Annotated in this window: 72 protein-coding genes (1 of these 72 only partly in view); 57 read left to right on the top strand and 15 right to left on the bottom strand. The window is 73.1% G+C overall.

What is annotated here, in order from left to right; translation table 11 throughout:
* Positions 1-58: 58 nt before the first annotated feature.
* On the bottom strand, positions 59-784 hold the full coding sequence (lexA, locus tag ACW62_RS05750; protein ID WP_240477242.1) for a transcriptional repressor LexA: 726 nt from the start codon (positions 782-784) through the stop codon (positions 59-61).
* Between the two features lie 199 nt (positions 785-983).
* Between lexA and ACW62_RS05745 the strand changes: the two genes are divergently transcribed.
* The 3 genes from ACW62_RS05745 (at position 984) to ACW62_RS05735 (ending at position 6257) form a co-directional block, all read left to right on the top strand.
* Complete coding sequence (locus ACW62_RS05745) at positions 984-1451, top strand: LysM peptidoglycan-binding domain-containing protein (RefSeq protein ID WP_053203092.1); 468 nt, start codon at positions 984-986, stop codon at positions 1449-1451.
* A 1310-nt stretch (positions 1452-2761) separates the two neighbouring features.
* Positions 2762-3304 carry a transcriptional regulator NrdR gene (gene nrdR, locus ACW62_RS05740; RefSeq protein WP_053203091.1) on the top strand — a complete coding sequence of 181 codons (543 nt, stop codon included), beginning with the start codon at positions 2762-2764 and terminating at the stop codon, positions 3302-3304.
* 73 nt (positions 3305-3377) lie between these two features.
* Entirely contained in the window at positions 3378-6257 is a 2880-nt protein-coding gene (locus ACW62_RS05735; RefSeq protein WP_053203090.1) for a vitamin B12-dependent ribonucleotide reductase, read from the top strand.
* Positions 6258-6320: 63 nt separating this feature from the next.
* Here the strand turns inward: ACW62_RS05735 and ACW62_RS05730 are convergent, their stop codons facing one another.
* Entirely contained in the window at positions 6321-7142 is an 822-nt protein-coding gene (locus tag ACW62_RS05730; protein WP_053203089.1) for a spermidine synthase, read from the bottom strand.
* Between the two features lie 18 nt (positions 7143-7160).
* Here ACW62_RS05730 and mgrA point away from each other — a divergent pair, with 18 nt between their 5' ends.
* The 3 genes from mgrA (at position 7161) to ACW62_RS05715 (ending at position 9552) form a co-directional block, all read left to right on the top strand.
* A complete protein-coding gene (mgrA, locus tag ACW62_RS05725) occupies positions 7161-8222 on the top strand; it encodes an L-glyceraldehyde 3-phosphate reductase (protein WP_053203088.1) in 1062 nt (353 codons plus the stop codon).
* A gap of 4 nt (positions 8223-8226) precedes the next feature.
* Entirely contained in the window at positions 8227-8988 is a 762-nt protein-coding gene (locus ACW62_RS05720) for a class I SAM-dependent methyltransferase (protein WP_053203087.1), read from the top strand.
* A 132-nt stretch (positions 8989-9120) separates the two neighbouring features.
* Positions 9121-9552 (top strand): DUF3040 domain-containing protein, encoded by a 432-nt coding sequence (locus ACW62_RS05715; protein WP_053203086.1) that lies wholly within the window; start codon positions 9121-9123, stop codon positions 9550-9552.
* A gap of 170 nt (positions 9553-9722) precedes the next feature.
* Here ACW62_RS05715 and ACW62_RS05710 read toward each other — a convergent pair whose 3' ends face one another.
* From ACW62_RS05710 to ACW62_RS05700, 3 genes are read right to left on the bottom strand one after another with little or no spacing between them, the layout of a single operon-like run.
* Positions 9723-12092, bottom strand: coding sequence for a transglutaminase TgpA family protein (locus tag ACW62_RS05710; protein WP_053203085.1), 2370 nt, complete (start codon positions 12090-12092; stop codon positions 9723-9725).
* Positions 12092-13408 carry a DUF58 domain-containing protein gene (locus ACW62_RS05705; RefSeq protein ID WP_053203084.1) on the bottom strand — a complete coding sequence of 439 codons (1317 nt, stop codon included), beginning with the start codon at positions 13406-13408 and terminating at the stop codon, positions 12092-12094. The genes ACW62_RS05710 and ACW62_RS05705 overlap by 1 nt, the downstream gene beginning before the upstream one ends.
* A gap of 6 nt (positions 13409-13414) precedes the next feature.
* Positions 13415-14374: an AAA family ATPase gene (locus ACW62_RS05700; RefSeq protein WP_053203083.1), complete on the bottom strand. Its 960-nt coding sequence runs from the start codon at positions 14372-14374 to the stop codon at positions 13415-13417.
* Positions 14375-15056: 682 nt separating this feature from the next.
* On the opposite strand from ACW62_RS05700, the gene mraZ reads away from it, so the two are divergent.
* The 12 genes from mraZ to ACW62_RS05640 all read left to right on the top strand — a co-directional run bounded on the left by mraZ (position 15057) and on the right by ACW62_RS05640 (position 29347).
* Entirely contained in the window at positions 15057-15488 is a 432-nt protein-coding gene (gene mraZ, locus ACW62_RS05695; RefSeq protein WP_053203082.1) for a division/cell wall cluster transcriptional repressor MraZ, read from the top strand.
* A 171-nt stretch (positions 15489-15659) separates the two neighbouring features.
* Positions 15660-16616: a 16S rRNA (cytosine(1402)-N(4))-methyltransferase RsmH gene (gene rsmH / locus ACW62_RS05690; RefSeq protein WP_083459259.1), complete on the top strand. Its 957-nt coding sequence runs from the start codon at positions 15660-15662 to the stop codon at positions 16614-16616.
* Complete coding sequence (gene ftsL, locus ACW62_RS05685; RefSeq protein WP_053203081.1) at positions 16613-16993, top strand: cell division protein FtsL; 381 nt, start codon at positions 16613-16615, stop codon at positions 16991-16993. Before rsmH ends, ftsL begins: the two co-directional genes overlap by 4 nt.
* Positions 16993-19044 (top strand): peptidoglycan D,D-transpeptidase FtsI family protein, encoded by a 2052-nt coding sequence (locus tag ACW62_RS05680; RefSeq protein WP_053203080.1) that lies wholly within the window; start codon positions 16993-16995, stop codon positions 19042-19044. Before ftsL ends, ACW62_RS05680 begins: the two co-directional genes overlap by 1 nt.
* A 19-nt stretch (positions 19045-19063) precedes the next feature.
* Positions 19064-20575: a UDP-N-acetylmuramoyl-L-alanyl-D-glutamate--2,6-diaminopimelate ligase gene (locus tag ACW62_RS05675; RefSeq protein WP_053203079.1), complete on the top strand. Its 1512-nt coding sequence runs from the start codon at positions 19064-19066 to the stop codon at positions 20573-20575.
* Entirely contained in the window at positions 20572-21960 is a 1389-nt protein-coding gene (locus tag ACW62_RS05670) for a UDP-N-acetylmuramoyl-tripeptide--D-alanyl-D-alanine ligase (protein ID WP_053203078.1), read from the top strand. The genes ACW62_RS05675 and ACW62_RS05670 overlap by 4 nt, the downstream gene beginning before the upstream one ends.
* Positions 21957-23018 carry a phospho-N-acetylmuramoyl-pentapeptide-transferase gene (gene mraY / locus ACW62_RS05665; protein WP_053203077.1) on the top strand — a complete coding sequence of 354 codons (1062 nt, stop codon included), beginning with the start codon at positions 21957-21959 and terminating at the stop codon, positions 23016-23018. The genes ACW62_RS05670 and mraY overlap by 4 nt, the downstream gene beginning before the upstream one ends.
* A gap of 35 nt (positions 23019-23053) precedes the next feature.
* The gene (gene murD, locus ACW62_RS05660) at positions 23054-24493 is read left to right on the top strand and encodes a UDP-N-acetylmuramoyl-L-alanine--D-glutamate ligase (protein ID WP_053203148.1); all 1440 of its coding nucleotides are present in this window, start codon (positions 23054-23056) and stop codon (positions 24491-24493) included.
* The gene (ftsW, locus tag ACW62_RS05655; RefSeq protein ID WP_053203076.1) at positions 24490-25734 is read left to right on the top strand and encodes a putative lipid II flippase FtsW; all 1245 of its coding nucleotides are present in this window, start codon (positions 24490-24492) and stop codon (positions 25732-25734) included. The genes murD and ftsW overlap by 4 nt, the downstream gene beginning before the upstream one ends.
* Positions 25735-25822: 88 nt before the next feature.
* The gene (locus ACW62_RS35095; protein ID WP_053203075.1) at positions 25823-27181 is read left to right on the top strand and encodes a UDP-N-acetylglucosamine--N-acetylmuramyl-(pentapeptide) pyrophosphoryl-undecaprenol N-acetylglucosamine transferase; all 1359 of its coding nucleotides are present in this window, start codon (positions 25823-25825) and stop codon (positions 27179-27181) included.
* A 4-nt stretch (positions 27182-27185) separates the two neighbouring features.
* Positions 27186-28598, top strand: coding sequence for a UDP-N-acetylmuramate--L-alanine ligase (gene murC, locus ACW62_RS05645; RefSeq protein ID WP_053203074.1), 1413 nt, complete (start codon positions 27186-27188; stop codon positions 28596-28598).
* Positions 28595-29347 (top strand): cell division protein FtsQ/DivIB, encoded by a 753-nt coding sequence (locus ACW62_RS05640; RefSeq protein WP_053203073.1) that lies wholly within the window; start codon positions 28595-28597, stop codon positions 29345-29347. The genes murC and ACW62_RS05640 overlap by 4 nt, the downstream gene beginning before the upstream one ends.
* A gap of 136 nt (positions 29348-29483) precedes the next feature.
* Here ACW62_RS05640 and ACW62_RS05635 read toward each other — a convergent pair whose 3' ends face one another.
* On the bottom strand, positions 29484-29849 hold the full coding sequence (locus ACW62_RS05635; RefSeq protein WP_157574419.1) for a hypothetical protein: 366 nt from the start codon (positions 29847-29849) through the stop codon (positions 29484-29486).
* A 53-nt stretch (positions 29850-29902) separates the two neighbouring features.
* On the opposite strand from ACW62_RS05635, the gene ACW62_RS05630 reads away from it, so the two are divergent.
* A complete protein-coding gene (locus tag ACW62_RS05630; RefSeq protein WP_169791997.1) occupies positions 29903-31873 on the top strand; it encodes an HNH endonuclease signature motif containing protein in 1971 nt (656 codons plus the stop codon).
* 208 nt (positions 31874-32081) lie between these two features.
* Here ACW62_RS05630 and ACW62_RS05625 read toward each other — a convergent pair whose 3' ends face one another.
* Positions 32082-32912, bottom strand: coding sequence for a YidC/Oxa1 family membrane protein insertase (locus ACW62_RS05625; protein ID WP_053203070.1), 831 nt, complete (start codon positions 32910-32912; stop codon positions 32082-32084).
* 663 nt (positions 32913-33575) lie between these two features.
* Between ACW62_RS05625 and ftsZ the strand changes: the two genes are divergently transcribed.
* The 5 genes from ftsZ (at position 33576) to ACW62_RS05600 (ending at position 37412) form a co-directional block, all read left to right on the top strand.
* The gene (gene ftsZ, locus ACW62_RS05620) at positions 33576-34775 is read left to right on the top strand and encodes a cell division protein FtsZ (RefSeq protein WP_053203069.1); all 1200 of its coding nucleotides are present in this window, start codon (positions 33576-33578) and stop codon (positions 34773-34775) included.
* Between the two features lie 18 nt (positions 34776-34793).
* The gene (pgeF, locus tag ACW62_RS05615) at positions 34794-35516 is read left to right on the top strand and encodes a peptidoglycan editing factor PgeF (protein ID WP_053203068.1); all 723 of its coding nucleotides are present in this window, start codon (positions 34794-34796) and stop codon (positions 35514-35516) included.
* A gap of 117 nt (positions 35517-35633) precedes the next feature.
* Positions 35634-36164, top strand: coding sequence for a cell division protein SepF (locus tag ACW62_RS05610; RefSeq protein WP_053203067.1), 531 nt, complete (start codon positions 35634-35636; stop codon positions 36162-36164).
* A 125-nt stretch (positions 36165-36289) separates the two neighbouring features.
* Positions 36290-36568 carry a YggT family protein gene (locus ACW62_RS05605; RefSeq protein WP_197682826.1) on the top strand — a complete coding sequence of 93 codons (279 nt, stop codon included), beginning with the start codon at positions 36290-36292 and terminating at the stop codon, positions 36566-36568.
* Between the two features lie 46 nt (positions 36569-36614).
* Positions 36615-37412 (top strand): DivIVA domain-containing protein, encoded by a 798-nt coding sequence (locus ACW62_RS05600; RefSeq protein ID WP_053203065.1) that lies wholly within the window; start codon positions 36615-36617, stop codon positions 37410-37412.
* A gap of 107 nt (positions 37413-37519) precedes the next feature.
* Here ACW62_RS05600 and ileS read toward each other — a convergent pair whose 3' ends face one another.
* Complete coding sequence (ileS, locus tag ACW62_RS05595; protein ID WP_053203064.1) at positions 37520-40696, bottom strand: isoleucine--tRNA ligase; 3177 nt, start codon at positions 40694-40696, stop codon at positions 37520-37522.
* Positions 40697-40929: 233 nt separating this feature from the next.
* Here ileS and ACW62_RS05590 point away from each other — a divergent pair, with 233 nt between their 5' ends.
* The 4 genes from ACW62_RS05590 (at position 40930) to ACW62_RS05575 (ending at position 43166) form a co-directional block, all read left to right on the top strand.
* Entirely contained in the window at positions 40930-41193 is a 264-nt protein-coding gene (locus tag ACW62_RS05590; protein WP_053203063.1) for a DUF167 domain-containing protein, read from the top strand.
* A gap of 121 nt (positions 41194-41314) precedes the next feature.
* Positions 41315-41740, top strand: coding sequence for a TraR/DksA family transcriptional regulator (locus ACW62_RS05585; protein ID WP_205629153.1), 426 nt, complete (start codon positions 41315-41317; stop codon positions 41738-41740).
* Entirely contained in the window at positions 41713-42243 is a 531-nt protein-coding gene (gene lspA, locus ACW62_RS05580) for a signal peptidase II (RefSeq protein WP_169791996.1), read from the top strand. The genes ACW62_RS05585 and lspA overlap by 28 nt, the downstream gene beginning before the upstream one ends.
* A complete protein-coding gene (locus ACW62_RS05575; RefSeq protein ID WP_053203060.1) occupies positions 42240-43166 on the top strand; it encodes an RluA family pseudouridine synthase in 927 nt (308 codons plus the stop codon). The genes lspA and ACW62_RS05575 overlap by 4 nt, the downstream gene beginning before the upstream one ends.
* Here the strand turns inward: ACW62_RS05575 and ACW62_RS05570 are convergent.
* Entirely contained in the window at positions 43159-44553 is a 1395-nt protein-coding gene (locus tag ACW62_RS05570; RefSeq protein WP_053203059.1) for an FAD-binding oxidoreductase, read from the bottom strand. The genes ACW62_RS05575 and ACW62_RS05570 overlap by 8 nt on opposite strands.
* 116 nt (positions 44554-44669) lie before the next feature.
* On the opposite strand from ACW62_RS05570, the gene ACW62_RS05565 reads away from it, so the two are divergent.
* The 4 genes from ACW62_RS05565 to ACW62_RS05550 all read left to right on the top strand — a co-directional run bounded on the left by ACW62_RS05565 (position 44670) and on the right by ACW62_RS05550 (position 52862).
* The gene (locus ACW62_RS05565) at positions 44670-47831 is read left to right on the top strand and encodes an ATP-binding protein (RefSeq protein ID WP_053203058.1); all 3162 of its coding nucleotides are present in this window, start codon (positions 44670-44672) and stop codon (positions 47829-47831) included.
* Positions 47832-48055: 224 nt separating this feature from the next.
* Complete coding sequence (locus ACW62_RS35090; RefSeq protein WP_205629152.1) at positions 48056-48715, top strand: chorismate mutase; 660 nt, start codon at positions 48056-48058, stop codon at positions 48713-48715.
* A 113-nt stretch (positions 48716-48828) separates the two neighbouring features.
* Entirely contained in the window at positions 48829-52341 is a 3513-nt protein-coding gene (gene dnaE, locus ACW62_RS05555; protein ID WP_205629151.1) for a DNA polymerase III subunit alpha, read from the top strand.
* A complete protein-coding gene (locus ACW62_RS05550; RefSeq protein ID WP_053203057.1) occupies positions 52338-52862 on the top strand; it encodes a hypothetical protein in 525 nt (174 codons plus the stop codon). Before dnaE ends, ACW62_RS05550 begins: the two co-directional genes overlap by 4 nt.
* A 4-nt stretch (positions 52863-52866) precedes the next feature.
* On the opposite strand, the gene ybaK is transcribed toward ACW62_RS05550, so the two are convergent.
* Positions 52867-53364 carry a Cys-tRNA(Pro) deacylase gene (gene ybaK, locus ACW62_RS05545; protein ID WP_053203056.1) on the bottom strand — a complete coding sequence of 166 codons (498 nt, stop codon included), beginning with the start codon at positions 53362-53364 and terminating at the stop codon, positions 52867-52869.
* 181 nt (positions 53365-53545) lie between these two features.
* Here ybaK and ACW62_RS05540 point away from each other — a divergent pair, with 181 nt between their 5' ends.
* The 8 genes from ACW62_RS05540 to hisB all read left to right on the top strand — a co-directional run bounded on the left by ACW62_RS05540 (position 53546) and on the right by hisB (position 61037).
* Entirely contained in the window at positions 53546-54520 is a 975-nt protein-coding gene (locus tag ACW62_RS05540; protein WP_053203055.1) for an acetylxylan esterase, read from the top strand.
* Positions 54521-54626: 106 nt separating this feature from the next.
* The gene (locus tag ACW62_RS05535; RefSeq protein ID WP_205629150.1) at positions 54627-55406 is read left to right on the top strand and encodes an IclR family transcriptional regulator; all 780 of its coding nucleotides are present in this window, start codon (positions 54627-54629) and stop codon (positions 55404-55406) included.
* Positions 55403-56053, top strand: a complete 651-nt coding sequence (locus ACW62_RS05530; RefSeq protein ID WP_053203053.1) for a bifunctional 4-hydroxy-2-oxoglutarate aldolase/2-dehydro-3-deoxy-phosphogluconate aldolase — start codon at positions 55403-55405, stop codon at positions 56051-56053. Before ACW62_RS05535 ends, ACW62_RS05530 begins: the two co-directional genes overlap by 4 nt.
* Positions 56050-57003 (top strand): sugar kinase, encoded by a 954-nt coding sequence (locus ACW62_RS05525; RefSeq protein ID WP_053203052.1) that lies wholly within the window; start codon positions 56050-56052, stop codon positions 57001-57003. Before ACW62_RS05530 ends, ACW62_RS05525 begins: the two co-directional genes overlap by 4 nt.
* 34 nt (positions 57004-57037) lie before the next feature.
* On the top strand, positions 57038-57631 hold the full coding sequence (locus tag ACW62_RS05520) for a SanA/YdcF family protein (RefSeq protein ID WP_053203051.1): 594 nt from the start codon (positions 57038-57040) through the stop codon (positions 57629-57631).
* 403 nt (positions 57632-58034) lie between these two features.
* Positions 58035-59348 carry a histidinol dehydrogenase gene (gene hisD / locus ACW62_RS05515; RefSeq protein ID WP_053203050.1) on the top strand — a complete coding sequence of 438 codons (1314 nt, stop codon included), beginning with the start codon at positions 58035-58037 and terminating at the stop codon, positions 59346-59348.
* On the top strand, positions 59341-60441 hold the full coding sequence (locus ACW62_RS05510) for a histidinol-phosphate transaminase (protein WP_053203049.1): 1101 nt from the start codon (positions 59341-59343) through the stop codon (positions 60439-60441). Before hisD ends, ACW62_RS05510 begins: the two co-directional genes overlap by 8 nt.
* Positions 60438-61037 (top strand): imidazoleglycerol-phosphate dehydratase HisB, encoded by a 600-nt coding sequence (gene hisB, locus ACW62_RS05505; protein ID WP_053203048.1) that lies wholly within the window; start codon positions 60438-60440, stop codon positions 61035-61037. Before ACW62_RS05510 ends, hisB begins: the two co-directional genes overlap by 4 nt.
* A gap of 2 nt (positions 61038-61039) precedes the next feature.
* On the opposite strand, the gene ACW62_RS05500 is transcribed toward hisB, so the two are convergent.
* Complete coding sequence (locus ACW62_RS05500) at positions 61040-62203, bottom strand: alpha/beta hydrolase (protein ID WP_053203047.1); 1164 nt, start codon at positions 62201-62203, stop codon at positions 61040-61042.
* 38 nt (positions 62204-62241) lie between these two features.
* On the opposite strand from ACW62_RS05500, the gene hisH reads away from it, so the two are divergent.
* The 7 genes from hisH (at position 62242) to ACW62_RS05465 (ending at position 70504) form a co-directional block, all read left to right on the top strand.
* Positions 62242-62880: an imidazole glycerol phosphate synthase subunit HisH gene (gene hisH / locus ACW62_RS05495; protein WP_240477238.1), complete on the top strand. Its 639-nt coding sequence runs from the start codon at positions 62242-62244 to the stop codon at positions 62878-62880.
* Positions 62881-62882: 2 nt separating this feature from the next.
* The gene (locus tag ACW62_RS05490; RefSeq protein ID WP_053203145.1) at positions 62883-63623 is read left to right on the top strand and encodes a class I SAM-dependent methyltransferase; all 741 of its coding nucleotides are present in this window, start codon (positions 62883-62885) and stop codon (positions 63621-63623) included.
* Positions 63623-64348, top strand: coding sequence for a bifunctional 1-(5-phosphoribosyl)-5-((5-phosphoribosylamino)methylideneamino)imidazole-4-carboxamide isomerase/phosphoribosylanthranilate isomerase PriA (priA, locus tag ACW62_RS05485; protein WP_053203045.1), 726 nt, complete (start codon positions 63623-63625; stop codon positions 64346-64348). Before ACW62_RS05490 ends, priA begins: the two co-directional genes overlap by 1 nt.
* Positions 64345-65106 carry an imidazole glycerol phosphate synthase subunit HisF gene (gene hisF / locus ACW62_RS05480; RefSeq protein ID WP_053203044.1) on the top strand — a complete coding sequence of 254 codons (762 nt, stop codon included), beginning with the start codon at positions 64345-64347 and terminating at the stop codon, positions 65104-65106. The genes priA and hisF overlap by 4 nt, the downstream gene beginning before the upstream one ends.
* A gap of 190 nt (positions 65107-65296) precedes the next feature.
* Positions 65297-66559, top strand: a complete 1263-nt coding sequence (locus tag ACW62_RS05475; protein WP_053203043.1) for a choice-of-anchor L domain-containing protein — start codon at positions 65297-65299, stop codon at positions 66557-66559.
* A 403-nt stretch (positions 66560-66962) separates the two neighbouring features.
* A complete protein-coding gene (locus ACW62_RS05470; protein WP_053203144.1) occupies positions 66963-68711 on the top strand; it encodes an ABC transporter ATP-binding protein in 1749 nt (582 codons plus the stop codon).
* Positions 68708-70504, top strand: a complete 1797-nt coding sequence (locus ACW62_RS05465; protein WP_083459249.1) for an ABC transporter ATP-binding protein — start codon at positions 68708-68710, stop codon at positions 70502-70504. Before ACW62_RS05470 ends, ACW62_RS05465 begins: the two co-directional genes overlap by 4 nt.
* Before the next feature lie 19 nt (positions 70505-70523).
* On the opposite strand, the gene ACW62_RS05460 is transcribed toward ACW62_RS05465, so the two are convergent.
* Positions 70524-71111, bottom strand: a complete 588-nt coding sequence (locus ACW62_RS05460) for a septum formation family protein (protein WP_169791995.1) — start codon at positions 71109-71111, stop codon at positions 70524-70526.
* Positions 71112-71217: 106 nt separating this feature from the next.
* Positions 71218-71706, bottom strand: a complete 489-nt coding sequence (locus ACW62_RS05455; protein WP_169791994.1) for a septum formation family protein — start codon at positions 71704-71706, stop codon at positions 71218-71220.
* 123 nt (positions 71707-71829) lie between these two features.
* Here ACW62_RS05455 and hisI point away from each other — a divergent pair, with 123 nt between their 5' ends.
* The 6 genes from hisI to trpC all read left to right on the top strand — a co-directional run bounded on the left by hisI (position 71830) and on the right by trpC (position 75931).
* Entirely contained in the window at positions 71830-72204 is a 375-nt protein-coding gene (hisI, locus tag ACW62_RS05450) for a phosphoribosyl-AMP cyclohydrolase (protein WP_053203040.1), read from the top strand.
* Positions 72201-73721: an anthranilate synthase component I gene (locus tag ACW62_RS05445; RefSeq protein ID WP_053203039.1), complete on the top strand. Its 1521-nt coding sequence runs from the start codon at positions 72201-72203 to the stop codon at positions 73719-73721. Before hisI ends, ACW62_RS05445 begins: the two co-directional genes overlap by 4 nt.
* Positions 73718-74308: a TIGR02234 family membrane protein gene (locus tag ACW62_RS05440; protein WP_053203038.1), complete on the top strand. Its 591-nt coding sequence runs from the start codon at positions 73718-73720 to the stop codon at positions 74306-74308. Before ACW62_RS05445 ends, ACW62_RS05440 begins: the two co-directional genes overlap by 4 nt.
* A gap of 76 nt (positions 74309-74384) precedes the next feature.
* On the top strand, positions 74385-74645 hold the full coding sequence (locus tag ACW62_RS05435) for an HGxxPAAW family protein (protein ID WP_205629148.1): 261 nt from the start codon (positions 74385-74387) through the stop codon (positions 74643-74645).
* A 2-nt stretch (positions 74646-74647) separates the two neighbouring features.
* Complete coding sequence (locus tag ACW62_RS05430) at positions 74648-74998, top strand: winged helix-turn-helix domain-containing protein (RefSeq protein WP_053203037.1); 351 nt, start codon at positions 74648-74650, stop codon at positions 74996-74998.
* Between the two features lie 117 nt (positions 74999-75115).
* On the top strand, positions 75116-75931 hold the full coding sequence (trpC, locus tag ACW62_RS05425) for an indole-3-glycerol phosphate synthase TrpC (RefSeq protein WP_053203036.1): 816 nt from the start codon (positions 75116-75118) through the stop codon (positions 75929-75931).
* Positions 75932-75936: 5 nt separating this feature from the next.
* Here the strand turns inward: trpC and ACW62_RS05420 are convergent, their stop codons facing one another.
* Both ACW62_RS05420 and ACW62_RS05415 read right to left on the bottom strand, forming a co-directional pair.
* Complete coding sequence (locus ACW62_RS05420; protein ID WP_053203035.1) at positions 75937-77706, bottom strand: GMC family oxidoreductase N-terminal domain-containing protein; 1770 nt, start codon at positions 77704-77706, stop codon at positions 75937-75939.
* Positions 77706-78593, bottom strand: coding sequence for a hypothetical protein (locus ACW62_RS05415; protein ID WP_053203034.1), 888 nt, complete (start codon positions 78591-78593; stop codon positions 77706-77708). The genes ACW62_RS05420 and ACW62_RS05415 overlap by 1 nt, the downstream gene beginning before the upstream one ends.
* Before the next feature lie 190 nt (positions 78594-78783).
* Here ACW62_RS05415 and trpB point away from each other — a divergent pair, with 190 nt between their 5' ends.
* The 4 genes from trpB to ACW62_RS05395 form a co-directional block, all read left to right on the top strand.
* On the top strand, positions 78784-80025 hold the full coding sequence (gene trpB, locus ACW62_RS35085) for a tryptophan synthase subunit beta (RefSeq protein WP_053203033.1): 1242 nt from the start codon (positions 78784-78786) through the stop codon (positions 80023-80025).
* Positions 80022-80816, top strand: a complete 795-nt coding sequence (gene trpA / locus ACW62_RS35080) for a tryptophan synthase subunit alpha (RefSeq protein ID WP_053203032.1) — start codon at positions 80022-80024, stop codon at positions 80814-80816. The genes trpB and trpA overlap by 4 nt, the downstream gene beginning before the upstream one ends.
* On the top strand, positions 80816-81580 hold the full coding sequence (locus tag ACW62_RS05400) for a DsbA family protein (protein ID WP_083459245.1): 765 nt from the start codon (positions 80816-80818) through the stop codon (positions 81578-81580). Before trpA ends, ACW62_RS05400 begins: the two co-directional genes overlap by 1 nt.
* 88 nt (positions 81581-81668) lie before the next feature.
* Positions 81669-82234, top strand: partial view of a DsbA family protein gene (locus tag ACW62_RS05395; protein WP_053203030.1) — the 5' portion only. It continues 250 nt past the right edge of the window; only the first 566 of its 816 coding nucleotides appear in the window; it begins with the start codon at positions 81669-81671; the stop codon falls past the right edge of the window.

Here is an 82234-nt window from a genome sequence, read left to right as displayed (position 1 = left end):
TCGCCACACTCATCACATCAGTCACGCAGGCACGCCGAACCACTTTCCCAACACGTACTTAGATGCGGCGCATGACCGCGACCACGCGGCCCAGCACCGTGGCGTCGTCGCCGTCGATGGGCTCGTAGTCGGAGTTGTGCGGGAGCAGCCAGATGTGGCCGTCGCGCTTCTTGAAGGTCTTGACCGTCGCCTCGCCGTCGATCATCGCCGCGACGATCTCGCCGTTCTCGGCCACCGGTTGCTGCCGCACGACTACCCAGTCGCCGTCGCAGATGGCCGCGTCGACCATGGAGTCGCCGACGACGCGCAGCATGAACAGCGTGCCCTCGCCGACCAGCTCGCGCGGCAGCGGGAACACGTCCTCGACCGCCTGCTCGGCCAGCACCGGCCCACCGGCGGCGATGCGCCCGACCATCGGCACGTACGACGGCGTCGGCAGGTTGCTCTCTTCGTCGTCCATCAGCTGACGGGTGAAGTCGCCGGGCGCGGTGCCGGGCGGCAGCACCTCGAGGGCGCGCGGGCGGTGCGGGTCGCGGCGGATGTAGCCCTTCGTCTCGAGCACGCCGAGCTGGTGGGCCACGCTCGACGGGCTGGACAGGCCGGCGGCCTGGCCGATCTCGCGCATGCTGGGCGGGTAGCCGCGACGGCCCACCGATTCCCGGATGACCTCGAGCACCTTGCGCTGCCGCACCGTGAGGTCGGCCGGGTGCTGGTGGGTCTCCGGGAAACTGTGCACCGAGGCGACGGCTGCCTCACCGCGCTCGTCGTCGTCGTTGTTGGCCACCACGCCACCTCCGGCTGTGCGGTCGATGCGTCCGTTCGAAAACGGGTCGCAGGGTCGATTGATGTGGTCACAGTAGCCGGAATGCAAGACACGATCAAACATCTGTTCGAACGTGTCTCGACTCTGTCAGTGGCAGCGTGTACAACTATTCGTACAGTCGTTCTATCGAACGGTTGTGCGACAACACCGGAGGCTGACCATGGCGACGACGACCTACATCCCGCCGTTCGAGACCCGCGCGCGCGTGGTCATCGAGCCGGAGCGCATCGACGCTCCGCCGCGCCGGCACGTGGCGCGCCGGCGTCCCGCGGGCCGTCCGGAGCCGGTCGCGTGCGTGGGCTCGGCCGAGCCGTCCCTGCACGGCTCGCGCCTCACCCGCCGCGGCCGCGTCGTCGTCGGGCTGGCCTGGCTGCTGCTCGTCGTCGCCGGCGCGCTGGCGTTCGTCCGCCCCTGGGACGGCGGCGCCGCCCCGGCCGGCTCGACCGGGGGCGCCGCCGTCACCACGGTCGAGGTCCGCGGCGGCGACACCCTGTGGCAGCTCGCCACCGACGTCGCACCCACGGCCGACCCGCGCGAGACGGTCGCCGCCATCATCGAGCTCAACGGCCTCTCCTCGGCGGCCGACATCCGCCCCGGCGATCTCATCGAGGTCCCGGCCGGCCGCTGACCCGCCCGACTGCCGCTGACGGCCCCCGGCTGGTCCCGGCTGCCGCTGACGGCCCCCGGCTGGTCTCCGGGCCGGCTGGTCCCGGCTGCCGCTGACGGCTTCCGGCTGGTCTCGGCTGCTTCTGGCCGGGCTGTGGCCGCGTTCCGGCCGACGCGCCGGGCGGGTGTGGTGGGCATCGCCTCCATGTCCCCACCTCCGCCGGTGTGTCGTGCCGGTTCGCCGGGTCCGGCCCGTTGGCTTCCTCGGCCCCTGCTGTTCGACGGCTCTCGTGGGTGCGGCGTCAGGAGGGCCGCGGAGAGAGTGGGCCGGGCTTCGGGTCCGCGGTCTGTCGCGGCTGCCCCTCTTCTGGCGACCGGCTCCGCCGTGGGCGACGGGTTCGCTGGCCTCCTCCGGTCGTTGGCCGCGGCGGCCACCTCCGCGCACCCTGGCGGGGTGGCGTTCGCTTGATCATCGGCGATCACTGGCGCTGGGACGCCAGTGATCGCCGATGATCCGCCGGTCCCGCGGCGGGTGAGGTGCTCCTAGATGTACCCGGCCAGGAGGTTGGACACAGGTCGCCGCTGGGTGAGTGTCGGCCACCGCCAACCATGAGTTCCACGATGATCATCAATGATTTGAGCTGCTATGACAGCCAAAAAGTTGGATGATCATGGCCCGCCGTTCGGGTGTCGCCCACGGGCGTCGAAGTCGGTAGCCGACGAGCGGGCCAGGCGGCGGCCAGCGGACCCAAGACCAGCAGCGGAGTCGGTCGCCACACCCCGAAGTGGGCCGTGAGCGGCCAGCGAACCGTGAGCCCGGCGAACCGCGAGCCCGGCCAACGGTCGACGCGGGTCACGGACGCTGTCCACCCCGGCACGGCCGAATGACCTCGTGCGCCGACCCCCGCAGTCCTCGCTCGTCCCAGCGGACTACCGCACCCCACATCTTGTGGTCGCTCCGTTGTCCACAACCCCGCGACCCCACCGTCGTCCACAACCCACCGGGCTCCCGGCGCACGCCGGCCTCCGAGCGGCCACTCGGCGGCTGAACTGCGGAAACGGTGCGCGATCGGGGTGGGGACGGTCGACGGTGTGAGGAGCGCCACCGATCCCCGCGACGCGCCGAGGGGAGTGATCGACTCATCCATGACCTGCGGCTTTGAAACACCCTCCGCCGAGTACGGCGATGTCGGTTGCAGACGCCCCTCCCGCCGACGTACCGTACCCCTATATCTAGTAGTTACACAGCTGTAAGCTGTCCACAGGTAGTGGTCGAGAGTGCACAGGTTGTCCCCATCTCGTCCACAGGTCCAGCGCCGAGGAGGTGCCCTCATGCACTGTCCGTTCTGCCGTCACGCCGACAGCCGGGTGGTCGACAGCCGCACCGCTGACGAGGGCACCGTCATCCGCCGCCGGCGGCAGTGCCTGGCCTGCGAGCGCCGCTTCACGACCGTCGAGCAGCTGACGCTCGCCGTGGTGAAGCGCTCGGGGGCGACCGAGCCGTTCAGCCGCGAGAAGGTCGTCGCCGGGGTGCGCCGGGCGTGCCAGGGCAGGGGTGTCAGCGAGGACTCCCTGGCCCGGCTGGCCCAGCGGGTCGAGGAGCAGTTCCGTGCGCAGGGGAGCGCGGAGATCCCGAGCCGCGAGGTGGGGTTGGCCATCCTGAGCCCGCTGCGCGAGCTCGACGAGGTCGCCTACCTGCGCTTCGCCAGCGTGTACCGCGACTTCGAGAGCCTCGTCGACTTCGAGAACGAGATCGCGACGCTGCGGGCCGACCGCGAGCGGGCCGAGCGTCCCCGCGACGCCGACGCCGACGGTGACGGCGACGCCGCCGACGGCGAGGAGCGGGACTCCACGCTGACCGTCGCGGAACCGTGAGTCAGCAGTTCAGCACACAACCGAATGACAGGCCCGGATACACGGGTGAAGCCGGGGGAAGTGAGGAAGGTCCATGACGGAGACGGTGAGCGGGCCGAGCCGCAACAGTGCGGGGAGCAAGCCGGGCGGACGGGCGAAGAAGGTGCGCGGGCTGAGTGTCCAGCGCATCTACACGACCCCGGGCGTCCACCCGTACGACGAGGTGACGTGGGAGCGCCGCGACGTCGTCCAGCAGAACTGGAGGACCGGCGAGACCGTCTTCGAGCAGAAGGGCGTGGAGTTTCCCGACTCCTGGTCGCTGAACGCCTCGACGATCGTCACCACGAAGTACTTCCGCGGCGCCATCGGCACCGACGTGCGCGAGTGGAGTCTGCGCCAGCTCATCGACCGGGTGGTGAACAAGTACCGCACGACCGGTGAGGCCGAGGGCTACTTCGCCACGCCCGACGACGCCGAGATCTTCGGGCACGAGCTCACCTGGATGCTGCTGCACCAGGTGTTCAGCTTCAACTCGCCGGTGTGGTTCAACGTGGGCACGAAGTCGCCGCAGCAGGTGTCGGCGTGCTTCATCCTCTCCGTCGACGACTCCATGGAGTCGATCCTCAACTGGTACCGCGAAGAGGGCATGATCTTCAAGGGCGGCTCCGGCGCCGGCCTGAACCTGTCGCGCATCCGCTCCAGCAAGGAGCTGCTGTCCTCCGGCGGGACGGCGTCCGGCCCGGTCAGCTTCATGCGCGGCGCCGACGCCTCGGCCGGGACGATCAAGTCCGGCGGCGCCACCCGGCGCGCGGCCAAGATGGTCGTGCTCGACGTCGACCACCCCGACGTCGAGGAGTTCATCCGGACGAAGGCGCGCGAGGAAGACAAGATCCGCGCGCTGCGCGACGCCGGTTTCGACATGGACCTCGGCGGCTCCGACATCGTGTCCGTCCAGTACCAGAACGCCAACAACTCGGTCCGGGTGAACGACGAGTTCATGCGCGCGGTCGAGTCCGGCGCCGAGTTCGGCCTGCGCGCCCGCATGACCGGCGAGGTCATCTCCACCGTCGACGCGAAGAAGCTGTTCCGCGACATGGCGAAGGCCGCGTGGGAGTGCGCCGACCCCGGCATCCAGTACGACGGCACCATCAACGACTGGCACACCAACCCCGAGACCGGCCGCATCACCGCGTCCAACCCGTGCTCGGAGTACATGAGCCTCGACAACTCCAGCTGCAACCTCGCCAGCCTGAACCTGATGAAGTTCCTGCAGCCCGACGGGAGCTTCGACGCCGCCACGTTCGCCAAGGCGGTCGAGCTGATCATCACCGCGATGGACATCTCCATCACGTTCGCCGACTTCCCGACCGAGTCGATCACCGAGACCACCCGCGCCTACCGGCAGCTCGGCGTTGGCTACGCGAACCTCGGCGCGCTGCTCATGGCGTCCGGCCTGGCCTACGACTCCGAGGGCGGCCGCGCGCTGGCCGCCGCCATCACGTCGCTGATGACCGGCGCCGCCTACAAGCGCTCCGCCGAGCTGGCCGGTGTGGTCGGCCCGTACGACGGCTTCGCCCGCAACGCCGAGGCGCACGCCCGGGTCATGCGCAAGCACGCCGCCGCCAACGACGCCCTCCGCTCCGTCGCCACGCTCGACGCCGACGTCCGCAGCCTCGCGACGAAGGTGTGGGCCGAGGGCAACAAGATCGGCGAGAAGAACGGCTGGCGCAACGCGCAGGCGTCGCTGCTGGCGCCCACCGGCACCATCGGCTTCATGATGGACTGCGACACCACCGGCATCGAGCCCGACTTCTCGCTGGTCAAGTTCAAGAAGCTGGTCGGCGGCGGCTCCATGCAGATCGTCAACCAGACGGTCCCGAAGGCGCTGAAGAAGCTCGGCTACGCCGACGAGACCATCGAGGCGATCGTCGAGTACATCGCCGAGCACGGCAACGTCGTCGACGCGCCCGGCCTCAAGCCCGAGCACTACGAGGTGTTCGACTGCGCCGCCGGCCAGCCGCGGGCCATCGAGCCGATGGGCCACGTGCGCATGATGGCCGCCGTCCAGGCGTTCCTGTCCGGCGCCATCTCCAAGACGGTCAACATGCCCGAGTCGGCGACCGTCGAGGAGATCGAGGACATCTACCTGCAGGGCTGGAAGCTCGGCCTCAAGGCGCTGGCCGTCTACCGCGACAACTGCAAGGTCGGCCAGCCGCTGTCCGACGCCAAGGCGAAGGGTGCGGACAAGGCGTTCGACAAGAACGCCGAGAAGGACGTCGTCGTCGAGTACCGGCCGACCCGCCAGCGGCTGCCGAAGACCCGCCCGAGCCGCACCACGTCGTTCACCGTCGGTGGCGCCGAGGGCTACATGACGGCCGGTTCCTACCCCGACGACGGCCTCGGCGAGGTCTTCCTGAAGCTGGGCAAGCAGGGCTCGACGCTGGCCGGCATCATGGACGCCTTCTCCATCGCCATCTCCATCGCGCTGCAGTACGGCGTGCCGCTGGAGACGTACGTCGAGAAGTTCACCAACATGCGCTTCGAGCCGTCGGGCATGACCGACGACCCCGACGTGCGCATGGCGCAGAGCGTCGTCGACTACATCTTCCGCCGGCTCGCGCTCGACCACCTGCCGTTCGAGTCGCGCGCGGCGCTGGGCATCTACACGGCGTCCGAGCGGGCCCGTCAGCTCGACACGGGGGAGTACACCGCCGACTCCGAGATCGAGGCCGACACGTTCCGGCAGTCCGCTCCGGTGAAGGCCGAGGTCGCGCCGGCCCAGCCGGCGCCGGTCGCCGAGGCCGTGGCGGCCCGTCCGGCCCCGGTCGAGGCGCACACGTCGGCCGAGCTGCTCGAGATCATCCAGGGCACCAGCACCGACGCGCCGCTCTGCTTCACCTGCGGCACGAAGATGCGCCCGGCCGGCAGCTGCTACGTCTGCGAGGGCTGCGGCTCGACCAGCGGCTGCAGCTGACGCCGTTTCGCAGCGGCGGCGGCCGCGGGGATCTTCCCCGCGGCCGCCGTCTTGCGTTCCGGCTCAGCGGCGCGGCTTGACGCCCGCGACGAGGGCCTTGACCCGGTCCGGCTCGACGTAGCGGGCGCGGACGGCGCCGCCGGCGAGCTTGCGGATCAGCGCGTCCTCCGGGAGGGGCTGCTGCGACGCGACGAGGATGACGTTGCCGTAGCGGCGTCCCCGCAGCTGGCCGGGCTCGGCGATCATCGCCACGTGCGGGAACTCCTCCAGGGCCGTCGCCGCCTCGACGCGGGCCTCGCGGACCTGCGCGGTGTCGGCGACGTTGCCGACGTAGACGCCGCCGGGCGTCAGCACCCGGGCGACCGACGCGTAGAAGGAGAGGTCGGCCAGGTGCGGCGGCACGTCGGCGCCGTCGAAGGCGTCGCGGATGACGACGGCCGAATAGTCGTCCGGCAGCGCGCGCAGCCCTTCCAGAGCGTCCATCGCCTTGATCCGCAGCCCGCGCACCGACCGCAGCCCGAACGCCTGCCGCATCAGGCTGGCCAGCGCGGCGTCGATCTCGAAGACCGTCTGCGGCGACCCCGGCCGCGTCGCCGCCACGTAGCGGGCCAGCGTGCAGCCGGCCCCGCCGAGGTGCAGCACGGACAGCGGCTCGCCGGGCGGCGCGACGGCGTCGAGGACGTGGCCGGTCCACTGGGTGTACTCGAAGTCCAGCAGGGTCGGGTCGTCGACGTGGACGTAGGAGCTGGCGAGCCCGTTGAGCCGGACCGACCAGCCGCCGGGATGGGCGCGGTCCGGGACCAGCTCCACCGTGCCGGAGTCGACGTGGTGGAGCCCGGCGAAGCGTTCGGGACGGGGGCGGTCGCTGGCACGGGACGGGGGCACGAGCGATAGGTTCGCAGCATGGCTGACCGTCCGACAAGGAACCCCCACGTAGGCGCGCCGTACCGGGCCGACGAAGCGCGCTACATCGACACCCCCTACCGCCGCAGCGGCCGCACCGGACTGAAGCTGCCGGCCATCTCGCTGGGCCTCTGGCAGAACTTCGGCGACGAATCGCCGCTGGCCACGCAGCGGGCCATCCTGCGCACGGCGTTCGACCACGGCGTCACGCACTTCGACCTCGCCAACAACTACGGCCCGCCGCCCGGCTCGGCGGAGAAGAACTTCGGCCGCATCTTCGCCGAGGACTTCCGCCCGTACCGCGACGAGCTGATCATCTCGACGAAGGCCGGCTACGACATGTGGCCCGGCCCGTACGGCGAATGGGGCTCGCGCAAGTACCTGCTGGCCAGCCTCGACGCGTCGCTGGACCGCATGGGCCTCGACTACGTCGACATCTTCTACTCGCACCGGTTCGACCCCGACACGCCGCTCGAGGAGACGATGGGCGCGCTGGACACCGCGGTCCGGTCCGGCCGGGCGCTGTACGCGGGCATCTCGTCGTACTCGCCGGAGCGCACCCGCGAGGCGGCCGGCATCATGCGCGAGTTGGGCACGCCGCTGGCCATCCACCAGCCGTCCTACTCGATGTTCAACCGCTGGATCGAGGCCGGGCTGACCGAGGCCTGCGCGGACGAGGGGCTCGGCATCATCGCCTTCTCGCCCCTGGCGCAGGGCCTGCTGACGAACAAGTACCTGGGCGGGGTGCCGGACGACTCCCGCGCGGCCCGCGGCGGGTCGTTCTCGCCGTCGCTGGTCACGCAGGACGTCGTCGACCGGCTGAAGGCGCTGGCCGGGGTCGCCGAGTCGCGCGGTCAGACGCTCGCGCAGCTGGCGCTGTCGTGGGCGCTGCGCGACGAGCGGGTGACGTCGGTGCTGATCGGCGCCCGGACGGTGGGCCAGCTGGACGACAGCCTGGGCGCGCTGGACCGCCTCGACTTCTCCGACGACGAGCTGGCCGAGATCGACAAGTCCGCCGTCGAGGCGGGCCTGAACATCTGGGCCCGGTCGAGCGACGAGTGACCCGATGAACGAGCGTCAGCGCCGCAACCCGCGCACCGAGGCCATCTGGACCCAGCTGTACGAGGCGCTGGCGGCGCTGAGCGGGTCGACCGGCCGCCGCGACCTCGACATCGTCGACCTCGGCGGCGGGAGCGGCGTGTTCGCGGTGCCGCTGGCCCGCATCGGGCACCGCGTCACCGTCGTCGACCCGAGCCCGAACGCGCTGGCCACGCTGGCCCGCCGGGCCGCCGAGGCGGGCGTCGGCGGCCAGGTCACCGGCGTCCAGGGCGACGCGGCCGGGCTGGCCGGCGTGGTCGGTCCGGACGGCGCCGACGTCGTGCTGTGCCACGGGGTGCTCGAGGTGGTCGACGACGTGTCCGGAGCGGTGACGGCCATCGCGGCGGCGCTGCGCCCCGGCGGCGTCGCCAGCGTCGTCGTCGCCCAGCGCTACGCCGCCGTGCTGGCGAAGGCGCTGGCCGGGCATTTCGCCGACGCCCGGCAGCTGCTCGACGACCCGGACGGGCGCTGGGGCGGCTCCGACCCGCTGCCGCGCCGGTTCGACGAGGACGGGGTCAGGGCGCTGCTCGCGGCCGCCGGGCTGCGCGTCGACGAGGTGCACGGTGTGAGAGTGCTCACCGACCTCGTCGGCGGCAGCCTCGTCGACGACCCCGCCGAGGTGGCCGCGCTGGCCGAACTGGAGGCCGCCGTCGTGGCGCATCCGGCGTTCCGGGCCGTCGCCGCGGCTCTGCACGTGCTCGCCGGGCGGCCCGTGGGGTCGCACGTGTGATCGGCCCGCGAGCGGGTACTGCGACACCGATCAGCTTCGGTGTCGCACCCGGCTTTCTTCGGTGGCGTCGGCCGCATATGCTGGTCCTTACAGCAGGTGCCCAAAGGTTTCCGTGTTCATTGGAGGGGAACGGTGCCACTCTCCGATCATGAGCAGCGGCTGCTCGAGCAGATGGAGCAGGCGCTGCTCGCTGAGGATCCGAAGTTCGCCACCGCCATGCGTGGCGCGGATCTTCGGCGGCGGTACCGGCGCCGCGCGGTCTTTGCCGGTCTGGTCTTCGTCGTCGGTGTCGTGTTGCTCATGACGGGCGCCGTCACTCAGGTCATCGCGCTCGGAGTCGCGGGCTTCGTCGTCATGCTCGGCTCGGCCTTCTACGCCGTCACCTCGTGGCGCCGCGTGCCGCCGTCCGACGGCACGGCCGCCGCCACCGGCGAGGTGCCCGACATCAGCCCCGGTTCGCCCCGCCGGCAGCGCCGCCCCAAGGGGCCGCGCAACAACGGCTCGTTCATGGACCGCATGGAGCAGCGCTGGCGCAACCGGCGCGAGCGCGGCTACGGCCAGTAACGGCAGCACAGCACCTCACCAGCACAGCACTTAGCCAGCACAACACTTAGCCAGCACAGCGGTTCACGCGTCCGGCGCCGCCTTCGGGCGGCGCTTTCGTGTTTCCGGGACACGGGCGCGGGTCATAACCGGGAACCCGGTCCGGTCTGGTGCTGACCGGACCGGGGCGGCTACTCGGCCGGGGGACGGGGCGCCGGCAGCCGGCGCCGCAGGCTGGACGCGGCGACGGAGTCGCGTAGCCGCTCGCCGGTGGCGTCGATCCAGTCGAACCCCTCGACCAGGCGGCGGTTCGCCTCGACGGCGCTGTCGCGGTACTGGGTCGGCAGCAGGAACGCCTTGATCCGCCGGCCGATCGACGCCGAGCGGGCGATGGAGCGGCGCACCAGCTCGGTGTCGTCGTGCAGCGCCTCGACCGGCTCGGCCTGACGGGCGTAGCGGGCCTGCTCGACGGCGCCGACGAGGTGGTCGAGCAGCTGCCGGTCGTCGTCGCCGAGGGACGCGGCCGTCGCCAGCCGGCGGCCGGTGGACCGCGGCGTGGCGGCCGGGTCCCAGGAGTGGCCGGCGTCGCGGGCGGCCTCGCGCAGGTCGGCCCAGGCCGCCTCGGCCAGCGCGCCGGGGTGGTCGCCGGCCTGCCGCCAGCGCAGCCGGCGGCCGATGCGCGCGGCCACCGACGGGGTGGCGAAGAACGCCGCCAGCGCCAGCGCGCCGAGCAGGATCAGCGGCCACTGCGACGGCGGCTGCTGGCCGCCGGAGGCCGCGCCGCCGCCGAGCTCGTCGTCGCGCGGGATGGACGGCGCCGTGCTGGTGGGCTGTGACGTGGGAGCGTTCGGGTCGGTGGGGTCGGGCACCGGCGCGTTCTGGGTCGGGACGACGGTCCAGTCGGGCGCGCGGCCGGTGATGGCGGCCGGGGTGGGCTCGAACCGGACCCAGCCGGACCCCTCGAAGTACAGCTCCGGCCAGGCGTGGGAGTCGTGTGCGCGGACGAGGTAGGTGCCGTTGCCCTGGTAGTCGCCGGCGGTGAAGCCGACCGCGACCCGCGCCGGGATGCCCAGGTAGCGGGCCATGATGGCCATCGTCGCGGCGAACTGCTCGCAGTAGCCGCGCCGGTCGTTCAGGAAGTCGACCAGCGCGTTGGCGGTGTGGCCGGAGGTCGACTCGATGTCGTACTCGAAGCCGCCCTGCGGGCCGCGGAACCACTGCTGCAGCGCGGCCGCCTTGCTGAAGTCGTCGGTGGCGTCGCCGGTGACGTCGTCGGCGAGGTCGGTGACCTCGGACGGGAGCTCTTCGGGCAGTTCGAGCATGGCGTCGACGTCGTCGCTGGGCGGGCCGGCGTTGCGCAGCGCCTCGACGGTCGGCTCGACCACCAGGCTCTGCACGTTGTACGAGCGGGCGCGGACGTCGTCGCCGTCGGCCACGACGTCGAGAGTGGGCGCGTGGTAGCGCCAGTCGCCCTCGACGTCGATGCGCTGCGCCGGGTAGGGGAGCGGCAGCCAGCTGGAGCTGAAGTCCGGGCTGACGTTGATGTCGTAGTCGATGACCGGCCAGTCGGCCTGGTCGAGGCCCTGCGGCCAGGGCAGCCCGCTGTCGACGGAGTCGGGCACCGGGCGGTCGGACGTCTTCCACTCCTCGCCGTCGAACACGTCGAGCGTGACGATGCGGATGTACGTGGCGGCCTCGGTGTCGGCGCTGGAGCTGTACCGCAGCACCTCGACGTTCTCGCGGCGCTGCAGGTTGCGCTGGAGGTCGATGATCGGGTTGTCGGTGCGGATGGTCTGCCCGCCACCCCCGCCGCCACCGCGGCCAGGCCCGAGCACGCCCTCCGTCAGCACCGGCGCGAGACCCGGGACGGCGACGGCCACCGCCAGCGCCACCGCGCCGACCCGGCGGCCGTTGCGGGCCAGCGAGTCGGTCTCGGGGATGCCGCTGCGCCGCGCCGACGGGCTGGCCGAGCGGCCCCACGCCGCCACCCGGGTGCGTCCCTCGGAGACCAGGAGTGCCAGGAACCCGGCCGCCGGCGGCAGGAACCACCACCAGTCCAGGCCGGTGGTCATGGCGGTGGCCGCGACGGTGTAGCAGGCGGCCAGCGGCACGCCGGCCAGCGGGACCCGGCGCAGCCAGACGACGAGGGTGTCGACCAGCAGCGCCACCACGCCGGCGCCGCCGATCACCAGCATGAGGACGCCGCGCGGCACCGGGATCGGGGCGACGAACGTCGAGGTGACGTCGAGGCCCTCCTGGAACACGTCGACCAGCCGGGTGGCCCAGTCGGTGGTCGGGATGAACCCGAGCAGCGCGACGTCGTTGGCCACCAGCACGCCCAGCCACAGCACGATGACGGCCAGCTGCGCGACCGGGACCAGCAGCGACGGCACGCCGAGCTTGCGCAGCACGTAACCGGTGCCGGAGACCAGCGCGACCGCGATGGCGGCCGGCACGATCCAGTCGTCGGTCTGCGTGATCGCGAACAGCGGCAGCACCGACAGCCAGGCCGCCAGCGCCGCGACGATGGTCAGCCGGCCGTGTGCGCTCAGCGACGACATCAGCTCGCCCCTCGTCCGGTCGACAGGCCGGCGCGGGCCTGCTCCTGCACGGCCGGGCGCTGCAGCCCGAGACGCTCCCACAGCGTGGCCAGGTGGTCGCCGCGCTTGGCGACGATGACGTTCCAGCCGGCGCCGCGTAGCACCTGCACACCGGCGGTGAGCCGCACGTGTTCGCGGCTGTTCTCGCCCAGCGACGTCCACGACATGACGTCGAGGACGACGGCCAGCGCGGCGGTGGAGCCCTGCCGCAGCTCCGCGACGACGCGCGCCTCGGGCTCGGTGAGCCGGCCGAACACGCCGACCAGCAGGCCGGTGGCGGCCTCGGCGCCGCTGAGGAGGTCGGGCCAGCGGCCGACGGACGCGTCGCGCTGCGGCTGGACGACGGCGAGCGCGTCGAGCAGCGACACCTTGGCGTCGCCGGGACCGCTGGCGGGGTCGTGCCAGTTGGTGGAGACGGCGCTGCCGTGGTCGGTGGCCAGCCGGACGGCGTAGCCGCGCTCGGCCAGGTGGACGCCGACGGACGCGGCCGCGGTGACGCTCCACTCCAGCGAGGAGTCGATGCCCTCGCCGGTGTGCCCGGACGTGCGGGTGTCGAGCAGGATCGTGGCCCGGCTCTGCCAGGGCTGCTCCTCGCGGCGGACCATCAGCTCGCCGTGGTGGGCGGTGGCCCGCCAGTGCACGCGGCGCATGTCGTCGCCGACGCGGTAGGCGCGGATGGTCGCGTCCTCCTCACCGGCGGCGGCGATGGCCCGCGGCCGGCTCTCGCCGCTGCCGCTCCACTCGCCGACCAGCCGGACCGGCGGCAGCTGGTGCACCGTCGGCGTGACGATGAGGGTGCCGACGTCGCTGAACGCGCGGCGCAGCTCGACCATGCCGAACGGGTCGGTGACCCGCACCGTCAGCGGGCCGACCTTGTACCGGCCACGCACCACCGGGTCGATGGAGTAGGTGACGTCGCGCCGGAACCGCGACCACACGTGGTCGAGGACGAACCGCGGCCGGGCCCCGAGCGTGAACGGGATGCTGTCCTCGACCAGCAGCACGCCGGTGGGGATGCGCGCGGAGTTGGCCAGCCGCAGGTGCACCGTCGCCCGTTCGCCGACGGACACCCGCGGCGGCTCGACGGACCGGGACGCGGCCAGCCGGACCCTGCTGCGCAGCGCCACCATGAGGCTGATGGCCGGGACGACGACCAGCAGCAGGCCGACCCTGAGCACGTCGCGCTGCCCGGCGAGGACGGCGGCCAGGATGGCGCCGCCGCCGACGGCCAGGAAGGTCCAGCCGCGTCGGGTGAGACCGGACAGCGCGTCGTTCATCGGCGGCTACCGGGCCGGTTCGGGCTGCGGGATGCGCTGGATGAGGTCGGCGACGATGCTCCCGGCGTCGCGGCGGCCGATCTGTGCCTCGGCCGTGGGCAGCAGCCGGTGGCCGAGGACGGGCGCGGCCAGCGCCTGGATGTCGTCGGGCAGCACGTACTCGCGGCCCTCCAGCCCGGCCCACGCCTTCGCCGCCCGGATGAGGTGCAGCGTGGCCCGCGGCGACGCGCCCAGCCGGAGGTCGGGCGACGTGCGGGTGGCGCTGGTGAGCGCGACCGCGTACTCCTTGATCGCGTCGGCGACATACACGCCGCGGACCAGCCGGACCAGCTTGTGCACGTGCGCGGCGTCGGTGACCGGCTCGAGCGGGTCCAGCGCGCTGGTCGAGCCGTGCGTGTCGATCATCTCGATCTCGGCCTGCTGCGACGGGTAGCCCATGGACAGCCGCATCATGAAGCGGTCGCGCTGCGCCTCGGGGAGGGGGTAGGTGCCCTCCATCTCGATGGGGTTCTGAGTGGCGACCACCATGAACGGCGCCTCGAGCTGGTAGGTCGTGCCGTCGACGGTGACCTGCCGCTCCTCCATGCACTCGAGCAGCGCGGACTGCGTCTTCGGCGAGGCGCGGTTGATCTCGTCGCCGACGACGATGTTCGCGAACACGCCGCCGGGCTTGAACTCGAACTCGCGGGTCGACTGGTTGAACACCGACACGCCCGTGACGTCGCTGGGCATGAGGTCGGGCGTGAACTGGATGCGGCGCACCGTGCAGTCGATGGCGCGGGCCACGGACTTCGCGAGCATCGTCTTGCCGACGCCGGGGACGTCCTCGATGAGGATGTGGCCCTCGGCCAGCAGCACGGTGAATGCCAGCTTGATGACCTCGGGCTTGCCCTCGATGACCGAGCCGATGGCGGCCTGTACGCGGGCGGCGGTGTCGGCGAGGTCGCCCAGCGCCAACTCGGGCACGACCTCGCCGGGTCCCTGCGGTTGATGATGGCCCGGGTTGAACGGTTCAGGCACGTTTCCTCCTTCGATCCCCGACCTCGTCGGCGTGACGTGCCTCGGCCGATCGCGGCATTCCGCTGTCCAGTCTCGCAGTGGTGCGACGTCTGGACCCACCCCGCGGGTTCCGATCGGCCCCGGCTTTCGCTTTACCCGCAGAGCCTATGTCCACTACGTGTGCACGCGCATCCATCCGAACCGGACATTCCCCGATCGCCCGGCCTGGTCGGACGGTGTGTCGGGCGCTCGCACGATGATCGGCCCACAGGGCGGCGCGGGCCGGGCACCGGCCCTCGCGTCCGGCGGTTCCCCACTTCCCTCCACCACCGCGCTCCACCCGCTGCGCGGGCCTCGCTGACCAGGGGTGACGTGTGGGCGTCCATTCCGGGCACGGGCCGGCGCCGCCGCGTGGCACCCGCGCGCCCCACTCCGCGCCCCACCTGGCCCGGCAAGGCGTTGACCAGTGCGGACGCCCTCCGATGCGGCCCCGGGACGAAACCCGCCGTGGGGCGTCGTGGGGTGGAACGGGGCCGAATGTGGTTGCAAGTGGGGGAGAGTGGAGTACAGTGGCGGGCAGTGGAGGAAGAGTGGTCCGATGTGGCGGTCAACGACCTGACCGGCGGCTCGGACAGCGGGGAGGTGGGCCGTGTTCCTCGGTACCCACACGCCCCGGCTGGACGACAAAGGACGGCTCATCCTCCCGGCGAAATTCCGGGACGAGCTGGCGGAGGGCGTCGTGATCACACGAGGGCAGGAGCGCTGTCTCTACGTGTGGCCGCAGGCCGAGTTCCTCCGGTTCACCGAGCAGTTGCGCGCCGCGCCCATCACGCACAAGGGCACGCGCGACTTCGCCCGGATGCTGGCCGCGGGGGCCAGCGACGAGGTTCCGGACAAGCAGGGCCGCATCACCATCCCGCCGGGGCTGCGCACGTACGCGGGCCTGGAGCGCGAGTGCACCGTCGTCGGTGCGATGACGCGGGTGGAGATCTGGTCCGAGCAGGCATGGGAGACGTACCAGGCGGAGAAGGAACCCTTGTTCGCCGACATCTCCGAGGAGGTGCTGCCCGGCATCTTCTGACCGCCGTCGCGTGGACACGCACGACGAGGTCTCCGGCCGCTCCACCTCTTGGCACCACTTCCCCGGTGCCAAGCGGCAGAGCCGGCAGCCAAGCCCGAGCGGGCGGGGACCTGGTCGTACGAGCCGCGACCGGCAACGAGCGAGGCAACGACGAGAGACGCGGGGGTGTCGATGACTGAGCAGGGGGCGCACGTCCCGGTGCTGCTCGACCGTGTCGTCGAGCTTCTCGCGCCGCCACTCCAGGAGGAGGGGGCGCGCGTCGTCGTCGACACCACGCTCGGACTCGGCGGGCACGCCGAGGCACTGCTGACCCGCAGCTCGACGGCCCACCTGGTGGGCCTCGACCGCGACCGCGAGGCGCTGGCCCGGGCGACCGAGCGGCTGGCGCCGTTCGGCGACCGGTTCACCGGCGTCCACGCGGTCTACGACCGGATCGCCGACGTCTTGGCGGGCCTCGGCATCCGGCGCGTGCATGGCGTCCTGTTCGATCTCGGCGTCTCGTCCATTCAGCTGGACGAGGCCGGGCGCGGGTTCGCGTACTCGCAGGACGCGCCGTTGGACATGCGGATGGACCAGTCCACCGGCATCACCGCGGCCGAGGTGCTCAACACCTACGCCGCGGCCGACCTCGCCCGCATCCTGCGCCGCTACGGCGAGGAGCGGTTCGCGTCGCGCATCGCGGCGGCGGTCGTGCGGGAGCGGACACGGGCGCCGTTCGACACCAGCGCCCGGCTGGTCGAGCTGATCCGCGACAACATCCCGCAGGCCGCCCGGCGCACCGGCGGCAACCCGGCGAAGCGGACGTTCCAGGCGCTGCGCATCGAGGTCAACGGCGAGCTGGACACGCTCGAGCGGGCGCTGCCGGCCGCCATCGACGCGCTGGCGGTGGGCGGGCGCATCGTTGTGCTCTCGTACCACTCGCTGGAGGACCGCATCGTCAAGCAGCTGTTCGCGGCGAGGACGACCAGTTCGGCGCCGCCCGGGCTGCCGGTCGAACTGCCGCAGCACCGGCCCGAGCTGCGGCTGTTGACCCGCTCCGAGCCGCCCACCAGCGACGAGATCGCCGCCAACCCGCGCGCGCAGTCGGCCCGGCTGCGTGCGGTCGAGCGGATCAGGGAGGCAGCATGAGCGCCGCCGAACGCGCCTACGCACCGGTCGCCGCGCCGCGCCGGCCGTCCCTGCGCAGCGTGCCGGGCCGCGCCTCCCGGGCGCCGCGCGCCCCGTTCGTCGTGCTGGTCCTGCTGGTGCTCGGCGTCGGCCTGATCGGGCTGCTGATCCTCAACACCGCCCTGCAGCAGGGCGCGTTCGAGCTGGGCGAGCTGCAGTCGACCACCGATGAGCTGCGCGACCGGCAGACCGACCTCGCCGACCGCGTCGCCGGCCGCAGCGCGCCCGACGCACTGGCCGACCAGGCCGCCCGCATGGGCATGGTCCCGGCCGAGGAGACACCCACGTTCCTGGAGCTGCCGCGCTCCTCGCCGGCCGACGCCGGTGGTGCCGGCTGATGCCGCCGAAGGGCCAGGACGGCCGGGGAGCGGCCGGACGAGGCACGGCGGGACGAGGCACGGAGGGACGAGGCACGGCCGCGGGCCGTGCCGCCCGGCCGAGGCCGAAGGCCGCCCCGAAGGCCGCCCCGAAGGCGGCACCGAAGGCCGCGCCGAAGGCGTCCGCGAAGGGCACGAGCAAGCCGGCCCGCAAGCCGGCCCGCAAGCCGGTCCGCAAGACGGCCGCCGCGAAACCCGTGCGCAAGAGCGCCGCCAAGGTGACCGGCGCGCCGCGCCCGCCGAAGCCGCCCAAGCGTCCCAAGCCGCCGAAGCCCCCCAAGCAGCCGCGCACCGTCCGGCTGGCCGACCCGCGCAAGCGCCTGCGGGCCTCGCTGGTCGGCGTCTGCGTGATCCTCTCGCTGTTCGGCGGCCGGCTGATCCAGCTGCAGGGCATCGACGCGTCCACGTACGCCGCCGTCGCGAACACCATCGGGCTGAAGACGGTGCCGGTGCGGGCCGACCGCGGCGTCATCCTCGACCGCGACGGCGAGCCGCTGGCCAGCACCGTCGAGGCCTACGACGTGGTGGTCGACCAGACGCAGGTGGCCAACCCGGCCGCGTACGCGCTGCAACTGGAGAGCATCCTCCGCACGCCCGCCGCCGACCTGCAGCGCGACCTCACCGGCTCCGACCGGTACGTCGTCCTCGCGCGCGGGGCGCCGGGGGCGACGTGGCGGCAGATCCGCGGGCTCGGCCTGGGCGGGTTCACCGCCGAGACCGCCGCCGCCCGCGAGTACCCGGCGGGCACCGTCGCCGGCAACGTCGTCGGGTTCCTCGGCGCCGACGGCCTGGGCCTCACCGGGCTGGAGCAGTCGATGGACAAGAGCCTGGCCGGCGTCGACGGCGAGGCGACGTACCAGTTCAGCCCGGGCGGCATCCGAATCCCGAACAGCTCCGCGAACCACGTCAGCCAGCCGGTCGCCGGCACCGGCCTGCGCCTGACCCTGGACGGCGACGTGCAGTGGCACACCGAGCAGGTGCTGGCCGAGGCGGTCGCGAACGCCGGGGCGGCCGACGGCGTCGCCGTCGTCATGGACGTCGACACGCAGGAGATCGTCGCGCTGGCCGCGACCCCCGCGTTCGACCCGAGCAAGCCGAGCAAGACCGAGGCCGCCGACCGCGGCAGCGCCGCCGTCGAGGACGCCTACGAGCCGGGCTCGGTGTTCAAGCCGATCACCATGTCCGCTGTGGTCGACCAGGGGCTGGCCGACCACAGCACCGTGTTCTCCGTCCCGGACAACCTCCGCCGCGGCGGCGAGACCATCAACGACTACTACAGCCACGGCGAGGACCAAATGACGCTGGCCGGCGTCGTCGCGAAGTCGAGCAACGTCGGCACCGTCCTCGCCGCCGAGACGCTGGACAAGGACGTCTACCACGACTACCTGCGGCGGTTCGGGTTCGGCACCGCGCCGGACCTCGGGATGCCGGGCGAGACCGGCGGCCGGCTGCCGTCCGGCGACGACTTCACCGACCTCACCCGCGACAACGTGGCGTTCGGCCAGGGCATCTCGGTCAGCGCCGTGCAGATGGCGTCGGCGTACGCGACCATCGCCAGCGGCGGCGTGCGGGTCGACCCGCGGCTGATCTCGGCGACGATCGGCGCCGACGGCCGCGAGACGCCGGTGGAGCCGTCCGCGCCGGAGCGGGTGATCAGCGAGCAGGCCGCCGCCGACGTCACCCTGATGATGGAGGCCGTCATGGGCGAGGGCGGCACCGGCAAGCCCGCGCTGGTCGACGGCTACCGCGTCGCCGGCAAGACCGGTACGGCCCAGCGGGTCGACCCGGACTGCGGCTGCTACGCCGACTACAACTCGTCGTTCATGGGTTTCGCGCCCGCCGACGACCCGCAGTACGTCGTCGTGGTGTCGCTGTTCGACCCGCAGAACGGCAACTCCGGAAGCGCGCTGGCCGGACCGGCCTTCGCGGACATCATGCGGTTCGCGCTCGAGCAGGGCGGTGTGGCGCCGACCGGCACGGAGGCGCCGCAGGTGCCACTGTTCGCCGACTGACCGAGTAGATTGCTCTGTCGTGCCCGACCGCCCAGGACTGCGACCCCGCCGCGTCACGCCGTTGCCGCTGACGGCGCTCGACGCCGCGGCGCCGGCGGACGTGCTGGTGACGGGCGTCACACACGACTCCCGGCAGGTCCGGCCCGGTGACCTCTACATGGCGCTGCCCGGCGCGGTGACGCACGGCGCCCGGTTCGCGGCCGCCGCGGTGGCGTCCGGAGCGGCGGCGATCATGACCGACGACGACGGTGTCGCGCTGGCCGGCGAGCCGGGCGTTCCGGTGCTGCGGCTGCCGGACCCGCGGGCGCGGCTGGGCGAGATCGCCGCGACGGTGTACGGCCACCCGGCGCGTGACCTGCTGATGCTCGGCGTCACCGGCACCAACGGCAAGACCACGACGACGTACCTGCTGGAGTCCGGGCTGCGCGCCGCCGGGCACGTCACGGGCCTGATCGGCACCGTCGAGACCCGGGTCGGCGACGAGCGGATCGCCAGCATCCGCACCACCCCCGAGGCCACCGACGTGCACGCGCTGCTCGCCGTCATGCGCGAGCGCGGCGTCACGGCCTGCGCCATGGAGGTGTCCAGCCACGCCATGGTGTTCGGGCGGGTCGACGGCGTCGTGTTCGACGTCGCCGGGTTCACCAACCTCAGCCAGGACCACCTCGACTTCCACGGCGGCCTCGACGACTACTTCGCCGCCAAGGCACGGCTGTTCACGCCCGAGCACGCGCGCCGCGCCGTCGTCGTGGTGGGCGACGAGTACGGCCGCCGGCTGGCCGCGTCGACGCCGCTGCCCGTGCTGACGGTCGCGCCGCCACACGTCGCCGCCGAGGCCGACTGGCAGGCCGAATGCTACGGCGACCGCGCCACGCTGGCGGGGGCCGACGGCGCCAAGCTCGAGCTGAGCGTCCCGATCCCGGGCGAGTTCAACGTCACCAACGCCGCGCTGGCCGTCACCATGCTGCGGGCCGCCGGCGTCGACGTCGCCGCGGCGGTCGAGGGCGTGGCGGCCTGCCCGGGGGTGCCGGGGCGGATGGAACGGGTCGCCGGCCCGGCCGGTGCGCCGGTCGCCGTCGTCGACTTCGCGCACACGCCGGACGCCATCGACAACGTGCTGCAGGCTTTGCACCCGCGTGGCCGGCTGATCGTCGTCGTCGGAGCCGGCGGAGACCGCGACCGCGACAAGCGGCCGCTGATGGGGGCGGCTGCCGCGCGCGGCGCCGACATCGTCGTCGTCACGGACGACAATCCCCGTTCCGAGGACGCGGCCGCCATCCGGGCCGCCGTCGTCGCCGGCGCCCACGCGGCGTCCGGCGCGGAGCGGGCGGGGGAGATCCTCGAGGTGGGGGGCCGCCGCGAGGCGGTCCGCGCGGCGCTGCGCAGCGCCCGCGGGCCCGACGACACCGTCGTCGTTCTCGGTAAAGGGCATGAACAAGGTCAGGAGATCGCAGGCGTCGTGCATCCATTCGACGATCGAGACGTGCTCCGTGCGGAGCTGGTGCGGTGGAGTGAGGAGTTGCAGGGTTGATCCCGCTCACCTTGGCCGAGGTCGCCTCGGCCACTGGCGGCAGGCTGGACGCCGTCGCCGACCCCGCCGTCCGGGTCACCGGCCCGGTGGTGACCGACACCCGTGAGCTCGGGCCCGGCGGACTGTTCGTGGCTCGGCAGGGCGAGGCGAGGGACGGGCACGACTTCGCCGCCGCCGCTGTCGAGGCCGGCGCCGTGGCGGTGCTGGCAGCGCGACCGGTCGGCGTCCCCGCCGTGGTCGTCGACGACACCGAGATCGCGTTCGGCCGGCTCGCCCGGGCCGTCCTCGACCGCCTCCCGCAGGTCACCGTCATCGGCGTCACCGGGTCGTCCGGCAAGACGACGACGAAGGACCTGCTGGCGCAGGTGCTCGAGCCGCTCGGGCCGCTGGTCGCGCCGCCCGGCTCGTACAACGGCGAGATCGGCGTGCCGCTCACCGTGCTCCGCGTCGACGAGTCGACCCGCACGCTGGTCGCCGAGCTGGGCGCGCGCGGTCCCGGGCACATCGCCTACCTGTGCGGCATCGCGCCGCCGTCCGTCGGCATCGTCCTGAACGTCGGCAGCGCCCACCTCGGCGAGTTCGGCGACCGCGAGACCATCGCCCGGACGAAGGCCGAGCTGGTCGAGGCGCTGCCCGCGTCCGGCACCGCCGTGCTCAACGCCGACGACCCCGTCGTGCGCCGCATGGCCGAGCAGACCGAGGCGCGGGTCGTCATGGCCGGTGAGTCCGTCCACGCCGACATCCGCGCCGAGGACGTGACGCTCGACGCCGCTGGCCGGGCGTCGTTCCGGGTGGTGACGGCCGACGGCGAGGCACGCGTGTCGCTGCGGCTGGTCGGCGAGCACCAGGTGTCGAACGCGCTGGCCGTCGCCGGTGCGGCACTGGCGCTGGGGCTGCCGCTGGACGACGTCGCGGCGCGGCTGTCGGCGGCGCTGCCGCGGTCGCGGTGGCGCATGGAGGTCACCGAGCGGCCCGACGGCGTCACCGTCGTCAACGACGCGTACAACGCCAACCCCGAGTCGATGCGGGCGGCGCTGAAGACGCTGGTGTCGCTCCGGCCGTCCGGCCCGGGGCGGACGTGGGCCGTCCTCGGCGAGATGCGCGAACTCGGGGAGGCGTCGATCGCCGAGCACGACGCGATCGGGCGGCTGGCGGTCCGGCTGAACGTGTCGCGGCTGGTGGCCGTCGGCGACGGCGCCCGCGCGATCCACCAGGGCGCCACCCTCGAAGGGTCCTGGGACGGCGAGTCGGTCTGGGCGCCCGACGTCGACGCCGCGTTCGACCTGCTCCGCGCCGAACTGCGGCCCGGCGACGTCGTCCTGGTCAAGTCGTCTCGCGATGCCGGCCTGCGCTTCCTCGGCGAACGGCTGGTGGAGGACAAGTGATCTCCATCCTCACGGCCGGCGTCGTCGGCCTCGTGGTGTCGATCCTGGGCACCCCGCTGGCGATCCGCTGGCTGACCGGCCGCGGCTACGGCCAGGCGATCCGCGACGAGCTGTCGGAGAACCACCAGACCAAACGCGGCACCCCCACCATGGGCGGCGCCGTCATCATCGTGGCGGCGGTGATCGCCTACTTCGTCGCCCACCTGGTCCGGCCGTCGCCGCCGACGGTGTCCGGCCTGCTGGTGCTGTTCCTGGTCGTCGGCCTGGGTGTGGTCGGGTTCCTGGACGACTGGATCAAGATCTCGAAGCAGCGCAGCCTCGGCCTGCGCAGCCGCGCCAAGATGGCCGGGCAGATCTCCGTCGCCGTCGTGTTCGCGATCCTGGCCATCAACTTCCCCGACGAGCAGAACCTCACGCCGGCGTCGCAGGCGCTGTCGGTGCTGCGCGACACGCCGTGGGTGCTGCCGGCCGCGGTGTTCGTCCTGTGGGCGCTGTTCCTCATTTCCGGGTTCTCCAACGCGGTGAACCTGACCGACGGGCTGGACGGCCTGGCCACGGGTGCGGCCGTCATGGTGTTCGGCGCGTACACACTGATCGGCGTGTGGCAGCTGAACCAGTCGTGCGGAGTGGCGCCGGGGCCGAGCTGCTACGAGGTCCGCGACCCGCTCGACCTCGCCGTCGTGGCGGCGGCCATGGTGGGTGCCTGTTTCGGGTTCCTGTGGTGGAACGCCTCGCCGGCGAAGATCTTCATGGGCGACACCGGGTCGCTGGCGCTGGGCGGCGGGCTGGCCGGCCTGGCCATCACCACCCGCACCGAGATCCTGCTCATCGTGCTGGGCGGGCTGTTCGTGGTGATCACGCTGTCGGTCATGCTGCAGGTCGGCTGGTTCAAGATCTCCGGCGGGAAACGGCTGTTCCGGATGGCGCCGCTGCAACACCACTTCGAGCTCAAGGGCTGGGGTGAGGTCACCATCGTCATCCGGTTCTGGATCATCGCCGGCATGTTCGTGGTGCTCGGCCTCGGCCTCTTCTACGCCGAATGGGTGGCGACGGCGTGAGCGGTGCGGTTGGCGGGGCTGGTTCGCCGTCCTGGCTGGCGTCCGCCGAGCGGGACAGCCCGTGGGCCGAGCTCCGGGTCACCGTCGCCGGGTTCGGGGTGTCCGGGTACGCGGCCGCCGACACGCTGATCCAGCTCGGCGCGCAGGTCACCGTCCTCGAGGACCGCGACGGCCCGGCCGAGCAGGAGCGCGCCACCATCCTGCGCATCCTCGGCGCGCAGATCTCGCTGGGGCCCGGCTCCACGTCCACCCTGCCGCCGGAGACGCAGCTGGTCGTGACGTCGCCGGGGTGGAAGCCGTCGTCGCCGCTGCTGGCCGCCGCGGCCGCCGCCGGCGTCCCGATCTGGGGCGAGGTCGAGCTGGCCTGGCGCATCCGCGACCCCGCGACCCCGTGGCTCGTGCTGACCGGCACCAACGGCAAGACGACGACCGTGCGGATGCTGACGTCGATGCTGCGGGCGTCCGGCCTGCGCGCGGCCGCCGCCGGGAACGTCGGCGACCCCATCGTGACGGCCGTCATGGACCCCGGCGGCCACGACGTCATCGCCGTCGAGCTGTCCAGCTACCAGTTGCACTGGACGTACTCGATGGCCGCGCGGTCCGCCGCCGTCCTCAACATCGCGCCCGACCACGTCGACTGGCACGGCTCGATGGACGCGTACACCGCCGACAAGGGGCGCATCTACGCCGGCGTCGAGACCGCCTGCGTCTACAACGTCGCCGACCCCGTGACCGAGCAGCTGGTCCGCGACGCCGACGTGCGCGAAGGTGCGCGGGCGATCGGGTTCACGCTGGGCATCCCGTCGGTCGGCATGGTCGGCGTCGTCGACGAGTACCTGGTCGACCGCGCGTTCATCGCCGAACGCCAGACGTCGGCCGCCGAGCTGGCCTCCGTCTCCGACGTCCGGCCGGCCGCGCCGCACAACGTCGCGAACGCGCTCGCCGCGGCCGCGCTGGCCCGCTCGATCGGCGTGCCGCCGGTCGCCGTCCGCGACGGCCTGCGCGGTTTCGCGCCGGACCCGCACCGGATCTCTCTTGTCGCCGGCATCGACGGCGTCGCCTACGTCGACGACTCCAAGGCGACCAACCCGCACGCCGCCGCCGCGTCGCTGGCCGCGTACGACTCCGTCGTCTGGATCGCGGGCGGGCTGGCCAAGGGTGCGTCGTTCGACTCGCTGCTGCGCGACGTGCGCGGGCGGCTGCGGGGGGTCGTCCTGCTGGGCGCCGACCGCGCCGTCATCGCCGAAGCGCTGGCACGACACGCACCGGATGTACCGGTTGTCGACGTTCCGGACACCGACAATGAGGCCATGGACCGCATCGTGGCCGCCGCCGCCGGGCTCGCCCGGCCGGGCGACACCGTGCTGCTGGCGCCGGCGTGCGCGTCCATGGACATGTTCGCCAACTACGCGGCCCGGGGCGACGCCTTCGCTGATGCGGTGCGACGGCTACCCGGCGGCCGCGCGACGCCGTGAGCACGGTCGATCGGGCCGCACCCGCGGAGCGGTCGCTCCGGACGGCCGCGGCCGAGTCGCTGCGCCGGCTGCTGCGGCGTCCGCTCGCCTCGTACTACCTGGTGCTCGGGTCGGCCGGCCTGCTGCTCGTGCTCGGCCTGATCATGGTCTTCTCGGCTTCGAGCGTCATGTCGCGGGTGCAGTTCGGCTACCCGTACTACTTCTTCGCCCGCCAGCTGGCGTGGGTCATCGTCGCGCTGCCGCTGGCCTGGATCGCGTCGCGGATGTCGGCCCGGCTGATCCGCCGGTTCGGGCTGCCGATGCTGGTCGTGGCGGCGATGCTGCTGACGCTGACGTTCGTGCCCGGCCTCGGCGTCACGCGTGGCGGCAACACCAACTGGCTCGACCTCGGCGGACCGTTCCTCATCCAGCCGTCCGAGCCGGCGAAACTGGCGCTGATCGTCTGGGGCGCCGGCATGTTCGCGTTGAAGGGCCGGCTGCTGACGCAGTGGAAGCACCTGATGATCCCGTTCGTGCCGGTGGCGGCCGCGATCGTCGCGCTGACGATCGGCCAGCACGACCTCGGCACGGCGCTCGTGCTGATGGCGATCGTGCTGACGCTGCTGTGGGTCGTGGGCGTGCCGACGTGGCTGTTCGGGCTGGCGCTCGGGGTGGTGGGTGTGGTGGGTGCGTACTTCGTCACCGCCTCCGAGAACCGCATGTCGCGCGTCGTCAGCTTCCTCGACCCGTTCTCGGACTTCTCCGGCACCGGCTACCAGGCCGCTAATTCCATTTATGCGTTCGCCACCGGCGGCTGGTGGGGGAGCGGGCTCGGCGCGAGCCGGCTGAAGTGGGGCCAGCTGCCCGAGGCGCACACTGACTTCATTTTCTCCATCCTCGGCGAGGAGCTCGGGCTGCCCGGCGCGCTGATGGTGCTCGGGCTGTTCTTCGCGCTCGGGTTCGCCGGCATCCGCATCGCCATGCGCACCACCGACACGTTCACCCGCCTGGCCGCGGCCGGCATCACCGGCTGGCTGATCGTCCAGGCGATCATCAATCTCGGCAGCGTCCTCGTCGTCTTCCCGGTCATCGGCGTGCCGCTGCCGCTGGTGTCGTACGGTGGCGCTTCCATGGTCGTCGTCATCGTCGCGGTCGGGATCCTGATGGCGCTGGCCAAGGAGGAGCCCGGTGCCCGTGAGGCGCTGGCGGCCCGCAAGCAGGCACGGCGGGAGCGCCGCCGGTTGAGGAGGATCCGCGCGTGAGGGCACAGGCGTGGTGTGAGGCCGGCGCGACGTCGCCGGCGCGTGAGCGAGTGTTTCGGCAGCGTCGCTGGTCGGGGAGGATCTGCGGGTGAAGGTCGTCCTGGCCGGCGGCGGTACCGCCGGGCACATCGAACCTGCCCTGGCGACGGCCGACGCGGTGCGGCGCGCCGATCCGGAGGCGCAGGTGACGTTGCTGGGGACCGAGCGCGGACTGGAGGTCCGCCTGGTTCCCGAGCGCGGGTACGAGCTCGCGCTGATCCCGCCCGTCCCGTTGCCCCGCCGCCCCACGCCCGAGCTCCTGCGGCTGCCCATGCGTGTCCGCGCCTCCGTCCGGCAGACCACCGAGGTGCTGCGGTCGCACCAGGCCGACGTCCTCGTCGGCTTCGGCGGCTACGTGGCGCTGCCCGCGTACGTGGCGGCGCGGCGGCTCGGCGTGCCGATCGTCGTGCACGAGGCGAACGCCAAGCCCGGCCTGGCCAACCGCATCGGCGCCCGGTTCACCTCCTTCGTCGGCGTCGCTTCGCCCGGCATCGAGCTGCCGCACGCCCAGCACGTCGGCATCCCGCTGCGCCGCTCGATCGCCCTCCTCGACCGCGACGCCACCCGAGCCGAGGCGCGTGACTTCTTCGGCCTCGACCCGTCGCTGCCCACCCTGCTGGTCTTCGGCGGCAGCCAGGGCGCCCGCCGGATCAACGAGGCGACCGCCGGCGCCCTCCGCTCCCTCCTCGACGCCGGCTTCCAGGTCCTGCACGCCGTCGGACGCGGCAACGTGGACGCCGCCGCCCAGGCCGCCGCAGCGCACGGCATCGCTGTCGCCGGAGGACCTACCGGGGGAGAGTCGCCCGCAACAGGGGCGTCCGCAACTGGGCCGGCCGGGGGAGAGCAGTCCGCAACGGGCCCGGCCGCAACGGGTCCGGCCGTGACCGGTACCGCCGGGCCAGCGCCGTCTGCAACACAGCCGCCCGCAACAGAGCCGCCCGCAACAGAGCCGCCCGCAACGGGGCCCGGCGCGGCGCATCCGTCCGAACCCGGGTCAGAGATCCGGTCCAGCGCGGCGTCGCAGCCTCGATACGTCCCCGTGGCCTACGTCGACCGGATGGACCTCGCCTACGCCGCCGCTGACCTCGCCGTCTGCCGGGCGGGCGCCATCACCTGCGCCGAGTTGGCCGCCGTCGGGCTGCCGGCGGTCTACGTCCCGCTTCCGCATGGCAACGGGGAGCAGCGGTTCAACGCCCTTCCGACCGTCGCCGCGGGCGGCGGAGTGCTGATCGCGGACGGTGAGCTGACCTCGTCGTGGTTGACCGCGGAGGTGACCGCACTGCTGGGCGATCGGGCTCGGTTGGACGCGATGGGTGCCGCAGCGGCTACTCTCGGTCGTCGCGACGCCGACGATCGCCTGGTCGAGATGGTCCGGCGCGCGGCTGCACAGAAGAGCGTCGGAGGTTGACCACGTGATCGTCTCGCCACCGGAGCGGACCGTGCCCGCGGAAAAGCTGGGCCGGGTCCACTTCGTCGGCATCGGCGGTGCCGGCATGAGCGGCATCGCCCGCATCCTCCTCGCCCGCGGAGTGCCGGTGTCGGGCAGCGACGCCAAGGATTCGGGCGTCCTGGCCGGCTTGCGCGCGCTCGGCGCCGAGGTGCACGTCGGCCACGCCGCGTCGAACGTCGGCCTCGCCGAGACCGTCGTCGTGTCGACGGCGATCCGCGAGAGCAATCCCGAGATCGTCGAGGCGCGCGAGCGTGGCCTGCCGATCCTGCCCCGGGCCGCCGCGCTGGCGTCGGTGATGGCCGGGCGGCGCGCGATCGCCGTGGCCGGCACGCACGGCAAGACCACGACGACGTCGATGATCACGGTCGCGTTGCAGCACTGTGGCGCGGACCCCTCGTTCGCGATCGGCGGCAACCTGAACGAATCGGGCGCCAACGCCCACGACGGCAGCGGCGACATCTTCGTCGCCGAGGCCGACGAGAGCGACGCGTCGTTCCTGGCCTACGAGCCCGAGGTGGCGATCGTCACCAACGTCGAGGCCGACCACCTCGACTTCTACGGCACGCCGGAGGCGTACGAGGCCGCCTTCGACGCGTTCGTCGACTGTGTCTCCGGCTTCCTCGTGGTCTGCGCCGACGACCCTGGTGCCCGCGCCTTGGGGGAGCGGGCCGCCCGGCGCGGTGTCGTCGTGCACACCTTCGGCGAGTCGCGCGACGCCGACGTGCGGGTGACCGCGCTGGACATCGCCGGGCCCGGCGTGTCGTTCGAGCTGGTGGCCCGCGGCCGGCGGCAGGAGCGGATCCAGTTGCAGCTGCCCGGCAGGCACAACGCGCTGAACGCGGCCGCCGCCTTCACCGCCGCGCTCGGCCTCGGCTTCCCGGCCGGTGACGTGCTCGACGGCCTGGCCGGTTACACCGGGACCCGGCGCCGGTTCGAGCTCAAGGGCGTGGCCGGCGGCGTGCGCGTCTACGACGAGTACTCCCACCACCCGACCGAGGTGGCCGCCGCGATGGCGGCCGCCCGCGGCGTGGCCGGGCCGGGCCGCGTCGTCGTGGTGTTCCAGCCGCACCTGTTCAGCCGGACGCGGATCTTCGCGGCGGAGTTCGGCACCGCCCTCGGCGCGGCCGACGAGGTCATCGTCATGGACGTCTACGCAGCCCGCGAGGACCCCGAGCCCGGCGTCACCGGTGCGCTGGTGGCCGCGGCCGTGCCGCTGCCGCCGTCGCACGTGGTGTTCGAGCAGTCGTGGTCGGCGGTGCCGGAGCTCGCGGCGTCGCGGGCCGAGCCCGGCGACATCCTGCTCACCGTCGGCGCCGGTGACGTCACGCTGATCGGTCCGGAAGTGCTCGACGTGCTGGCGGCACGGTCGCGATGAGCGTTGCGTCGCGGTCACCGAGCGCGCAGCTCTTCGCGGCGCGGGCCCGGCGACAGCGGCTGCGGCGGCTGCTCGGCCTGCTGCTGGCGTTGCTGGGCCTGGCCGTGGTGTCGGGACTGGTGTGGCTGGTCGGCTGGTCAAGTGTGCTCTCCGTGAAGTCGGTATCGGTCGAGGGTGTGCCGTCGTCGCTGTCGGAGGACGTGTTGTCGCGGGCCGACGCGCCCATGGGCACGCCGCTGGCCCGGGTCGACACCGGCGCCATCGCCGACCGCGTGGCCGAGTTGCCCGAGGCCGCGTCTGTCGACGTCCGCCGCTCGTGGCCGTCGACGCTGACGATCGACGTGACGCCGAGGGTCCCGGTGGCAGCGGTGTCGGCCGAGGGCTCGTGGTGGAACGTCGACGAGACCGGCGCCCTGTTCGGCGCCTCGGACTCGCGGCCGGACGACCTGCCCGTGCTGACCGCCCCCGGCGACGACTCGTCCTCCGACGTCGACGACGCCGTGCGTGCGGCCGGCGTGACCGTGCTGACAGGGCTGCCCGACTCGCTGTACGACCTCGTCGACACCGTGGAGGCGCGCTCGGAGGCCGACATCAGGCTCGGGCTCGCCGACGGCGCGGAGGTGCGCTGGGGCACTGCCGACGACATCGATCGCAAGGCCGACGTGCTGCTGGCGCTGATCGATGCCCAGGAGGAGCCGCCATCGTCGTACGACGTGTCCGCGCCGGAGCATCCCGCCGTCAACCCCTGACGCGCCACTCGCGAGGAAGCTGGCGGCAGACGGCGTCTGGGCAGGTCACAGGCCCGCCGAGTAGGCCGGCCGGGGCATGGGTCGCCTCGGTGGCCGTGCGCGGTGGCGGGTCAGCCGGACGGGCCGTGCGTCGCCATCAGGTCCTCCGTCCGCAGGCCGGGCAGAGGGCGAGCACGCTCGTCCCGCCGCCCGGATCTCGTCCGAGCAACGCGGGTGGTCGCGGCTGTGCGCAACGGCAGGTCTGCTGCGCCCTGGCCGCGAGCCTCTCGGCGTGCAGCGCCTTCTTGGCGTAGCGACGGCGTTGCTCGAGGGCGTCGTGGTACTGGCGGTGGCGTCGTCGGCGAGCCATGCGCTTGGCGACGTCGGCCTGCACGCGGTCGCGGATGAGCCGCGCGATCTCGTCGTCGAACCCCGTTCGGGTGCGTTGGCGAGGGATGCGGCGCCGGGCGGCCTCCTGGTCGTCGTTGGTGAGTGTGTCGGGGGCGATGTGGGTGTTCGTCATGTCCTCCATCCCGCCAGATCGGGAGCTGCTGCGCCACCGCGAAGTCCGGAATTGTGGACAACTCCGCGGATTCATCAGGGCTGTGGACACAGGTCGGCGATGGCGGTCTCGTGCAGTGGGAATCGGTGGAGTTGATCTTGCTCGGCTGGGCGGGTAGAGTGGGTCGCATGTTCGAAGAAGCGCTACTGGCTGCTGCGTCACCGGGTGTCGACCCGGTGGGGCAGCTGGTGGCGTGGCATCCGGACACGTTCGACTGGGTGAGGGTCGAGCCGTGCGACCTGGTCGGCGGTGGCGTGGAGCCGGGGTTCTGGGAACGGTCGGCACGGGTGCTGCCCGCCGACGCCGAACGGACGCCGACCGGGCCGGAGCTGGCGGCCGTGCTGGCCGCGTTCGACCTCGACGGCGCGGACGGCTACGACCTCGTCGAGGCCGCCGCCGCGTGGGCACGACTGTCCGCTTGGGCCGCCGCGAACGAGGCGCGGGTACTGGCGGCGCTGGCATCCCGGGCGGAGATGCGCCCGGACGTGTCCGGCTATCGGTCGGTGAACGCGGTCACGAACACCGCCGCCGAGATCGCCGGACGCTGCCAGGTCACTACTCGGCAGGCGGAGAACCAGGTCGGGCGCGCGTTGCAGTTGGTGGAGGACTTCCAGGACACGCAGGCGGCTCTCGCAGCGGGATTGATCGACCTGCGGCGGGCCCGGGTGATCACTGACGAACTGGGTGGGCAGGACCCCGAGGTGCGGGCCCGGGTGGAGGCCGCGGCGTTGTCGAAGGCGCCGGCGATTGATGCGGTGGCGCTGCGGCGGCTGGTCAAGCGGCTGCTGCACGAACTGGCCCCGGTCGAGACCGCCGAACGCCACCGGATCGCCCGCGACGGCCGGTACGTGGCCGTGACGCCGGCGTCGGACGGGATGGCGTTCCTGGAGGCACTGCTGCCCGCCGAGGACGCCACCGCCCTCAATACCGCTCTGAAGGTGGCTGCGGCTGATGCGAAACGTGCCGACACCGCGCTCGGCCTGTCGGCCCGGACCAGCGACCAACGTCGCGCCGACGCCCTGGCAGAACTGGGGTGGGCGGCGCTCAACGCCTGCGCCGACACTGCCACCAGCCACGCCACACCCCCTGCCACCACGACAGACGACGCCACGCACCAGGCCGCGGAGGACGCCACGCACGACGCCACGCAGGACGCCTCGGCCATGGGCCTCGCGCACGACGCCGCGGCCATGGGCCGTGCCGCGGCGACCGAGGCGACGGAGGCTGCCGCGGTTTCGCGCGGACCCGGTGGCGCCTCGGGGGGCAACGTCCGACCCACCTCGTCCGGCGCCGCGGCAATGGGCCTCGCGCACGAGGCCGCGCACGACGCCGCGGCAATGGGCCTCGCGCACGAGGCCGCGCACGACGCCGCGGCCATGGGCCGTGCTGCGGCGACCGAGGCGACCGAGGCGACGGAGGCTGCCGCGGTTTCGCGCGGACCCGGTGCCGGCTCGGCTGGCAACGTCCGACCTACCCCGTCCGGCGCCGGGACCAGCCCGCGGCGCCGGCAGATAAGCGTGCACGTCACCGTCCCGTTCAGCACCCTCGCCGGTCTCGACGACGAGCCGGGAGAGTTGGAGGGGTATGGGCCGATCCCCGCGCACGTCGCCCGCGAGCTGGCGGCCGAGGGGGTGTGGACCTGGTTGCGCACGGACCCCGACAGTGGGCAGCTGCTCGATCTCGGCCGCACGAAGTACCGGCCGAGCAAGGCGCTGGCCGACTTCATCGTCGCCCGCGACCGGACCTGCCGCATGCCCGGGTGCCGCCGAGCGGCCCGAGCGGCCGACATCGACCACATCGTCCCGTTCGCGGCCGGCGGCTCGACCGTGTGCGCGAACCTCCAGTCGCTGTGCGAGACGCACCACCTGATCAAACATCACGGCGGTTGGAGTGTTCAGCGACAACCCGGCGGCACGACCCGGTGGGCCAGCCCCACCGGCCACGACTACCGAAGACCGGCAGAACCGATCGGCCCGGTCCGGTAGAGCAGTTGGCAGGCCCGGTGGAGCGGTGGGCGGGCCCGGCGGAACGGTGAGCAGGCCCGGCGGAACGGTGAGCAGGCCCGGCGAAGCGGACGGTGGGCCTATGCGCGCTGCCGGGCCACCGGGAGCCTCCGAGGCAGGCGAGTACAGGCCGGCACGTACAGGAGGCCGCCCCGTGGGTGCGCAGAGGCTCAGCCATGCCCGGCTGGTTTCAGGCGGTCGCGGGCAGCGGACGGTCGCGACCGAGCAGCCAGCGTTCCGTCGCCGTCCAGGTGCCCGAGAACAGCAGGTAGAGGGCGGCCGCAAGCGGCACGAAGGCGGCCACCGCGACGGTGCCGTACGGCACCACTCGGGCCACCCTCGCCATCATGGCCCCGGCCCCGGCCCCGGCCCCGGCCCCGGATCCGGACCCGGCGCTGGCCCCAGACCCGGCTCCGGCCCCCGCCCGGGCTCCGGCCGCGGCTCCGGCTCCGGGCGACGGAGGTCCGCTCAGGGCGGCCTGCCGGTGTGCGAGCCGTGACGACCACCAGGCGACCAGGATCAGCAGCACGAAGACGGCGCCGAACACCAGGAGCTCCGCCGGCGCGACGCCGGAGCCGACGGCAGTCAGCCATCGGTCGCTCAACGGCACGCCGAGCAGCGTGTGCGTGAACAGTGCGTTCGCCCCGCCGTTGAGCGTCGGCGAGGAGAACAGCCGGTACAGCACCATGACGAACGGCGCCTGAGCCAGCGACGCGCCGAGGCCGGCGAACGGCGAGGTGCCGTGGGAGCGGTGCAGGGCGGTGAGCTCGCGGCGCAGGCGGACGGGATCGCGGCGGAACCGCTCACGCAGCCGCAACTCGGCCGGGCGAAGCGCCAGCCGGGCACGTCCGGCCCGGGCGGCGCGCAGGCTCAGCGGCAGCAGCGCCAACCTGACGAGCACGACGACGAGGAGGATGGCGAGGCCGGTGGCGGCATCACCGGCGAGCGGCTCCACAACGGAGGAGAGGCCGAGGACGAGCACGGAGACGCCCTGGGCAGGTGTGTCGAGAACGGACAACATGACGGGACCCTTCGGAACGAGAGCACGTGGACGGACAGCTGAGGGGAACCAGCAGTCCGGACGGCGCTCTCGGCCGCGGGCGGGCGGCGGCGTCGGGGTCGGTCTGGGCGATGACGACGGGCGGAGCGGCGGCCACGCGGCGCAGGCCGGGGCCGTACCGCGGGGCGGCGGGGACGCGGGCTCGCGACGTGGCCAGCATCGCGAGGACCATGACGAGGACGGCGAGCAGCGCGACCACACCGGGGGCCGAGCCGAGAGGCGTCGCGAAGAGTCCAGCGAGCACCGTCGCCACGACGACCGCGACGCCGGCCGTCCAGCGCGAGGCGAGCCGGGACGCGACGGCGGCTAGGCGCGAGGCCAGGCCCTGGGACGTGTGGGAGCGGCGGCGGGCGTCGGCGCCGGAGGGAGCGTCGGGCGCAGGACGGGAGTCGCGGTGGGGGCCGTCGCCCGCACCGGCGTCGCCGCCGAGCCGCCGAGTCATGGCGACCAGGGTAAGCGCACTCGGGCGCGCGGGGACCACGAGGCGGTCAATCCGTGCGGGCTACGGCGTGTCTACGGGAGCCGAGCATGAATGGCGCTTAGCGTTTCATCATCTTCAGGTTGACATAACTATAAACCTCAACTTGAGGGTGAGGGTTTGAACTCGACGAAAGGCGATGTCCAGTGACTGCTCCGCAGAACTACCTCGCGGTGATCAAAGTCGTCGGCATCGGCGGCGGCGGAGTCAACGCGGTCAACCGCATGATCGAAGTCGGCCTCAAGGGCGTCGAGTTCATCGCGATCAACACCGATGCGCAGGCGCTGCTCATGAGCGACGCCGACGTGAAGCTCGACGTGGGCCGCGAGGCCACCCGCGGCCTGGGCGCCGGCGCCAACCCGGACGTCGGCCGGAAGGCGGCCGACGACCACGCCGAGGAGATCGAAGAGGTGCTCAAGGGCGCCGACATGGTCTTCGTCACGGCGGGCGAGGGTGGCGGGACGGGCACCGGCGGCGCGCCCGTGGTGGCCCGCATCGCGAGGTCGCTCGGCGCGCTGACGATCGGCGTCGTGACCCGCCCGTTCATGTTCGAGGGACGACGGCGCGCGATGCAGGCCGAGGCGGGCATCGAGGCGCTGCGCGAAGAAGTCGACACGCTGATCGTCATCCCGAACGACCGGCTGCTGTCCATCAGCGACCGCCAGGTCAGCGTCCTCGACGCGTTCAAGAGCGCCGACCAGGTGCTGCTCTCCGGTGTCCAGGGCATCACCGACCTCATCACGACGCCCGGCCTGATCAACCTCGACTTCGCCGACGTGAAGTCGGTCATGAGCAACGCCGGCTCGGCGCTCATGGGCATCGGGTCCGCGCGCGGCGAGGACAGGGCGGTGGCGGCGGCCGAGATGGCCATCTCCAGCCCGCTGCTCGAAGCGTCGATCGACGGCGCGCACGGGGTGCTGCTGTCGGTGTCCGGCGGCTCCGACCTGGGGCTGTTCGAGATCAACGAGGCGGCCAACCTGGTCGCGCAGGCGGCGCACGACGACGCCAACATCATCTTCGGTGCGGTCATCGACGACGCGCTCGGCGACGAGGTGCGGGTCACCGTCATCGCGGCCGGATTCGACAGCGGCTCGCCCACGCGGCGCGAGCTGGGCACCGTGAGGAAGCCCGAGGCGGCCGGAGGCAATGGCGCGGCCGCCGCCGGGGGCATCGGCTCGGTCGCGACGGCCACCCCGGCCGCCGCGAAGCCGGGCGACCAGGGGGACACGGGCGGCGCCGACGGTGACGGCGCACCCGCCGCGCCGCCCGCCCCGCCCCGCGAACAGCGCCGCATCGTCCCGTCCACGGCCAGTGACGACCTGGACGTGCCCGACTTCTTGAAATAGCGCAGGTTGAAATAGCAAGTGCTCCGAGACACCAGCGCGGCCGGTCCGGTCCGGTTCGCCTTCACCGACCGGCACGACGGCATCAGCGTCGCGCCGTACGACACGCTCAACCTCGGCGGGCACGTCGGTGACGACCCGGACGCCGTCGCCGGCAACCGCGCGCGGCTCGCGGCGGCGATCGGCCTGGCGCCCGGCGCCGTCAACTACATGAACCAGGTGCACGGCAACGCCGTCGCCGTCGTGGACGGGCCGTGGGCCGGTCCCGCGCCCGAGGTCGACGCGCTGGTGACCACGCAGCCGGGCCGCGCGCTCGCCGTCCTCGTCGCCGACTGCGTGCCGGTGCTGCTGGCCGACCCCGAGGCGGCCGTGATCGGCGTCGCGCACGCGGGCCGGCCCGGGCTGAAGGCCGGCGTGGTGCCGGCGGTCATCTCGGCGATGCGCGACCTCGGCGCCCGCAAGCTGGTCGCGCGGGTCGGCCCGGCGGTCTGCGGGCGCTGCTACGAGGTGCCCGAGGCCATGCGGGCCGACGTCGCCGCGGTGGTGCCGGAGGCGTGGGCGGTCACCAGGCAGGGCACGCCGGGGCTGGACGTCCCCGCCGGCGTCGTCGCGCAGCTGCGGGCCGCCGGCGCCGCCGTCGAGACCGTCGCGACCTGCACGATCGAGGATCCGCACAGCTACTCCTACCGCCGTGACGGCGTCACGGGACGGTTCGCCGGGGTGGCATGGATGAGTCAGGCGTGATTGGTGTGACTGCTGCGACACGTGGGCGTGTCGCGCTCACAATCCCCGGATCCGGCTGTGCCCAAGGCTAGTGTCTGGATCAACAGGGGACCGTCCACCACTAGTCGGAGGACTTGAATGGCCGGCGCAATGCGCAAGGTTGCGGTCTACCTCGGCCTCGTGGAGGACCGAGACCGCTACGACGACGAATACGAAGACTACGAAGACGCCGACGGCGAGGCGTACACCGAGGAGTACGACGAGCCCGCCGAGGAGCCGCGTCGCGAACGAGCACCCGAACGAGCACCCGAGCGCGAGCACACCGCCACGGTGGCCTCGCTCGCCGACCGCCGTCCGGTCCAGGCAGTACGGAGGGCACCGGCCATGCGTGAGGCGCGCATCACCACGCTGCACCCGCGGACATACAACGAGGCGCGCACGCTCGGCGAGCACTTCCGTGACGGCACGCCCGTCATCATGAACCTCTCCGAGATGGACGACGTCGACGCCAAGCGGCTGGTCGACTTCGCCGCCGGGCTCATCTTCGGCCTGCGCGGCAGCATCGACCGGGTGACGGCGAAGGTGTTCCTGCTCACACCCGCGGACGTCAGCGTGACGGCCGAGGACAAGGCCCGCATGGTCAGCGGCGGGTTCTTCAACCAGAGCTGACCTGGGCCGGGCGTGACTCGCAAACTCCGCGAACTCGCGCCCGGCTCGCCGTGTCCCAATCATGTGCCCGTGTCGCAGTCATCGTTCCGTGCCGACGTCGGGTAGGTTCAGGTGTTGTGTCGGCTGTGAGTCAGATCCTCTCCGCGGTGTTGTGGCTGTTCTTCATCGCCTTGCTGGTCCGGCTCGTGGTCGACTGGATCCAGGTCTTCGCCCGCGAGTGGCAGCCCAAGGGGCTGGTGCTCGTCGTGCTGGAGGCCATATACACGGTGACCGACCCGCCGTTGCGCGCGATTCGTCGCGTGCTGCCGCCGTTGCGGATCGGTTCGGTTGCCCTCGACCTGGCGTTCATCGTGCTCATCATCCTGGTCCAGATTCTGCTTGTTGTTGTCGGATCTCTAGGATGACGCGGTACGGTGACATTCTGCCTATGCCCACATCCGAGGTGACGCTATGCCACTGACGCCCGAGGACGTCCAGAACAAAGAGTTCACGACGGTCCGCCTGCGCGAGGGTTACGACATGCAGGAGGTCGACGAGTTCCTGGACGAGGTCGAGGCCGAGCTTGCTCGCATGCAGCGCGAGAACGACGAGCTGCGCGACAAGCTCTCCGCCGTGACCCGTGGCGGCGGAGTCGCCGCGTCGGCCGAGCCCATCCAGGCTCCGCGCCAGCCGGAGGCGCCGAAGGCCCCCGAGGCCCCGCCGTCTGCCACGGCTGCCGCGCCCATCGGCGTGCAGCCCAGCGACGCCGCGGCCAAGGTGCTCGCCCTGGCCCAGAAGACGGCGGACGAACTCGTCGCCGACTCCAAGGCCGAGGCCGACCGTCTCATGAACGACGCACGGAGCCGGGCAGACAAGCTCGACTCCGAGACGAAGGCCAAGGCTGCGAAGATCGAGCAGGACGCCCGGCAGCGGGCCGACTCGATCGAGCAGGAGGTGCAGAAGCGCCGCACCCAGGTCTTCGGCAAGCTCGAGTCCGACCGTGCCGACCTCGAGCGCGAGCTCGAGACGCTGCGTGCCTTCGAGCGCGAGTACCGCAGCCGGCTGAAGTCCTACCTCGAGCGCGAGCTGCGCAAGCTCGAGACCGGCGGTGTCGACGAAGCCGACACCGGCGTGGGGCAGGTCCCCGCAGCGGCGGCAGGCGGCGGCGGTTCGCCGCAGTCGTCCGGCCCCGGTGGCAACGCCCAGGCGACGCAGACGGGCGGCTCGCTCCGCTCGGTTGCCAGCCTGCTCGACGACGAACAGCGCTGACGCTCGACCGCTCGACCAGCGACGACAAGGGGCCCTAGGCCGGCGCGCGACGCCGGCCCGGGCCCCTTTCGCTGGTCAGCCCTTTCGCTGGTCAGGCCTTTCGCTGGTCAGGCGTCGGCGGCGGGCACGCGGCGCACCCGGAACGTCAGTCCGAGGTCGGCGTCGCCGTGCTCGGGCCGGCCGTCCAGCGCGTCGAGCCCCTCGTGCACGGCCGTCGCCAGCACCTCGTCGGCCAGCAGGGCGCCGTGCTCGCGCAGCGCGGCCGCCAGCTGGTCGGACGCCGACCACGCCAGCTCGATGCGGTCGGACACCTCGAATCCGGACGCCTTGCGGGCCTCCTGGACCAGCCGGACCGCCTCGCGAACCAGACCAGCGCGGACCAGTGCGTCGGTCAGCGTGAGGTCCAGCGCGACGGTCTCGCCCTCACGGGCGACCGCCCAGCCCTCGCGCGGCGTCTCGGTGACGACGACGTCGTCGGGCGCCAGCTCGACGGTGCCGAGGTCGGGGACCTCGACGCTGGCGCGACCGGCTGTCTTCAAGGCGGACGCGAGCGCCCCCGCGTCGGCGGCGGCCACTGCTGCCGCGACCTTCGGCGTGTCCTTCGCGAACCGCTTGCCCAGGGACCGGAAGTTCGCCTTCGCGCTCACGTCGACGAGGTCCTCGCCGGCGCCGGCCTCGGCCAGCGACAGCACCGACGCCACGTTCAGCTCGTCGGCGACCTCGGCGCGCAGCTCCGGCCGCAGCGTGTCCCAGCCGCGGGCGCCGACCAGCGCGCGCGACAGCGGCTGCCGGGTCCGCACCTTCGACTCCGCCCGGGCGGCCCGGCCCAGCTCGACCAGCCGCCGGGTCAGTGACACCTCGGCCCGCAGCGCGTCGTCGATCAGCGCCTCGTCCGCCTCGGGCCAGGTCGCGGCGTGCACCGACGCCGTGGCGTCCGCGACGGCCGGCACGACGAGGTCCTGCCAGACCCGCTCGGTGACGAACGGCACCATCGGCGCCATCAGCCGCGTCAGCGTCTCGACGCACTCGTGCAGGGTGGCGAGGGCGGCCGGGTCACCGTCCCAGAACCGCCGCCGCGAGCGCCGCACGTACCAGTTGGAGAGGTCGTCGACGAACGCCGTTAGCTTCGCGCCCGCCGTCTGCGTGTCGAAGCCGTCCATCGCGGCGTCGACCTCGCGGACCAGCCGGTGCAGCTCGGACAGCGCCCAGCGGTCCAGTACCGGCCGCTCGGCCACCGGGGGAGCCGAACCGTCGCCCGGCCGCCAGCCCGCGGTCCGCCCGTACAGCGACAGGAACGACGCCGTGTTCCAGTACGTCAGCAGCACCTTGCGGACGATCTCCTGCAGGCCGGCGTTGCCGACCCGGCGCGGCAGCCACGGCGAACCGCTGGCCAGCATGAACCAGCGGACGGCGTCGGCGCCGTGCTCGTCCATCAGCGAGATCGGCTCGACGATGTTGCCCAGGTGCTTGCTCATGCGCCGGCCGTCCTCGGCCAGGATCAGCCCCAGGCAGACGACGTTCTCGTACGACGACCGGTCGAACACCAGCGTGCCGATGGCCATCAGCGTGTAGAACCAGCCGCGGGTCTGGTCCAGCGCCTCGCAGATGTACTGCGCCGGGTACGACTTCGTGAACGCCTCGGCGCTGCCGGGCTCGTACGGGTACCCGACCTGCGCGAACGGCATGGCGCCGGAGTCGTACCAGACGTCGATGACGTACGGCTCGCGGCGGAACGTGCCGGGCACGCCGTCCATCGTGAACGTGACGTCGTCGACGTAGGGGCGGTGCGGGTCGAGTTCGGAGAGGTCCTGGCCGGACAGCTCCGACAGCTCCTGCAGCGACCCCACGCACACCATGCGGGACGGGTCCTCGTCGTTGCGCCAGATCGGCAGCGGCGTGCCCCAGTACCGGCTCCGCGACAGCGCCCAGTCGACGTTGCCGCGCAGCCACTCGCCGTAGCGGCCCCACTTGATGGTCTCGGGGTACCAGGTGGTCTTCTCGTTCTCGCGCAGCAACGCGTCCTTGATCTGCGTCGTGCGGATGTACCAGGACGGCTGCGCGTAGTAGATCAGCGGCGTGTGGCAGCGCCAGCAGTGCGGGTACTCGTGCTCGTACGGGGCGTGCCGGAACAGCACGCCGCGCTGCTCGAGGTCGTCGACGAGGCCGGCGTCGGCGCGCTTGAAGAACTGCCCGCCGACCAGCGGGACGTCCTCGGCGAAGGTGCCGTTCGAGCGCACCGGGTTGACCACCGGGAGGCCGTAGCGGCGGCAGACCCGCAGGTCGTCGGCACCGAACGCGGGCGCCTGGTGCACCAGCCCGGTGCCGTCCTCGGTGGTCACGTACTCGTCGACGACGACGATGTGGGCGTCGGGGATGTCGACCAGCTCGAACGGGCGCTGGTACGTCCACCGCTCCATGTCGGCGCCGGTGAACGACGAGATGACCTCGGCGTCGTCGCCCAGCACCGACGCCAGCAGCGGCTCGGCCAGCACGAGCAGCTCGGACGACCCGGCCGGCCGCGCCACGACATACGTCACGTCCGGATGCACGGCGACCGCCGTGTTGGACACCAGCGTCCAGGGCGTGGTCGTCCAGACGAGGAGGGCGGCTTCGCCGGCGAAGGGACCGCTCGTCAGCGGGAACCGCACGTACACCGACGGGTCGACGACGGTCTCGTAGCCCTGCGCCAGCTCGTGCGACGACAGCGCCGTCTCGTCGCGCGGGCAGTACGGCGACACCCGGTAGTCCTCGACCAGCAGGCCGTTGTCGAAGATCTGCTTCAGCGACCACCAGACGCTCTGCACGTACGACGCGTCCATGGTGCGGTACGCCTGCGAGAGGTCGACCCAGTAGCCCATCCGCTCGGTGAGCTGCTCGAACGCGTCGACGTGACGCAGCACCGACTCGCGGCACCGCGCGTTGAACTCGGCGACGCCGTACGCCTCGATGTCGCTCTTGGACTCGAAGCCGAGTTCCTTCTCGACGGCGATCTCGACCGGCAGGCCGTGGCAGTCCCAGCCGGCCTGACGTGGGACGTGGTAGCCCTTCATCGTCCGGTAGCGCGGGAACACGTCCTTGAACACGCGTGCCTCGATGTGGTGGGTGCCGGGCATGCCGTTGGCGGTGGGCGGGCCCTCGTAGAAGGTCCACTGCGGGCGGCCCTCGCTGGTCTTCAGCGTCTGCGCGAACACGTTGTTGTCGCGCCACAGCGCGAGCACGTCGTGCTCCAGCGCAGGCAGGTCGACCTGGGCGGGCACCTCGCGGTAGCCGGTCGGCTCGGTCATCGTCGCTCTCGAATCCTCCGTCGTGTCGTGCTCCGACGGAGGGACGAGGCGGACCCCGCGGTACCACCCTCCTTGACCGGCGACGCCGGTCCACTTCGTTCGCCGCGGCCGGGTCTAATGAGCGCCATGGCGCCGTTCTTCCGGCGGCTCGAGGGTGATGGCCCCGTCAACGCCTGCTCGCGACGGTGCCAGTGTACGCGCGACTACCCCCTGGACGACCTATTCTTGGCTGCGTGCGCGTGACGATCCGGGTGCGGCCGGGCGCCTCCCGGACGGCGGTGGGCGGCCGGTACGGCGACGCCCTCGTGGTGGCGGTCCAGGCTCGCGCCGTCGACGGCGCCGCCACCAAGGCGGCGCTGGAGGCCGTGGCGGGCGCGTTGGGAATACGCCGGCGGGAGGTGACGTTGCTCACCGGAACGACCAGCAGGACCAAGACAGTCGAGGTCCCGGACGCGGCGGCATCACTCCTGGCAGATCTCATGCGCGAGGCGGATTGATGACGGGCGGGTCACGATCTATTCTCACGGCACCTGGCTCACATGCAGGGGTGGGACGGGGCAACGGGGGTACGGAAGGGTGGCGAGGCAGATGGCGGGTGCGAAGGCGAAGGTGGACACCATGGCCGGGAACAGCAAGGTCGAGGCCGCGGAGGCGGCCGCCCTGGTGGTCCGCGAAGACGAGAGCCCGTGGACGGAAGCCGAGCTCACGGAGGTCTGTGACCTGCTGAGGTCCGACAGCACGCGGCTGCGCGAGGAGATCGCCGAGGCCGAGGCCGACATCGCCGACCTGCTGCGCAGCGGCGACACCGGCGGCGAGGACCAGGCCGACACCGGCACCAAGACGTTCGAGCGCGAGCACGAGATGTCGCTGGCGGCCAGCCACCGCGACATGCTGAACCAGACCGAGCGGGCGCTGGGCCGCATCGAGAACGGCACCTACGGCATCTGCGAGAACTGCGGCAACCCCATCGGCAAGGCCCGGTTGCAGGCGTTCCCGCGGGCCACACTGTGCATGACGTGCAAGCAGAAGCAGGAGCGCCGCTGACGGACGGAGGGCGCCGCCGCACCGGCGTCCTCCTGGCCGTGGCCGCCGCCGTGCTGGCGGCGGACCAGCTGACGAAGATCCTGGCAGTTTCGCTGCTCGACCCCGGCCGGGCGGTCCCGGTGCTGGGCGAGCTGGTGCAGCTGCGGCTGATCCGCAACCCGGGCGCCGCGTTCAGCCTGGCCACGAACCTGACGCCGGTGCTGACGGTGGTCGCCATCGCGGTCGTGCTGGTCATCGTGGTGGTCGGCCGCCGGGTGGCGCACCGCGGCTGGGCGGTGGCGCTCGGCGCCGTCCTGGGCGGCGCGCTGGGCACCCTCACCGACCGCATCTTCCGCATGCCCGGCGCGTTCCGCGGCCACGTCGTCGACTTCGTCGAGCTGCCGAACTGGCCGGTCTTCAACCTCGCCGACACCGCCATCGTCACCGGCGCCGTGCTGGTCGCGGTGCTGAGCGTGCGCGGCATCCCGCACGACGCCCGGCGGCGCGAGGTGGTCGCGTCATGAGTGAGCACCGCAGTCTCCCCGTCCCCGACGGGCTGGAGGGCGAGCGTCTCGACGCCGCCCTGGCCCGGCTGTTCGGGTTCTCCCGCAGCAAGGCCGCCGCGCTGGTCGAGGACGGCCACGTCGTCGTCGACGGCTCCGTCGCGCTGAAGTCGGCGCGCGTGCGCGGCGGCTCCTGGCTGGAGGTCGAGCTCCCGGCGCCGCCGGCGCCCATCCAGGTCGTCCCCGAGCACGTCGAAGGAATGCGCATCGTCCACGACGACCCCGACGTCGTCGTGGTCGACAAGCCGGTCGGCGTCGCGGCGCACCCCAGCCCCGGCTGGACCGGCCTGACGGTGGTCGGTGGCCTGGCCGCCGCCGGGTTCCGCATCTCCACCAGCGGGGCGGCCGAGCGGCAGGGCGTCGTCCACCGGCTCGACGTCGGCACCAGCGGGCTCATGGTGGTGGCGAAGTCCGAGCGCGCCTACACGTCGCTGAAGCGGCAGTTCAAGGAGCGGACGGTCGACAAGGTCTACCACGCGCTGGTCCAGGGCCACCCGGACCCGTCCCGCGGCACCGTCGACGCCCCCATCGACCGCCATCCGCAGCACGACTACAAGTGGGCCGTCGTCGCCGGTGGCAAGCCCAGCGTCACGCATTACGAGACGCTGGAGGCGTTCCCGGCGGCCAGCCTGCTGGAAGTCCACCTGGAGACCGGGCGGACGCACCAGATCCGGGTGCACCTCAGCGCGCTGCGGCACCCCTGCGTCGGCGACCTCACCTACGGCGCCGACCCCACGCTGGCCGCCCGGCTCGGGCTGACGCGGCAGTGGCTGCACGCGAAGCGGCTGGGCTTCGAGCACCCGGGGTCGGGGGAGTGGGCCGAGTTCAGCTCCACCTACCCCGACGACCTCCAGCAGGCCCTGGACCTCATCCGGCCTACGTAGCTGGGCGGATGTTCTGGTTCACCCGGAACAGGTTGTCCGGGTCGTACTGCGCCTTGATGCGGGCCAGCCGCTCGTAGTTGCCGCGGTAGCTGGCCCGGACCCGTTCCTCGCCCTCGTCCATCATCATGTTCACGTACGCCCCGCCGGCCGAGTACGGGTGCAGCGCCCCGAAGTACCCCTTCGACCACGTGCTGATGCGCTCGACGTTGGCCGGGTCGGCGTCCACCCCCGCGAACACGGACCCCCAGCGCGCGTCCCGGTAGCTCCAGGCGGTGTCGGCGGGACCGGCGTCGTGCGCCGCGCCGTCGATCGGGTACAGGTGCATGGTCGACTTCCAGGTGGGCAGCCGGGCGCCGAAGTCGGCGTGGATCGCCACCGCCTCGTCCGGGATCTCCGTGACGAAGTCCGCCCGCCAGTACCACTGGTCGCCCGGCGGGTAGAGGCCGTCGAAGGCGCCCTGCAGCGCCGGGTGCGGCATCGGCGCCGGCCCGTGCAGCAGCGGCTCGGGCAGCGCGTCCAGCAGCGGCGCCATGTCGGCGGCGGCCTGCTCCGCGGACCCGACGTGGCACCAGACGACGCCGCAGACCGTGCGCAGGTGCAGCTCCTCGGGGAACGGCGGCGCCGGTGGCACCGCTCCGACCAGGAAGAACCCGTTCAGTTCGCGCGGCGCGGCGGGCAGGAAGTCGCGGTAGGCCGACAGCACCTCGGCGGTCTGCTCGACCGGCCAGAACGTCGGGCCGGCGATGACGGTGTCCAGCTCGTGCAGCCGGAACAGGAACGACGTGACGACGCCGAAGTTGCCGCCGCCGCCGCGGACCGCCCAGAACAGGTCCGGGTGCTCGGCCGCGCTGGCCGACACCCGCTCGCCGTTCGCCAGCACCATCTCCACCTCGAGCAGGTTGTCGATGGCCAGGCCGAACGCGCGGGTCAGGTGGCCGATGCCCCCGCCGAGCGTCAGCCCGCCGACCCCCGTCGTCGAGATGATGCCGCTCGGCGTGGCCAGGCCGTGCTCGTTCGTCGCGCGGTCCACCTCGCCCCAGGTGCAGCCGCCGCCGACGCGCGCCGTCCGGGCCGCCGGGTCGACGGTGATGTCGCGCAGGTCGCCCAGGTCGATGACGACACCGTCGTCGACGACGCCCAGGCCGGCGCCGTTGTGGCCGCCGCCGCGCACCGCGAGCGGCAGCCCGTGGTCGCGGGCGAAGCGGACGACCCGGGCGACGTCGTCGGCGTCGGCGCACCGGGCGATCAGCGCCGGGCGCCGGTCGATCATGGCGTTGTAGACCTTGCGGGCCTCGTCGTAGCCGGCGTCCTCCGGCCCGGTCAGCCGGCCGCGGACGTCGGTGAGCTCCCGGTGCGCGGTGCGCCCGGTCTCGATGGCGGTGCTCATGGTGTTCCCCCCGTGGTGAGTACGGACGACGGCGACGGTTCCACGCCCCGTTGCGGTGGCGTTGCGGTCGCTCTTGACCGGCGCGGCCGGGAGGAGTACGACCTGGTGGCAGGGGGGTGGACACGGCGGACGGTGCTGAGCTGCAGGTGCGCGTGGCCGGCGAGCTGACCGTGGTGCGCGCGGGCCGGGCGCTGGCCGCCGGCGAGGTGGGCGACCGCAAGGGGCGGACGCTGCTGGCCCTGCTGGCCGTCGCGGGCGGCCGGCTGGTGCCCGTCGACACCATCGTCGACGCGCTGTGGGGCGGGCGGCCGCCGCGGCGGCCGGAGGCGAGCGTCGCGACGCTGGTCAGCCGGTTGCGGGCCGCCCTCGGCCAGGACGTCGTCGCCGGCGGCCGGTCCGGCTACCGGCTCGGCGACGGCGCGCGGGTCGACCTGCACCGGGCCGCCGACCTCGTCGACGAGGCGGAGCTGCGGCTGGCGAACGCGGAGCCGGCGATGGCGCTGGCCTCCGCCCAGGCCGGGCTGGATCTGGTCGGCTCCACGCCGCTGCTGGCCGACGAGGCGGACGCCGCCTGGGCGGTGGAAGGCCGGCGGCTCCAGGCGGACGTCGTCGGGCGGGCCCGTGCGGTCGCGGCCGAGGCGGGCCTGCGGACGGGGGACGTCGCGGCGGCGCTCGCGGCGGCGGAGGCGGCGGCCGCGGCCGAACCGCTGGACGAGCGGTCCGCGCGGTCGCTGATGCGGGTCTACGACGCCGCCGGCGAGCCGGCCCGGGCGCTGACGGCGTTCGAGCGGCTGCGCGCCGGCCTGGCCGCCGAGCTGGGCGTCGACCCGGCGCCGCCGACCCGCGAGCTGCACGTCGCGATCCTGCGCCAGCAGGTCACACCGGCCGCGCCCGCCGTCGCCGGCTCCGCTCCCGGCGTCGAACGGCTGGCCGGGCGGGCACCCGAGCTCGCCCGGCTGGTCCGGCTGTGGGAGCAGGCGGTCGCCGGAGAGGGGGCGCTCGTGCTGGTCGCCGGCGAGGCCGGGATCGGCAAGACCGCGCTGGCCGAGGAGGCCGCCCGGCTGGCCCGCCGCACCGGCGGCCGCACCCTGGAGGCGCGCTGCTACGACGTGGAGCGCTCGCTGTTCCTGCAGCCGGTGGCCGAGGCGCTCGGCCGGCTGGTCGCCCAGCTGCCGGCGCCGGTGCTGCGGCAGTCCACCGGTGACCGCGCGGGCGCCCTGGCCACGCTGGTGCCGGAGGTCGCGGCGCTGCTGGGCGAGCCGCCGCCGGAGCGGCGCAGCGCGGCCGCCGAGCGTCGCCGCGTCTACGACGCGGTGGTCGTCTTCCTGCGCCGGCTGGCCGCCCGGCAGCCGGTCGTGTTCGTCGTCGACGACCTGCACCACGCCGGGGCGGCCACCGTCGAGCTGCTGCACTACCTCGGCCGGCACGCGGCCGAGGGCCGGCTGCTGGTGATCGGCACCGTCCGGGCGGACGAAGGTGAGCGGGTCCTCGCCACGCTGGCCGGGGTCGCCGAGCGGCTCGACGTCGGCCCGCTGGACGACGCGGCGATCTCGCGGCTGGCGGCCGAGGCCGGCCAGCAGGCGCACGGTGCCGAGATCGCCCGGCGCACGCGCGGCCACACGCTGTTCGTCGTCGAGACGCTGCGCGCGCTGGCCGCGGGCGAGGAGGGCATCCCGGACTCGCTGCGGGCCAGCGTCATGGCCCGGGTCCGGCGGGCCGGCCCGCAGGCCGAGGAGCTGCTGCACGCCGCCGCCGTGCTCGGCTCGTCGTTCACGCCGATGACGCTGGCCGGCCTGCTCGACCTCAGCGCGCAGGAGGCGGCCCGGCGTTGTCACCGGATCCTGCCGACCCGGCTGCTCGTGGTGGCCGGCCGCTCGTACGAGTTCGGGAACGACCTGGTCCAGGAGACCCTGTACGCCGCGACGCCGCCGCCCACCCGGGTGGCGTACCACCTGCGCGCCGCTGACCTGCAGGCCGGCAACCCGGAGGCGGTCGGCTGGCACGCCGCGGCCGCGGGCGACTGGGCGCGCGCCGGGCCGGGCTGGCTGGCCGCGGGGGAGCAGGCGCTGCACCGGTACGCCGTCGGCGACGCCGAGGCGCTGCTGCGCCAGGCCATCGACGCGGCCGGCCGCAGCGGCGACGTCGAGCTGACCGGGCGGGCGCACCTGGCCCGCGGCCGGGCCCGGGAGGCGATGTTCCGCTACGCCGACGCGGTGGCCGACCACGCGGAGGCACTGCGGGCGGCGCGTGCGGCCGGCGACCGCGGCCTGGAGATGCGCGCCCTGCGCCAGCTGGGCGGGCCGGCCTGGGCGGGTGGCGGCCGGCCGGTCGCCGAGGGGACGGTGCACCTCGAGGAGAGCCTGCGGCTGGCGCAGCGCCTGGGCGACCGGCCGGCGGAGTCGGAGCTGCTGGCGTGGCTCTCGGTGCTCTCGGCCAACCGGCTGCGCTTCGACGACGCCCTGTCGTACGGACGGCGCGCGCTGGCGCTGGCCCGCGTCATCGGCGGCGACCACGCGCTGACGGTGGCGCTGGACGGGCTGAAGACGGCGTACGCCTACCAGGGCGAGGTGCGCGAGCTGCGCGCCGTCCTGGACGAGCTGGAGCCGCTGTGCCGACGCTCCGGCGACCTCTGGCTGCTGCAGTGGTGCGTGTTCGAGTCCGCCTTCCCGGCGCTCGCCCGCGGCGACTGGGACACCGCCACCAGGCGGGTCGAGGAGGCGCTGCTGATCAACCGGCGCAGCGGGTACACCGGCTACGAGTCCTGGTACGAGGCGAACCTCGGCTGGATCGCGCGGCTGCGCGGCCGGCCCGGCGACGCCGTCCGGCACGGGCGCCGGTCGCTGACGCTGCCGGCGCACGCCTGGTTCGGCGCCGCGAGCATGGCCGCCTACGCCACCACGCTGCTGGAACTGGACCGGACCGCGGAGGCCGTCGTCCTGCTGGAGCGCGGGCTGACGATCGCCGGCCGGCACCGTACCGAGGCCTACCGGCTGCCCTGCCTGGCCGCGCTGGCCGCCGCGACGGACTCGCGCGAGCTGCTCGACGAGGCCGACGCCATGGTGCGGGCCGTCGGCGCCCCGCCGGGGTCGGTCTGGCTGTACGGCGCGGACACGTACGTGGCGCTGGCCCGCGCCCGGCTCCGGCGCGGCGCCCCGCGGGCCGCCGCCGAGCTGCTCGCGCCGCTGGTGGCCGCGGGGGAGCGGACCGGCTGGACGGCGCCGCTGGCCGCCGCACGCCAGGTGGCGGCCGCCTGCCGCGCGGCGCTCCGGCCACGCTGACCCCGTCTCGTCATGTGAACCAGGCGGTCCGGTTCGTGGACAGGCGGGGCGGGACGCCGGTACCGTCGCCGTCATGCGCGCGTATCTCGCCTTTATCGAGCCGGCCCGGGTGGCCGGCCGCGCCGAGGCGTAGCGCGGCCCTCCCGAGCCGGCTCTCTCGCCATCTGGCCCCGAACGGCCGGCTCCCGGAGGTGGACGGCCGTTCACGGAAACAGGAGTATCCCGTGACCGCACCCACGCAGCGCCCGGCCGCAACGACGGCCGCCACCGCCGTCCCCGCGGCGTTCCACGACGCCGTCCGGCCGCTCGTCGTCGCGCCCGCCGGAGCCGGCGGCGACCTCGACCACGACGCCGTCCCAGCCGCGTCCGTCACGCTGGTCGGCGGAGCCGGTGGCGTCGACCCGGCCGTCATCGAGGCCGCGCGGGCGCAGGGGCGGCCCGTCGTCGTGAACCTGGGGGAGCGGCCGGAGCTGGCCGCGGCCGCCGTCGCGGCGGGAGCCGACGGCCTGTGGCTCACCGCGCCGGGCGCCGCGGCCGCCGCGCAGGCCCGCGAGGCCGCGACCCGGGTCGCGCCGCTGGTCCGGTCCGCCGTCCCGGACACCGTCACCGGCTGCCGGGCGGCCATCGACGCCGTCGACGCGGCACTGGCGACGCTGCTGGAGCACCGGGTCGCGCTGGCCGGACGGGTGCAGCGGCTCAAGCCCGTGGGCGGTCACGCCGGCCGCGACCCGGGCCGCGAGGCCGCCATCGTCGCCGCGATGGCCGAGCGCGCGCCGTCGCTCCCGCCGGAGTCGCTGGCCCGCATCGTCACCGCGATCATCGAGGCCGGACTCGACGCCGCCGAACGGGACGAGGAGGGCGAACCGCCCGTCTGGCGGTTGTGAGCCGGCTCTCGTCGGAGTGGCACCGAGACGCTGTCGGAGCGTCGGCATAGGCTGTCTCCAGTCCCCGGCGCGCGCCCCTGACGCCGGTGGTCTGTTCGCGTGAGGAGGCGTCCGTGTCGAGCTTCGTGCACCTGCACGTGCACACCGAATACTCCATGCTCGACGGCGCCGCCCGTCTCGACGACCTCTTCTCCGAGGCCGCGAAACAGGGCATGCCGGCCGTGGCGACCACCGACCACGGCAACGTGTTCGGCGCCTACGAGTTCTACAACAAGGCGAAGAAGCACGGCATCAAGCCGATCATCGGCACCGAGGCGTACCTGACGCCGCGCACCAGCCGGTTCGACAAGACGCGGGTGCGGTGGGGCGACGGCGGCGGCGACGACGTCTCGGGTAGCGGCGCCTACACGCACATGACGATGTTCGCCGAGAACACCGGCGGCATGCACAACCTGTTCCGGCTGTCGTCGCTGGCCAGCATCGAGGGCTTCTACTTCAAGCCGCGCATGGACCGCGAGCTGCTGCAGAAGTACTCCGCCGGCATCATCGCGACCACCGGCTGCCCCAGCGGCGAGGTGCAGACGTTCCTGCGGCTGGGCAAGTACGACGAAGCCATCAAGGCCGCGTCGGAGTTCCGCGACATCTTCGGCAAGGACAACTTCTTCCTCGAGCTGATGGACCACGGGCTCAGCATCGAGACCCGCATCCGCGAAGACCTCCTGCGCCTGGGCAAGGACCTCGGCCTGCCGCTGCTGGCCACCAACGACCTCCACTACACCCGCAAGTCCGACCACGAGGCGCACGCCGTCCTGCTGTGCGTGCAGTCCGGTTCCACGCTCGCCGACCCCAAGCGGTTCAAGTTCGACGCCGAGGACTTCTACCTCAAGACCGCGGCCGAGATGCGCGAGAAGTGGGCCGAGTACCCCGAGGCCTGCGACAACACCCTCCTCATCGCCGAGCGCTGCGACGTCAAGTTCGTCGAGGAGCCCGGCAGGTACATGCCGCGCTACCCGGTGCCCGACGGCGAGGACGAGGTCTCCTGGTTCGTCAAGGAGGTCGAGCGCGGCCTGCACCAGCGCTTCCCCGGCGGCATCACCGACGACGTCCGGGCCCGCGCCAACTACGAGACCGAGGTCGTCACCACCAAGGGCTACGCCGGCTACTACCTCGTCGTCGCCGACTTCATCAACTGGGCCAAGGAGAACGGCATCCGGGTCGGCCCGGGCCGCGGGTCGGGCGCGGGGTCCATCGCGGCGTACGCCATGGGCATCACCGACCTCGACCCCATCCCGCACGGGCTCATCTTCGAGCGGTTCCTCAACCCCGAGCGCAAGTCGATGCCCGACTTCGACATCGACTTCGACGAGCGCCGGCGGGGCGAGGTCATCCGTTACGTCACCGAGAAGTACGGCACCGACCACGTCGCGCAGATCGTCACCTACGGCACCATCAAGGCCAAGCAGGCCGTCAAGGACGCCAGCCGGGTGCTGGGCAACCCGTTCGCGGTCGGCGAGCGCATCACCAAGGCCATGCCGCCGGCCGTCATGGGCAAGGACATCCCGCTGTCGGGCATCTTCGACCCCGAGCACAAGCGGTACGCCGAGGCGGGCGAGTTCCGGTCGCTGTACGAGTCCGACGCCGAGGTGCGCCGGGTCGTCGACACCGCCAAGGGCCTCGAGAACCTGAAGCGCCAGTGGGGCGTGCACGCGGCCGGCGTCATCATGTCGTCCGCGCCGCTGCTCGACACCATCCCGGTGATGAAGCGCGAGCAGGACGGCGCCATCATCACCCAGTTCGACTACCCGACCTGTGAAGAGCTCGGGCTGGTCAAGATGGACTTCCTGGGCCTGCGCAACCTCACCATCCTCGACGACGCGCTGAAGAACATCGTCCGCAACGGCAAGGACGCCATCGTCCTCGAGGAACTGCCGCTGGACGACCGCGGCACCTACGAGCTGCTCGGCCGCGGCGACTCCCTCGGCGTCTTCCAGCTCGACGGCGGGCCCATGCGCTCGCTGCTGCGGCAGATGAAGCCCGACAACTTCGAGGACATCTCCGCCCTCATCGCGCTGTACCGCCCCGGGCCCATGGGCGCGAACAGCCACATCAACTACGCGCTGCGCAAGAACGGCCAGCAGCCCATCACACCGGTCCACCCCGAGCTGGCCGAGGCGCTCGAACCCATTCTCGGCACCACCTACGGCCTGATCATCTACCAAGAGCAGGTCATGGCCATCGCCCAGCAGCTCGCCGGGTACTCGCTCGGCAAGGCCGACCTGCTCCGCCGGGCCATGGGCAAGAAGAAGCGCGAGGTCCTCGACGCCGAGTACGTGCCGTTCTCCGACGGCATGAAGGCCAGCGGCTTCGGCGACGCCGCCATCAAGACGCTCTGGGACATCCTGGTCCCGTTCTCCGACTACGCGTTCAACAAGGCGCACAGCGCGGCCTATGGCGTCATCGCGTACTGGACCGCCTACCTCAAGGCGCACTACCCGGCCGAGTACATGGCCGCGGTGCTCACCTCGGTCCGCGACGACAAGGACAAGACGGCGCTGTACCTGTCCGAGTGCCGCCGCATGGGCATCAAGGTGCTGCCGCCCGACGTCAACGAGTCGGCCGGCGACTTCACCCCGGTCGGCACCGACATCCGCTTCGGCCTCACCGCCATCCGCAACGTCGGCGCCAACGTCGTCGACGGCATCGTCGCGGCCCGGCAGGAGAACGGCCGGTTCGAGACGTTCCCGGACTTCATGGACAAGGTCCCGGTGCACGTCTGCAACAAGCGGGTCGTCGAGTCGCTGGTCCGCGGCGGTGCGTTCGACTCCCTCGGCTACGCCCGGCGCGCGCTGGCCGCCATCGTCGACGACGCCGTCGACACCGTCATCTCGCTCAAGCGCAACGAGGCGGTCGGCCAGTTCGACCTCTTCGGCGGCGCGGGCGACGACGCCGCCGGCGGCTTCGAGGTCCAGGTGCCGGAGCTCACCGAGTGGGACAAGAAACAGAAGCTGGCGTTCGAGCGCGAGATGCTCGGCCTGTACGTGTCCGACCATCCGCTGCTCGGCCTCGAGCACATCATCGCCAACGCGTCCGACCGGCCCATCTCCGCGCTCAGCGACGAGGAAGAGGTGCCCAACGGCACCACCATCAGCGTCGGCGGGCTCATCACGTCGTTGCAGCGCAAGGTCAGCAAGCGCGGCGACACCTGGGCCATCGTCACGGTCGAGGACCTCGAGGGCTCCATCGAGGCGATGTTCTTCCCGGCCACCTACCAGCTGTACGCGCTGCAGCTGGCCGAGGACGAGATCGTCGTGGTCAAGGGCCGGCTCGACCGCCGCGAGGAGGCGCCGCAGCTCATCGCGGCCGAGCTGAGCATGCCCGACCTCTCCGACGGCCCCTCCGGGCCGGTCGTCGTCACCATGGCGATGACCCGGTGCACGCCGCCGGTGGTCGAGCGGCTCAAGGACGTCCTGACGACGCATCCCGGCGCCACCCCGGTGCACCTGAAGCTCACCGGGCCCGGCCGCACCACCGTCATGAAGCTCGACGACCGCCTGCGGGTCACCCCGTCCACGGCGCTCATGGGCGACCTCAAGCAGCTCCTGGGCCCCACGTGTCTGGCGTCGTGACGACGCGCGCCGAGCGGCTGGGGCACGACGCGCCGAGCAACACCCGCGTCGTCCTCCAGATCGCCGTCGTGTCGGTCGTCGCGGGTGTGCTCCTGGGCGTGCTGTGGTGGCTGCTGGCGCCCGACGTGCAGGGCGTCGTCGTCAACGGCGCGCTGGGCTACGACTCCCGCGAGGGCCAGCACCTGTTCACCCGCGACGCCGTGTTCGCGCTGCTCAGCGGCGGGTTCGGGCTGCTGCTGTCGGTCGTCTTCGTGGTCTGGCACCGGCGCAACCCGGTCGCGGTCCTGGTGTCGCTGGCCGCCATGGGCGTGGTCGGTTCCCTGATCGCCCGGTTCGTGGGTGAGTTCCTGGGACCCGACGGCAGCGTGTCCGGTCTCGCCGACGGCGCCGACGTGCTGCTGCCGCTCGAGCTGAAGTCCACCGCGGCGCTGCTCATCTGGTCGATGGTGGCCGTCGTCGTCGCAGCGGTCGTCGCGCTGTTCCGCGAAGACCGCACCCCCTGGTCGCCCCCCGGCGTGTAGCGAGTTAGCTGGTCCGGCCGATGGTGGCGGTCTTCGCGCCGGTCAGCCGGACGAGGTCGGACGGCGTGATCTCGAGGTCGAGACCGCGGCGACCGGCCGAGACGAACACCGTCGGGTAGCCGTAGACCGCCTCGTCCACGATGGTGGGCAGCCGGCGGCGCTGCCCGAACGGACTGATTCCCCCGACCACATAGCCGGTGGCCCGCTCGGCCTGCGACGTGGCGGCCATGACCGCCTTCTTGCCGGAGGCGGCGCGAGCCAGCGACTTGAGGTCCAGTGACCCCGACACCGGCACCACGGCGACGACGAGTTCGTCGTCGACCTCGGCCAGCAGGGTCTTGAAGACGCGCGTCGGCACGACGCCGAGGGCGCGGGCAGCCTCCAGGCCGAATGACGGCGCGGAGGTGTCGTGGTGGTACGGGTGCACGGTGAACGGCACTCCGGCTCGCTCCAGCACCAGCGTGGCCGGTGTTCCTGTGCGCTGGCGTGTTGTTGTCCCCATTAGGGCAATCTAGACCCAACCCACGTGATTCGTCATCGCACGCGCCGCGTTTCGATCATCCGTGAACGGTGTGTTACCAGCGAGTTGCACCTTTAGCCCTGGTACGGACCGGTGGCACGGCGCGGCCGTCGATTAGGGTGGTCCGACCACATTCAACGACGCCTCGCGGAGGACGACCGCCATGCCGTTGTTCGACAAGCCCCTTTCCGAGTTGCGCGATTATCGCCCGGTGCGGGACGAGCAGCCCGATTTCGATGATTTCTGGTCGCGGACGCTGGAGGAGGCCGCCCAGTTCCCGCTCGATGCGCAATTCACCCCGTACGACGCCGCACTACGCCTGGTCGACGTGTTCGACGTGCGGTTCTCCGGCTGGGGCGGGCACCGCATCGCCGGCTGGCTGATCGTCCCCGCCGGCGCGGCCGAGCCGCTGCCGACGGTGGTCCACTACATCGGCTATGGCGGCGGCCGCGGCTTCCCGCACGACTGGCTGTCCTCGCCCGTCGCCGGGTTCGCGACCTTCGTCATGGACACCCGCGGGCAGGGCTCGAACGGCACCCCCGGTGACACCCCCGACCCGGTCGGCGGGCAGAACGCGCAGACCCCCGGGTTCATGACCCGCGGCGTGCTCGACCCGCACGACTACTACTACCGCCGGGTCTTCACCGACGCCGTCCGTGCCGTCGACGCCGCCCTGTCGCACCCGCTGGTCGACTCCTCGCGCGTCGTCATCGCCGGTGGCAGCCAGGGCGGCGGCATCGCCACCGCGGTCGCCGGGCTGCGCCCCGGCCTGGCCGGCGCCATGTTCGACGTCCCGTTCCTCACCGGCTACCGCCGCGCCACCGAGATCGTCGAGACGCTGCCGTACTACGAGATCGCCCGCTACCTGTCCATCCACCGTGACCACGAAGAGCAGGTCTTCCGCACCCTGTCCTACTTCGACGGCATGAACTTCGCCGCCCGCGCCACCACCCCCGCGTTGTACAGCGTCGCGTTGATGGACACCACCTGCCCGCCGTCGACCGTGTTCGCCTCGTACAACCACTACGCCGGGCCGAAGGACATCAGGATCTGGCCGTACAACAAGCACGAGGGCGGCCAGACGTTCCAGACCCGCGAACAACTGCGCTGGCTGCGCGACATCGCCAAGGGCGCCTGAGCCGAGGTGCGGGGCGGCCCGACCGGCCGCCCCGCGCCCGATGCCCGATATATGATGGGCTCATCTACACAACGTCGTTGTGCAAAGCGCAACAGAGGGTGAGCCGGTGGAGCGGAACAACTCGTCGTCGCTGCGACGGGGGATCGCGTTGCTCGACGCGGTGGCCACGGCCACGCCGTCGGGCGGTGCGACGCTGACCGAGCTGGCCGTCGCCGTGGGCGTGCACAAGAGCTCGGCGCTGCGGCTGCTCGCGCCGCTCGCCGAGGCGGGACTCGTCCGCGTCGAACAGGGGCGGCACCTGCTCGGCTCGCGCACCGCACAGCTCGGCCGCGGCTACCTCGACTCCGTCGACCTGCGCGCGCTGGCCCAGCCGGCGCTGCGCCGCCTGGTCGACGCGACGGGGGAGTCGGTGCACCTCGTGCTGCCCGACCTGCCCGACATGGTCTACATCGACAAGATCGACGGGCCGGGGCGGGTGCGGATGAACTCCTCCGTCGGCTCGCGGCAGCCGGCCCACTCGACCGGCGTCGGCCGCGCCTACCTGGCCTTCGCCGACCCGAGGGACGTCGAGACGGTGGTCGCGCACGGGCTGGCCGCGCGGACCGAGCGGACGGTCACGGGGCCGGGCGCGTTCCGGGCCGGGCTGAGCGCCGTCCGCGAGCGCGGCTACGCCGTCGACGACATCGAGAACGAGCCGGACATCCGCTGCGTCGCCGCGCCGGTGTTCGACCACGACGGCGCCGTCGTCGCCGCCGTCTCCGTCGCCGGGCTGGCCACCCGCGTCACCCCAGACCGGTTCGAGCGGCTCGGCGAGCAGGTCGTCGCCGCCGGCCGGGCCGTCTCGGAGCAACTCGGCGCACCCCGCCGCAGAGAGGAACCACGATGACCGACCGCATCCCCCCGAGCCCGCAACTGCGCGAGACCGGGGTCATGGCGATCCTGCGGGCCCGCTCCGCCGACCGGTTCGGCGACATCGGCCGGACCCTGGTCGACGCCGGGATCACCTGCCTGGAGATCACGCTGACGTCGCCGGGCGCGCTGGACGCGATCCGCGAGCTCCGCAAGACGCTGCCCGGCAGCGTCGACATCGGCGCGGGCACGGTCGTCGACGCGGAGCAGGCGCGGGCCGTCGTCGAGGCGGGCGCCGGGTTCGTCGTGTCGCCGTCGGTCGAGCCGGACGTCATCGCGGCCGCCCGTGCGGCCGGCATCCCGGCCTACCCGGGCGCGTTGACGCCGACGGAGGTCCTGACGGCCTGGCGGGCCGGCGCCACCGTGGTCAAGCTGTTCCCCGGCTCGGCGGTCGGGCCGTCGTACATCACCGCGCTGCGCGGGCCGTTCCCGGACATCGCGATCATGCCGACCGGCGGCGTCAGCCTCGACAACATCGGCGACTGGATCCGGGCCGGCGCGTCCGGCGTCGGGCTCGGCGGTCCGCTGCTGGGCGACGCCGCGGACGGCGGCGACCTCGGGGCGCTGGCGGACCGGGCGGCGCGGGCGCTGGCGGCCGTGCGCGACGCGCGGGCGGGCGCATGAGCGGGGGCGCCCGCGGCCTCGTCACGATCGGCGAGGCGATGGCGCTCGTCGCGGCCGCCGAGACCGGCGGCTGGGCGCACCACCGTGCCGCGCTGGTGTCGGTCGCGGGCGCGGAGCTCAACGTCGCGGTCGGCGTGCGGCGGCTGGGTCGTCCGGCGACGTGGATCAGCCGGGTCGGCGCCGACGGCTTCGGCGAGCTGATGCTGCGCGAGCTGCGCGCCGAGGGGATCACCACGGTCGCCACCGTCGACGACACCCGGCCCACCGGCCTGATGGTGAAGGAGCGGCCGAACAGCCTGCACACCCGGGTCCGCTACTACCGGGCCGGCAGCGCGGCGTCGGCGCTGACGGCGTTCGACCTGCCGCTGGAGCCGATCCAGCAGGCCGCCGTCCTGCACGTCACCGGCATCACCCCGGCGCTCGGCCCCGGCCCGGCGTCGGCGGTGCAGCTGGCCGTCGACACCGCGAAGGCGGCCGGCACGACCGTCTCGCTGGACCTGAACTACCGGTCGGCGCTGTGGAGCCGCGACGACGCCGGCGCCGCGCTGACGCCGCTGGCCCGGCAGGCCGACGTGCTGTTCGCCGGGCCGGAGGAGGCGTCGCTGATCGTGCCCGAGGGCGACCCGTCGGACATGGTGTACGCGCTGGCCGCGCTCGGCCCGGCGCACGTCGTCATCAAGCTGGGCGCCGACGGCGCCGTCTCGCTGGTCGACGGCGAGCTGCGGCGGACGCCGGCCGTCCCGGTGCGGGTGGTCGACACCGTCGGCGCCGGCGACGCGTTCGTGGCCGGCTACCTCACCGAGCTGATGGACGGCGCACCGGTCGAGCGGCGGCTGGCGACGGCGGTCGCGGCGGGCGCGTTCGCCTGCACCTCCCTCGGCGACTGGGAGGGCCTGCCGACCCGCGCCGACCTGCCCGCCCTGCGCGCGACCGAGGCGGTGCACCGCTGACGCCGCGCTGCGGATACCTCGAGCCGGTGGCCGGATGACCCGGCGCCGCTGGTTCGGGCTGGCCGCCGCTGCCGCCGTCGTCGCGCTGGTGACGCCGACGCTGTGGGCGTACTGGGCGAGCGCGGGCCGGATCCTGTCCGACCCGGCCGACGCGCCGGCCGAGGACGTCACGATGGTGCTGGGCGCCGGGGTCCGCGCCGACGGGCAGCCGTCGCGGCTGCTGGCCGGGCGGCTGGACGTCGCCGCCGCGCTGTACCACCTCGGGCGGACACGGACGCTGCTGGTCAGCGGCGGGACCGCGCCCGGCGGGTACGACGAGCCGGCGGCGATGCGGCGCTACCTGGTGTCGGCCGGCGTGCCGGACGCGGCGATCGTCGAGGACCCGCTCGGCGTCGACACCTGGGCGTCGTGCGTGCGGGCCCGCGACGAGTTCGGGCTGTCGCGGCTGCTGGTGGTCAGCCAGCGCTTCCACCTGCCGCGGACGGTCGCGCTCTGCCGGTCGCTCGGCCTCGACGCGGTCGGCGTCGCGCACGACTCGAAGGACTCCAACCCGCCCGGGACGCGGCAGGGGTACCTCCGCGAGGTGGCCGCGTCGGCGCCGGCGATGGCGCGGGCCCTGTTCGGCTAGGGCGGCGGCCCGCGGGCATGCGGACGAGCGTGACCGGGCCGCGCTCTACGAGGCGGTACGCACGGCCGGGTTGGACGGCCAATTCAGCTACCGGCACCTACCGCCGAGGGCGGAGCCCCTGCTCTGGCTGCCGGACGCGATCGCCTGGGCTTGGGGCGCGGGCAAGGACTGGCGCCGGCGCGTGGCACCGTTGATCGCCACGGTCGTGGTGGTCAGGCCCTAGACAGCGCAAAGCCCGAGCGCCACCACCGTCCGGAGGGGTCTCGGGCTCACTTCCTCGGGCTACTGCCCTTGGCTGACTCCAGGGTAGCCGGATCGCGCACCTTCCTGCAACGGCGCCCACGACATCTTGCGATGCGGGCAATGCGTCCGATGGGTGAACCCCGCGCCTAGACTCGGGTGAGTGATACGCCGCATCGACCTGCGGGGGAGGCTCGCCGCCGGCGAGAGCCTCGACTACCGCATGCTCGTCCCACGCGCCCCGATCGACGTCGAGGCGGCGCTCGCTGCCGTTCGGCCGATCTGCGAGGACGTGCGGCATCGGGGGGCCGACGCGGTCAGGGAGCTGACCCTGCGGTTCGACGGCGTCGCGCCGCCGCGGCTGCGGGTTCCGCAGGAGGCGCTCGGCAACGCGCTCCACACGCTCGACCCGCGGGTCCGGGCGGCGCTGGAGGAGTCCATCCGCCGCGCCCGCCTCGTCCACGGCGACCAGCGGCGGCAGGACGTCACCACGACCGTCGTCCCCGGCGGCAGGGTCACCGAGCGGTGGATCCCGGTCCAGCGTGTCGGCCTGTACGTGCCGGGCGGCCTGGCCGTCTACCCGAGCAGCGTCGTCATGAACGTCGTCCCGGCGCAGGTCGCGCGGGTCGGCAGCCTGGCCGTCGCGTCGCCGCCGCAGAAAGAGGCCGGCGGCCTGCCGCACCCGACCATCCTCGCCGCCTGCGCGCTCCTCGGCGTCACGGAGGTGTACGCGGTGGGCGGCGCCCAAGCGCTGGCGATGCTCGCGTACGGCATCCCCGGCGAGGTCGAGCGCGTCGATCTGGTGACGGGGCCCGGCAACGTGTACGTCGCGGCGGCGAAGCGGCTGCTGCGCGGCGTCGTCGGCATCGACGCCGAGGCGGGGCCGACGGAGATCGCGGTGCTGGCCGACGACACCGCCGACCCCGGCCACGTCGCCGCCGACCTCGTGAGCCAGGCCGAGCACGACCCGCTGGCCGCATCGGTGCTGGTCACCGAGAGCGAACCGCTGGCGAACGCCGTCACGGCCGAGCTCGAGCGGCGTGCCGCGAACACCAAGCACGACGAACGCGTCAGGACGGCGCTCCAAGGCGAGCAGTCCGGCATCGTCCTCGTCGACGACCTCGACCAGGGCCTGGCCGTCGTCGACGCCTACGCGGCCGAGCACCTGGAGATCCAGACCCGCGACGCCGCGGCCGTGGCCGCCCGGGTGCGCAACGCCGGCGCCGTCTTCGTCGGCCCGTGGTCCCCGGTCAGCCTCGGCGACTACGCGGCCGGCTCGAACCACGTCCTGCCCACCGGCGGCAGCGCCCGGCACTCGTCGGGCCTGTCGGTGCAGACGTTCCTGCGCGGCGTCCACGTCGTCGAGTACGACGAACCGGCCCTGCGAGGCATCGCCGACGACGTCCGCGCGCTCGCGGACGCCGAGGACCTGCCGGCGCACGGCGAGGCCGTCACCGCGAGGTTCCCCGATGAATGAGCTCCCCATCCGCGACGAGCTGCGCGGTGTCGAGCCGTACGGCGCGCCGCAGCTGGACGTTCCGGTCTGCCTGAACGTCAACGAGAACCCGTTCCCGCCGTCGGAGGAACTGGTCGCCGACGCCGCCCGCGCCGTCGCGCACGCCGTCCGGACCCTCAACCGGTACCCGGACCGCGAGGCGACGACACTGCGCGAGCGGCTGGCCGGCTACCTGGACCGCGAGTCCGGCGTGACGCTGGAGACCGGCCAGGTCTGGGCGGCCAACGGCTCGAACGAGATCATGCTGCAGATCCTGCAGGCCTTCGGCGGCCCGGGACGCACGGCGCTCAGCTTCGCGCCGACCTACTCGATGTACCCCGAGTACGCCCGCGACACCTCGACGAACTGGGCGACGGCCCGGCGCGACGACGACTTCGGCATCGACGAGGACGCCGCGCTGAAGGCGATCGCCGAGCACCAGCCGACCGTCGTGTTCGTCGCGTCGCCGAACAACCCCACCGGCACCGCCGTCCCGCTCGGCCTGGTCAGTGTCCTGCACGACGCCACCGACGGCATCGTAGTGGTCGACGAGGCGTACGCGGAGTTCCGCCGCGACGGCGTGCCCAGCGCGCTCAGCCTGCTGGCCACGCACCCGCGGCTGATCGTCACCCGGACGATGAGCAAGGCATTCGCCTTCGCCGGCGCCCGGCTCGGCTACGCCGCGGCGAGCCGGCAGATCGTCGACGTCCTGCGCGTCGTCCGGCTGCCGTACCACCTGTCAGCCGTCACGCAGGCGGTCGCCGTCGTCGCGCTCGAGCACGCGGCCGAGCTGCAGGAGCGGGTCGCCCAGCTGCGCGACGAGCGGGACGCGCTGGCGAGCTGGCTGCGCGAGCAGGGCCTGCGGGCCGCCGAGTCCGACGCGAACTTCGTGCTGTTCGGCCGGTTCGAGGACCGCCACGCCGTCTGGCAGGCTCTGCTGGACCACGGGGTGCTGATCCGCGAGACCGGCCCGGACGGCTGGCTGCGGGTCTCCGTGGGGACGCCCGAGGAGACGACGGCGTTCAAGGTGGCACTGGGTGACGTACTGGGCGACGTACTGAAGGAGCAGTCATGAGCCGCACCGCCAAGGTCGAGCGCGCGACCAGCGAGAGCAAGGTTAGCGTCGAACTGGACCTCGACGGCGAGGGCCGCCACGACATCGCCACCACGGTGCCGTTCTACGACCACATGCTGACGGCGCTGGCCCGGCACTCGCTCATCGACCTCACCGTCCGGTCCGAGGGCGACACCCACATCGACGTCCACCACACCGTCGAGGACACCGCCATCGTCATCGGCCAGGCGTTGCGCGAGGCGCTCGGCGACAAGGTCGGCATCGTCCGCTACGGCGAGGCCACCGTGCCGCTGGACGAGGCGCTGGCGCACGCCGTCGTCGACGTGTCCGGACGCCCGTACTTCGTGCACTCCGGCGAGCCGGCCGGTCAGGAGTTCGTGCTGATCGGCGGCCACTTCACCGGGTCGCTGACGGCGCACGTGCTGGAGAGCCTGGCGCACCACGGCGGCCTGACCATGCACGTGCGCGTGTTCGGCGGCCGCGACCCGCACCACATCGCCGAGGCCCAGTTCAAGGCCGTCGCGCGGGCGCTGCGCACCGCCGTCGCCATCGACCCGCGCGAGCGCGGCGTGCCGTCGACGAAGGGCGCGTTGTGACGCTAGGCGGGCACGGAGGCGTCCGCGGGCAGCGACGTCAGGAACGCCGTCACCGCGTCCTCGTACCCGGCCGGGTCGAGGTTCCAGTTGCGGACGTGCTCGGCCTCGGTGCGGACGTACGTGACGAGGTCCGGGCGGGCCTCGGCGAACCGGTCGGACGACGTCACCGGGACGGTGGTGTCGGCGGAGCCGTGCACCAGCAGCACCGGGACGTCGAGCTGGTCGGCGTGCGCGACCTGGTCCATGGCCCAGACGTTGATGCCGGTGCGGGCCCGCACGACCGACGCCGCCACGGTGGCGCCGAAGGCCGGCACGCCGCGCAGCCGCGCCTGGTAGGCGAGGATGTCCGTCCACGACAGCACCGGCGAGTCGTAGAGGACACCGCGGACGCCCTCCGAGCCGGCGACCCGCAGGTGGTTGCCGACGATCGCGCCGCCCATCGAGTAGCCGGTCAGGACGAACTCGCGGGCGCCCTGCCCGCGGGCCCAGTCGAGGGCGGCGGCGAGGTCCTCGGACTCCGTCCAGCCCAGCCCGTACTCGCGGTGCGGCCCCTCGGGCGCGTCGTCGTCGTTGCGGTAGCCGATGGACAGCTGCGGCAGGCCCAGCCGGTGCACGGCGGGGACGAGCCGGTACGCCTGGGCCCGGGTGGCGCCGCGGCCGTGGACGTGGATCATCCAGCGCTCGCCGCCGGCCGGCAGGTAGGTGGCCGGGTAGCTGCCGAGCGGGCCGTCGAACTCGACGGTGCGGGCGGCGACGCCGGCGACGCGCGAGAGGTCGCGCAGGTCGTCGGGCGCGGCGTAGTAGGCCACGCGCACGTTCGTGCCGACGGCGGGCAGCTGCGGGTACGGCTGGATGCTGCGCAGGACGTATTCGCCGGCGAGGTCGATGTCCGGGCCGACGCGGGCGAACCCGCCCGGCCACTGCAGCCCGACGACGCCGGGCTCGTCGGCGCCCGGGCCGGACAGCGTGACGGTGGAGCCGACGACGGCGACGACCTCGACGGGGAAGTCGGGCGGTTCCGGGCGCACCTGCAGCAGCTCGTCGGCGTAGTACCAGCCGCCGGCACCGGTCGTGGCCAGACCCGCCACCGCGACCGCCGCCGAGCCCACGGCCACCCGCAGCGGCCAACGCCGGCCGAGCGCGGCGGCACGATCGTCGAGGCTCACGCTGGAAGTGTGACACGCCGGGGTGGACGATGAGTGACGTGCCACCCAACCGAGACGTCGTCGTGTTCGACTACGGATCCGGCAACGTCCGGTCCGCCACGCGCGCGCTGGAGCAGGTCGGCGCGAACGTCACGCTGACCGCGGACCGCCAGGCCGCGGCCGAGGCCGACGGGCTCGTCGTCCCCGGCGTCGGCGCGTTCGCCGCCTGCATGGACGGCCTGCGCGCCGCCCGCGGGCACGAGGTGGTCGGACGGCGGCTGGCCGGCGGCCGGCCGGTGCTGGGCATCTGTGTCGGCATGCAGATCCTGTTCGAGCGCGGCGTCGAGCACGGCGTCGAGACCAACGGCATGGGGGAGTGGCCGGGCGTCGTCGAGCGGCTGCGGGCGCACCCGCTGCCGCACATGGGCTGGAATACCGTCGACGTGCCGGACGGCTCGGTGCTGTTCGGCGGGGTGGAGAAGGAGCGGTTCTACTTCGTGCACTCGTACGGTGTCCGCCAGTGGGTGATGCCACCGCCGGAGCGGCTGAAACCGCCTCTGGTGACCACGTCGGACCACAACGGCGACACCTTCGTCGCCGCCGTCGAGAACGGGCCGCTGACCGCGACGCAGTTCCACCCGGAGAAGTCCGGTGACGCGGGGCTGCACCTACTCGAGAACTGGGTGAAAGGTTTGTGACCGTGACCAACTGGGACGCGCGCGCCTACGACCGCGACTTCGCGTTCGTCGCCGCCTACGGCGCGGAACTGCTCGACTGGCTGCAGCCGCAGGCCGGCGAGGCCATCCTCGACCTCGGCTGCGGCACCGGTGAACTGACGGCGCGGCTGATCGACGCCGGCGCGCGGGTCATCGGCATGGACTCCGACCCGGCCATGATCGACGCCGCCCGCGAGCGGCTGGGCGACGCCGCCGAGCTGCGGGTCGCCGACGCGCACGACTTCACCGTCGACGAGCCGGTCGACGCCGTCGTCTCCAACGCGGCGCTGCACTGGATGCCGGCGCAGGTCGAGGTGCTCGGCTGCGTGTCCGACGCGCTGCGCCAGGGCGGCCGGTTCGTCGCCGAGATGGGCGCCACCGGCAACGTCGCGTCGATCACGGCGGCCGTCGACCGCGCCTGCCGCGAGGCGGGGCTGCCCGATCGCACCTGGCCGTGGTTCTTCAACTCGCCGGCCGAGTACGCGGCGATCCTGGAGGACGCCGGGCTGGAGATCCGCCAGCTCGACTTCTACGACCGGCCGACCAAGCTGACCGGCCCCGACGGCCTGACGAAGTGGCTGGAGATGTTCGCGTCGACACAGGTCGAAGGGCTGCCGGCCGAGGTGCTGACGCGGGCGGAGGAGATCGCCCGCCCGGCGCTGTGGCACGACGACGCCTGGTGGGCCGACTACCGCCGGCTGCGGTTCCGGGCGGTGAAGCTCTGATGTCGATCCTCGAGCTGCTGCCCGCCGTCGACGTCGCCGACGGCCAGGCCGTGCGCCTGGTGCAGGGCGAGGCCGGGTCCGAGACGTCCTACGGCGACCCGCTGGAGGCCGCGCTGGCCTGGCAGGGTGCGGGCGCGCCGTGGGTGCACCTGGTCGACCTCGACGCCGCGTTCGGCCGCGGGTCCAACCGCGAGCTGCTGGCGTCGGTCGTCGGGCGCCTGGACGTCGACGTCGAACTGTCCGGCGGCATCCGCGACGACGAATCGCTGGCCGCGGCGCTGGCCACCGGCTGCCGCCGGGTCAACCTCGGCACCGCAGCGCTGGAGGACCCGGAGTGGACGGCGTCGGCCATCGCCCGCCACGGCGACCGCGTCGCCGTCGGACTGGACGTCCGCGGCACCACGCTGGCCGCCCGCGGCTGGACCCGCGACGGCGGCGACCTGTGGGAGGTGCTGGAGCGGCTGGACCGCGACGGCTGTGCCCGCTACGTCGTCACCGACGTCACCAAGGACGGCACGCTGCGCGGCCCCAACCTGGACCTGCTGCGCGAGGTCTGCGCGCGCACGTCCCGTCCCGTCGTCGCGAGCGGCGGGGTGTCCAGCCTGGACGACGTCGCGGCGCTGCGCTCGCTGGTGGACGTGGGTGTCGAGGGCGCGATCATCGGCAAGGCGCTGTACGCGGGCCAGTTCACCCTGGAGGAGGCGCTGAAGGTGGCCACGGCGTGAGCGTGGCCGTCCGCGTCATCCCCTGCCTCGACGTCGACGCCGGCCACGTGGTCAAGGGCGTCCGGTTCGCCGACCTGCGCGACGCCGGCGACCCGGTCGAGCTGGCCGCCGCCTACGGCGCCGAGGGCGCCGACGAGCTGGTGTTCCTCGACATCACCGCCTCGTCCGACGACCGGTCCACCACGTACGACGTCGTCGCGCGCACGGCCGAGCAGGTGTTCATCCCGCTGACCGTCGGCGGCGGCGTGCGCGCCGTCGAGGACGTCGACCGCCTGCTCCGCGCCGGGGCCGACAAGGTCGGCGTCAACACCGCCGCCGTCGCCCGGCCCGAGCTGGTCGCCGAGATCGCCGGCCGGTTCGGCAACCAGGTGCTGGTGCTGTCGGTCGACGCGCGGCGCGGCGGCGGCACCGAGTCGGGCTTCGAGGTCACCACGCACGGCGGGCGCCGCGGCACCGGCATCGACGCCGTCGGGTGGGCGGCGAAGGCGGCCGAGCTGGGCGCCGGGGAGATCCTGCTGAACTCCGTCGACGCCGACGGCACCAAGGACGGCTACGACCTCGAGCTGCTGCGCGCCGTCCGTGCCGTCGTCGACGTGCCGGTCATCGCCAGCGGCGGCGCGGGAGCGCTGGCCGACTTCGCGCCCGCCGTCGACGCCGGGGCCGACGCCGTCCTGGCCGCGAGCGTCTTCCACTTCGGTGAGCTGCGCATCGGCGAGGTCAAGACGGCCCTCGCGGAATCCGGTCATACCGTCCGCTGAGACGCGCCGCGGACATACCGGGTCGAGACGTCACAAGAGCCGCCGATGCCGCTATGCTGACGCGGTCCGCCCTGCGGCGGATCTTGATTCGACACACTTTTCTGTGACTTTTTGCGGCGGCACCGTGGTGCCGCCATGCCTTGAGGGGGGCACACCTGTGAGGTCTCTTTCGTCTGCCCGCAGAACGGCCATGCTGGCCGCGGGCGCGACACTGATCATCGCCACCGGCGCGCCGGCCGCGCTGGCGGCCGAGGAACCGCGCAGCCTACCGGCGCCGGTCGCCAAGGGGGAGGGGGTCGGCGACCAGACCGTCGCCGACCTCGACACCGGCGGCCTGACCGCCGAGGACATCGTCCAGTCGCTGCTCGGCGAGGGCGTCACCGTCGACAACGTCGCGTTCACCGGCAACCCGTTCGGCGCCGGCCTGGCCGGCGGCTTCGAGCCGGTCTTCGGTGTGCCGGGCGGTGTGGTGCTGTCGTCCGGCGCCGTGGCCGGCGAGTACAGCAGCATCCTCGGCCCGAACGTCTCGAAGACCATGACCACCGAGCTGGGCGCGCCCGGCGACGACGACCTCACGGCACTGGTCGAGGCGGCGACGTTCGACGCCACCGTTCTGGAGTTCGACTTCGTCCCGGCGACCGACCAGATCTCGTTCCAGTACACGTTCGGCTCCGAGGAGTACAACGAGTACGTCGGTTCGCCCTACAACGACGTCTTCGGGTTCTTCGTCAACGGCGAGAACTGCGCAGTCGTCGGCGACGACGACCAGCCGGTCTCGGTCAACACGATCAACAACGACAGTCACGCCGGCCTCTACGTCGACAACGAACGGCCCAACCACACGCACGACACCGAGCTCGACGGCTTCACCACCCTGCTGACCTGCGTGGCCGCTGTGGAGGCCGGTGAGACCAACCACGTCAAGCTGGCCATCGCCGACACGTCCGACCCGATCTTCGACTCGGCCGTGCTGATCGCGGCAGGGACGTTCGAGGCGAACCACCCGCCGGTCGCCGACGACCAGGCCGTCGAGACCACCGTCGACACCCCGGTCGACATCACGCTGACCGGCACCGACGAGGACGGTGACGAGCTCACCTACGAGCTGGCGTCCGAGCCGGAGAACGGCACGCTCAGCGGCACCGCGCCGGACCTCACCTACACCCCGGCCGACGGCTACACCGGCGACGACGCGTTCACCTTCACCGTCTCCGACGGCGCCGCGACGTCCGAGCCGGCCACCGTCACCATCGAGGTCGTCGAGAAGCCCACGCCGACCCCGACCCCGACGCCGACCGACTCGGCCACGCCGACGCCGCAGCCGTCGCCGAGCGAGACCGGCGAGCCGCTGCCCGACACCGGCTCCGGCCCGGGCCTGCCGCTGACCGCGGCCGCGCTGCTGGGCATCGTCGGGCTCGCGTTCCTGCTGCGGTCGCGCCGCGCCACGGCCTGACGCCTCCGCCGTCACCGCTGCCCGCCTCGCCCTCGTGGTGAGGCGGGCAGCGCCGTCTCCACGGGTTTGCCGCCGCTCGGCGTCCTGGTCTGGTGTTGCGTCCTGGTCCTCTGTCACGCGAAACACCCGATACGGGACCTCGAACGTGACAGGAGACCAGGACGTGACGCCAGACCAGCAGGCCAACGGTCGCCGGCCCCGCGATTCCGCTGGAAACGGATTACAGGTGTGTCGGCGGCTGTTGGTACCGTACAAAGCCGGGCACCCCACGGAAATTCGCGCGCGCGTTCGAGCCCGCCTGCGCGCCCTCCGAGGGCCGCAGTCGGGAGCGCAGAGAGCGAGTGATGTGAGGGACGAGCGGCAGGCCACCCTGCGCGAGGGGGTCCGGATCCTCGTCCGGGCCATGCGCGACGAACCCGTCATTCTCGGCATTGCGGTCGCCGGCAGCGCGGTGTACGGGATCGCGACGGTGGCGGCGGCCGAGGTGATCGGGCGGATCACCGACCGCGTGGTGGTGCCGGCCTTCCGCGACGGCGAGACCACCACCGGCGCGCTGGCGCTGACGGCGCTGGCGATCATGGTGACGGCGCTGGTCAAGGCCGCCGGCATCGTGGTGCGCCGGTACTTCGCCGGGCTGGGGCAGTACCGCCTGAACGCGCGCTACCGCCGCCAGGTGAGCCGCCAATACCTCCGGCTGCCGCTGTCGTGGCACCACCAGCATTCCACCGGCAAGCTGCTGTCCAACGCGAACGCCGACGTCGAGTCGTCGTTCTGGCCCATCGCGCCGTTGCCGTTCGCGCTCGGCGTCGTGGTCATGCTGGTGTTCGCGCTGGTGTCGATGTTCCTGGCAGACCCCTGGCTGGCGTTGGTCGGCGCGCTGCTGTTCCCGGCCATCCTGCTGCTCAACTTCTTCTACCAGCGCCGGCTGTCGCCGCTGGCCACGCGGGCGCAGGCGCTGCGCGCGGAGCTGTCCGGCGTGGCGCACGAGTCGTTCGACGGCGCCATGGTGGTCAAGGCGCTCGGCCGCGAGGCCGCCGAGACCGCCCGGTTCGGCAAGGTCGCCGGCCAGCTGCGCGACGCCAACGCGGCGGTCGGCCGCATCCGCGGTGCGTTCGACCCCTTGATGGAGGCGCTGCCCAACCTCGGCGTGCTGGCGGTGCTGGTCATCGGGTCTGCCCGGGTCGCCGACGGGTCGCTGGCGCCCGGCACGCTGGTCCAGGTCGCCTACCTGCTCACCATCACCGCGTTCCCGATCCGCGCCATCGGCTTCGTGCTCGGCGAGCTGCCCCGTGCCACCGTCGGCTGGCGGCGGGTGCAGGCCGTCCTCGACGCCGAGGGCGCGCTCCCGCACGGGACCAGCAGCCTCAACGGCGCCGGCGAACCCGCGCACCTCGGCGTCCGCGACGTCACGTACTCCTACGTCGAGGGCACGCCGGTGCTCGACGGCGTCCACCTCGACGTCGAGCCGGGCCGCACCATCGCCGTCGTCGGGTCCACCGGGTCGGGCAAGTCGACGCTGGCCAGCCTGCTGGTCCGGCTGGTCGACCCGGCCACCGGCGCGGTCCTGCTCGACGGCACCGACCTGCGCGAGCTGGAACCGGGGCAGGTCGCCGGCGCGGTGTCGCTGGTGTTCCAGCAGCCGTTCATCTTCGAGGACACCGTCCGCGACAACGTCACGCTCGGCCTGACGGTGCCCGACGACGACGTCTGGGCGGCGCTGCGGCTGGCCCAGGGCGACCGCTTCGTCACCAGCCTCGCCGGCGAGCTCGACGCCCGCATCGGCGAGCGCGGCGCCACCCTGTCCGGCGGGCAGCGGCAGCGGCTGGCGCTGGCCCGCGCGCTGGTCCGCCGGCCCCGGCTGCTCGTCCTCGACGACGCCACCAGCGCCGTCGACCCCGAGGTCGAGCGGCGCATCCTGGCCGGGCTGCGCGACGCCGCGCTGCCGTCGACGGTCGTCGTGGTCGCCTACCGGCGGGCCACCATCGCGCTGGCCGACGAGGTCGTCTACGTCGAGGACGGCCGGGTGTCCGCGCGCGGCGTCCACGCCGAGCTGCTGACCACGTCGCCCGGCTACCGCGACCTGATCACCGCGTACGAACGCGACGCCGCCGAGCGGGCCATGGCCGGCACCGACCCGAAGGACCAGTCATGAGCACGGCAGCCAGCCCAGGATCGCGCCTGGGCGACGTCCAGTCCGGCTCCGCCTGGGCGACGTTCCGGCGCGGCCTCGCGCTGTCGCCGGAGATCACCCAGGGGCTGCTGGTCACGCTGCTGCTCGCGCTGGTCGCCACCGCCGGGCGCGTGGTCGTGCCGATCGCCGTCCAGCAGACCGTCGACGACGGCCTGAACGCCAGCGGCGGCGCCGACCTCGGCTACGTCCGCTGGATGGTCGGGCTGGCCGGCGTCGGCATCGTCCTCACCGTGGTCGCCGCCTACCACATGAACCGGCGCATCTTCCGGGCCAGCGAGGCCGGCCTCGCCACGCTGCGCACCAAGGCGTTCCGGCACGTGCACGACCTCTCCGTGCTGACCCAGGACACCGAGCGGCGCGGCTCGCTGGTCTCCCGGGTCACCAGCGACGTCGACACCATCTCCCAGTTCGTCCAGTGGGGCGGGCTGATCATGCTGGCCAGCCTGGGCCAGCTGGTCATCGCGACCATCGTCATGGCCGTGTATTCATGGCAGCTGACGCTGCTGGTCTGGGTCTGTTTCCTGCCGCTGTTCCTGGCGCTGCGGACGTTCCAGCGCATGCTGTCGGGGGCGTACATGGTGGTGCGCGAGCGGGTCGGCGGCATGCTCGGCTCCATCTCCGAGGCCGTCGTCGGCGCCCAGGCGGTCCGCGCCTACGCCGTCGAGGGCCGCACCCAGCAGCGCATCGACGACGCCGTCGAGTCGCACCGGGTCGCCGCCAGCCGGGCGCAGCGGCTCGCGGCCACGGCGTTCTCCACCGGCGAGGTGGTGGCCGGGCTGGCCAACGCCGCCATCATCGTGGTCGGCGTGCTGCTCGGCGTCGCCGGCGACATCAGCCTGGGCCGCATGCTGGCGTTCCTGTTCCTGGTCACGCTGTTCGTGGCGCCCGTCCAGATCGGCACCGAGGTGCTCAGCGAGGCGCAGAACGCCATCGCCGGCTGGCGGCGGGTGCTCGGCATCCTCGACACCCACGCCGACGTCGCCGACCCGGGCGAGGACGGCGTCAGGCTGCCCCGCGGCCCCATCGACGTCCGCTTCGAGTGCGTCTCCTACGCCTACCCGAGCGGGCCGACGGTGCTGCACGACGTCGACGTCGCCATCGCCCGGCACACCCGGGTGGCGGTGGTCGGCGAGACCGGTTCGGGCAAGACGACGTTCGCCAAGCTGCTCACCCGGCTGATGGACCCGGTGCAGGGGCGGGTGCTGGTCGACGGCGCCGACCTGCGCGACATCCGGTTCGCGTCGCTGCGCGAACGGGTGGTCATGGTGCCGCAGGAGGGTTTCCTGTTCGACGACACCCTCGCGGCGAACCTGCGCTACGGCAAGCCCGAGGCGTCCGACGAGGAACTGCTGCTCGCCGTCACCGAACTGGGGCTGGGGGAGTGGCTCGACTCCCTGCCGTACGGCCTGGAGACGCCGGTCGGGCAGCGCGGCGAGTCGCTGTCGGCGGGCGAGCGGCAGCTGGTGGCGCTGGCCCGGGCCTACCTCGCCGACCCCGACCTGCTGGTCCTCGACGAGGCCACGAGCGCGGTCGACCCGGCGACGGAGGTGCGGCTGGCGCGGGCGCTCGAGGGCATCTCCCGCGGCCGGACGTCGGTGACCATCGCGCACCGGTTGTCCACCGCCGAGGCCGCCGACGAGGTGTTCGTGTTCGATCGCGGCCGGCTGGTGGAGTCCGGGCCGCACGCGGAGCTCGTGCAGAAGGGCGGCGTGTACGCCGCCCTGCATACGGCCTGGGTCAGCCAGTCGCGCTGACCCAGGCCGCTGCCGGACCTCAGCGGTTGGCGCCCTCGAGGGTGCCGGTCACCGGGCCGGCCGGGTCGAGCACGGTGCAGACGAGCTCGCGGTCGCCCTCTGCCCACGACTCCTCGGTCGGCTCCAGCCACTGGATCTCCAGCGCCGACTCGCTGTAGTCCATGCCGACGAAGGTGGCGAACTCGGCGATGCAGTCGGACTCGACCTGCGCCTGGAACGTCTCGGAGCCCGGGAAGTCACCGTCCGGGACCTCGACGACCGTGAACACCTCCTGGTCGTGCTCCTGCTCGCAGGGGATGACGGTCAGCTCCTCGATCTGCTCCTCAGCGTTGAAGTTGCTGATGCAGTCGCCGAGGCCCACGTCGAAGACGTTCTGGGTCTCGCCATCGGACCCCTCGTCCTCGGCCGGGGTCTCGTCCTCCGCCGGAGTCTCCTCGGCGGGGGTCTCGTCCTCGGCGGGGGTCTCGTCCTCCGCCGGGGTCTCCTCGGTGGTGGCGGTCGAGTCGCCGCCGCCGTTGTCGTCCGACGAGTCGTCGCCACACGCGCTGAGGCTCAGCGCGGCGACGGCGGCGAGCGCCGTGACAGCGGTACGAATCGTGATTCGCACGATCATTGTCTCCTTCAGGTTGTACACGCCGTGGGCACGGCGCCTCTGCACCGCCGGCCGCTCGGGCGGTCGGCGGAGTTCGTGGTGGTGACGGTCATCGGTGGCCTCAGCGGTTCGCACCCTGCAATGACCCGGTCACCGGCCCGGCGGGATCGTAGACGAGGCAGACCAGCTCGCGGTCGCCCTGGTCCCACGATTCGGCGGTGGGCTGCAGCCAGGTGAAGTCGAGCGCGGACTCGGCGTAGGCGAGGCCGACGTAGGCCTCGAACTCGGCGGTGCACGTCTCCTCGGCCTGCGCGCGGAGGTCGTCGTCGCCGGGCAGCTCGCCGTCGGCGATCTCGGCCGTGGCGTAGATCTCCTGCGCGTGCTCCTGGTCGCACGGGACCACGGAGACGTCTGTGACCTGCTCGGAGTCGCCGAAGTCGCCGAGGCAGTCGCCGGCCTGGACGTCGAAGACGTCGGCGCCGGCGGACTCGGTGACGTTGCCCGAGGCGTCGCGCTGGGGCTCGTCGCCGTCGTCCGAGCACCCCGCGAGCAGCAGCACCGCGGCAATGGCGACCGGCGCCGCCAAGGCGGCGCGGGACGTGCTTGCCACGAGAATGCTCCTTCGTCAAGAGTCGCTGCGCTGTTACCCAACCATGGCACCCTAGTTGGTCATCGTCTCGTCCACGATGCGATACCGAAGATCTGGAGGCGTGTCGTCGGCGACAATGGGGGCATGCACAATGCCGCCGATGGGGGGCTCGACCCCACCGTAGCCTCCCGGCTCACCCTCACCCCCGACGGCCTGCTGCCCGCGGTCGTCCAGCAGCACGACACCGGCGAGGTGCTCATGCTCGCGTGGATGGACGCCGAGGCGCTGCACCGCACGCTCACCTCCGGCCGGGCCACCTACTGGAGCCGCAGCCGCGGCGCGTACTGGGTGAAGGGCGAGACGTCGGGGAACCGGCAGTGGGTGCGCGAGGTGCGCCTCGACTGCGACGGCGACACCCTGCTGCTCAAGGTCGACCAGGAGGGCCCGGCCTGCCACACCGGCACCCGCACCTGCTTCGACGACGGCCTGCTCGACTCCGTCCCGGGCGCCGCCGCGTGAACGTCACCCCCGATCTCGAGACGTTCCGGGTGCTGGCCAAGGAGCACCGCGTCATCCCGGTCGTGCGCCGGCTGCTGGCCGACGGCGAGACCCCGGTCGGCGTGTACCGCAAGCTGGCCGCCGACCGGCCCGGCACGTTCCTGCTGGAGTCCGCCGAGCACGGCGGCGTGTGGTCGCGCTACTCGTTCGTCGGCGCCCACTCGGCCGCGGTGCTCAGCGAGCGCGACGGCGAGGCCGTCTGGCACGGTCCCCCGCCGGTGGGGCTGCCGTCCGGCGGCGACCCGTGGCAGGCGCTGCGCGGCACGCTGCAGGCGTTGAAGAGCCGGCGGCTGCCCGGCCTGCCGCCGCTGACCGGCGGGCTGGTCGGGTTCGTCTCCTACGACGCGGTGCGGCGGCTGGAGCGGCTCCCGGAGACGACCACCGACGACCTGCGGCTGCCGGACATGTCGTTCCTGCTGGCCACCGACGTCGCCGTCCTCGACCACGACGACGGCACCATCCTGCTCGTCGCCAACGCCGTCAACTGGGACGACAGCGACGAACGGGTCGACCAGGCGTGGGCCGACGCGGTCGAGAGGCTGGACCGCATGACCGCCGAGCTGGCCCAGCCGACGCCGTCGTCGGTCGCCTCGTACGACCCCGGCGCGCCGCCGCGGCACGACAGCCGCACTGACAAGCCCGACTTCCTCGCCGCCGTCGAGCGGGCCAAGGAGGAGATCCGGGCCGGCGAGGCGTTCCAGGTCGTGCTCTCGCAGCGGTTCCAGACGCCGACCACGGCCGACCCGCTGGACGTCTACCGGGTGCTGCGCCGCGACAACCCGAGCCCGTATATGTACCTCGTCCGGCTGCCTGGCCCCGATGGCGACGGCAACGGCGCCTACTCCGTGGTCGGGTCCAGCCCGGAGGCGCTGGTCAAGGTCAACGGCGACCGCGCCATGACGCACCCGATCGCCGGCACCCGGTGGCGCGGCGACACCCCCGAGGCCGACGCCGCGCTGGCCGACGAGCTGCTCGCCGACCCCAAGGAGCGGGCCGAGCACCTCATGCTGGTCGACCTCTCCCGTAACGACCTCGGCCGCGTCTGCGCGCCCGGCACCGTCGAGGTGGTCGACTTCATGACGGTGCGCCGCTACAGCCACGTCATGCACATCGAGTCGACGGTGGTCGGGCGGCTGCGCGACGACCAGGAGGCGCTGGACGTGCTGGCCGCCTGCTTCCCGGCCGGCACGCTGTCCGGCGCGCCGAAGGTGCGGGCCATGGAGATCATCGACGACCTCGAGCCGGTGCGCCGCGGCGTCTACGGCGGCGTCGTCGGGTACCTCGATTTCGCCGGCGACCTCGACGTCGCCATCGCCATCCGCACCGCGCTGATCCGCGACGGGTCAGCGTATGTGCAGGCCGGCGCCGGCATCGTCGCCGACTCCGATCCAGAGGCGGAGTGGACGGAGTCGCGCAACAAGGCCGCCGCGGCGCTGCGTGCCATCGCCGTCGCCGAGACGATGCGGCCGGTCCGGTGAGCCCGTCCGCCCGCCGCGAGTACGCCGGCGCGCTGCTCCTGCTGGCCGCCGGCGGCGTGCTCGGGCTGGTCGCGGCGTCCCGGCCGTGGGGGAGCGGTGAGCAGTCGTCGTCACTCTCGGTGACGTCCGCCACGGTGTCCGGGTCCGACCTGCTGCCGCTCGCCCCGGCCGCCGCGCTGGTGGCGCTGGCGGCCGTCGTGGCGGTCCCGGCGCTGCGGCGGGCCGGGCGGCGCGTCGTCGGGGGCGTGCTGGCCGTGCTGGGCGCCGTCCAGGCCGTCATGGCCGCCCTGGTGCTGCCCGACCTCGCCGGGCGGGTGTCCGACTGGCTGACGACCGGTCCGGAGGCCGCCGGGCCGGTCGACTCGGTGTCGACGTCGCCCGGGTGGGCGGTCGCGGTGGTCGTCGCTGGGCTGCTGGTGGTGCTGGCCGGGCTGCTGGTGGCCGTGCGCGGGCCGTCCTGGCCGTCGATGGGTTCGCGGTACGAGCGGACCGGTGGACGCGCCTCCCGGCGCGCCCCGGCGAAGCCCGCGGAGGGCAACCGGGCCGCCTGGGACGCCCTCGACCGCGGCGACGACCCCACCGGCTGAGCCGGGTACCGAGGTCGCCCGACGAGCGGTTGCGGTCATCGGGCACAATGGCGGTGAGGCCACGACGACAGGAGACATGACACTGATGGCGCACAACGAGCATGGCCACACCCCGGCCGCCTGGACCACGGTCATCCTGATCCTCGCCGGTTTCGTGGTCGGCGCCATCGCCGTCATCCTGCTCAACTGGCCGCTGTTCTGGATCGGCGGTGTCGGCCTGGTCGTGGTCGGCGGCATCGTCGGCAAGATCATGCAGATGATGGGGCTCGGGCAGCGCGACACCCAGAGCGGCCCCGGGCAGCCCGCCGTGGCGACGGGCGAGGACCGCATCGGGTAGCCATGGCCAGCGCCGGCAGGACGACGTCGGACCGGGCCCGGGCGGGTCCGCCGGTCGTCTCCGTCGGTGGTGTCACGCTGGACGTCGATCACCGGTTGATGGCGACCCCCGGCGGGCGCGAGGTCGCGCTGACGCCGTTGCAGGCCGCGCTGCTGGCCCATCTCATGGACCGGCCCGGCCTGGTGTGCACGCGCGAGGAGCTCATGTGCCAGGCGCTGGGTTACCCCGTCCCCGTCGGCACCCGCACCGTCGACGTGCACGTCGCGACGCTGCGCGGCAAGCTCGGCGGCGCCCTGACGATCCGCTCCGTGCGCGGCGTCGGCTACGCCCTCGACCCCGCTCCGGAGGGGTGAGCACATGCCGATCGGGCGCCCGTCACCGGGGGTATGTCGAGAGCACCCATCACTCGCCGTTACTCTGGACCCGCCGGGTCGACCGATTCGGCGGGGTGGCACCGGCGAGGGGCGGAGATGAGCGTTCTCGAAGAGATCATCGACGGGGTGCGCGCCGACCTGGCCGAACGTGAGGGCCGGTGCCCTCTCGATCAGCTGAAGGAGATGGCGGCCAAGCAGCCGCCGGCCCGTGATCCGCTGCCGTTGCTCCGTTCTCCGGGGGTCTCGGTCATCGCGGAGGTGAAACGGTCGAGCCCGTCGCGTGGTTCCCTGGCCGAGATCGCCGACCCCGCCGCCCTCGCTGTCGACTACGAGTCCGGCGGCGCCGCGGCCATCAGCGTGCTCACCGAGCAGCGCCGGTTCGGCGGCACCCTCGACGACCTCAAGACCGTCCGGGCCGCCGTCGACGCGCCGGTGCTGCGCAAGGACTTCATCGTCACCAGCTACCAGCTGTGGGAGGCGCGCGCCTACGGCGCCGACCTCGCGCTGCTCATCGTCGCGGCGCTCGAGCAGATCGCGCTGGTGAGCCTCATCGAGCGGGCCGAGTCCATCGGGCTGACGCCGCTGGTCGAGGCGCACACCGCCGACGAGGTGGCGCGGGCGGCCGACGCGGGCGCGAAGCTCATCGGCATCAACGCCCGCGACCTCAAGACCCTCGACGTCGACACCACCACGTTCGAGCGGCTGGCTCCCACGGTGCCCGACGGCATCGTGAAGATCGCCGAGTCCGGCGTGAAGTCCGCGCGTGACGTCATCGACCTCGCCCGGGCCGGCGCCGACGCCGTCCTGGTCGGCGAGACCCTGGTCACCGGCAAGGACCCCAGGGCCGCCGTCGCCGACCTCGTCGCCGCCGGCGCCCACCCCGCGCTCAACCGGGGCAGCCGCCAGGGCTGAGCGCGCTACGTCAGCGCGGCCGTCACCCGTGCGTCGGTCGAGACGACCGGCGCCTCGGCGTGCACCCATGGGTCGCCGCCGAAGTAGGTCTGGAAGATCTTCTCGGCGGTGCGGGTGGCCAGCGCCTGCGACGTCAGCGTCGGGTTGGGGCCGCCGAGGGAGTTGGCCAGCGCCGAGTTGTCGGCGATGAACAGCCGCTTCACCCAGCGCGCCTCCGCGTTCGCGTCCAGCACGGAGTCGGCGTCGGAGGCGCCCATCCGCATCGACGACTGGACGTGCAGCAGCAGCGGCGGCCAGTCGACCCGGACGACCTTGCGGGCACCGGCCGCGCGTAGCGTCTCGGCCGCCCGGGCGGAGACGAACTCGCGGTTGCGCAGCGTCCGGGCCGACCGTTTGCGCTGGTGGAACGCCACCTTCGGCACCGGGCCGTGCTCGTCGGCCGGCAGCGCGGACAGCGTGACCCGGTTCTGCGCCTCGACGTCGTCGTCGGTGATGACGAGGATGTTCAGCAGCCGGTCGACGCCGTTCATGAGGGCGTCCTTGAGCTCCGGGCCGATCATCCGGCCGGCCGCGCCGTCCCACGGCCCCTCCTGGCCGCGGCCGTTCGCGTAGTGCCCGCGGATCCCGCTGTCGGAGAAGACGGCGGCGAACTGCTGCAGGCCGGGGGTGAGGCCGACGTTCTCCATGCCGCCGCGGCCGGGGAACTCCGCGCGGGCCGCCGACGCCGCGCCGCGGGTGGAGCCGGTGTCCTCGTCGAACAGCCCGATCACCCAGTCGAAGAAGTGGTCGGTGTAGCCGCGGCCGACCCAGTCGTTCGGGTTCGGCAGCCGGCTGTTCAGCCACAGCCGCGGGCTCTCCGTGCAGCCGGCGGCCAGGACGACGACCCGGGCGTCCTCGCGGTGCGTCTCGCCGGTCGCGCCGACGCGCCAGGTCACGCCGTCCGCGACGGTCTCGCCGCCGCGCTCGGTCGTGTGGATGCGGGTCACGACGGCGTCCGCGATCAGCTCCGCGGCCCGCCCACCCGCCGCCCACGACGGCGCCGTCAACGCCATCGGCACGTAGCTGTTGTCGGTGGACCGCTTGGCCGCCAGGTTCCGCGGCGCGCCGGCCGGCTTGCTGCAGCCCTGCATGCAGTAGCCGCAGAACGTGCAGCCGGTGGCCTGCGGGTACCGCAGCCGCGGGTCGTCCCGTCCGGTCACCTTCCCGGCGAACCCGCCGGGCTGCAGGATCGCGTTCTGCTGCGGCCGGAACGAGTCCTCCGTCGTCGTCTTCGTGGTCTGCACCGGCAGCCCGATGCCCTCGCAGCCGCGGAAGAACACCTGCTCCTTGGTGCCCATGGCCGCGGTCTGCACCGGCAGCGTCGCCTCGACCCACTCGAAGTACGGCGCCAGCTCCTCGTACCCGAACGGGAACAGGTGGTCCGTGTCGTAGGCGTCGCGGTCGGCGCCGTCGTAGCCCTGGAAGACGCCGGGGTAGGCGCGCGGGCAGTTGCCGAAGTAGTGCTGCGTCGTGCCCCCGACGCCGGACAGCTGCCAGATGAACGAGTTCTGCGGCGTCTCGCGGTACCACGCGGGCGCCTCCCGGCCGGCCGGGCCGAACCGCAGGAAGCCGGTGAGCGGGTTGTTGGCGTCGTTCTCGTAGTGCGTCCAGTCGCGGTCCGGGTCGGCGTGCCGCGGCCCGGCCTCGAGGATCAGCACGTCCAGGCCGCGGGCGGCCAGCTCCTTCGCGACGACGGGCCCGCCGCCGCCCGCGCCGATGACGATGACGTCGCGCATCAGGCCTGCACCTCGGTCCGGTCCTGGTAGTAGCCGATGAAGTCGGCCCAGCCGTCGACGACACCGTCGGGCTGGTAGCCGGACAGCTGCCAGCCGACCGGCCGCTCCGTCACCGTCCGGGCCGAGGCGTCGTACACGCCCCACTCGTTGTAGGAGCCGAACGCGGAGAACTCCAGCAGCGCCCCGGCCAGGAACGTCAGCAGCCCGCTGATCGACGAGCGCAGCGGCTCCGGCAGCCCGGCGTCGAGCAGCGCGACGAGCTCGGCGTCCGGCCCCTCCAGCAGCTCGAAGGCCCGGCACTTCTGCTCCAGCGAGAGCCGGGCGAACGGTGCAAGGAACGGCCCGGTCAACGCCAGCGGGTTCACCTGGGTCGCGACGACGTTCAGCAGCAACGCCACGACCAGCGACAACGGCAGCGCCTCGTCGTTCTCCAGCAGCTCCAGCAGCACCCGGTCCAGCGTCCACACCGGCGGGAACAGCGGCGCCAGCAGCCCGGTCGGCAGCGGCAGCCCGATGTCGTCGACGGCGGTCGCCAGCGCGGCGGCCAGCGGCGTGGCCAGCTGGTCCGGGAACGGCACGAAGCCGTCCAGCGCGGCGATCATGAAGTCGTCGCCGCGGGCCTCCAGCGCGCCCGCCTCGGCCCGCGGCGTGCCCTGGGCGCGCGAGTACGCGTCCGGACCCGGGCAGACCATGACGACCAGCCCGCGCAGGGTGTCGCGGGACAGCTCGGCGAGCACCGGCCGGAGCAGGCCGACCAGCGGCGAGAGCGCCGACGGCGTGGCGGTCGCGGACGGCGCCACCAGCGCGGGGACGGCCGCCGCCGCGCCGAGCACCCCCATCCGGGCGAGGAACGCGCGACGGCCGAGGTCGCGGCTGGGCACGGACATGAGGCCCCTTCCTTACTGGTGGGTAGGGGCGTGGAACGTAACGACGGCGCTGACGCAGCGTCAAGCGGTTCGGCAAAACCGGAGGCGATTGGGGTCGTGGGCGCCCGCTGCGATAACGTCGCGGGTGACGGCGCATGCCGCGCTCTCGTCACCTGTCAGCCATCTCTGCCACGCATCGAGGAGCACACGGGTGGACACCAGGCCCGACCCTGGGCACGTCCTTTCCGCCGACCGGCCCGGCCGGTTCGGCCCCTACGGCGGCCGCTACGTCCCGGAGGCGCTGATCGCGGCGCTCGACGAGCTCGACCGCGAGTACACCGCCGCCAAGCAGGACCCCCTGTTCCAGGCCGACCTCACCAACCTGCTGACCACCTACACCGGCCGGCCCACGCCGATCACGGAGGCGGCCCGGTTCGGTGCCGAGGCGGCCGGCGGCGCGCGCGTCCTGCTCAAGCGCGAAGACCTCAACCACACCGGCTCGCACAAGATCAACAACGTGCTGGGCCAGGCGCTGCTCACCAAGCGCATCGGCAAGCCGCGGGTCATCGCCGAGACCGGCGCCGGCCAGCACGGCGTCGCCACCGCCACCGCGGCCGCGCTGATGGGCCTCGAATGCGTCATCTACATGGGCGAGGAGGACACCCGCCGGCAGGCGCTCAACGTCGCCCGCATGCGGCTGCTCGGCGCCACCGTCGTCCCGGTCACCACCGGCTCGCGCACGCTCAAGGACGCCATCAACGAGGCGCTGCGCGACTGGGTCACCAACGTCGCCACCACCAACTACGTGTTCGGCACCGTCGCCGGGCCGCACCCGTTCCCGACGCTCGTGCGCGACCTCCAGCGCATCATCGGCGTCGAGGCGCGCCAGCAGGTGCTCGACCTCACCGGGAAGCTGCCCGACGCGGTCGCGGCCTGCGTCGGCGGCGGGTCCAACGCCATCGGCATCTTCCACGCGTTCGTCGACGACCCCGAGGTCGCCCTGTACGGCTTCGAGGCCGGCGGCGACGGCGTCGCGACCGGCCGGCACGCGGCCACCATCACCGCCGGGTCCCCCGGCGTGCTGCACGGCGCCCGCTCGTACCTGTTGCAGGACGACATGGGGCAGACCATCGAGTCGCACTCCATCTCGGCGGGGCTGGACTACCCGGGCGTCGGCCCGGAGCACGCCTGGCTGAAGGACTCCGGTCGAGCCAGCTACGAGCCGGTCGACGACGCCGACGCCATGGAGGCGTTCCGGCTGCTCTGCCGCACCGAGGGCATCATCCCGGCCATCGAGAGCTCGCACGCGCTGGCCGGCGCCCGCCGGCTGGGCGAGCGGCTCGGCCCCGACGCCACCATCCTGGTGAACCTGTCCGGGCGCGGCGACAAGGACGTCGACACCGCCGCGAAGTGGTTCGATCTCATGGACGAGTCGGGGGAGGTCGCGCCGTGACGACGACCGTCGCGTTCGAGAAGGCGCGGGCCGAGGGCCGCGCCGCGCTGATCGGCTACCTGCCGGCCGGCTACCCCACCGTCGAGGGCTCCATCACGGCGCTGAAGGCCATGGTCGAGGCCGGCGTCGACGCCGTCGAGATCGGACTGCCCTACAGCGACCCGGTCATCGACGGCCCGACCGTCCAGGCCGCGGTCGAGGCCGCGTTGAAGGCCGGCACCACCACGGCCGACGTGCTGCGCGTCGTCGAGGCGGTGGCCGCCACCGGCGCGCCCGCCGTCGTCATGTCCTACTGGAACCCGCTCCAGCGCTACGGCGCGGCGGCGTTCGCCCGCGACCTCGCGGCGGCCGGTGGGTCCGGCGTCATCACGCCCGACCTCACGCCCGACGCCGACGACACCTGGATCCCGGCGGCGCGCGAGCACGGCCTCGACACCGTCTTCCTGGTGGCGCCGTCGTCCACCGACGACCGCATCGCCATGACGACGGCGGCCTGCCGCGGCTTCGTCTACGCCACCTCCGTCATGGGCGTCACCGGCACCCGCGACCAGGTCGGCGACGCCGCGGCCGGGCTGGTCGCGCGCACGAAGGCGACGACGGACCTGCCGGTCGCGGTCGGGCTGGGCGTCTCCAACGGCGCGCAGGCGGCCGAGATCGCCGCGTACGCCGACGGCGTCGTCGCCGGGTCCGCGTTCGTCCGCCGGCTGCTCGAGGCCGCCGACCACGCCGCCGGGGTCGCCTCCGTCGCCGAGCTGGCCGCCGACCTCGCCGGGGGAGTGCGCACGCGCTGATGACCAGCGACCACGGCAATCGGCCGCCGGCCCGAGGCTCGAAGAAAGAACAGGCTCGCGCTCGGGCGGCGCAGTTGCGGGCCGAGGCCGAGGCCAAGGCGCTGGCCGACCGGCGGCGCGAGCGGTTCCTGCGCGCCGCCATCTCCGTCGGCGTGCTGGTGGTCGTCGCCGTCGTCGCGATCGTGCTGGTCAACCGCTCGTCCGAGGGCCCCGAGGGCACCGGCGCCATCCCATCGGGCACCGTCGACGGCGGCACCGGCGTGGCCGTAGGCGAGGCGAGCGCGCCGGTCACCATCGACTACTGGTTCGACTTCCAGTGCCCGTTCTGCGGCGAGTTCGACCGCGAGAGCGGGCCGGTGCTGGCGGAGCTGACCGCCGCCGGCACCGCCCGCGTCGTCTACCACCCGGCCGCCTTCCTCGGCGACGAGTCCGACCGCGCCGCCAACGCGTTCGGCTGCGCCGTCGACGCCGGCCGGCCGGTGGAGCTGCTCACCGAGCTGTTCGCGAACCAGCCCGAGGAGGGTTCCGGCGGCTACACGACGGACGACCTGCTGGCTGCCGGTCAGGCCGCGGGCATCGACGACCCGGTGTTCGAGTCGTGCGTCCGCGACGGCACCTACGCCGACTGGGGCCGGCACGTCCTCGACGCCTTCCGCAACGAAGGCCTGGAGGCGACCCCGGCGGTGCTGCTGAACGGCGACCTGCTCGACAACCCCGCGGCGATGAGCGCTGACGAGTTCCGCGCCGCCGTGACGACATCGTGATCACCGCGTCCGGAACTCACATCATGGTCAATGAAGTTGTACCCTCGTCAATCCCCGTGAACTCACTCGTGTCGAAGGAAGCCCACCGATGAGCAGCAAGAAGGCCGAGGCCCGCGAGCGCATCAAGGCGATGCGCGAGGAGCAGCAGCGCCAGGAGAAGCGGCGCGAGCGCATGATGCGCTACGGCGTGGCGGTGGCCATCGTGGCCGCCGTCGCGATCATCGCGGTTGCGGTCGCGGCGAGCCGGGGCGGCGACGACGGCCCGGTCGCGGTGCCCGATGCCGTCGGGTCCGGCAACGGCCAGGCCATCGAGGGCGACGGCGGCGGCATCCTCGTCGGCGACGCCAGTGCGCCGGTCACCATCGACTACTGGATGGACTTCCTCTGCCCGCACTGCGCCGACTTCGAGACGGCCAACGGCCCGGCCATCCAGACGATGGTCGACGCCGGCGAGGCGAACATCGTCTACCACCCGCTCGACTACACCGGCGCCGTCTACTCCCGCCGCGCCAACAACGCGTTCGCCTGCGCGGCCCAGGAGGGCAAGGCGGCCGAGTTCAAGAGCGCCGCGTTCGCCGCGGCCGGCACCCAGTGGTCCACCACCTCGCTGGTCGACCTCGGTGAGCAGGTCGGCATCGGCGGCGACTACGAGAG

This window comes from Jiangella muralis (assembly GCF_001270745.1).
Lineage (GTDB): Bacteria > Actinomycetota > Actinomycetes > Jiangellales > Jiangellaceae > Jiangella > Jiangella muralis.
The sequence above is the reverse complement of the archived record's forward strand: the minus strand, read 5'-3'. Positions and strand labels throughout refer to the sequence as shown.

Coding starts and splice junctions, on each gene's coding strand:
- ACW62_RS05570 (WP_053203059.1), bottom strand. CDS start 44,553: ATGAGCACCGCCATCGAGACCGGGCGCACCGCGCACCGGGAGCTCACC.
- priA (WP_053203045.1), top strand. CDS start 63,623: ATGTCGATCCTCGAGCTGCTGCCCGCCGTCGACGTCGCCGACGGCCAG.
- hisI (WP_053203040.1), top strand. CDS start 71,830: ATGCACAATGCCGCCGATGGGGGGCTCGACCCCACCGTAGCCTCCCGG.
- ACW62_RS05520 (WP_053203051.1), top strand. CDS start 57,038: ATGACCCGGCGCCGCTGGTTCGGGCTGGCCGCCGCTGCCGCCGTCGTC.
- ACW62_RS05710 (WP_053203085.1), bottom strand. CDS start 12,092: ATGTCGTCGCTGAGCGCACACGGCCGGCTGACCATCGTCGCGGCGCTG.
- ACW62_RS05475 (WP_053203043.1), top strand. CDS start 65,297: ATGCTGGCCGCGGGCGCGACACTGATCATCGCCACCGGCGCGCCGGCC.
- ACW62_RS05600 (WP_053203065.1), top strand. CDS start 36,615: ATGCCACTGACGCCCGAGGACGTCCAGAACAAAGAGTTCACGACGGTC.
- ACW62_RS05625 (WP_053203070.1), bottom strand. CDS start 32,912: ATGTTGTCCGTTCTCGACACACCTGCCCAGGGCGTCTCCGTGCTCGTC.
- ACW62_RS05465 (WP_083459249.1), top strand. CDS start 68,708: ATGAGCACGGCAGCCAGCCCAGGATCGCGCCTGGGCGACGTCCAGTCC.
- ACW62_RS05735 (WP_053203090.1), top strand. CDS start 3,378: ATGACGGAGACGGTGAGCGGGCCGAGCCGCAACAGTGCGGGGAGCAAG.
- ftsL (WP_053203081.1), top strand. CDS start 16,613: ATGAGCGCCGCCGAACGCGCCTACGCACCGGTCGCCGCGCCGCGCCGG.
- ACW62_RS05430 (WP_053203037.1), top strand. CDS start 74,648: ATGGCCAGCGCCGGCAGGACGACGTCGGACCGGGCCCGGGCGGGTCCG.
- ACW62_RS05420 (WP_053203035.1), bottom strand. CDS start 77,706: ATGCGCGACGTCATCGTCATCGGCGCGGGCGGCGGCGGGCCCGTCGTC.
- mgrA (WP_053203088.1), top strand. CDS start 7,161: ATGGCTGACCGTCCGACAAGGAACCCCCACGTAGGCGCGCCGTACCGG.
- ACW62_RS05530 (WP_053203053.1), top strand. CDS start 55,403: ATGACCGACCGCATCCCCCCGAGCCCGCAACTGCGCGAGACCGGGGTC.
- ACW62_RS05400 (WP_083459245.1), top strand. CDS start 80,816: ATGACCAGCGACCACGGCAATCGGCCGCCGGCCCGAGGCTCGAAGAAA.
- ACW62_RS05415 (WP_053203034.1), bottom strand. CDS start 78,593: ATGTCCGTGCCCAGCCGCGACCTCGGCCGTCGCGCGTTCCTCGCCCGG.
- ACW62_RS05540 (WP_053203055.1), top strand. CDS start 53,546: ATGCCGTTGTTCGACAAGCCCCTTTCCGAGTTGCGCGATTATCGCCCG.
- ACW62_RS05435 (WP_205629148.1), top strand. CDS start 74,385: ATGACACTGATGGCGCACAACGAGCATGGCCACACCCCGGCCGCCTGG.
- ACW62_RS05525 (WP_053203052.1), top strand. CDS start 56,050: ATGAGCGGGGGCGCCCGCGGCCTCGTCACGATCGGCGAGGCGATGGCG.
- ACW62_RS05635 (WP_157574419.1), bottom strand. CDS start 29,849: ATGACGAACACCCACATCGCCCCCGACACACTCACCAACGACGACCAG.
- ACW62_RS05585 (WP_205629153.1), top strand. CDS start 41,315: ATGGCCGGGAACAGCAAGGTCGAGGCCGCGGAGGCGGCCGCCCTGGTG.
- ACW62_RS05705 (WP_053203084.1), bottom strand. CDS start 13,408: ATGAACGACGCGCTGTCCGGTCTCACCCGACGCGGCTGGACCTTCCTG.
- hisB (WP_053203048.1), top strand. CDS start 60,438: ATGAGCCGCACCGCCAAGGTCGAGCGCGCGACCAGCGAGAGCAAGGTT.
- ACW62_RS05510 (WP_053203049.1), top strand. CDS start 59,341: ATGAATGAGCTCCCCATCCGCGACGAGCTGCGCGGTGTCGAGCCGTAC.
- ACW62_RS05745 (WP_053203092.1), top strand. CDS start 984: ATGGCGACGACGACCTACATCCCGCCGTTCGAGACCCGCGCGCGCGTG.
- rsmH (WP_083459259.1), top strand. CDS start 15,660: ATGACTGAGCAGGGGGCGCACGTCCCGGTGCTGCTCGACCGTGTCGTC.
- trpC (WP_053203036.1), top strand. CDS start 75,116: ATGAGCGTTCTCGAAGAGATCATCGACGGGGTGCGCGCCGACCTGGCC.
- ACW62_RS05720 (WP_053203087.1), top strand. CDS start 8,227: ATGAACGAGCGTCAGCGCCGCAACCCGCGCACCGAGGCCATCTGGACC.
- ACW62_RS05575 (WP_053203060.1), top strand. CDS start 42,240: ATGAGTGAGCACCGCAGTCTCCCCGTCCCCGACGGGCTGGAGGGCGAG.
- nrdR (WP_053203091.1), top strand. CDS start 2,762: ATGCACTGTCCGTTCTGCCGTCACGCCGACAGCCGGGTGGTCGACAGC.
- ACW62_RS05610 (WP_053203067.1), top strand. CDS start 35,634: ATGGCCGGCGCAATGCGCAAGGTTGCGGTCTACCTCGGCCTCGTGGAG.
- ACW62_RS05470 (WP_053203144.1), top strand. CDS start 66,963: ATGCGCGACGAACCCGTCATTCTCGGCATTGCGGTCGCCGGCAGCGCG.
- ileS (WP_053203064.1), bottom strand. CDS start 40,696: ATGACCGAGCCGACCGGCTACCGCGAGGTGCCCGCCCAGGTCGACCTG.
- ybaK (WP_053203056.1), bottom strand. CDS start 53,364: ATGGGGACAACAACACGCCAGCGCACAGGAACACCGGCCACGCTGGTG.
- ACW62_RS05640 (WP_053203073.1), top strand. CDS start 28,595: ATGAGCGTTGCGTCGCGGTCACCGAGCGCGCAGCTCTTCGCGGCGCGG.
- ACW62_RS05680 (WP_053203080.1), top strand. CDS start 16,993: ATGCCGCCGAAGGGCCAGGACGGCCGGGGAGCGGCCGGACGAGGCACG.